Origin of the sequence: Pseudomonas oryzihabitans, from assembly GCF_006384975.1 — a bacterium.
In the GTDB taxonomy this organism is placed as follows: Bacteria; Pseudomonadota; Gammaproteobacteria; order Pseudomonadales; family Pseudomonadaceae; genus Chryseomonas; species Chryseomonas psychrotolerans_B.
Genome location: NZ_CP021645.1, coordinates 1,970,388 through 2,082,619 on the forward strand (window position 1 = coordinate 1,970,388; position 112,232 = coordinate 2,082,619).

At 65.3% G+C, this 112,232-nt stretch carries 105 protein-coding genes and 1 pseudogene (1 of these 106 only partly in view); 40 read left to right on the forward strand and 66 right to left on the reverse strand.

Annotated features, from left to right (window positions below; genetic code table 11):
• The first annotated feature begins 138 nt into the window (after positions 1-138).
• The 5 genes from CCZ28_RS08690 to CCZ28_RS08710 all read left to right on the forward strand — a co-directional run bounded on the left by CCZ28_RS08690 (position 139) and on the right by CCZ28_RS08710 (position 6,833).
• A complete protein-coding gene (locus CCZ28_RS08690; protein WP_140217469.1) occupies positions 139-1,143 on the forward strand; it encodes a substrate-binding domain-containing protein in 1,005 nt (334 codons plus the stop codon).
• 64 nt (positions 1,144-1,207) lie between these two features.
• Positions 1,208-2,734: an L-arabinose ABC transporter ATP-binding protein AraG gene (gene araG / locus CCZ28_RS08695; protein WP_140217470.1), complete on the forward strand. Its 1,527-nt coding sequence runs from the start codon at positions 1,208-1,210 to the stop codon at positions 2,732-2,734.
• 37 nt (positions 2,735-2,771) lie between these two features.
• On the forward strand, positions 2,772-3,740 hold the full coding sequence (gene araH, locus CCZ28_RS08700) for an L-arabinose ABC transporter permease AraH (protein ID WP_140217471.1): 969 nt from the start codon (positions 2,772-2,774) through the stop codon (positions 3,738-3,740).
• A gap of 82 nt (positions 3,741-3,822) precedes the next feature.
• Positions 3,823-5,562, forward strand: coding sequence for an IlvD/Edd family dehydratase (locus CCZ28_RS08705; RefSeq protein ID WP_140217472.1), 1,740 nt, complete (start codon positions 3,823-3,825; stop codon positions 5,560-5,562).
• A gap of 122 nt (positions 5,563-5,684) precedes the next feature.
• Positions 5,685-6,833: an aldose epimerase family protein gene (locus CCZ28_RS08710; protein WP_140217473.1), complete on the forward strand. Its 1,149-nt coding sequence runs from the start codon at positions 5,685-5,687 to the stop codon at positions 6,831-6,833.
• A gap of 251 nt (positions 6,834-7,084) precedes the next feature.
• Here the strand turns inward: CCZ28_RS08710 and CCZ28_RS08715 are convergent, their stop codons facing one another.
• Positions 7,085-8,662, reverse strand: a complete 1,578-nt coding sequence (locus tag CCZ28_RS08715) for an aldehyde dehydrogenase (NADP(+)) (protein ID WP_140217474.1) — start codon at positions 8,660-8,662, stop codon at positions 7,085-7,087.
• 149 nt (positions 8,663-8,811) lie between these two features.
• Positions 8,812-9,807: an AraD1 family protein gene (gene araD1 / locus CCZ28_RS08720; protein WP_140217475.1), complete on the reverse strand. Its 996-nt coding sequence runs from the start codon at positions 9,805-9,807 to the stop codon at positions 8,812-8,814.
• Positions 9,808-9,909: 102 nt separating this feature from the next.
• Between araD1 and CCZ28_RS08725 the strand changes: the two genes are divergently transcribed.
• Entirely contained in the window at positions 9,910-10,833 is a 924-nt protein-coding gene (locus tag CCZ28_RS08725; RefSeq protein ID WP_140217476.1) for a LysR family transcriptional regulator, read from the forward strand.
• 134 nt (positions 10,834-10,967) lie between these two features.
• On the opposite strand, the gene cysB is transcribed toward CCZ28_RS08725, so the two are convergent.
• The 3 genes from cysB to CCZ28_RS08740 form a co-directional block, all read right to left on the reverse strand.
• Entirely contained in the window at positions 10,968-11,942 is a 975-nt protein-coding gene (gene cysB / locus CCZ28_RS08730; RefSeq protein WP_140217477.1) for an HTH-type transcriptional regulator CysB, read from the reverse strand.
• Positions 11,943-12,199: 257 nt separating this feature from the next.
• On the reverse strand, positions 12,200-12,682 hold the full coding sequence (locus tag CCZ28_RS08735) for a universal stress protein (RefSeq protein ID WP_140217478.1): 483 nt from the start codon (positions 12,680-12,682) through the stop codon (positions 12,200-12,202).
• 96 nt (positions 12,683-12,778) lie between these two features.
• Positions 12,779-13,105: a thioredoxin family protein gene (locus tag CCZ28_RS08740; protein WP_140217479.1), complete on the reverse strand. Its 327-nt coding sequence runs from the start codon at positions 13,103-13,105 to the stop codon at positions 12,779-12,781.
• 165 nt (positions 13,106-13,270) lie between these two features.
• Here CCZ28_RS08740 and CCZ28_RS08745 point away from each other — a divergent pair, with 165 nt between their 5' ends.
• Positions 13,271-14,350, forward strand: a complete 1,080-nt coding sequence (locus CCZ28_RS08745; protein WP_140217480.1) for a 3-deoxy-7-phosphoheptulonate synthase — start codon at positions 13,271-13,273, stop codon at positions 14,348-14,350.
• 58 nt (positions 14,351-14,408) lie between these two features.
• Here the strand turns inward: CCZ28_RS08745 and CCZ28_RS08750 are convergent, their stop codons facing one another.
• Positions 14,409-14,690 carry a GNAT family N-acetyltransferase gene (locus CCZ28_RS08750; RefSeq protein WP_140217481.1) on the reverse strand — a complete coding sequence of 94 codons (282 nt, stop codon included), beginning with the start codon at positions 14,688-14,690 and terminating at the stop codon, positions 14,409-14,411.
• A gap of 444 nt (positions 14,691-15,134) precedes the next feature.
• On the opposite strand from CCZ28_RS08750, the gene CCZ28_RS08755 reads away from it, so the two are divergent.
• Positions 15,135-15,386: an Lpp/OprI family alanine-zipper lipoprotein gene (locus CCZ28_RS08755; protein WP_059315705.1), complete on the forward strand. Its 252-nt coding sequence runs from the start codon at positions 15,135-15,137 to the stop codon at positions 15,384-15,386.
• A gap of 127 nt (positions 15,387-15,513) precedes the next feature.
• Here the strand turns inward: CCZ28_RS08755 and CCZ28_RS08760 are convergent, their stop codons facing one another.
• The 3 genes from CCZ28_RS08760 to CCZ28_RS08770 all read right to left on the reverse strand — a co-directional run bounded on the left by CCZ28_RS08760 (position 15,514) and on the right by CCZ28_RS08770 (position 17,502).
• Positions 15,514-16,491 (reverse strand): L,D-transpeptidase family protein, encoded by a 978-nt coding sequence (locus CCZ28_RS08760; protein ID WP_140217482.1) that lies wholly within the window; start codon positions 16,489-16,491, stop codon positions 15,514-15,516.
• Between the two features lie 76 nt (positions 16,492-16,567).
• Positions 16,568-16,849, reverse strand: coding sequence for a hypothetical protein (locus tag CCZ28_RS08765; RefSeq protein WP_058768579.1), 282 nt, complete (start codon positions 16,847-16,849; stop codon positions 16,568-16,570).
• 98 nt (positions 16,850-16,947) lie between these two features.
• Positions 16,948-17,502: an arylesterase gene (locus tag CCZ28_RS08770; RefSeq protein ID WP_205894672.1), complete on the reverse strand. Its 555-nt coding sequence runs from the start codon at positions 17,500-17,502 to the stop codon at positions 16,948-16,950.
• A 148-nt stretch (positions 17,503-17,650) separates the two neighbouring features.
• Here CCZ28_RS08770 and CCZ28_RS08775 point away from each other — a divergent pair, with 148 nt between their 5' ends.
• The 3 genes from CCZ28_RS08775 to greB are packed head-to-tail and all read left to right on the forward strand — an operon-like array spanning position 17,651 to position 21,339.
• Positions 17,651-18,325 carry an ABC transporter ATP-binding protein gene (locus CCZ28_RS08775; protein ID WP_140217483.1) on the forward strand — a complete coding sequence of 225 codons (675 nt, stop codon included), beginning with the start codon at positions 17,651-17,653 and terminating at the stop codon, positions 18,323-18,325.
• Positions 18,322-20,832: an ABC transporter permease gene (locus CCZ28_RS08780; RefSeq protein ID WP_140217484.1), complete on the forward strand. Its 2,511-nt coding sequence runs from the start codon at positions 18,322-18,324 to the stop codon at positions 20,830-20,832. The genes CCZ28_RS08775 and CCZ28_RS08780 overlap by 4 nt, the downstream gene beginning before the upstream one ends.
• A 3-nt stretch (positions 20,833-20,835) precedes the next feature.
• Complete coding sequence (greB, locus tag CCZ28_RS08785) at positions 20,836-21,339, forward strand: transcription elongation factor GreB (protein WP_140217485.1); 504 nt, start codon at positions 20,836-20,838, stop codon at positions 21,337-21,339.
• Positions 21,340-21,342: 3 nt separating this feature from the next.
• Here the strand turns inward: greB and CCZ28_RS08790 are convergent, their stop codons facing one another.
• Both CCZ28_RS08790 and CCZ28_RS08795 read right to left on the reverse strand, forming a co-directional pair.
• A complete protein-coding gene (locus CCZ28_RS08790) occupies positions 21,343-21,648 on the reverse strand; it encodes a hypothetical protein (protein ID WP_058764548.1) in 306 nt (101 codons plus the stop codon).
• A gap of 153 nt (positions 21,649-21,801) precedes the next feature.
• Entirely contained in the window at positions 21,802-23,232 is a 1,431-nt protein-coding gene (locus tag CCZ28_RS08795; protein WP_140217486.1) for a transglycosylase SLT domain-containing protein, read from the reverse strand.
• Between the two features lie 224 nt (positions 23,233-23,456).
• Between CCZ28_RS08795 and CCZ28_RS08800 the strand changes: the two genes are divergently transcribed.
• The 3 genes from CCZ28_RS08800 (at position 23,457) to CCZ28_RS08810 (ending at position 25,976) form a co-directional block, all read left to right on the forward strand.
• Positions 23,457-24,287 carry a TatD family hydrolase gene (locus CCZ28_RS08800; protein WP_140217487.1) on the forward strand — a complete coding sequence of 277 codons (831 nt, stop codon included), beginning with the start codon at positions 23,457-23,459 and terminating at the stop codon, positions 24,285-24,287.
• Between the two features lie 160 nt (positions 24,288-24,447).
• Positions 24,448-25,722 carry a methyl-accepting chemotaxis protein gene (locus CCZ28_RS08805; protein ID WP_140217488.1) on the forward strand — a complete coding sequence of 425 codons (1,275 nt, stop codon included), beginning with the start codon at positions 24,448-24,450 and terminating at the stop codon, positions 25,720-25,722.
• A gap of 74 nt (positions 25,723-25,796) precedes the next feature.
• A complete protein-coding gene (locus tag CCZ28_RS08810; protein ID WP_140217489.1) occupies positions 25,797-25,976 on the forward strand; it encodes a hypothetical protein in 180 nt (59 codons plus the stop codon).
• Here CCZ28_RS08810 and CCZ28_RS08815 read toward each other — a convergent pair.
• The 5 genes from CCZ28_RS08815 to CCZ28_RS08835 form a co-directional block, all read right to left on the reverse strand.
• Positions 25,958-27,967, reverse strand: a complete 2,010-nt coding sequence (locus CCZ28_RS08815; RefSeq protein ID WP_140217490.1) for a transglutaminase TgpA family protein — start codon at positions 27,965-27,967, stop codon at positions 25,958-25,960. The two genes, CCZ28_RS08810 and CCZ28_RS08815, sit on opposite strands and share 19 nt — an antisense overlap.
• Positions 27,964-28,947: a DUF58 domain-containing protein gene (locus CCZ28_RS08820; RefSeq protein ID WP_437179197.1), complete on the reverse strand. Its 984-nt coding sequence runs from the start codon at positions 28,945-28,947 to the stop codon at positions 27,964-27,966. Before CCZ28_RS08820 ends, CCZ28_RS08815 begins: the two co-directional genes overlap by 4 nt.
• On the reverse strand, positions 28,917-29,834 hold the full coding sequence (locus CCZ28_RS08825) for an AAA family ATPase (protein WP_140217492.1): 918 nt from the start codon (positions 29,832-29,834) through the stop codon (positions 28,917-28,919). The genes CCZ28_RS08820 and CCZ28_RS08825 overlap by 31 nt, the downstream gene beginning before the upstream one ends.
• 103 nt (positions 29,835-29,937) lie before the next feature.
• Positions 29,938-30,636 carry an orotidine-5'-phosphate decarboxylase gene (gene pyrF, locus CCZ28_RS08830; RefSeq protein WP_140217493.1) on the reverse strand — a complete coding sequence of 233 codons (699 nt, stop codon included), beginning with the start codon at positions 30,634-30,636 and terminating at the stop codon, positions 29,938-29,940.
• 113 nt (positions 30,637-30,749) lie between these two features.
• On the reverse strand, positions 30,750-31,625 hold the full coding sequence (locus tag CCZ28_RS08835; protein ID WP_140217494.1) for a LysR family transcriptional regulator: 876 nt from the start codon (positions 31,623-31,625) through the stop codon (positions 30,750-30,752).
• Positions 31,626-31,707: 82 nt separating this feature from the next.
• Between CCZ28_RS08835 and CCZ28_RS08840 the strand changes: the two genes are divergently transcribed.
• Both CCZ28_RS08840 and CCZ28_RS08845 read left to right on the forward strand, forming a co-directional pair.
• Positions 31,708-32,163, forward strand: a complete 456-nt coding sequence (locus CCZ28_RS08840) for a multidrug/biocide efflux PACE transporter (RefSeq protein WP_140217495.1) — start codon at positions 31,708-31,710, stop codon at positions 32,161-32,163.
• 48 nt (positions 32,164-32,211) lie between these two features.
• Positions 32,212-32,379 (forward strand): DUF2897 family protein, encoded by a 168-nt coding sequence (locus CCZ28_RS08845; protein WP_140217496.1) that lies wholly within the window; start codon positions 32,212-32,214, stop codon positions 32,377-32,379.
• 60 nt (positions 32,380-32,439) lie between these two features.
• On the opposite strand, the gene CCZ28_RS08850 is transcribed toward CCZ28_RS08845, so the two are convergent.
• The 5 genes from CCZ28_RS08850 to CCZ28_RS08870 form a co-directional block, all read right to left on the reverse strand.
• Positions 32,440-33,549: a Gfo/Idh/MocA family protein gene (locus CCZ28_RS08850; protein WP_140217497.1), complete on the reverse strand. Its 1,110-nt coding sequence runs from the start codon at positions 33,547-33,549 to the stop codon at positions 32,440-32,442.
• Positions 33,550-33,651: 102 nt separating this feature from the next.
• On the reverse strand, positions 33,652-34,158 hold the full coding sequence (locus CCZ28_RS08855; RefSeq protein ID WP_240795254.1) for a hypothetical protein: 507 nt from the start codon (positions 34,156-34,158) through the stop codon (positions 33,652-33,654).
• Positions 34,159-34,281: 123 nt separating this feature from the next.
• On the reverse strand, positions 34,282-35,715 hold the full coding sequence (locus tag CCZ28_RS08860) for a PLP-dependent aminotransferase family protein (protein ID WP_140217498.1): 1,434 nt from the start codon (positions 35,713-35,715) through the stop codon (positions 34,282-34,284).
• 218 nt (positions 35,716-35,933) lie between these two features.
• The gene (locus tag CCZ28_RS08865) at positions 35,934-36,863 is read right to left on the reverse strand and encodes an electron transfer flavoprotein subunit alpha/FixB family protein (RefSeq protein WP_058768595.1); all 930 of its coding nucleotides are present in this window, start codon (positions 36,861-36,863) and stop codon (positions 35,934-35,936) included.
• Positions 36,863-37,615 (reverse strand): electron transfer flavoprotein subunit beta/FixA family protein, encoded by a 753-nt coding sequence (locus tag CCZ28_RS08870; RefSeq protein WP_140217499.1) that lies wholly within the window; start codon positions 37,613-37,615, stop codon positions 36,863-36,865. Before CCZ28_RS08870 ends, CCZ28_RS08865 begins: the two co-directional genes overlap by 1 nt.
• 293 nt (positions 37,616-37,908) lie before the next feature.
• Between CCZ28_RS08870 and CCZ28_RS08875 the strand changes: the two genes are divergently transcribed.
• The gene (locus tag CCZ28_RS08875) at positions 37,909-39,558 is read left to right on the forward strand and encodes an electron transfer flavoprotein-ubiquinone oxidoreductase (protein WP_140217500.1); all 1,650 of its coding nucleotides are present in this window, start codon (positions 37,909-37,911) and stop codon (positions 39,556-39,558) included.
• A gap of 295 nt (positions 39,559-39,853) precedes the next feature.
• Here the strand turns inward: CCZ28_RS08875 and CCZ28_RS08880 are convergent, their stop codons facing one another.
• The 4 genes from CCZ28_RS08880 to CCZ28_RS08895 all read right to left on the reverse strand — a co-directional run bounded on the left by CCZ28_RS08880 (position 39,854) and on the right by CCZ28_RS08895 (position 42,788).
• Entirely contained in the window at positions 39,854-40,414 is a 561-nt protein-coding gene (locus tag CCZ28_RS08880) for a DUF1285 domain-containing protein (protein WP_140217501.1), read from the reverse strand.
• Between the two features lie 11 nt (positions 40,415-40,425).
• Entirely contained in the window at positions 40,426-41,043 is a 618-nt protein-coding gene (locus CCZ28_RS08885) for a DUF4823 domain-containing protein (protein WP_140217502.1), read from the reverse strand.
• 71 nt (positions 41,044-41,114) lie between these two features.
• Positions 41,115-42,083 carry a GTP 3',8-cyclase MoaA gene (locus CCZ28_RS08890; RefSeq protein ID WP_058785531.1) on the reverse strand — a complete coding sequence of 323 codons (969 nt, stop codon included), beginning with the start codon at positions 42,081-42,083 and terminating at the stop codon, positions 41,115-41,117.
• Between the two features lie 63 nt (positions 42,084-42,146).
• On the reverse strand, positions 42,147-42,788 hold the full coding sequence (locus CCZ28_RS08895) for a TetR/AcrR family transcriptional regulator (RefSeq protein WP_058764584.1): 642 nt from the start codon (positions 42,786-42,788) through the stop codon (positions 42,147-42,149).
• Positions 42,789-42,958: 170 nt separating this feature from the next.
• Here CCZ28_RS08895 and CCZ28_RS08900 point away from each other — a divergent pair, with 170 nt between their 5' ends.
• Positions 42,959-44,089, forward strand: coding sequence for an aminotransferase class V-fold PLP-dependent enzyme (locus CCZ28_RS08900; RefSeq protein WP_140217503.1), 1,131 nt, complete (start codon positions 42,959-42,961; stop codon positions 44,087-44,089).
• A gap of 219 nt (positions 44,090-44,308) precedes the next feature.
• Here CCZ28_RS08900 and CCZ28_RS08905 read toward each other — a convergent pair whose 3' ends face one another.
• From CCZ28_RS08905 to CCZ28_RS08965, 13 genes are all read right to left on the reverse strand, one after another.
• Positions 44,309-45,091 (reverse strand): TatD family hydrolase, encoded by a 783-nt coding sequence (locus CCZ28_RS08905; protein ID WP_058773572.1) that lies wholly within the window; start codon positions 45,089-45,091, stop codon positions 44,309-44,311.
• Between the two features lie 53 nt (positions 45,092-45,144).
• Positions 45,145-45,501 (reverse strand): PilZ domain-containing protein, encoded by a 357-nt coding sequence (locus CCZ28_RS08910; protein ID WP_058764591.1) that lies wholly within the window; start codon positions 45,499-45,501, stop codon positions 45,145-45,147.
• Between the two features lie 35 nt (positions 45,502-45,536).
• Complete coding sequence (locus CCZ28_RS08915) at positions 45,537-46,520, reverse strand: DNA polymerase III subunit delta' (protein WP_140217504.1); 984 nt, start codon at positions 46,518-46,520, stop codon at positions 45,537-45,539.
• On the reverse strand, positions 46,513-47,151 hold the full coding sequence (tmk, locus tag CCZ28_RS08920) for a dTMP kinase (RefSeq protein ID WP_140217505.1): 639 nt from the start codon (positions 47,149-47,151) through the stop codon (positions 46,513-46,515). The genes CCZ28_RS08915 and tmk overlap by 8 nt, the downstream gene beginning before the upstream one ends.
• Positions 47,148-48,206, reverse strand: coding sequence for an endolytic transglycosylase MltG (gene mltG, locus CCZ28_RS08925; RefSeq protein WP_140217506.1), 1,059 nt, complete (start codon positions 48,204-48,206; stop codon positions 47,148-47,150). The genes tmk and mltG overlap by 4 nt, the downstream gene beginning before the upstream one ends.
• Positions 48,207-48,209: 3 nt before the next feature.
• Positions 48,210-49,022: an aminodeoxychorismate lyase gene (pabC, locus tag CCZ28_RS08930; RefSeq protein ID WP_205894673.1), complete on the reverse strand. Its 813-nt coding sequence runs from the start codon at positions 49,020-49,022 to the stop codon at positions 48,210-48,212.
• Positions 49,022-50,266 carry a beta-ketoacyl-ACP synthase II gene (fabF, locus tag CCZ28_RS08935; RefSeq protein ID WP_140217508.1) on the reverse strand — a complete coding sequence of 415 codons (1,245 nt, stop codon included), beginning with the start codon at positions 50,264-50,266 and terminating at the stop codon, positions 49,022-49,024. Before fabF ends, pabC begins: the two co-directional genes overlap by 1 nt.
• Positions 50,267-50,403: 137 nt before the next feature.
• A complete protein-coding gene (gene acpP / locus CCZ28_RS08940) occupies positions 50,404-50,640 on the reverse strand; it encodes an acyl carrier protein (RefSeq protein WP_007160597.1) in 237 nt (78 codons plus the stop codon).
• Positions 50,641-50,806: 166 nt separating this feature from the next.
• Positions 50,807-51,550, reverse strand: a complete 744-nt coding sequence (gene fabG / locus CCZ28_RS08945) for a 3-oxoacyl-ACP reductase FabG (RefSeq protein WP_058764601.1) — start codon at positions 51,548-51,550, stop codon at positions 50,807-50,809.
• A 15-nt stretch (positions 51,551-51,565) separates the two neighbouring features.
• Positions 51,566-52,501: an ACP S-malonyltransferase gene (gene fabD, locus CCZ28_RS08950; RefSeq protein ID WP_140217509.1), complete on the reverse strand. Its 936-nt coding sequence runs from the start codon at positions 52,499-52,501 to the stop codon at positions 51,566-51,568.
• Positions 52,502-52,583: 82 nt separating this feature from the next.
• Positions 52,584-53,573 carry a phosphate acyltransferase PlsX gene (gene plsX / locus CCZ28_RS08955; RefSeq protein ID WP_437179214.1) on the reverse strand — a complete coding sequence of 330 codons (990 nt, stop codon included), beginning with the start codon at positions 53,571-53,573 and terminating at the stop codon, positions 52,584-52,586.
• 6 nt (positions 53,574-53,579) lie between these two features.
• Positions 53,580-53,762: a 50S ribosomal protein L32 gene (rpmF, locus tag CCZ28_RS08960; RefSeq protein ID WP_007160601.1), complete on the reverse strand. Its 183-nt coding sequence runs from the start codon at positions 53,760-53,762 to the stop codon at positions 53,580-53,582.
• A gap of 10 nt (positions 53,763-53,772) precedes the next feature.
• Positions 53,773-54,300 (reverse strand): YceD family protein, encoded by a 528-nt coding sequence (locus tag CCZ28_RS08965; RefSeq protein ID WP_058764609.1) that lies wholly within the window; start codon positions 54,298-54,300, stop codon positions 53,773-53,775.
• 99 nt (positions 54,301-54,399) lie between these two features.
• Between CCZ28_RS08965 and CCZ28_RS08970 the strand changes: the two genes are divergently transcribed.
• On the forward strand, positions 54,400-54,978 hold the full coding sequence (locus CCZ28_RS08970) for a Maf family protein (RefSeq protein ID WP_140217511.1): 579 nt from the start codon (positions 54,400-54,402) through the stop codon (positions 54,976-54,978).
• 20 nt (positions 54,979-54,998) lie between these two features.
• On the opposite strand, the gene CCZ28_RS08975 is transcribed toward CCZ28_RS08970, so the two are convergent.
• Genes CCZ28_RS08975 through rluC form a run of 3 tightly spaced genes read right to left on the reverse strand, consistent with a single transcriptional unit; the run spans position 54,999 to position 57,616 of the window.
• Entirely contained in the window at positions 54,999-55,991 is a 993-nt protein-coding gene (locus CCZ28_RS08975) for a S49 family peptidase (RefSeq protein ID WP_140217512.1), read from the reverse strand.
• On the reverse strand, positions 55,984-56,670 hold the full coding sequence (locus tag CCZ28_RS08980) for an HAD-IA family hydrolase (RefSeq protein WP_140217513.1): 687 nt from the start codon (positions 56,668-56,670) through the stop codon (positions 55,984-55,986). The genes CCZ28_RS08975 and CCZ28_RS08980 overlap by 8 nt, the downstream gene beginning before the upstream one ends.
• Positions 56,663-57,616 (reverse strand): 23S rRNA pseudouridine(955/2504/2580) synthase RluC, encoded by a 954-nt coding sequence (gene rluC / locus CCZ28_RS08985; protein ID WP_058768613.1) that lies wholly within the window; start codon positions 57,614-57,616, stop codon positions 56,663-56,665. Before rluC ends, CCZ28_RS08980 begins: the two co-directional genes overlap by 8 nt.
• A gap of 709 nt (positions 57,617-58,325) precedes the next feature.
• Between rluC and rne the strand changes: the two genes are divergently transcribed.
• Positions 58,326-61,637 (forward strand): ribonuclease E, encoded by a 3,312-nt coding sequence (rne, locus tag CCZ28_RS08990; RefSeq protein WP_140217514.1) that lies wholly within the window; start codon positions 58,326-58,328, stop codon positions 61,635-61,637.
• A gap of 510 nt (positions 61,638-62,147) precedes the next feature.
• Here rne and rpsI read toward each other — a convergent pair.
• From rpsI to CCZ28_RS09020, 6 genes are all read right to left on the reverse strand, one after another.
• A complete protein-coding gene (gene rpsI / locus CCZ28_RS08995; RefSeq protein WP_058764621.1) occupies positions 62,148-62,540 on the reverse strand; it encodes a 30S ribosomal protein S9 in 393 nt (130 codons plus the stop codon).
• A gap of 15 nt (positions 62,541-62,555) precedes the next feature.
• A complete protein-coding gene (rplM, locus tag CCZ28_RS09000; RefSeq protein WP_007160609.1) occupies positions 62,556-62,984 on the reverse strand; it encodes a 50S ribosomal protein L13 in 429 nt (142 codons plus the stop codon).
• 206 nt (positions 62,985-63,190) lie between these two features.
• Entirely contained in the window at positions 63,191-63,841 is a 651-nt protein-coding gene (nfi, locus tag CCZ28_RS09005; RefSeq protein WP_437179215.1) for a deoxyribonuclease V, read from the reverse strand.
• A gap of 104 nt (positions 63,842-63,945) precedes the next feature.
• Complete coding sequence (gene zapE / locus CCZ28_RS09010) at positions 63,946-65,040, reverse strand: cell division protein ZapE (RefSeq protein WP_140217516.1); 1,095 nt, start codon at positions 65,038-65,040, stop codon at positions 63,946-63,948.
• Between the two features lie 85 nt (positions 65,041-65,125).
• Positions 65,126-66,475, reverse strand: coding sequence for a tryptophan--tRNA ligase (locus tag CCZ28_RS09015; protein ID WP_140217517.1), 1,350 nt, complete (start codon positions 66,473-66,475; stop codon positions 65,126-65,128).
• Positions 66,476-66,508: 33 nt separating this feature from the next.
• Positions 66,509-67,144, reverse strand: a complete 636-nt coding sequence (locus CCZ28_RS09020; RefSeq protein ID WP_140217518.1) for an alpha/beta hydrolase — start codon at positions 67,142-67,144, stop codon at positions 66,509-66,511.
• 185 nt (positions 67,145-67,329) lie between these two features.
• Between CCZ28_RS09020 and CCZ28_RS09025 the strand changes: the two genes are divergently transcribed.
• The 5 genes from CCZ28_RS09025 to CCZ28_RS09045 all read left to right on the forward strand — a co-directional run bounded on the left by CCZ28_RS09025 (position 67,330) and on the right by CCZ28_RS09045 (position 71,024).
• Positions 67,330-67,770 (forward strand): YhcB family protein, encoded by a 441-nt coding sequence (locus tag CCZ28_RS09025; protein ID WP_058780009.1) that lies wholly within the window; start codon positions 67,330-67,332, stop codon positions 67,768-67,770.
• Positions 67,771-67,900: 130 nt separating this feature from the next.
• Positions 67,901-68,263 carry an ArsC family reductase gene (locus CCZ28_RS09030; RefSeq protein WP_140217519.1) on the forward strand — a complete coding sequence of 121 codons (363 nt, stop codon included), beginning with the start codon at positions 67,901-67,903 and terminating at the stop codon, positions 68,261-68,263.
• Between the two features lie 72 nt (positions 68,264-68,335).
• Positions 68,336-69,370 carry a 2,3,4,5-tetrahydropyridine-2,6-dicarboxylate N-succinyltransferase gene (dapD, locus tag CCZ28_RS09035; RefSeq protein ID WP_140217520.1) on the forward strand — a complete coding sequence of 345 codons (1,035 nt, stop codon included), beginning with the start codon at positions 68,336-68,338 and terminating at the stop codon, positions 69,368-69,370.
• 50 nt (positions 69,371-69,420) lie between these two features.
• Positions 69,421-70,629 (forward strand): aminotransferase class V-fold PLP-dependent enzyme, encoded by a 1,209-nt coding sequence (locus CCZ28_RS09040; protein WP_140217521.1) that lies wholly within the window; start codon positions 69,421-69,423, stop codon positions 70,627-70,629.
• On the forward strand, positions 70,626-71,024 hold the full coding sequence (locus CCZ28_RS09045; protein WP_140217522.1) for a SufE family protein: 399 nt from the start codon (positions 70,626-70,628) through the stop codon (positions 71,022-71,024). The genes CCZ28_RS09040 and CCZ28_RS09045 overlap by 4 nt, the downstream gene beginning before the upstream one ends.
• Here CCZ28_RS09045 and tadA read toward each other — a convergent pair.
• Complete coding sequence (tadA, locus tag CCZ28_RS09050; protein ID WP_140217523.1) at positions 71,021-71,524, reverse strand: tRNA adenosine(34) deaminase TadA; 504 nt, start codon at positions 71,522-71,524, stop codon at positions 71,021-71,023. The two genes, CCZ28_RS09045 and tadA, sit on opposite strands and share 4 nt — an antisense overlap.
• A gap of 245 nt (positions 71,525-71,769) precedes the next feature.
• Here tadA and CCZ28_RS09055 point away from each other — a divergent pair, with 245 nt between their 5' ends.
• A complete protein-coding gene (locus tag CCZ28_RS09055) occupies positions 71,770-73,992 on the forward strand; it encodes an ATP-binding protein (RefSeq protein ID WP_140217524.1) in 2,223 nt (740 codons plus the stop codon).
• A 186-nt stretch (positions 73,993-74,178) separates the two neighbouring features.
• Complete coding sequence (locus CCZ28_RS09060; RefSeq protein WP_140217525.1) at positions 74,179-74,766, forward strand: LysE family translocator; 588 nt, start codon at positions 74,179-74,181, stop codon at positions 74,764-74,766.
• A 157-nt stretch (positions 74,767-74,923) separates the two neighbouring features.
• Here the strand turns inward: CCZ28_RS09060 and CCZ28_RS09065 are convergent, their stop codons facing one another.
• From CCZ28_RS09065 to CCZ28_RS09085, 5 genes and pseudogenes are all read right to left on the reverse strand, one after another.
• A complete protein-coding gene (locus tag CCZ28_RS09065; RefSeq protein WP_140217526.1) occupies positions 74,924-75,769 on the reverse strand; it encodes an AraC family transcriptional regulator in 846 nt (281 codons plus the stop codon).
• A 70-nt stretch (positions 75,770-75,839) separates the two neighbouring features.
• Complete coding sequence (locus CCZ28_RS09070; RefSeq protein ID WP_140217527.1) at positions 75,840-76,721, reverse strand: NAD(P)-dependent oxidoreductase; 882 nt, start codon at positions 76,719-76,721, stop codon at positions 75,840-75,842.
• 311 nt (positions 76,722-77,032) lie between these two features.
• The gene (locus CCZ28_RS09075) at positions 77,033-77,788 is read right to left on the reverse strand and encodes a molybdopterin-dependent oxidoreductase (protein WP_140217528.1); all 756 of its coding nucleotides are present in this window, start codon (positions 77,786-77,788) and stop codon (positions 77,033-77,035) included.
• Positions 77,775-78,400, reverse strand: a pseudogene (locus CCZ28_RS09080) (cytochrome b/b6 domain-containing protein). Before CCZ28_RS09080 ends, CCZ28_RS09075 begins: the two are co-directional and overlap by 14 nt.
• Before the next feature lie 54 nt (positions 78,401-78,454).
• Positions 78,455-79,066 (reverse strand): hypothetical protein, encoded by a 612-nt coding sequence (locus CCZ28_RS09085; RefSeq protein ID WP_140217529.1) that lies wholly within the window; start codon positions 79,064-79,066, stop codon positions 78,455-78,457.
• Positions 79,067-79,186: 120 nt separating this feature from the next.
• Here CCZ28_RS09085 and CCZ28_RS09090 point away from each other — a divergent pair, with 120 nt between their 5' ends.
• The 3 genes from CCZ28_RS09090 to CCZ28_RS09100 all read left to right on the forward strand — a co-directional run bounded on the left by CCZ28_RS09090 (position 79,187) and on the right by CCZ28_RS09100 (position 86,510).
• Positions 79,187-79,858, forward strand: a complete 672-nt coding sequence (locus tag CCZ28_RS09090; RefSeq protein ID WP_093254533.1) for a heavy metal response regulator transcription factor — start codon at positions 79,187-79,189, stop codon at positions 79,856-79,858.
• Entirely contained in the window at positions 79,855-81,237 is a 1,383-nt protein-coding gene (locus tag CCZ28_RS09095; RefSeq protein WP_140217530.1) for a heavy metal sensor histidine kinase, read from the forward strand. The genes CCZ28_RS09090 and CCZ28_RS09095 overlap by 4 nt, the downstream gene beginning before the upstream one ends.
• 140 nt (positions 81,238-81,377) lie before the next feature.
• Positions 81,378-86,510 (forward strand): DUF4011 domain-containing protein, encoded by a 5,133-nt coding sequence (locus CCZ28_RS09100; protein WP_140217531.1) that lies wholly within the window; start codon positions 81,378-81,380, stop codon positions 86,508-86,510.
• Positions 86,511-86,914: 404 nt separating this feature from the next.
• On the opposite strand, the gene CCZ28_RS09110 is transcribed toward CCZ28_RS09100, so the two are convergent.
• Together CCZ28_RS09110 and ptrR are read right to left on the reverse strand one after the other, a co-directional pair.
• Positions 86,915-87,835, reverse strand: coding sequence for a Gfo/Idh/MocA family protein (locus CCZ28_RS09110; protein ID WP_140217532.1), 921 nt, complete (start codon positions 87,833-87,835; stop codon positions 86,915-86,917).
• Between the two features lie 50 nt (positions 87,836-87,885).
• The gene (ptrR, locus tag CCZ28_RS09115) at positions 87,886-88,773 is read right to left on the reverse strand and encodes a putrescine utilization regulator PtrR (protein ID WP_140217533.1); all 888 of its coding nucleotides are present in this window, start codon (positions 88,771-88,773) and stop codon (positions 87,886-87,888) included.
• A 109-nt stretch (positions 88,774-88,882) separates the two neighbouring features.
• Between ptrR and CCZ28_RS09120 the strand changes: the two genes are divergently transcribed.
• A complete protein-coding gene (locus CCZ28_RS09120; protein ID WP_140217534.1) occupies positions 88,883-90,031 on the forward strand; it encodes a YbfB/YjiJ family MFS transporter in 1,149 nt (382 codons plus the stop codon).
• 152 nt (positions 90,032-90,183) lie between these two features.
• Positions 90,184-91,830 carry an acetolactate synthase large subunit gene (locus CCZ28_RS09125; RefSeq protein ID WP_140217535.1) on the forward strand — a complete coding sequence of 549 codons (1,647 nt, stop codon included), beginning with the start codon at positions 90,184-90,186 and terminating at the stop codon, positions 91,828-91,830.
• A gap of 79 nt (positions 91,831-91,909) precedes the next feature.
• Here the strand turns inward: CCZ28_RS09125 and CCZ28_RS09130 are convergent, their stop codons facing one another.
• Positions 91,910-92,965 (reverse strand): GlxA family transcriptional regulator, encoded by a 1,056-nt coding sequence (locus CCZ28_RS09130; protein ID WP_140217536.1) that lies wholly within the window; start codon positions 92,963-92,965, stop codon positions 91,910-91,912.
• A 143-nt stretch (positions 92,966-93,108) separates the two neighbouring features.
• On the opposite strand from CCZ28_RS09130, the gene CCZ28_RS09135 reads away from it, so the two are divergent.
• Complete coding sequence (locus tag CCZ28_RS09135) at positions 93,109-94,293, forward strand: S-(hydroxymethyl)glutathione dehydrogenase/class III alcohol dehydrogenase (protein ID WP_140217537.1); 1,185 nt, start codon at positions 93,109-93,111, stop codon at positions 94,291-94,293.
• 94 nt (positions 94,294-94,387) lie between these two features.
• Here the strand turns inward: CCZ28_RS09135 and CCZ28_RS09140 are convergent, their stop codons facing one another.
• From CCZ28_RS09140 to CCZ28_RS09170, 7 genes are all read right to left on the reverse strand, one after another.
• The gene (locus CCZ28_RS09140) at positions 94,388-95,038 is read right to left on the reverse strand and encodes a hypothetical protein (RefSeq protein WP_346764006.1); all 651 of its coding nucleotides are present in this window, start codon (positions 95,036-95,038) and stop codon (positions 94,388-94,390) included.
• A gap of 79 nt (positions 95,039-95,117) precedes the next feature.
• Positions 95,118-96,071, reverse strand: coding sequence for a choline ABC transporter substrate-binding protein (gene choX, locus CCZ28_RS09145; protein ID WP_140217538.1), 954 nt, complete (start codon positions 96,069-96,071; stop codon positions 95,118-95,120).
• A gap of 371 nt (positions 96,072-96,442) precedes the next feature.
• The gene (locus tag CCZ28_RS24920; RefSeq protein ID WP_140221314.1) at positions 96,443-96,610 is read right to left on the reverse strand and encodes a methyl-accepting chemotaxis protein; all 168 of its coding nucleotides are present in this window, start codon (positions 96,608-96,610) and stop codon (positions 96,443-96,445) included.
• 341 nt (positions 96,611-96,951) lie between these two features.
• Positions 96,952-97,671 carry an HAD family hydrolase gene (locus tag CCZ28_RS09155; protein WP_140217539.1) on the reverse strand — a complete coding sequence of 240 codons (720 nt, stop codon included), beginning with the start codon at positions 97,669-97,671 and terminating at the stop codon, positions 96,952-96,954.
• Positions 97,668-99,362, reverse strand: a complete 1,695-nt coding sequence (locus CCZ28_RS09160; RefSeq protein ID WP_140217540.1) for an ABC transporter permease subunit — start codon at positions 99,360-99,362, stop codon at positions 97,668-97,670. Before CCZ28_RS09160 ends, CCZ28_RS09155 begins: the two co-directional genes overlap by 4 nt.
• Complete coding sequence (locus CCZ28_RS09165) at positions 99,359-100,399, reverse strand: ABC transporter ATP-binding protein (protein ID WP_140217541.1); 1,041 nt, start codon at positions 100,397-100,399, stop codon at positions 99,359-99,361. The genes CCZ28_RS09160 and CCZ28_RS09165 overlap by 4 nt, the downstream gene beginning before the upstream one ends.
• Before the next feature lie 21 nt (positions 100,400-100,420).
• Positions 100,421-101,434, reverse strand: coding sequence for an ABC transporter substrate-binding protein (locus tag CCZ28_RS09170; protein WP_140217542.1), 1,014 nt, complete (start codon positions 101,432-101,434; stop codon positions 100,421-100,423).
• Positions 101,435-101,689: 255 nt separating this feature from the next.
• Between CCZ28_RS09170 and CCZ28_RS09175 the strand changes: the two genes are divergently transcribed.
• Together CCZ28_RS09175 and CCZ28_RS09180 are read left to right on the forward strand one after the other, a co-directional pair.
• Positions 101,690-102,499, forward strand: coding sequence for a DeoR/GlpR family DNA-binding transcription regulator (locus CCZ28_RS09175; RefSeq protein WP_205894651.1), 810 nt, complete (start codon positions 101,690-101,692; stop codon positions 102,497-102,499).
• A gap of 156 nt (positions 102,500-102,655) precedes the next feature.
• Positions 102,656-103,873, forward strand: coding sequence for a PrpF domain-containing protein (locus CCZ28_RS09180; RefSeq protein WP_205894652.1), 1,218 nt, complete (start codon positions 102,656-102,658; stop codon positions 103,871-103,873).
• A 28-nt stretch (positions 103,874-103,901) separates the two neighbouring features.
• On the opposite strand, the gene CCZ28_RS09185 is transcribed toward CCZ28_RS09180, so the two are convergent.
• Complete coding sequence (locus tag CCZ28_RS09185; protein WP_167509225.1) at positions 103,902-104,609, reverse strand: ATP-dependent Clp protease proteolytic subunit; 708 nt, start codon at positions 104,607-104,609, stop codon at positions 103,902-103,904.
• Positions 104,610-104,879: 270 nt separating this feature from the next.
• On the opposite strand from CCZ28_RS09185, the gene CCZ28_RS09190 reads away from it, so the two are divergent.
• Both CCZ28_RS09190 and dmeF read left to right on the forward strand, forming a co-directional pair.
• A complete protein-coding gene (locus CCZ28_RS09190) occupies positions 104,880-105,155 on the forward strand; it encodes a metal/formaldehyde-sensitive transcriptional repressor (RefSeq protein WP_140217544.1) in 276 nt (91 codons plus the stop codon).
• A 7-nt stretch (positions 105,156-105,162) separates the two neighbouring features.
• Complete coding sequence (gene dmeF, locus CCZ28_RS09195; protein ID WP_140217545.1) at positions 105,163-106,098, forward strand: CDF family Co(II)/Ni(II) efflux transporter DmeF; 936 nt, start codon at positions 105,163-105,165, stop codon at positions 106,096-106,098.
• A 55-nt stretch (positions 106,099-106,153) separates the two neighbouring features.
• Here the strand turns inward: dmeF and CCZ28_RS09200 are convergent, their stop codons facing one another.
• Positions 106,154-106,585, reverse strand: coding sequence for a carboxymuconolactone decarboxylase family protein (locus CCZ28_RS09200; RefSeq protein ID WP_140217546.1), 432 nt, complete (start codon positions 106,583-106,585; stop codon positions 106,154-106,156).
• 171 nt (positions 106,586-106,756) lie between these two features.
• On the opposite strand from CCZ28_RS09200, the gene CCZ28_RS09205 reads away from it, so the two are divergent.
• Both CCZ28_RS09205 and CCZ28_RS09210 read left to right on the forward strand, forming a co-directional pair.
• Positions 106,757-108,157 carry a PLP-dependent aminotransferase family protein gene (locus CCZ28_RS09205; RefSeq protein WP_140217547.1) on the forward strand — a complete coding sequence of 467 codons (1,401 nt, stop codon included), beginning with the start codon at positions 106,757-106,759 and terminating at the stop codon, positions 108,155-108,157.
• 397 nt (positions 108,158-108,554) lie between these two features.
• Positions 108,555-110,186: a methyl-accepting chemotaxis protein gene (locus CCZ28_RS09210; RefSeq protein WP_140217548.1), complete on the forward strand. Its 1,632-nt coding sequence runs from the start codon at positions 108,555-108,557 to the stop codon at positions 110,184-110,186.
• A gap of 126 nt (positions 110,187-110,312) precedes the next feature.
• Here the strand turns inward: CCZ28_RS09210 and CCZ28_RS09215 are convergent, their stop codons facing one another.
• The gene (locus CCZ28_RS09215; RefSeq protein WP_140217549.1) at positions 110,313-111,017 is read right to left on the reverse strand and encodes a DUF6602 domain-containing protein; all 705 of its coding nucleotides are present in this window, start codon (positions 111,015-111,017) and stop codon (positions 110,313-110,315) included.
• 136 nt (positions 111,018-111,153) lie between these two features.
• On the opposite strand from CCZ28_RS09215, the gene CCZ28_RS09220 reads away from it, so the two are divergent.
• Positions 111,154-112,232 carry the 5' portion of a DUF2252 domain-containing protein gene (locus CCZ28_RS09220; protein ID WP_140217550.1) on the forward strand. The gene runs 115 nt beyond the window's last position, so 1,079 of the gene's 1,194 nt are visible here — the first part of the coding sequence; the start codon lies at positions 111,154-111,156; the stop codon falls past the right edge of the window.

A 112,232-nucleotide genomic window follows, 5' to 3' on the forward strand; every position in this document is an offset into this window, starting at 1 on the left:
AAACTTCGTCACCTTTTTCTTGCGCCCGCCCTCATCCAATCATACTATCAATGAACAGTGACACCGCTCCTTCTCCAGAGCGCGTGCCTGTCGCCTCGCATTGCCTGGCCACACCAATAAAAACAAGGAGTTCCAGCTATGTTCCGTGTCCCGGGAGTTCGTTCCCTGCTGCGCGCCGCCCTCGCCGCCGGTGCCGTCAGCCTGTCGCTATCCGCCTTCGCCGCCGATCCGGTCAAGATCGGTTTCCTGGTCAAGCAACCCGAGGAACCCTGGTTCCAGACCGAGTGGGCCTTCGCCGAGAAAGCCGCCAAGGACAAGGGCTTCACCCTGCTCAAGATCGCCGTACCCGACGGCGAGAAGACCCTCGCCGCCATCGACAGCCTCGCCGCCAACGGCGCCAAGGGCTTCGTCATCTGCCCGCCCGACGTCTCCCTCGGCCCAGCCATCGTCGCCAAGGCCAAGCTGAACGACCTCAAGGTGATGGCGGTGGACGACCGCTTCGTCGACGCCAAGGGCAAGTTCATGGAAGACGTGCCCTACCTGGGCATGGCGGCCTTCGAAGTGGGCCAGCAACAGGGCGCCGCCATGGCCGCAGAAGCCGAGAAGCGGGGCTGGAAGTGGGATGACACCTACGCGGTGATCAACACCTACAACGAGCTGGACACCGGCAAGAAGCGCACCGACGGCTCGGTGGAAGCCCTGAAGAAGGCCGGCCTGCCCGCCGACCACATCATCTTCGCCCCGCAGAAGACCCTCGACGTGCCCGGCAGCATGGACTCCACCACCTCTGCGCTGGTCAAGCTGCCCTCGGGCGCCAAGCACCTGATCATCGGCGGCATGAACGACAACACCGTGCTGGGCGGCGTCCGCGCCACCGAGAGCGCCGGCTTCAAGGCCGATCAGGTGATCGGCATCGGCATCAACGGCACCGATGCCATCGGCGAACTGAAGAAACCCAACAGCGGCTTCTTCGGCTCCATGCTGCCCAGCCCCCACGAAGAGGGCTACCAGACCGCCAGCATGATGTACGAGTGGGTCACCACCGGTAAGGAACCGCCCAAGTACACCGCGATGGACAAGGTCACCCTCATCACCCGCGCCAACTTCCAGCAAGAGCTGGAAAAGATCGGCCTCTGGAAGTGATGACCCCGGCGGCGTCGATTTTGGCGCCGCCCCCCTTCTTCTTCGTCTGACAGGAGTGGCCACGATGGCAGCCCTGGAACAAACCGCCGCCCGTAGCGCCGACAGCCTCGGCTTCGTCGGTATCGGCAAGACCTTTCCCGGCGTCAAGGCGCTCGCCGACATCTCCTTCAACGTGCGTCCCGGCTCGGTGCATGCCCTCATGGGCGAGAACGGTGCGGGCAAGTCGACCCTGCTGAAGATCCTCAGCGGCTACCACGCCCCCACCACTGGCCACCTCAACGTCGATGGCCAGGAACTGGTGTTCAAGAGCACCGCCGAAGCCATCCGCGCCGGCGTCGCCGTGATCCAGCAGGAATTGCAGCTGGTGCCGGAGATGACCGTCGCCGAAAACCTCTTTCTCGGCCACCTGCCGGCGCGCTACGGCATCGTCAACCGCGGCCACCTGCGCCGCCAGGCGCTGGAGCTGCTCAAGGGCTTGGCCGAAGAGATCGATCCCCATACCAAGGTCGGGCGCCTCTCGCTCGGCCAGCGCCAGCTGGTGGAGATCGCCAAGGCGCTGTCCCGTGGCGCCCGCGTCATCGCCTTCGACGAGCCCACCAGCTCCCTGTCCGCCCGCGAGACCGACCGGCTGATGACCATCATCGCCCGGCTGCGCGACGAAGGCCGGGTGGTGCTCTATGTCTCCCACCGCATGGAAGAGGTCTTCCGCATCTGCGACGCGGTGACGGTGTTCAAGGACGGTCGCCACGTGCGCACCATCGAGCGCCTGGCCGACATCACCCCCGACCAGCTGATCACCCTGATGGTCGGCCGCGATCTCGCCGACATTTACGACTACCGCCCGCGCGAGATCGGCGGTGGCTGCCTCAAGGTCGAAGGTCTGCTCGGCCAGGGCCTGCAGCAGCCGGTGAGCTTCGAGGTCTGCCAGGGCGAGATCCTCGGCCTGTTCGGCCTGGTCGGTGCCGGTCGTACCGAGCTCTTGCGCCTGCTAGCGGGGCTGGAGAAGCACAAGGCCGGCAGCCTGAGCCTCAAGGGCGCCCCGGTCAGCCTGAAATCCCCGCGCGACGCCATCGCCGCCGGCATCCTGCTCTGCCCGGAAGATCGCAAGAAGGAAGGCATCGTGCCCCTGGCCAGCGTGGCCGAGAACATCAACATCAGCGCCCGCGCCCATCACGCCAGCCTGGGTTGCCTGATCCAGGGTCGCTGGGAAAAGGCCAACGCCGAGAAGCAGATCCGCGCCCTCAACGTGAAGACGCCCCACGCCGGGCAGAAGATCAAGAATCTTTCCGGCGGCAACCAGCAGAAGGCCATTCTCGGTCGCTGGCTGTCGATGCCCATGCAGGTACTGCTGCTCGACGAACCCACCCGCGGCATCGACGTGGGCGCCAAGTCGGAGATCTACGCCATCATCCATGACCTCGCCGCCCGCGGCATCGCCGTGGTGGTGGTGTCCAGCGACCTGATGGAAGTCATGGGCGTGGCCGATCGCATCCTGGTGATGAGCGAAGGCGCCATCACCGGCGAGGTGGCCCGCGCCGAGTTCAACGACGAGCGCCTGCTGCAGCTCGCCCTGCCCCGTACCCGTGCCTGAACGGCCTGACAACAAGACAAGAACAGAGGTCCAGTCCATGTCCGCCCAACCCCACAGCCTGACCCCGCCTCGCCGCGGTTTCGACACCCGCCGCTTCCTCGACGACTGGGCCATGATGCTGGCTGCCGTCGTCATCTTCACCCTCTGCGCGCTGTTCGTGCAGAACTTCCTCTCGCCGCTGAACATGCGCGGTCTGGGTCTGGCGATCTCCACCGTGGGCATCGCCGCCTGCACCATGCTGTTCTGCCTGGCGTCCGGCCACTTCGACCTCTCGGTGGGGTCGGTCATCGCCTGTGCAGGGGTGGTCGCCGCGGTGGTGATGCGGGACTTCGACAGCGTCTTCCTCGGCGTCGCCGCCGCCCTGGCCATGGGCCTGGTGGTGGGCCTGATCAACGGCCTGGTAATCGCCAAGCTCAAGATCAACGCCCTGATCACCACGCTGGCGACCATGCAGATCGTGCGCGGCCTGGGCTACATCTTCTCCGACGGCAAGGCGGTGGGTGTCTCCCAGGAGCAATTCTTCGTGTTCGGCAACGGCCAGCTGTTCGGCCTGCCGGTGCCCATCGTCATCACCCTGCTGTGCATCCTGTTCTTTGGCTGGCTGCTCAACTACACCACCTTCGGCCGCAACACCATGGCCATCGGCGGCAACGAGGAAGCCGCGCTGCTGGCCGGCGTCCACGTCGACCGCACCAAGATCATCATCTTCGCCATGCACGGGGTGATCGGCGCCCTGGCCGGCGTGGTGCTGGCCTCGCGCATGACCTCCGGCCAGCCGATGATCGGCCAGGGCTTCGAACTCACGGTGATCTCCGCCTGCGTGCTGGGCGGGGTTTCCCTGGCCGGCGGCATCGGCATGATCCGCCACGTGATCGCCGGTGTGCTGATCCTGGCGATCATCGAGAACGCCATGAACCTGAAGAACATCGACACCTTCTACCAGTACGTCATCCGCGGAACCATCCTGCTGCTGGCGGTGGTCATCGACCGCTTCAAGCAGCGCTAAACCCAGACTCTGCCTTCCCCCGCGGCGCCAGGCGCGCCGTGCCGGGGACCGCTTTGCCCGTGAAATGCCCGAGGACAAGAAAATGACCACGCCCAAACGCCCGCTCCGCTCCGCCCAGTGGTTCGGCAGCAACGACAAGAACGGCTTCATGTACCGCAGCTGGATGAAGAACCAGGGCATCCCGGACCATGAATTCCAGGGCAAGCCCGTCATCGGCATCTGCAACACCTGGTCCGAGCTGACCCCCTGCAATGCCCACTTCCGCAAGATCGCCGAGCACGTCAAGCGCGGCATCTACGAAGCCGGCGGCTTCCCGGTGGAATTCCCGGTGTTCTCCAACGGCGAATCCAACCTCAGACCCACCGCCATGCTGACCCGCAACCTGGCCAGCATGGACGTGGAAGAAGCCATTCGCGGCAACCCGGTGGACGCCGTGGTGCTGCTCACCGGCTGCGACAAGACCACGCCGGCGCTGCTGATGGGCGCCGCCAGCTGCGACGTGCCGGCCATCGTCGTCACCGGTGGCCCCATGCTCAACGGCAAGCACCACGGTCGCGACATCGGTGCCGGCACCATCGTCTGGCAGATGCACGAGGCCTACAAGGCGGGTGCCATCGACCTCAACGAATTCCTCTCCGCCGAAGCCGGGATGTCGCGTTCGGCCGGTACCTGCAACACCATGGGCACCGCCTCGACCATGGCCTGCATGGCCGAAGCCCTGGGCACCTCGCTGCCGCACAACGCCGCCATTCCGGCGGTGGATTCGCGGCGCTACGTGCTGGCGCACCTGTCCGGCATGCGCATCGTCGAGATGGTGGCGGAAGACCTGCGGCTGTCGAAGATCCTCACCAAGGCAGCCTTCGAAAACGCCATCCGCGTCAACGCTGCCATCGGCGGTTCCACCAACGCGGTGATCCACCTCAAGGCCATCGCCGGCCGCATCGGCGTGGACCTGGAGCTGGACGACTGGACCCGGGTCGGTCGCGGCACCCCCACCATCGTCGACCTGCAGCCTTCCGGGCGCTTCCTGATGGAGGAGTTCTACTACTCCGGCGGCCTGCCGGCGGTGATCCGCCGCATGGGCGAGGCCAACCTGCTGCCCCATCCCGAGGCCCTGACCGCCAACGGCAAGAGCATCTGGGCCAACTGCGCCGAGGCGCCCATCTACGGTGACGACGAGGTCATCCGTGCCCTGGACAATCCCCTGCGCGCCGATGGCGGGATCTGCGTCCTGCGCGGCAACCTGGCGCCCAAGGGCGCGGTGCTCAAGCCCTCGGCCGCGACCCCGGCGCTCATGCAGCATCGCGGTCGCGCCGTGGTGTTCGAGAACCTGGAAGACTACAAGGCACGCATCGTCGACCCGGATCTGGACATCGACGAGACCTGCGTGATGGTGCTGAAGAACTGCGGACCCAAGGGTTACCCGGGCATGGCCGAGGTGGGCAACATGGGCCTGCCGCCCAAGCTGCTGGCCAAGGGCATCACCGACATGGTGCGCATCTCCGACGCCCGCATGAGCGGCACCGCCTACGGCACCGTGGTGCTGCACGTGGCGCCCGAAGCCTCGGCCGGCGGCCCGCTGGCGGTGGTGCGCGAAGGCGACATGATCGAGTTGGACTGCGCCTCCGGCCGCCTGCACCTGGACATCCCCGACGAGGAACTGGCCGCGCGCCTGGCCGACTGGCAACCGCCAGCGGAACAGCTGCTGGCCGGCGGCTATCGCCGCCTCTACGTCAACCACGTCCTCCAGGCCGACGAAGGCTGCGACTTCGACTTCCTGGTCGGCTGCCGTGGCGCCGAGGTGCCCCGCCACTCGCACTGATCGGCTTCTACCTCCTCTCCCTCAGGGAGAGGGTTGGGGTGAGGGGGCTTTACCGCCCCTCCTCCCGCTCCCGGGTCGCCTGACCCACCCTTGCACAACAACAAACCGAAAAGGTGGTCGAGATGAAACGCACGTTAGCCCTCACTGGACTTGGACTGTCACTCATGATCAGCACCCTCACCGCCCAGGCGGCCGGCCTCACCAGTCAGCAGTCGAGCTTCGGCAAGCTGCCCGACGGCACGCCTATCGAGAAGTTCGTCCTGACCAACAGCCAGGGCATGCAGGCCACCATCATCACCTACGGTGGCGTGCTGCAGGCGCTCAAGGTGCCGGACCGCAAGGGTCATAGCGAAGACGTGGTGCTGGGCTTCGATGACGTCCAGGGCTATCTCGACAACCCCACGGTGTTCTTTGGCGCCACCATCGGCCGCTTCGGCAACCGCATCGCCGACGGCCGCTTCAGCCTCGATGGCAAGAGCTACCAGATCCCCCAGAACGACAAGACCAACGCCCTGCACGGCGGCCCCCAGGGCTTCAACACCAAGGTGTGGAAGGCGGAGCCGGTCAAGGGCGACGGCTGGGTCGGGGTGACCCTGAGCTATGTCTCCCCCGATGGTGAGATGGGCTTTCCCGGTACCCTCACCACCCACGTCACCTATGAGCTGGACGAACACAACCAGCTGACCCTGAAGTACCGCGCCACCACCGACAAGCCGACGGTGCTCAACCTCACCAATCACAGCTACTTCAACCTGGCCGGCGCCGGTAACGGCAACGTACTCAAGCAGGTGGCGATGCTCAACGCCGATAAATACACCCCGGTGACCGCCAAGTTGATCCCCACCGGCGAACTGCCACCGGTAGCCGGTACGCCGATGGACTTCCGCAAGCCGGTAGCCATCGGCAAGCACATCCATGACGACAACCAGCAGCTGAAATACGCCGAACCCAAGCAGGGTGGCTATGACTTCAACTGGGTACTCAACACCAACGGCGACTTGGAAAAGGCCGCCGCCGTGGTGACCGACCCGGGCTCGGGCCGCACCCTCACCCTCTACACCACCGAACCCGGCGTGCAGTTCTATACCGGCAACTTCCTAGAGGGGAACATCAAGGGTAAGGGCGGCAAGACCTACGACCACTGGGGCGCCTTCACCCTGGAAACCCAGCACTATCCGGACGCGCCCAACCAGCCGAACTTCCCCACCACCCGCCTGGACCCCGGCCAGACCTACACCCAGACGACGATCTTCAAGTTCGCCGACAAGTAAGGCTGCTCGTTGCAAGAAGGCCGCTCCCAGGAGCGGCTTTTCCATTTCAGTCTTCCCTCACCCCAACCCTCTCCCTGAGGGAGAGGGAGCTGGTTCGGCACACGCTTCAACTCCTTTCGTAGCGTGGAAAACGGCGCAGCCTTTTCCACTGAGGCCACCTCCCCTTTTCGCCCCCCAATAACTTTTCTCCGCCCAATAAAAAGCCCGGCGCCTCGCGACGCCGGGCCTCTCAACCACTCAAGGCACCGCGATCAGATCGCGTCCTTGGTGTTCTCGCCGTTCACCAGGCGCTGGATGCCCAGCGGATTGGCGTTCTGCAGGGCTTCCGGGAGGAAGGCGTCCGGGTAGTTCTGGTAGCACACCGGGCGCAGGAAGCGATCGATGGCCAGGGTGCCGACCGAGGTGCCGCGGGCATCGGAGGTCGCAGGGTAAGGACCGCCGTGGACCATGGCATCGCAGACTTCCACGCCGGTGGGATAGCCGTTGAGCAGCAGGCGACCGGCTTTCTGCTCCAGCAGGCCGATGATGGCCTCGAAGCGTTGCAGATCCGCCGGCTCGGCCAGCAGGGTCGCGGTCAGTTGACCATGCAGACCTTGCAGCGCCTGCTGCAGCTGGGCCTCGTCGGCTACCTCGACCACCACGGTGGTGGGGCCGAAGACCTCTTCTTGCAGCAGCTCGTCGTTTTTCAGCAGCAGGCTCACGTCGGCCTTGAACAGCTGCGGACGCGCCTGGTTGCCTTCCTGGCTGGCACCGGCCAGGTGCTGTACGCCTGGATGGGCCAGCAGGGCAGCGACGCCCTTTTCGTAGCTCTTCAGGGTGCCCGGATTGAGCATGGTTTGGGGTGCCTGCTCGTTCATGAAACCCGCCAGACGCTCCAGGAAGCCGCTGAACTCCGGTGAACGCAGGCCGATCACCAGGCCCGGATTGGTGCAGAACTGGCCACAGCCCAAGACCACGGACGCGGTGAGTTCGTTGGCGATGTTGTCGCCACGGACCTTGAGCGCCTCGGGCAGGACCACCACCGGGTTGATGCTGGACATCTCGGCGAACACCGGGATGGGCTGCGGACGAGCCGCGGCCATGTCGCACAGGGCGCGACCGCCACGCAGGGAGCCGGTGAAACCCACCGCCTGGATGGCCGGGTGCTTGACCAGCTGCTCGCCCACGCCACCGCCATAGATCATGTTGAACACGCCCTTGGGCATGCCGGTCTTCTCGGCGGCGCGAATGATGGCGTCGGCCACGTATTCGGCGGTGACCATGTGGCCGCTGTGGGCCTTGAACACCACCGGGCAACCGGCGGCCAGGGCCGCGGCGGTGTCGCCACCGGCGGTGGAGAAGGCCAGCGGGAAGTTGCTGGCGCCGAACACGGCCACCGGACCCAGGCCGATGCGGTACTGACGCAGGTCGGGACGCGGCAGCGGCTTGCGCTCGGGCAGCGCGGTATCGATGCGCGCACCGTGGAAGTCACCGCGGCGCAGCACCTTGGCGAACAGGCGCATCTGGCCGCTGGTACGGCCCCGCTCGCCCTGGATACGCCCGGCCGGCAGCGCGGTTTCCTGGCAGACCAGTTGGACGAAGTCGTCGCCCAGGGCATCCAGCTCGTCGGCGATGGCGTCGAGGAAGGTGGCGCGCTTTTCGGCGCTCAGCTTGCGGTAAAGAGGCGCAGCCTGCTCGGCGGCGTGAGCGGCGGCGTCGACCTCGGCCGGCGATGCCTGGAAGAATTCGTAGGGCAGCTGTTCGCCGGTGGTGGCGTCGATGCTGTAGACCCGCACCTCGCCCTCGCCGCTGCGAGTGCCACCGATGTAGTTCTTGCCTTGGATCTGCATTGTTCTCGACTCCTTATACCTAGGGGTTCGGGGAAGACCGCCCCGCGGGGGATCTTCGAAAGGGTGGGACGCTCAGCAGGCGAGCGTCCGGACCGGCCACTGCGATACCCACTCTAGCACTGGCATAGTCAGCAGTCATCATACAACTATTAGAGCTGGCGGACCTGCCCGGGCTGGAAGGCCGCCGCATTGGCCTTGACGCCGTTGCTCAGGGGCTCGCCGAACTCGGGTACCGCGATCTCAAATCTATCGCCCGGCGCAACGCGCACGCCATCGGCGAAGGACAGCGTCGCCGTGCCGAAGAAATGCACATGGACATCGCCTGGCCGCAGGAACTGGGCGTACTTGAAGTGGTGATACTCCAGGTTCTCCAGGCTATGGCACATGTTGTCCTCGCCAGAAAGGAATTCCTTCTCCCAGATCACCTCATCGCCCCGCCGGATACGGCTGGTGCCCACCAGGTGGCGCGGCAGTTCACCGGTGCGCAGCGCCGGCCCGAAGCTGCAGTAGCGTAGCTTGGAATGGGCCAGGTAGAGATAGTTCTTGCGCTCCATCACGTGGTCGGAGAATTCGTTGCCCACGGCGTAACCCAGGCGATAGGGCTGGCCATCGTCGCCGATCACATAGAGACCGGTTAGCTCCGGCTCTTCACCGGCGTCCTCGGCGAATTCCGGCAGCGGGATGTCGGCACCCGGACGCACCAGGATGCCGCCGTCGCCCTTGTAGAACCATTCCGGCTGAGCACCGGCGGTGCCCGCTGCGGGCCGACCGCCCTCCACGCCCCATTTGAACATGCGCATGGAGTCGGTCAGCTTGGCCTCCTCCTGGCTGTTCTGCTGGTGCATCTTGTCGCGAGTGGCGGCACTACCCAGGTGGGTCAGGCCGGTACCGGTCACCAGGCAGTGCGCCGGGTCTTCGTGATCCAGCGGCGGCAACAGGCGGCCACTGGACAGCAGGTCCGTATAGGCCGGCCCGGGCTCCAGGCCCAGGCTCTGCACCTGAGACTCCAACGAGATACCGGCGCGGATGGCGTCGAGCGCCAGGGCGCGAGTACTGGTCGCCCCCTTGACCTGCTGGACTTCGCCACGCTCGACCACGCCTACCCGGCGCTGGCCCTGTTGGTCTTCGAACTGAATCAGGTGCATGGCATTCTCCTTGTTGGTTATCGCCTGGACCGGACTTTACTCGGCGCCACGGGCCCTGCCTAATGAGAGCTCCCTATCCCGCGATAACCAACGGTTATTCCCATGCTGCCATCCCTCGGCTCCATCGCCTCCCGCCTGCGGCTGCGCCAGCTGCGCCTGCTGATCGCCCTCGACGAAGAAGGCTCGCTGCACAAGGCCGCCGAGCGCATCGCCATTTCCCAGCCCGGCGCCACCAAGGCGCTGCACGAGATCGAGAGCACCCTGGGCGCCACCCTCTTCCTGCGCACCCACCAGGGTCTGCAGCCCAATGACCTGGGTCGCTGCGTGATCCGCTATGCGCGGCTGATCGAAAGCGACCTGGCCCATCTGCGCGAAGAGATGCTCGGCATCCTCCAGGGCGAAGGCGGCCGCCTGGCGGTGGGGGTGATCATGGGCGCGGTGCCCCGGCTGATCGCCGCGGTGTCGCGCCTGGGTGCGGCGCAGCCGCAGCTCGGTATCGAGATCATCGAGGACACCAGCGTGCGCCTGCTCGATCTGCTCGACGCCGGGCGCATCGAACTGGCCATCTGCCGCAGCAGCGTCAGCCGCCGACCGGATGCCTACGATTGCCTGGAGGTACGCGAAGAACGCCTGGAGATCGTCTGTCATCCGCAGCATCCTCTGGCGCACACCGCGGCGGTAAGCCTGGCCGACCTGCGCGACAGCCGCTGGATCGTCTATCCGGCCAACCTGCCCATGCGCCTGACCCTGGAACGGGAATTCCGCGCGGCGGAACTGGAGTTTCCGCGGTATCCGGTGGAAACCGCCTCGACCTTCACCTTGCTCGGGCTGTTGCAGGAAGACGCCAACCAGGTCGCCATGCTGCCCAGCGACATCGCCCAGTTCGGCGAGCGCCACGGCCTGCTCCGGCGCCTGCCGGTGGCGCAACGGACGCGCAATGAGCCCTATTCGCTGCTGGTACGCCAGGGCGCGGGGCTGTCGGCAGCGGCGCAGTTGTTGTTGGAGCAGTGGCGAGCGGTGGAATAAGTCGTAGGTTGGGCTGAGACGGCTCCATCGTCGAAGCCCAACAGAGTCAGCGCCGAGGCAAGCTCCGTTGGGCTTCGCTACGCTCAACCCAACCTACGACCGTCAGCAGGAGCGGCCGAGATAACCGAGATGCCTCAATACGTCGGCAACGTCACCCCATGGAACAGCGTCTCCAGCTCCTGGCGCGACGGTGTCTGCATGGCTTCGGTCAGGACATCCCGGGTCAGGTGCGGCGCGAAGCGGCCGATGAAATCGCACATGAAGCCGCGCAGGAAGGTGCCGCGGCGCAGGCCGATCTTGGTCACGCTGGCTTCGAACAGGTGGCTGGCATCCAGGCAGACCAGGTCGGCATCGGCCTTGTGATCCACCGCCATGTCGGCCACGATCCCCACGCCCAGCCCCAGGCGCACATAGGTCTTGATCACGTCGGCATCCGCGGCGGTCAGCACCACGTTGGGTTCCAGGCCATGGCGGGCGAAGGCCTCGTCGAGCTTGGAACGGCCGGTGAAACCGAAGACGTAGGTCACCAGCGGCTGATCCGCCAGTTGCTCCAGGGTCAGATTCTCGACCTTCGCCAAGGGATGCCCCTGGGGCACGATGACGCAACGGTTCCAGCGATAGCAGGGCATCATCACCAGGTCGTTGAAGCGCTCCAGGCCTTCGGTGGCGATGGCGAAGTCGACGGTGCCATCGGCGGCCATCTCGGCGATCTGGGTCGGCGAGCCCTGGTGCATGTGCAGCGCCACGTCCGGGTACTGCTTGATGAATTCGCTGATCACGTCCGGCAGGGCGTAACGCGCCTGGGTGTGGGTCGTAGCGATGGACAGGGTGCCCTTGCGTTCGTTGGAGAACTCCTGGGCGATCTGCTTGATGCTTTCGCATTTGCGCAGGATCTCGCCGGCGGTCTGGATGATCCGCTCACCGGCCGGCGTCACCCGGGTCAGGTGCTTGCCGCTGCGAGCGAACACCTCGACGCCCAGTTCGTCCTCGAGCAGGCGGATCTGCTTGCTGATGCCGGGCTGCGAGGTATAGAGACTCTGGGCGGTGGCGGAAACGTTCAGATCGTGGTGGGCGACTTCCCAGATGTATCGCAACTGTTGCAGTTTCATGCCGGCTCCTAGGCTTTGTCTGAAAAGTGCCTGCGCTCGGTCGTACTGCGTTAAAAACCCGTTCGGAATGCTCATTTACCATTCGTAAACTCCGCTTCCTCACGAATTTTTGCCTTGTCTGACCTTCGCTCGACGACTTTTCAGACAAAGCCTTGGCTGACCCCATGCGCAAGCATATAACAGTAATGCAGCCCTTCAGGTTTTTCTAGACCGAAATCGAATTAAGTCGCGCATAGGCATGGCCCGCCGCCCATCGCTCATTCCCGGCGCAGGGGTACCAGGTAGATCGGGATGCGCGCGGTCTCCAGTAAACGGCTGGCGGTGCGCCCCAGGGGGGCGGCCTGGGCGTCGCCCTGGCTGCGACTGCCGATCACCAGCAGATCCGCGGCGAACTCCTGGGCCTGCTTGAGGATCACCAGCGGCGGATCGCCCTGTAGCACCCGCACCGCTCGTACCAGACCCGCGGTCGCCGGGGTTTCCAGCAACTCCTCGCGCAAGGACTCGAAGACCTGCTGCTCGATGGTCTCCAGCACCTGATCCAATCCACCATTGCGCAGACGATCCAGGGACTCCCCATCGAGGTGCTGTTGCAACAGGGTGGAAGCCAACAGGCCGAGCGGCTCGACGACATGGACGACATAGAGCCGCGCCTGGTGGATACGCGCCAGATTCAGGGCATGCTGGAAGACGTAGGACGAACACAGCCCCAGGTCAGTGGCGTAGAGCAGGGAACGGATCAAGACTCCTCCTGGCCAGAGCACCCGATCTGGTCGGTGCGACGCGGGATAGCTCTTTCAGCGTAGCAGCGGATTGCCAGTTTCGCCGCGAGCCGCGTCCTAGGGCAGTTCCTCGGGCTCACGTTCCTGCGCCCCCAGGATCGCCACCGCCAGCGGCGCTTCCCGCAGCGGCGCGTGCACAGCGCCGAAGAACTCCCCATCGCGCACCAGGAACAGCGCGGGCAGGTGGAAGACGCCATAACGCTGTACCAGACCGCCGCTGCGCTCGGCATCCACCCAGTACAGCCGGTCCACGGGTAGAGCTGCCTTGGGCAGCATCTGGCGGGCCAGGCGGCAGGTGCTACAGCCGGCGCTGGTGAAGATCAGCAGCGAACGTCCCGCGGCTTCGAGCAGCACGGCATCCGCCGTCCCATCGTCCAATTCCATCCGTCCCTCGTCTCGATCATCGGCAAAGAGCGCCATCCGGGTCTTCAATAGCGTCGCGGCCATTGTGAGCGGGCGGTACACGCGTTAAGGTGCCCCACCCTCTCCACCGTATTTTGCCTGCACGGGCCTCGACCTGTCGCAGCGCCGTGACCGACGAGTAGCACCATGGCCGCACAGCCCCGCCTTAATGACCTGAACATCGAAGCCAACGAGCCGCTCATCACACCCGAGCAGCTCAAGCAGGAGATCCCACTGAGCGATCTCGCCGCCGACACCGTCGCCAAGGGCCGCCAGGTCATCCGCGACATCCTCGACGGCAAGGACCATCGCCTGTTCGTGGTGATCGGCCCCTGCTCCATCCACGACATCAAGGCCGCCCACGAATATGCCGAGCGGCTCAAGAGTCTGGCCGCCCAGGTGAGCGACACCCTGTACCTGGTGATGCGCGTCTACTTCGAGAAGCCCCGCACCACCGTCGGTTGGAAGGGCTTGATCAACGACCCCTACCTGGATGACTCCTTCAAGATCCAGGACGGCCTGCACATCGGGCGCCAGTTGCTGCTGGACCTGGCGGAAAAGGGCCTGCCCACCGCCACCGAGGCCCTGGACCCGATCTCGCCGCAGTACCTGCAGGACTTGATCAGCTGGTCGGCCATCGGCGCCCGCACCACCGAATCCCAGACCCACCGCGAAATGGCCTCGGGCCTTTCCTCCGCGGTCGGCTTCAAGAATGGCACCGATGGCAGCCTGACCGTGGCCATCAATGCCCTCCAGTCGGTCTCCAGCCCGCACCGCTTCCTGGGTATCGACCAGCGCGGCCAGGTCTCGGTGGTGATGACCAAGGGCAATGCCTACGGTCACGTGGTGCTGCGCGGCGGCAACGGCAAGCCCAACTACGACTCGGTCAGCGTCACCCTCTGCGAGCAGGCGCTGGCCAAGGCCAAGGTCAAGCCGAACATCATGGTCGACTGCAGCCACGCCAACTCCAACAAGGACGCCGCCCTGCAGCCGCTGGTAATGGAAAACGTCGCCAACCAGATCGTCGAGGGTAACAATTCCATCGTCGGCCTGATGGTGGAGAGCCACCTGGGCTTCGGCAACCAGCCGATTCCGGCGGACCTGTCGCAACTGCAATACGGCATCTCGGTGACCGATGCCTGCATCGACTGGGCCATGACCGAGAAGAGCATTCTCGACATGCACCGCAAGCTCAAGGACGTCCTGCCGCGCCGCAGTCGCGACTGACCGTCACAGGCAAACGAAAACGCCGGGCTGAGCCCGGCGTTTTTCATGGTGCGGCCCGTCAGACCAGCGGGGTCACCTGTCCGCGGCGCTCCAGGTAGTGCTCCACGTAGGAGCAAGAGGGAATGACGCTGTAGCCGCGGCTCTCGGCATAGTTCAGCGCGTGTTCGGTCAGCCGTGCGGCCAGGCCACGTCCACGCAAGGCATCGGGTACGAAGGTACGGTAGAAATCCATGGTCTGCTTGCCCAGATCCATGTAGGCGAGATAGGCGCGCTGCCCATCGACGGAGAGGTGGAATTGATGATTGGCTTCATCGTGTTCCACGCGCAGGGATTCGTTCATGACTACTCCTTGGCGGTTTGGCTCCGCCTTATCCATTGTTATCGATGCTATCCGAAGACGGGAACACAACCTTCCTGTGCGGGATTAAGCCTCAGCGCGTGAGACCCCGAGGGAAGAGGCAGGTTCTAACCAGCCGTCGCACCGTAAAAGGACACTATATCAGGGCACGTCAGCCGTACGTAGCCACAGGCTGCACTTGACATCTTTCACTCATTCTCTAACGTTTTGAAACGTTCGACACTTTCGGCCATCCAAGCAGTTGCCGTCACCGGTGGGGCCATGCTGAACGTGCTCAGAGGGCAAAGGAGCAGAATTTCCGCAAAAATTCTTTCTTCCTGTGGGTCCGCTTAGTTTACTTACGACCGGTAATGAGTAGTATGTAGCCGCAATTTTCCAACTGGGAAATTGACCTTAAAACAGGATGTCTACCTCAAGGGGTTTACGATGAACAACGCTCTGAAATTCGCCGCTCTGGCTCTGGCCGCTGCTATGGCCACTGGTTGCAGCACCGCTAACAAGGAAAGCGAAGCCCGCCTGACCGCTACCGAAGACGCCGCTGCCCGCGCTCAGGCTCGTGCTGACGAAGCCTACCGTCACGCTGACGAGGCTCTGGCCGCCGCTCAGAAAGCTCAGCAGACCGCTGACGAAGCCAACGAGCGCGCCCTGCGTATGCTGGAAAAAGCCAGCCGCAAGTAATGCGCCTTGGCTAGGAAGGCGAGTGGCAACAGTCGTCTTCCTCGGAGCAAACAAAAAGCCCGCCATTTCGATGGCGGGCTTTTTGTTTGTCTGGAGGGTAGTGCCCGGCGGGCGCTACCCTCACGGATCACAGTGCCTTGGCGGGTGCCTTGGCTACTGCACCAGGAACTACCCCGGCCGGCAGCTCGGCGATTTCCACCGGTAGGCCGTCCTGTTGCTGCACGGTGTCACGCACCGTGTCCCAGTTCACCAGGCTGTTGGCCTGCAGCAGGTCGTCACGCTTGATCAGGGCATTGACCACCGCCGCCTGGCGGTCGATCTCGGTCGGATCGCCCTTCATGTTGACCGGCTGGTGCGCTTCCAAATAGAGCTTGCCCTGGCTCACGCCGAACTTGTAGGGCTCGTCGATGATCCGCACGGGGGTACCGATCGGCAGCATGCCCACCAGCTCGGTCACGTTGAAGTTGTACATGCGGAAGCAACCATGGCTGGTCTGGGTGCCGATACCGAACTTCCGGTCCGAACCGTGGATCAGGTAGCCCGGCATGGTCAGGCGGATCTTGTAGGGGCCGAGGGGGTTGTCCGGGCCGGGCGGAACCACCTTGGGCAGCGGATCGCCTTCGGCGGCGTGCTCGGCGCGAATGGACTCCGGCGGATACCAGGCCGGATCCTTGATCTTGTCCACCACCTTGGCCACGCCGACCGGCGAGCCCCAGCCGTCACGGCCGATGCCCAGCGGATAGGTGAAGACCGAATGACCACCCTTGGGGTAGTAGTACATACGGTATTCGGCGATGTTGATGACGATGCCTTCACGCGGGCCGGGTGGCAGGATGAAGCGCGTCGGCAACACGATCTCGGTACCGGCGCCCGGCAACCAGGCGTCCACGCCAGGGTTGGCGGCGACCATCTCGTTGTAACCCAGATCGTACTTCACCCCGAGGTCGGCGAAGGTGTCTTCGTAGGCGGCCTTGATGACCTGCACCTGACCGACCACATCATCACCAGGGGGTGGCAGGGGCAACTCCAGCGCCCGCGCCGAACCCGCGCTCAGCAGACCAAACAGCGAAAGGGAACCGACCAGGGTCGAAAGACGCGGCGACATGGAGTGAATCCTTGCAGGGAGCGAGAGAGGTTGAAGGCGCGAATTGTACACGTCCGTTTGCCCCTCTGGCAGAGGCTCACAAGGCCTGTAACGGGTTGGGCAGGCCGCGGCGTGCCCCCTGCAAACGCTGGATGCAGGCGGGACACAGCGCCTTCTGGCGCAATGCCTGGCTATCCAGGGGGCGTAGCGCGGGCCGCGCCGGCAGGAAGGTGCCGCACAGGGTGCGGTCGGTGGGCGAGCCCAGCTCCAGTTGCCGGGCGACGATATGGACCCGCCCCTCGCGGCAGGCGAACAGGTCGAGCTGGGCATCGGGCTGGATCAGCTGATAGCCGTGCATGGACCGGGTAAGGCGGGACATCGGGATACTCCAGGGGCGGTTCCGCCAGGCGGTCGATTGACCGGACCGGCGGGGCGCGCAACCTTAGCGGAAAGCCCTGCCGGGGAAAAGTCCGGCGTTCAGTCGCGCAGCACGCGCTGCAGTTCCGGCCAGGCGTTATCCAGCAGGCGCTGCTGGGCATTGGCCCGTGGATGGATGCCATCCGGCTGCATGAAGGCCGGATCGCCCCCTACCCCTTCGAGCAGGAAGGGTACCAGGGCCACCTGCTGGGCCTTGGCCACATCCTGGTAGACCTGGGCGAAGCCATCGGTGTAGCGCGGCCCATAGTTGGGCGGCAGGCGCATCCCCAGCAGCAGGACGCGCGCGCCCTTGACCTTGGCCTGCTGCACCAGGGCGGTGAGATTGCGCTCGAATTGGGCCAGCGGCTGGCCACGCAGGCCATCGTTGCCGCCCAACTCGATGGCCACCACCTCGGGGCGGTGCGCGGCCAACAGCTGCGGCAGCCGTGCCAGGCCGCCCGCCGTGGTGTCGCCACTGATGGAGGCGTTCACCACCTGGTAAGGGCTCTTCTGCTCCTGCAAGCGGTTTTCGAGCAGGCGCACCCACCCTTGGCCGTCACCGAGGCCGTAGCCGGCGCTGATGCTGTCACCCACCACCAGCAGGGTGCGCGCCATGGCCAGCGGCGTCAGCAGCAGACAGGCCAAGGCCAGCAGCCAGGCAATGCCTTGCCGCAAAGGCACGCTGGACTTCGGCGCGGTTTTTGACTCTAACTCGCCACAGCCGCCCGCTTGCGGGCCCTTCGGATACGGCATTGGATACCTCATGAGCGAAGTCATTTTGCGGGCACGCGACCTTAGCAAGGTCGTCACCGGCGCGGAAGGCGCCTTGCCGATCCTCCAGGCCCTGGATCTGGATGTTCAGGCCGGCGACAGTTTGGCCATCGTCGGCAGCTCAGGTTCCGGCAAGTCCACCCTGCTCGGCCTGCTGGCCGGTCTCGATCTGCCCAGCTCCGGCGAGGTGGAGCTCGCCGGCCAGCGCCTGGGCGCCCTCGACGAAGATGCCCGCGCCCGCCTGCGGGCGGAACGGGTGGGGTTCGTTTTCCAGTCCTTCCAGTTGCTCGACAGCCTCACGGCACTGGAGAACGTGATGCTGCCACTGGAGCTGGAAGGCGCCCGCCAGGCCCGTGAGCAGGCGACGGCTTTGTTGGAGCGGGTCGGCCTCGGCGAACGGCTACGCCACTACCCCCGCCAGCTCTCCGGCGGTGAGCAGCAGCGGGTGGCCCTGGCGCGGGCCTTCGCGCCGCGGCCGAGCATCCTCTTCGCCGACGAACCGACCGGCAATCTCGACAGCCGCACCGGTGCCCACATCAGCGACCTGTTGTTCGAACTCAACCGGGAAAGAGGCACCACCCTGGTACTGGTGACCCACGACGAACGCCTGGCTGCCCGCTGTGCTCGGCAATTGCGCCTGGAAGGCGGTCGGCGGGTCGCGGCATGACCGGCACCGGCCTGCCGCTCACGCGGTTGTTCCTGTTGGCCTGGCGCCAGACCCTGCGCGAGCTGCGCGCGGGAGAGATCCGCATGCTCTGCCTGGCCCTGGTGGTGGCCGTGGCCGCCAGCGTCGCCATCGGCTATTTCACCGCACGCCTGGGAGCTGGCATGCAGACGCGCGCCAGCGAATTCCTCGCTGCCGACCTGGTGTTGCTGGGCAGCGAACCAGCCCGCCCCGAACAGGTGGAGGCCGGTCTGCGGCTCGGCCTCACACACAGTCGTACCCTGACGTTCAGCACCATGGCGGCGGGCGCCGAGGCCCTGCAACTGGCCAGCGTCAAGGCGGTGCAGGCGAACTTTCCGTTGCGCGGCGAGGTACGTAGCGCGGCGGCGCCGGATGCGCCCGACCAGGCGGGTGGCGCGCCGGCCCCCGGCGAGGCCTGGGTCGAGCCACGGCTGTTGCTGGCGCTGGATGCGCGGGTCGGCGATCGACTCGACATCGGCCGCAAGCCACTCACCATCACCCGGGTGCTCACCGCCGAACCGGATCGGGCCGGCGACTTCTACAGCCTGACGCCACGGGTGCTGATCAATCTCGACGATGTGGCCGCCACCGGCGTCATCCAGCCCGGCAGCCGGGTGCGCTACCGCGAACTCTGGCGCGGTGAACCGGCGGCGCTTGCCAGCTATCGCCAGGCGCTCACGCCCGACCTCGCCGCCAACCAGCGCTTCGAAGGACCGGGCGACGGCAATCGGCAGCTGGGCAATGCCCTGGAGCGGGCCCAGCGTTATCTCGGCCTGGCGAGCCTGGTGGCGGTGTTGCTGGCCGGCGTGGCAGTGGCGCTCTCGGCCAATCGCTTCGCCGCGCGGCGTTTCGATGCCAGCGCCCTGCTCCGCTGCCTCGGCCTGACCCGCCGCGATGCCCTGCTGCTCTATGGTCTGCAGCTGGGGCTGCTGGGCCTGGCCGCCAGTCTGCTCGGCGCCTTGCTCGGTTGGCTGGCGCAGCTGGTGCTGTTCCAGCTCTTGCATGGCCTGCTGCCGGCGCGCCTGCCCGCGGCCGGGATCGGGCCAGCCCTGGCCGGCATGGGTACCGGCCTGGTCGCCCTGGCCGGCTTCGCCTTGCCACCGCTGGCCGCCCTGGGCCGGGTACCGCCCTTGCGAGTGCTGCGCAGCGATCTGCAACCGGTGCCCCTGCGCACCTGGTTGGTCTATGGCTCCGCCCTGCTCGCCCTCGGGCTGATCATGTGGCGGCTGTCGCTGGACCTGCGCCTGACCCTGGCCCTGCTGGTCGGTGGCCTGGTCGCCGGCTTGCTGTTCGGCAGCCTGCTCTACCTGGCCCTGCGCGGTCTGCGCCAGGCGCTGCAAGGAGCGCCCCTGGCCTGGCGGCTGGGCCTGGGCCAGTTGCTGCGGCATCCGCTGGCGGCGGTGGGCCAGACGCTGGCCTTCGGCCTGATCCTCTTGGCCATGAGCCTGGTGGTGCTGCTGCGCGGCGAGTTGCTGGAGCGCTGGCAGGCGCAACTGCCGGCCGAGGCGCCCAATCATTTCGCCCTCAACGTGCTGCCGGATGAACGCCAAGCCTTTGCCCAGGCGGTCGCGGCTCTTTCACCCCATGCCAGTCCGCTCTACCCCATCGTCCAGGGGCGGCTGGTCACGGTGAAGGGGCACCCGGCCCAGGAAGGCCTGGAAGATGACTCCCGCGGTGGACGGGCGACCCGGCGCGACCTCAACCTGACCTGGTCGGCGCAATTGCCGGACGGCAATCGCCTCGAAGCCGGTCACTGGTGGGATGCCGTGCCAGCCGGCGACCTGCCCGGCGTCTCGCTGGAAAGCGAGCTGGCGCGCAGTCTCGGCGTCGGCCTGGGCGACACCCTCGGCTTCGTCATCGGCGATCGCCAGATCGAGGCGCGGGTCACCAGCCTGCGCCAAGTGAGTTGGGACAATTTCCAGCCCAACTTCTTCGTCATCTTCGCGCCAGGTGCCCTGGAGGGGGTGCCGGTCACCTACCTGGGCAGCTTCTATCTGCCCCCCGGTCATGATCGCGAACTGCTGGCTCTGGCCCGCCAATTCCCGGCGGTGACGCTGCTGCCCATCGACGCCCTGCTCGATCAACTGCGCAGCATCCTGCGCCAAGTCAGCGTGGCGGTGGAATTCGTGCTGCTGTTCGTGCTGGCCGCCGGCATCGCCGTACTGCTGGCCGGTTTGCAGGCCACGCTGGACGAGCGCATCCGCCAGGGTGCCCTGCTGCGCGCCCTGGGCGCCCGGCGCGAACTACTGCAACGGGCGCGGCGCACCGAATTCATCCTGCTCGGCGGCGCCAGCGGCTTGCTCGCGGCGCTCGGTTGCGAGATCGTCAGCGCCCTACTCTACCGGCTGGCCTTCGACCTCGACTGGCAACCCCATCCCTGGCTCCTGCTCTTGCCGGTGTTGGGTGCCCTGCTGGTCGGCGTGGCTGGCCTGCTGGGCACGCGGCGGGCCATCACCGCCAGTCCGTTACTGATCCTGAGAGAAAGCTGATCCATGAGCCGTTATCGACCGCCGCGCACCGCCGGCACGCCCCTGATCACACCGGCCGGCGAGGCACGGCTGCGCGCCGAACTCCACGAACTCTGGAACGTGCGGCGGCCCCAGATCACCCAGGCGGTGAGCGAGGCGGCTGCCCTGGGCGATCGCTCGGAAAACGCCGAGTACATCTACGGCAAGAAGATGCTGCGCGAGATCGACAGCCGGGTGCGCTTCCTGCGCAAGCGCCTGGAGAATCTCAAGGTGATCCGCGAACGACCGGCCGATCCGGGCAAGGTCTATTTCGGTGCCTGGGTCACCCTGGAAGACGAGGAAGGCACCGAGAAGCGCTATCGCATCGTCGGCCCGGACGAACTCGACCTCAGGCAGAACCTCATCAGCATCGACTCGCCCCTGGCGCGGGCGCTGGTCGGCAAGGCTCTGGACGCCGAAGTCCGCTTGCAGACGCCGGCAGGCGAACAGCGCTGGTATATCGTCGAGATCGCCTATCCGGACGAGTGAGGGCTAGCGCCGCCGGGTGATCACACCCTGCCGCGCCACCCGGGTCAACTCCCGCACCAGGGGTTCGAGACCCGCCCTCCCGGGTGACTGCACCACAGCGAAGTCGAAACTGTCGTTACCGAAGCCGCGCAATTGCTCGGCCTGATCGGCGAAACGGATCTGCAGGGTACGGCTGTGGGGCCAGCGCTTGGGCCAGCCTTCGAGATAGCGCAGCAGGGTGGGCTGGTCGGGGCCGCCGAGCAGGATGGCGGGATGACAGGCGAGCTTGCCCTGGGTCAGCGGGGTAAGGCGTAGCGGGAGAGGAAGCATGGACAGGATTCCGCCTCGTAGGTCCAGCTGGGCGGTAGTACGAGGCCTGTTCCGTCCAGCGCTTTAGCGGTATTTGGGAGCGCCCCGCAAGTTGCTGTTTAAATCGGCGCGGGGTCATCCTAGGGAGGCCCCGCTTGCCCTGTCAAGCCGGTTTCAGCCGTCATCGCCACGCCGCGCGGTGGTCGTCGTGGCGGCCACCGTGGGTGCTTCGAGCCGGGTACGCTCAAGGCTGAAGGCCACCCGGTACTTGTTGACGCTGTCGACGTAGTTGACCACCCCGATGCCCACCTCTTCGGCGGCGACGCGCTCGACCTGGAAGAACCAGCGATCACCGTCCAGTCCCTGCTTGCGTGCCTTGGCGCGTAGCGCCTGGACCCGTTCCGGGCCAAGGTTATAGGCCGCCAGGGTAAAGGCTCGGCGCTCACGCTCGCTCAGCCGTGGGCTGGAGAAGAATTCCCGGCGCAGCCGGGCGAGATAGCGGGTGGCGGCCTTGACGTTGCCCTCGGCGGAATGGATATCGCGCACCCCGACGCTGCGCGCCGCCTGCGGAGTGATCTGCAGCAGCCCCGCCGCACGCCCGGCGCCACGGGCATGGGGATCGAGCCCGGATTCCTTGTAGGCCATGGCGGCCAGGGTCAACCAGTCGAAGTCGTAGGCCTTGGCGTAGCGCTGCAACAGCGGCCGGATCTTGGCCAGGCGGCGCCGTTCGTTGCCCAGCAAGGGGTTGCGCACCTGGTAGCGGCGCGCGGAGGCCTGGCGAAAGGCCTTTTCGTCATCCCGCGCCTGGGGCTGCCGGGCGAAGGCGCGCACCTTTTGAGCGAGCTGCTGCGCCGGAGTACGCAGATACCAGAGCTGCGCCTGGTCATGGGCCACCACTACCCGGTCGGCCACCCGCAGCCGGGGCAGCACCCGCGCCCAGCGGTGGGCCAGCCCGGATTCGACAACGGTGAGCGGATAGATGCCGGCCTGGGTCAACTCCAGGACATCTTCCACCGCCAGGGTCGGATCGGCCCATTCGATCTGCACCGGTCGCAACTTGCGCCTTTCCAGCTGGGCGTTGAGCCGCGCCAGGGCCGGGCCGGCAGCGCTACCCTGGGGCAGCACCACCTGGCGCCCCGCCAGCTGTTCCAGATGCCGTGGCAGGCGCTGGCCACGACCGCCGACCACCACCAGGTTGGCCGGCGCTGCCACCGCGGCGGCGATCAGCGCCGAGTGCGCAGGCGGCAGCAGGGTTTCCCCTGGTGCCACCAGATCGCCCTCGCCGCGTTGCAGGGCCGGCAGCAAGTCATCCTTGGCCTTGGGGACGAACACCAGGCGCAGCTGCCGTCCGCCCGGCTGGTGCTGCAGATAATGGGCGAAGGCCTGTAGCCGGCGATATTCGACGCCCAGGGCCTGGCCATTCCATTCGCCCGAGCTGTGGCGACTCTGGTTGACCAACACGCGCAACTCGCCGGCGCGCTCGATGGCGGCCAGATCGCGCGCCACGACGTGGCGGGGCGCCTCGGGCGGCAAGGCGCCCAGGCGGGCCTGGGCGGAACAGGCGAGCACGCAGCCCAGGACGGCAAGCGTGAATCGAAACGGCATCCAGGACTCCTGACCTGGCCGGGACAACGCCGACAGCACCCGGACTACGGATAGAATGGTGGGATAGAGTCTGTTCATAATCTGCTGCGCGTCGGCCAAACTGCGTTGAAAACGCCTTCGGAATGCTCATTTACTAATTGTAAACTCCGCTTCCTCAGGCCTTTTCGCCTTGTTTGGCTCTAGCTCGCGAGATCCTGAACAGACTCTAATTGAAGGTCCGCACCATGCAATTGATCGACATCGGCGTCAACCTCACCCATCCCAGTCTGCTCAAGGAGGTGGACGCGGTGGTTGAACGGGCCCAGGCCGCTGGCGTGGTGCAACTGGTGCTCACCGGCACCACCCTGGACGACAGCGAGAACGCCCTTAATCTCTGCCTGCGCCTGGACGCCGGCGAGGCGCTGTTCAGCACCGCCGGGGTCCATCCCCACGAAGCCGCAACCTGGAACGCCAGTGCCGCCAAGGCCCTGCGCGACCTGGCCAGCCAACCCAAGGTCCGCGCCCTGGGCGAATGCGGGCTGGACTTCAATCGCGACTTCACCCCGCGCCCCCAGCAGGAGCGCTGCTTCGAGGAGCAACTGGCGCTGGCCGCCGAGCTGCGCCGGCCGGTATTCCTCCACGAGCGAGACGCCAGCGAGCGGATGCTGGCGATCCTGCGCGATTATCGCGACCACCTGCCGGCCGCCGTGGTGCATTGCTTCACCGGCGAGCGCAAGGCGCTCTACGGCTATCTGGATCTCGACCTGCACCTGGGCATCACCGGCTGGATCTGCGACGAACGCCGCGGCCTGCACCTGCACGAGCTGGTCGGCCAGATCCCGGTCGGCCGCCTGATGCTGGAAACCGACGCGCCCTATCTGTTGCCACGCACCCTCCGACCCAAGCCGCGCCATGGCCACAACGAGCCGGCCTTCCTGCCGGAGATTCTGCGCACCGTGGCCCGCCTGCGCCATGAGACGCCCGAGCAGACCGCCCTGCACACCACCGCCACCGCCCGCGCCTTTTTCGGCCTGCCGGAAGTCCGCATGCCAGAGCGGACCGAGGAATTCGACTAGCAGCGGGGCGCGGTCGCGCTAAAGTCGAGGCGGCAAACGCCGTTAACCTTTGGGCTTATTCCACGGCGTCAGACGCCTTCTCGCAAGACGTTGACGCCAGTCAAGATCCGGGTTGCCTCGGCCTGTCAGGCTGTACGGCCCCGCCGACTGGATGCCCTCTATGTTCGCCTGGCTGCGCGATATCTCCCTCAAGTACAAATTCTGGGCGGTCAATGCCGTCGCCTTCGTCACCAGTCTCTTGCTGGTGCTGTTCGCCATGCAACTGGAAGTCGCGGGTCGCGCCGAACAGCTCAAGGCAGTCAAGAGCGCCCTGGGTGAGGCGGCCGCCAACCTGAGCGCCCCGACCTTCGGCGAGGTTTTCCTGGCCCGTGCCCCGGAATACGCCCTGGCCGTGGGTGTACTCATGCTGGTACTGCTGGTGGCCTCGCAACTCTTGATCCGCTTCATCCTCGGCAATCTGCAGCGGCTCAAGGACACCATGCTGCGGGTGGAGCGCGACGGCGATCTCACCGCTCGGGTCGAGGTACGTGGCCGCGACGAGGTCGGGCAGATGACCCAGGCCTTCAACGCCATGCAGGACAGCTACACCCGCGTCGTCGGCACCGTGGCCGCCAGCGCCGCGCGGCTGGACGAAGGCGCCGGACGCCTGGCCAGCGGCATGCAGGGCGTGCGCGGCGGTATGCTGGACCAACAGCACGAGACCGACCAGGCCGCCACGGCGATCAACGAGATGAGTGCCACCGTGCAGCAGATCGCCGAGCACGCCGCCGGCACCCGCGACCAGTCCCGGGAAGCCGACCGCCTGGCCGGCGCCGGTCAGCAGGCGGTGGATCTCGTCAGCCATTCCATCGCCGACCTGTCGCAAGGCGTGCAGCAGACCGCGGTGATGATCCAGGAACTGGCCGAGAACAGCGAACGCATCACCAGCGTGGTCAACGTCATCCACGGCATCGCCGAGCAGACCAACCTGCTGGCGCTCAACGCCGCCATCGAAGCCGCCCGGGCGGGCGAAGCCGGACGGGGTTTCGCCGTGGTGGCCGACGAAGTGCGCAACCTGGCCAAGCGAGTCCAGGGCTCCACTGACGAAATCACCCGCATGGTCGATAGCCTCCAGGCCGGCACCCGCGATGCCGTGGAATTCATGCGCGAGAGTTCGCTCAAGGCCGACGACTGCGTGGTCCAGGCCGGCGCCGCCGGGCAGGCCCTGGCCGACATCACCGCCGCGGTGACCCTGATGCGCGACAGCAACACCCAGATCGCCGTGGCCGCGGAACAGCAGGCCCAGGTGGCGGAAGAGATGAGCAGGTCGGTGGTAGGCATCCGCGATGTCACGGAAAGGACCATGCTGCTGACGCAGGAGTCGGCCAGCACCAGCACCGAACTGGCCGCCCTCGCAGGAACCCTGAATCAGGCGATCCGCCAGTTGCGCCTATAGCCTCCATAGCGAGAGCGCATTCGCGCGGTTGCCCGACAGGCGGCAAGATGCCCGCACTTTTTCGGAGAACCGCCATGCGCTCGGTCAACACCCTCACGTCTGTCGTCCTGTTGCTGCTCGGCCTCGGCTGCGTGGCCCTGGCCCTGGGCAGCCAACATCCCCAGGCGCTGATCCTGGCCGCCGTGGTCTGCCTGGTGGCCTTCGCGCTGCAAGAGCCCGAGGTCCTTCCCGGTCCTCAGTCGCTACGCGCCTGACGCCCCCGCAGCCCGCGTCTCAGCTGTTGCAATGCTCGCCTGAGCGCGGCCGGGTCCGGCCGCCGACCGGCATAGCGCTGGGCCTGGAATTCCTCGGCGAAGGCGGCGATCTCCGCTCGCGCCGCGGGTAGGGCCACTATCGCCCGCTGGGCGAAGCGACCGGCGGGCTCGCCGCTGTGGCGAATCACCCCCTGGCGCGCCAGCAGCCGCTCGAATTGGGCGAAGCGCGCCAGCAGCGGGTCTCGCTGGCGCTGCCAAGGCTTTAGCACCAGCAGCGCCATCACCCCGAGCACCGCCAGCACCATGCCAGCCAGCAGCAGCCCCAGGCGTTGCAGCGAGCCTTCTCCCAGCAGGCGCTTGAACAACTCGCCCTGGGTATCCCCTTCGTAGTTGAGCACCCAGCGCTGCCAGCCATAGTTGATCCTGTCCCAGCCCAGCCGCAGGCTGGTGAGCCAGGCCAGGTTGCGATAGCGATCGGCGGCGAAGGGATTTTCGGCGAGGAATTCGTTGGCCGCGCCCTGGGCCGCCAGGGCTTCCTGCAAGCCGCGCTCGACCCGCTCGGGCGCCACCTGGGCGCTGGGATCGACGCTGACCCAGCCGCGCTCCGGCAGCCAGTATTCCACCCAGGCATGGGCATCGAATTGCCGTACCAGCAGGTAGCCGCCGGCCGCGTTGAATTCACCGCCCTGGTAGCCGGCCACTACTCGCGCGGGTATGCCCGCCACGCGCAGCGCGAAGGTCATGGCGCCGGCATAGTGGGCGCAGAAGCCGCGGCGGTTGTCGAACAGGAAGGCGTCGATGGCATCGACGCTCGCCGTGGGCGGTTGCAGGGTGTAGGCGAAGGGCTGCTGGCGGAAATAGGCCAAAATCGCCCCCGCCAGCGCCTCGGGTGCCGGATAGCGAGCCTTGAGCTGGGCGACCCAGGCGCGGGTACGGGGTTCGCCGCCGCTGGGGAGTTGCAGTGCACGGCGCTGGCTGGAGGCGGATAGCCGGCCGGGCTCGCGCAGCGCCTGGGGCCAACTGGTCGCCCGATAGAGCAGCGCCTGGTCCACCGGCCGCCGGCGTTGCAGATGGAAATCGCTGACCAGGCGCACGTCGCGCTGGTCGCTGCGCGCCACGTCCAGTCCATAGAGCCAGGGGCGCCCGCTGGGCTCCATGATCACCTGGTACGCAAGGCTGGGCCCGCGGGGCGTCCAGGCCGGCTCCGGACTCCAGGCCGTATCGGGATCGACCGACCAGCGCGTGCCATCAAAATGTTCGTAGGTGGTGGCGCGCCAATAGAGGTCGCGCTGCGCCGGCCGTTCGCCATCGAAGCTGACGCGGAACACCCGCTCGGCGGATTGCGAGAGCTGGGCGATCTCCCCGGGCGCCATGCTCTCGCCCAGCCCGGTACGCGCCTGGTCGCCCGGCTGGGGCAACGACCACAACGGACCGATCCGCGGAAACACCAGGAACAGCAGGAGCATCAGCGGCACCGCCTGCAACAGCAGGGAGCCGGCGACCTTCAGGGTGGCCAGCGGCCGGCTGGCCAGGGCGCTTTGCTGCAGGCCGATCAGCGCCGCCACCAGGGCGGTCACCGGCAACAGGCTGTAGAGCGCGGCGAGCAGACCATCCTCGAACAGGTAGGCGATCACCACGGCGAAGAAGCCCAGGTAGATCACCACCAGCGCATCGCGCCGGCTGTGCATCTCGATCAGCTTGAGCGCGAAGGTCACCAGCAGCAGCACGGCGCCGGCATCCAGGCCGATGAAGGAGCCACGGGACAGCCAGATACCGCCCATGGTCAACAGCAGCAGCCCGCCCTTCTCGATACGGGTGGGCGCCCGGACCTTCATGCGGAACAGCAGTACCCGCCAACCGGCACAGAAGGCCCAGAGCAGCCCGACCCAGGGCGGCAGATGGGTGAGGTGCGGCAGGATCACCAGCGCCTGCGCTACTAGTAGCCAGATCAGGGCGATGCGCGGGATGGGTTGCGGGATGCTGGCGCTCATACCGACCGCCCGAACAGGGCCAGGGCCTGGAGCGCCGCGTCGCGCTGGTTGTCACCGGTCGCCGGGCGCAGTTCGACGCCAGGTAACCGCAGGCCGAATCTCAACTGCCGCGCGCTGCCGTCCAGCACCGCCTGACACAGCCAGGACAGCCGCGTCTCGGTATCGCCATCGAGCACGCTGAAATCCAGCCAGAGTTCGCTGCCGGCCAGGGCGGTGAAGTCCTTCACCAGCAATCCCTGGCCGCGGGAAAAGGCTTTCCAGTCCAGCCGCCGCCGCGAATCACCCGGCTGATAGGGTCGCAGCCCCTGGAAGTCATCGGCGCCCTGCCCCGCCTGGCGCTGGCCTTCCTCGCCGCCCCTGTCCTCGCCACTACGCGGCGGTGGCGCCGCCTCCAGCGGCCGCGGATAGACCAGGGCGCGCACGTCCAGATCCAGCCAACTCCAGGCGACGAACAGGCCCAGGGGAAAGCGACTTTCCACCCGCAGGCGTTCGGGCCTGAGCCAACCCCGCTTCGGCGCCGGATGGAAGACCTGCAGGGCGACACTCTCCCCCGCCGGCACGTCGCTCAGGATCAGCGCTTCGCCGCGCCAGCCCAGGGCGATGGCCTGATGCGCGCGCCGATCACTTTCCAGGCGCAGGCGAAAGCCCGCCGCCTCCCCGGCGAACACCGGGCTGGCACCACCACCGGCCAGTTGCAGACCGGCCAGGTTGCGATAGGTGTGCAGCATGGCCACCAGGGCCAGGGAGAACAGCAGGAAGGTCAGGCCATAGGCCAGGCTGTTCTGGTAGTTGATGCCGGCCAGCAGCATCAGCAGCAGGGCCACGGCGAAGGCCGCTCCCTGGCGGGTGGGCAGGATGAAGATGCGGCGCTGATCGAGGGTGATGCGATTGGCCGGCGGTATCCGCCGCGCCAGCCAACCGTCTCGATAGCGCTGCCAGGCGCCGCCGGTCACAGCGCCGGGACTTCGCGCAGCAGCCACTGCACCAGGGCACCGCCGCCGTGCCCGGCCGGGTCGGCGATGTCGCGCAGGCGATGCCCCGCCACCGCCGGCAGCACCGTCTGGACATCCTCGGGCAACACATGGTCGCGACCGGCCAGCAGCGCCCAGGCCCGCGCCGCCGCCAGCAGCGCCAGGCTGCCACGGGGTGACAGCCCCAGGGCGAAGGAGGCCTGGGTACGGGTCGCCTCCACCAGGCGCAGCACATAGTCCACCACCGCTTCGCTGGCATGGATGCGCGGCACCTCGGCCTGGATCAGCCGCAGCTGGGCATGATCCAACAGCGGCTCCAGCCGCGGCAGCTGCTCGCGCCCGGAGCCGCCGAGCAGCAGCGCCCGCTCCGCCGCACGGCCCGGATAGCCGAGCGACAGGCGCATCAGGAAGCGGTCGAGCTGGGACTCCGGCAAGGCGAAGGTGCCGCCCTGGGAAACCGGATTCTGGGTGGCGATGACGAAGAAGGGCTCGGGCAGCGGCCGGGTGGCACCCTCAATGGTCACCTGCCCCTCTTCCATGGCTTCGAGTAGCGCACTCTGGCTCTTCGGCGTGGCTCTATTGATCTCGTCGGCCAGCAACAACTCGGCGAATACCGGTCCGGGATGGAAGACGAACTGGCCGCTGTCGCGATCGAACACCGAGGTGCCGAGGATGTCGCCGGGCAACAGATCCGAGGTGAACTGGATGCGCTGGAAGGACAGCCCCAGCACCTTGGCCAGGGCATGGCTGAGGGTGGTCTTGCCCATGCCGGGCAGGTCCTCGATCAGCAGGTGCCCCCGCGCCAACAGGCAGGCCAGCGCCAGCCTGACCTGGGTTTCCTTGCCCAACAAAACGCCGTCTACCGCCTTGAGACAGGCGTTCAACCTATCGTGCATGCCCTGAGGTCTCTCGCCTTGCGCCGACATGAGAAGGCGTCGGCCTGCAAGACGAGAATAGCAGCACCTTTTGCCGGGGACCGCCGCCCAGGAGGTTTACCGCTTATTTCAGGCTGGCGAGAATCTCTTCCACCGCCCGCGCCGGATCGGCTGCCCGGGCGATGGGGCGACCGATCACCAGGTAGTCGGAGCCGGCATCCAAGGCTTCGCGTGGGGTGAGGATGCGGCGCTGGTCGTCCAGGGCGCTACCGGCCGGGCGGATGCCGGGGGTGACCAGTTGCAGTGCCGGTTGCGCGGCCTTGAGCGCCGGCGCCTCCTGGGCCGAGCACACCAGGCCGTCCAGACCGGCACGCGCGGCCAGACCGGCCAGGCGCAGGACCTGCTCCTGGGGATCCACGTCCAGACCGACGTCGGCCAGGTCCTCGCGCTCCATGCTGGTCAGCACGGTCACGCCTATCAGCAACGGCTTGGGTCCCTGGAAGGCCTCCAGCGTCTCGCGACAGGCGGTCATCATGCGCAGGCCGCCCGAGCAGTGGACGTTGACCATCCAGACGCCCATTTCCGCCGCAGCCTTGACCGCCATGGCGGTGGTGTTGGGAATATCGTGGAATTTCAGATCGAGAAAGACTTCGAAGCCACGCTTACGCAGCGCCTCCACCACACCGGCGGCGCTGGCGGTGAACAGCTCCTTGCCGACCTTGACCCGGCAGGTAGCGGGGTCGAGCCGGTCGGCCAGGGCCAGGGCGGCGGACGACGAGGGAAAATCCAGGGCGACGATGATCGGAGACGAACAGGCGGACATGGGGGCTCTCGGCAAAACGGCAAAGGCCGGCATTTTCGCAGAAAAGCGCGGCGTGGGCACTGATCGCTGTCCGGTCGCTGCCCGGCTGGGCCTTCCACCCAGAGCTCAAGGCGTCAGCTCGGCCTGAGCAGCCGTTCACGCAACCAGTTGCCCGCCGGTCCCAAGGGCCTGCGACGCGACCAGACCACATCCACCGCCACCCGTTGCGGCCAGCCCGGTACCGCCAGCTCCACCAGGCGCTCCTGGCCGAATCCTGCCACCAGCCAGTGCGGCAGTTCGGCCCAGCCGAAGCCCTGCACCGCCATGTCCAGTAGCAGCAGGTAGTCGGGCGCCGACCAGCAACGGCCACGGGTATCCGGCAGGCGACAGGCCTGGGGTGGCGCTTCGGTCACGGTACTCAGACGCAACAGGCGGTAGGGCGCCAGATCCGCGTGGGTGAGTCCTTCTCGCCCTGCCAAGGGGTGACTCCGCGCCACATAGAGTCCCAGCGCCACCAGGCCGTCCAGGGTGGCGAACTCGATGTCCGCCGGATACGGCGACTGCGCGGCCAGGAGACCCAGATCCGCCCGCCCCTGCACCAGGCTGAGCACATCGGCGTCCTCGGCGATCAGGCATTCGAATTCGAGATCCGGATAGCGCTGGTCCAACTCCACCAACAGTGCCTCGTAACGGGTGGGCTGATAGGTATCGGAGATCACCAGGGTCAGCCGCGGCTCCACACCTGCGGCCAGTTGGGTGGCGCGATTGGCCAGCCGGTCGTGGGCCGACAGCACGGCACGGGCCTGGTCGAGCAATTGCTCACCCGCCGCCGTGAGCACCGGATAGCGTCCCTGGCGATCGAACAGCACCACCCCCAGCTCGTCCTCCAGGCGGGCGATGCTCTCGCTGATGCTGGATTGCCGCTTGCCCAGCGTCCGCGCGGCAGCACTGAAAGAGCCTGCGGCAGCCGCTTCGACGAAGGCTTCCAGGGCTTCGGCATTGGGATACATATCGGCTCAGCCTATGGAATCCACTTTGATCTCCCTAGACTAGCCGATGACACTAGGGCCCTGTCCATTGGGGAGATGCCCTATGTCCACTACTCTTACCCAGCGCCCCACCAGCGCCCGCCTGCTGCATGCCCTGCTGTTCGAAGGCATCGCCATCCTGCTCTGCGCGCCGACCCTGGCCTGGCTGCTGGAAAAACCCCTGGTACACCTGGGCCTGCTCACCGCGGCCTTCTCCGCCGTCGCCATGCTCTGGAATCTGGTCTTCAACCTGGTCTTCGATCATCTGCAGCGACGCCTGGGCTTCACCCGGGGCCTGTCCATGCGCTTGCTGCACGCCTTTTGCTTCGAAGGCGGACTGGTAGTGATGCTGGTGCCGCTAGCCGCCTGGTGGCTGTCCATTGGTCTTTGGGAAGCCTTGCTGCTGGACCTGGGGCTGCTGCTGTTCTTCCTGCCCTATACCCTGGCCTTCAACTGGCTCTATGACCTGGGCTACGCCGCCTGGTGCAAACGCACGAACGCCCCGTGCCAGGCGCACTGATAAGCTTTGCCGTGGTCGAAGTCGTATAGCCACTCAAGGAGAAGACAGATGCCCTGGTACGCCTGGTTGATCCTGCTGATCGCCGTAGGCTCCGTGGTCGGCAGCCTACTCATGCTCAAGGACACGGCCCGCAAGGTGCCCCTGACCGACGAGCAGAAAGCCAAGATCCGGCAGCGCAATGCCGAAATGGACGCCAAGGAGGCCCAGGACCGCTGACAGCGATCCTGGCGCACCGCGAGGCCCTGCCGCATCCCCGTGCGGCAGGGCCTCGTTGCATCAGGACTCCAGCGGCTCCTTGGTATTGACGTACTCGGGCACCTTGGCCAGGGGGAGGCTCCGCCCCTGCTCCCGCGTCGGTCCCTGACGCTTGGGCAAGGGCTCCAGACGCTGCGGCGCACCGCTCTCCAGGGCCCGTTCGATGGCTGCCAGTACCCGCACGTCCCGCCAACCCTCTTCGCCATCCATCTCCGGTTGACGATCCTTGAGGATGCAGTCGGAAAAATAGGCCGTCTCGCCGCCGAAGTGATCGACCACCGGCGCCTTGTGCTCCGTGGTTTCGCCGCCCACCGTCAAGCGATAGCCGATGGCGACGCCCTCACCGAAACCGAAGCACGGCGAAGCCTCGATCTCGCCCTTGCTGCCAACCAGTTGGAAGCGCTCGGTATTGGGCCCGCTGAAACTGACGGTGAAACTGGCCAGCCGCTCTTCGGGGAAACGCAGCGTCACGGTCACGGCGTCCCAGGTGGTGACATCGCGCCCGGGCGTCCGCGCCCCGACCGCAGCGACTTCGATGGGCTCGTCACCAAACAGCGAGCGCACGGCATTGAGCGGATAGGGGCCCATGTCGGTGACCGGGCCCGCCCAGAAACCGTGTTGCGCGCGGTGATTGGCGGTGTCGAGCGGTTGGACGAAGGTCGAGGTGAACAGCCGCGGATCGCCGATCTCGCCATTGCGCACCCGCTCGATCATCTCCACCGTACCCGGCTCGCAATGCAGCCGATAGGCGATCATTAGCTTGGCACCGGAGCGCTCGGCCGCGGTGTTGATCGCGCGGCACTCTTCCTCGCTGATCGCCATCGGCTTTTCCAGCAGGACGTGGATACCCGCTTCCAGCGCCGGTACCGCGAATTCCAGATGGCGGAAATTGGGGGTAGCAAGATAGATGGCATCGATCTCGCCCGACTTAAGCAGGGTCGGGAATTCCTCGTAGGTATAACTCTTGAGTCCGTACTTGGCCGCCAGGTCCCGCGCCTTGATCGGATCGCCGGTGACCAGGGCGGTCATCTCCGAGTTATCGGTCTGGCCTACTCCAGGCATGAAAGCACCCTGGGAAATCCAACCACCACCTACCACCGCATAACGAATCTTGCCTGTCGCACTGGGCATGGAAAGCTCCCGAATTCAGGCAGACGAGCTGTCCGCCACCTGAACTGTCGGCAAGCGGGAGGGCGATGAAGTTCCGAGGCCATGTTCAGCAGTGGCGCCGGGCTAGCGACGAAAGCGCAGCTCGACTTCCGCCCCTTCGAAATCGTCGCTGCGATCACGGCTGATCACGCGTCCACCCAGCTCGAAACGCCCGGCGTTGTCATCCCGATGGAACATTTCCGGCAGCAGGCCGGCTTCGGCGAGGGCCTTCTCGGATTGCTTTGGCGTGACTTGCCGCGACATCAGGGTGTGCGGCTTGGCGGCCTCGCTGGGAACGCTGAGATCCAGGGGGCGCTGGACGACCGGGACCTCTTTGGTCGAAACGGGCTTCTTCAGCTGGGTGTTCCTGGCCAAGTCCTTTTTCTTCGGTGGCGGCGCAGGCAGGTCGAAAGCCTTTGCCGGCAGCGGGTCCAGGCGCAGGGCACGCAGGTCGGCAGCGCTGCCCTGCCGTTCGCTCACCACAGGCGGCGGCGCGGTCGCCGCAGGGGAATCGACAGACGGAGGCGCCTTGGTCGTTGAAGGGGGCGAGTCGTTGTCGCAACCCAACATGAGCAACAGCAACGCCGCCACCGGCACAGCCCCGTATCCGCGCATAGTTCACCGTCCACCAGGCGCCGCGCCTCGACCGGGAGCGCGGCAGGATCAGTCACTACAACCGACCCGAGCGCCGTGGAGCGGGTTCCAGCTATTCCGCTAGGCGGCCAGGGTTTCCTGGCAGAGCTGACGAGCGAGCAGGCCGAGGGTCATCAGCGCCCGCTGGGCATCGCGCCCCCAGGGCAGCCCGCAATTCAGGCGGATACAGTGGTTGAACTGGTCGGTGTTGCTGAAGATCATGCCAGGCGCGATGCTCACCCCCTGATCCAGCGCTCGCTGGTGCAGCAGGCGGGTATCCACCCGCACCGGCAGGCTGACCCAGAGGATGAAGCCGCCATTGGGGCGACTCATCTGGGTGCCCTCGGGGAAATGCTCCTGGATCGCCAACTGGAAGGCGGTCATGTTGCGCCGGTATTCCTGGCGGATGGCGCGCAGGTGGCGGTCATAGCCGCCGTTTTCCAGGTAGGCGGACACCCCCATCTGGGTCACGCTGCAGGCGGAATGAGTAGTGAAGGTCTGCAGCCGGCAGATGTCGTCCTGGTAGGGACCGGCCACCACCCAACCGATGCGCACCCCCGGCGAGATGGTCTTGGAAAAGCTTGAGCAGTAGATGACGCGCCCCTGCTTGTCGAGGGCCTTGAGCGCCTTGGAGCCGCTGTCATAGGTCAGCTCGCCGTAGATGTCGTCTTCGACGATGGCGATGTTGCGCTCGGTTGCCAGCCGGAGCAGCTGCTTCTGCCGCGCTTCCGGCATGCTGCCACCCAGCGGGTTGCTCAGGCGGGCGGCCAGCACCAGGGCCTTGACCGGCCACTGACTCGCCGCCAGTTGCAGCGCCTCGACGCTGAGGCCGGTCTCGGGATCGCAAGGGATCTCGATCACCTTGAGGCCCAAGACCTCAGCCAATTGCAGCAGCCCGTAATAGGACGGTGACTCGGTAGCGATCAGATCGCCGGGCTTGGTCAGCACCCGCAGCGACATCTGCAGGGCATCCAGGCAGCCATGGGTGATCACCACCTCCTCCGGCCCCACCACGACTCCCGCGTCACGCAGGCGGATAGCCACCTGGCGGCGCAAGGGCTCGAAGCCAGGGCTGTGTAGATAGGAGAAAGCCGCCCGGGCCTGGAAACGGGTCACCTTGGACAGCTGCTGGTGCAGGGCCCGCAGCGGCAGGTAATCGGTCTGGGGCACCGCCATGCCCAGGGGCACCACGCCTTCGCGGCGCGATTCGGCCAGCACCTGGTTGATGATCCCGGCGCGGGTTACCAGACTCGGCCGCTCCACGGTGGCGATGTCCGGGGTCGGCGCGGTCAGGGCAGGCGTCTGGTGCACATAGAAACCCGACTGCGGCCGGGCGCGGATCAGGCCCTGGTCTTCCAGGGTGGCGTAGGCCTGCAGGACGCTGGCATGGCTAACCCCCAGTTGCTGGCTCAGTTTGCGCACCGAAGGCACCCGCTCGCCAGGCTTGTAGACCCCCGTGCGGATGTCGTTCGCCAGTTGCTGGGCGATGCGCTGGTAGAGCAACAGGTTGGTCATAGCGTCTTCCTGGACGAGAGCGGAACAGTAGCAGGCTACCCTGAAGGTATACCGGTACAGCTGGCACTGACCTTACCGCTTCCGTTCCCAACGCGGCAATGTCCAAAAACGACAAAGCAGCGGAATGCTCATGCTCGATGCCAGAGGCCCTACGCTAAGCATCGGCGCGCCCATGAAAAAGCCCGCCAGAGGGCGGGCTTTTTGCGAGCGGAAGCGCCTTAGATGGCCTTTTCCAGCTCCGGCACCAGCTCGAACAGATCGCCCACCAGGCCGTAGTCGGCCACCTGGAAGATCGGTGCCTCCTCGTCCTTGTTGATGGCGACGATCACCTTGGAGTCCTTCATGCCCGCCAGGTGCTGGATGGCACCGGAGATGCCCACGGCGATGTACAGCTGGGGGGCGACGATCTTGCCGGTCTGGCCGACCTGCATGTCATTGGGCACGAAACCGGCGTCCACCGCGGCGCGCGAGGCACCCACCGCCGCGCCCAGCTTGTCGGCCAGGGCGTAGAGGATCTTGAAGTTGTCGCCGTTCTGCAGGCCGCGACCACCGGAGACCACCACCTTGGCGGCGCCCAGTTCGGGACGGTCGGACTTGGCCAGCTCTTCGCCGACGAAACTGGAAATCCCGGCGTCCTTGACCGCGCTCACGGCCTCGATGGCGGCGGAGCCACCCTCGGCGGCGACCGGATCGAAACCGGTGGCGCGCACGGTGATCACCTTGATCGGGGCGGTGGAACGCACGGTGGCGATGGCGTTACCGGCATAGATCGGCCGCTTGAAGGTGTCGGCGGATTCGACGGCGATGATCTCGGAAATCTGGTCGACGTCCAGCAGCGCCGCGACGCGCGGCAGGAAGTTCTTGCCGTTGGTGCTGGCGGCGGCCAGCACGTGGCTGTAGTTGCCGGCCAGTTCGACCACCAGGGGCGCGATGTTTTCCGGCAGCTGGTGGGCATAGGCGGCGTTGTCGGCCAGTAGCACCTTGCTGACGCCGGCGACCTTGGCGGCGGCCTCGGCGACCGGCTGGGCGTTCTGGCCGGCGACCAGCACGTGGATGTCGCCACCGATGGCCTGGGCCGCGGCGACGGTGTTCAGAGTAGCGCCGAAGAGGTTGGCGTTGTCGTGGTCGGCAATGACGAGAATGGCCATCAGATCACCTTAGCTTCGTTCTTGAGTTTTTCGACCAGTTCGGCCACGGACTTGACCTTGATGCCCGCCTGGCGGCCAGCCGGCGCTTCCACCTTGACCACCTCGTAGGAGGCCTTGACCGCCACGCCCAGGGCGTCGGGAGTCAGGGTTTCCAGCGGCTTCTTCTTGGCCTTCATGATGTTGGGCAGCGAGGCATAGCGCGGCTCGTTCAGGCGCAGGTCGGTAGTCACCACCGCCGGCAGCTTGAGCGCCACGGTCTGCAGACCGCCATCGATCTCGCGGGTCACGTTGAGGCCATCACCGGCCTGCTCCACCTTGGAGGCGAAGGTACCCTGGGCGAAGCCGGTCAGGGCGGCCAGCATCTGGCCGGTCTGGTTGTTGTCGCTGTCGATGGCCTGCTTGCCGAGGATCACCAGCTGCGGCTGCTCCTTGTCCACCACGGCCTTGAGCAGCTTGGCGGTGGTCAGCGACGACAGTTCGGCAGCGCCGGTGTCGATCAGCACGGCGCGATCGGCGCCCAGCGCCAGGGCGGTACGCAGTTGTTCCTGCGCCTGAGCGGGACCGGCGGTCACCACCACGATCTCGCTGGCAATGCCCTTTTCCTTCAGGCGCACCGCTTCTTCCACGGCGATTTCGCAGAAGGGGTTCATGGACATCTTGACGTTGGCCAGGTCGACACCGGTCTGGTCGGCCTTGACGCGGACCTTGACGTTGTAGTCCACCACGCGTTTGACAGCTACGAGAACCTTCATGAATCCCTCGATTTATTCTGGTGAATAAACAGGACGCCAAGGCGGCCTTGCGTTAGACACGACCCCTGTCGGTCCAACCTTATTGCAAATTCTTCCTATGTTGACCTCCATGACAGCAGGGGTCAACGCGACAGTCCGTCAGGGGGTCAGTCGCTCCCGAGTCTAACAGGCTTGCAGAAAATTTAAACAAACGTTTGAATGGGTGCCAGGGAGCACCACGGATATAATGAAGTCTTTTGTTGTACCCCCACATAAATAACCAGATCGTGAGTTTTGCCTGAGGAGAGTGAGCCGTGGAACGCGAATACATGGAATTCGACGTGGTGATCGTCGGGGCTGGCCCCGCGGGCCTGTCCGCGGCCTGTCGCCTCAAGCAGCAGGCTGCCGAACAGGGCCAGGAAATCAGCGTGTGCGTGGTCGAGAAAGGCTCCGAAGTCGGCGCCCACATTCTTTCCGGTGCGGTCTTCGAACCCCGGGCGCTGGACGAGCTGTTCCCCAACTGGAAGGAGCTGGGCGCGCCGCTGAACACCCCGGTCAAGCGCGATGACATCTACCTGCTCAAGGACGAGCGCCAGGCCACCAAGGTGCCCAACTTCTTCGTGCCCAAGCCCATGCACAACGAAGGCAACTACATCATCTCCCTGGGCAACCTCTGCCGCTGGCTGGGCCAGCAGGCCGAAGCCCTGGGCGTGGAGATCTATCCCGGCTTCGCCGCCCAGGAACCACTGATCGATGAACAGGGCGTGGTGCGCGGCATCATCACCGGTGACCTCGGAGTGGATCGCGAAGGCCAGCCCAAGGAAGGCGTTTACACCCCCGGCATGGAACTACGTGGCAAGTACACCCTGTTCGCCGAAGGCTGCCGTGGCCACCTGGGCAAGCAGCTCGGCCAGAGATTCAAGCTCGGCGAAGGCGCCGATCCGCAGCACTATGGCATCGGCATCAAGGAACTGTGGGAGATAGATCCGGCCAAGCACGAGCAGGGCCTGGTGATCCACACCTCCGGCTGGCCGCTGGACAAGGAAAATCCGGGCGGCTCCTTCCTCTATCACCTGGAAGACAACCAGGTGGTGGTCGGCCTGATCGTCGATCTGGCCTACAGCAACCCGCACCTGTCGCCCTATGACGAATTCCAGCGCTACAAGCACCACCCGGTGGTGGCCCAGTACCTGGAAGGCGGCAAGCGCGTCTCCTACGGCGCCCGCGCCCTGGTCAAGGGCGGCCTGAACTCCCTGCCGAAGATGGTCTTCCCGGGCGGCGCCCTGATCGGTTGCGACCTGGGCACCCTCAACCCGGCCAAGATCAAGGGCAGCCACACCGCGATGAAGTCCGGCATGCTCGCCGCCGACGCCATCGTCACCGCCCTGGCCGCCGGTCGTGAGGGTGACGAGCTGCAGGGCTACGTGGACGGCTTCAAGGGCAGTTGGCTGCAGGAAGAACTCCATGCCAGCCGTAACTTCGGTCCGGCCATGCACAAGTTCGGTCCGCTACTCGGCCCGGCCTTCGCCTTCGTCGAACATAACCTGCTGGGTGGCGCCCTGCCCTTCACCCTGCACGACCGGCGCATGGACCACACCTGCCTGAAAAAGGCCGACGAGGCCCCGCGCATCAGCTATCCCAAGCCGGACGGCAAGCTGAGCTTCGACAAGCTCTCTTCGGTATTCCTCTCCAACACCAACCACGAGGAAGACCAGCCGGTTCACCTGAAGCTCAAGGACCCGTCGATCCCCATCGCCCAGAACCTGCCGCTGTACGACGAACCCGCCCAGCGCTACTGCCCGGCCGGGGTCTACGAGGTGGTCCGCGATGGCGGCGAGCCACGCTTCCAGATCAACGCCCAGAACTGCGTACACTGCAAGACCTGCGACATCAAGGACCCGGCGCAGAACATCACCTGGGTGGCGCCGGAAGGCAGTGGCGGCCCCAACTACCCCAACATGTAAGCTATGAGAAAGGGCTCCTTAGGGATAATGCCGATGAGTTAAGCCTTGTCGCGGCCATGGGCCGCTCCTACAAAGGCACGATGTACCTGTAGGAGCGGCCCATGGCCGCGATTAAGGCAACGACTAGAGGGCTAGGAGGTGGTCTATGAAATCACCTCACCTTGGCCCAACGCCGATCAGTCACCAAAACGCCGCATTCTTGTGAAGAGCACGCGGCGTTTTCGTAATAGCCAAGGTAGCTGAACGCGCAGCATGGACTGCGGTCGGTCCTTAACTGACTGGCAGGGCCCTTTTGCTATTCGGCGGGAGCGACGGGAAAGAACGCCCCACGACTCCAGAGGCCGAGCCACGTCTGCCCCTCGTATGTACCTTGCTCGACCCGCTCCATCAGTCGGTAGAACACCGCTCGATTGAGTCGGGCCTCCAGGCCACCGCGTACCTGCACATAGGGCGCCGGCTGGCTATCCTGCTCGGCAAACCGCAGTGGATGCTCGGCACCTGCGGCAACCCGATCACCTACGTTGGTCAGAAAATCCAGCTCCTGCTCCTGCCCGCTGCCGCGCCACTCGACGTCCACCGCAAGAAAGGGCACGTCCTCCACCTGGATGCCCACGCACTCCACCGGCGTCACCAGCACATAGCGTTCGGGGTCACGGCGCAGGATGGTAGAGAAGAGGCGCACCATGGCCGGCCGGGTGATGGGCGTGCCCTGGTGATACCAGGTGCCGTCCCGGGCGATGCGCATGTCGATGTCGCCGCAGAAGGGTGGATGCCAGAGGTGCACCGGCGGCAAGCTGCCCTCCTGCACCGCCGGCAATTGCGCCAGCAGATTCCGTGTCACGTCACCCTGGCTCACGTCCCGCTCCTTTACCTGGGGCCCAACCCGAGCAGACGTTGGGCGTATTGCTGCAGCGCCGGCGCCAAGAGGTCTTCCGGGCGTTCGTCGTAGAACGTCAAGAAGCCGCCGCGGCTACGAATGCGGGCAGTATCCACCAGGCGGAAGGTGGCGACCTCCACCAGCATCATCTGGACCACGCTACGATCGCGCCCGACGCGACCGATATCATCCTGATCCTCCATTTCCTCCCAGGTTCCGATGCGGTCATCCGCCGCAGCGAAGCGGGTATAGAGGAGGTAGTGGGCACCGAACTGGCGCGCCTCGGCCATGGCCTGGTCGAAGCCTTCCGGCTTGGGTGCCCGGCGCACCCGCGGGAAGTACTCGACGAAGCCATCGAAGGCCTCTTCCGCGACCACGTTGGGACGGGCGTAGGGATAGCCCGGCGGGACGAAGGCCCCCTGGGCGATGTAGATGAAGGAATCGGCCTGCAAGCGGAAATTGTTCAGCCGCTGGGTATGGCTGTAGTCCAGCAGCCCGGCGTCGCGCATCTGGTATTCCACACCCGATGCCATGTCACTGACGCTCATGCAGCCGCCGAGGCCGAGCGCCAGTGCAGCCACCCCGATAAAACGCAAACCCTGGATCATGAAAAGCCCCTGCCCGGCGCCAAGATGCCGTCGATGCAGAGGCTTTAGCAGCTTTCGCGCCAGCTCTGGACTCAACCGCCGATGATCTTCATCACCGTCACGCCACCGGAGAAGGCGAGGTCTTGCTTGTCGCCCAGCGCCTTGACCAGCAGCCGCTGCAGAGCAGGCAAGGCCAGATGACGCGGCTTGTCCAGCAGATCGCCGACATAGTGGCGATTGCTCGAAGACAGGCAGCCATGCAGCCAGCCGGTGGACGATAGCCGCAGGCGCGAGCACGTCCGGCAGAAGGGCACGCTCTCGTTGGCGATGATGCCGAAGTGACCGCCCCCCTCCACCCGGTAGCGCAGGGCGGTGGAATCCACCGGCGCATCGGCCTGCACGTAGGCATGGCGCGACCCGATGATCTCCAGCAACTCGGCCAGGGGCACCAGCTGGTTGTTGAAACTCACCGGGTCCTTGGCCAGATGGCCCATGCGCATCAGTTCGATGAACCTGAGTTCGAAGCCGCGCTCCAGGCAGTAGTCCAGCAGCGGCAGCACCTGGTCGAGATTCTGGCCGCGCAGGGGCACCATGTTGAGCTTGATCTTCAGTCCGGCCGCGCGTGCCTCTTCGAGACCGGCCAGCACCGTGGCCAGATCGCCACCGCGCGCCAGGCGCGGAAAGGCCTCGGCATCGAGGGTGTCGAGAGACACGTTCAGCCGACGGATGCCGTGATCGATGAGGAATTCGAGTTTGCGCGACAGCAGCTGGCCATTGGTGGTCAGGCTGATGTCCTTGAGGCCGAGCTGCGCCACGCGTGCGAGGAACGGCTCCAGCCGCGGCGTGACCAGGGGCTCGCCCCCGGTGATGCGCAGCCGCTCGATGCCGGCGGCATCGATCAGGTATTCCACCCCACGCGCCATGGTCTCGGCACTGAGTTCGTCCTGCGCAGCCACGAGTCGCTTGCCATTGGGCACACAATACGTACAGGCATAGTTGCAGGCCGCCGTGAGGCTGATCCGCAAGTTGCGAAACGCCCTACCCTGGCGGTCGACGATCATCTTGGGAACTCCACTAGAACAAGAGAAAAGGGATGGCGCGGCATCCCTTGCCTCTATCGGACCCTAGGATCGGACAGGCGTTTCGACGTCACGCTTGCGGCGATTGCCCATGCGGACGCCGATATCCATGAGGAACTGGAAGAAGCCCTCCTGATCCTCCAGCACGTCGCGCCAGAACGGCGAATGGTAAAGGGCCACGGCTCCATGCACCAGCGCCCAGGCCGCGCAGTAATGGAAATAGGGCGGCACGTCCTCGAGCTTGCCTTCGTCGATGCGGCCTTCGATCAGGCTGGTCAGCCGCTGGAAGTTGGAGGTGCGGATGCTGTGCAACTGCTCGACCAGTTCGGGCACCTGCCGTGTCTTGACCACCTTTTCCTCGAGTCGGTCGAACAGCCGGTAGCGCTGCGGATCGCTCATACGGAATTCGAAATAGGCACGCGAGAGGGCTTCGCGGTCCCGGGCGACGTTATCCGACTGGAACAGCTCGGCGAGATCCCTTTCGTAATCCAGCATCAGCCGCAGGTAGATCTCGGCCTTCGAATTGAAATGCTTGTAGATGGTGCCTTTGCCGATACCGACCGCCTCGGCGATCATCTCGACGGTAACGCTGTCTTCTCCTTCGGAGAGGAAGAGTTGCAGCGCGGTGTCGAGGATTTCCTGCTCACGGCGACGGAACTCGCGGACCTTGCGGGATTCTTTCTGCATGGCAGCCCACTTGTTGTTTTTGAAAAGGATAGGGCCTCGAACTACCGGCCTCCCCTCGGCTTACCGGCACTTCGTCACACCTTGGGCGAGCTCGACCGACAGGATCGGTGAACAGCGCGGGCGCGCCCCTTATTATGCCCCATCACACCCAGATTGTACGGATCGAGTCAATGTCTTCCTGGAAGCACGAATTCCCTCAGGCCTACGCCATGCGCTATCTCAACCATGCGGCGGTAGCTCCCTGGCCCAAACGCGCCGCGCAGGCCGTCACCGAATTCGCCGCCGAGAACTGCCAGTACGGTGCGCGCAACTACCCGACCTGGCTGGGCCTGGAGCAGCGGCTGCGCGAGCGCCTGATGCGTCTGCTCAACGCCCCGGCGAGCAGCGACATCGCCTTGGTCAAGAACACCTCCGAGGCCCTGTCCTTCGTCGCCTTCGGCCTGGATTGGCAGAGCGGTGACCAGGTGGTGATCAGCGACGAGGAGTTCCCGTCCAATCGAGTGGTCTGGGAGGCACTGTCGCGTTTTGGCGTCGAGGTGGTGGAAGTGACCCTCGGGGAGACGCCCGAGGCCAACCTGCTGGCCGCCTGTGGTCCTCGTACCCGGCTGATGGCCATCAGCGCCGTGCAGTACGCCAGCGGCCTGCGTCTCGACCTGCCCGCCCTGGGCCAGGGGTGCGAGGCCAAGAGCGTGCTGCTGTGCGTCGACGCCATCCAGCAACTGGGCGCCCTGCCCTTCGATGTGCAGGCCTGCAACTGCGCCTTCGCCATGGCCGACGGTCACAAGTGGATGCTCGGCCCGGAAGGCCTGGGGGTCTTCTACTGCCGCGCCGATCTGCGCGAGCAACTTAAGCTCCACGAATACGGCTGGCATATGCTGGACAACGCCGGTGACTACAGCCAGCGAGAGTGGCAACCGGCGAAGACGGCCATGCGTTTCGAATGTGGCAGTCCGAACATGCTCGGCGCTGTGGCCCTGGAGGCCAGCCTGTCGCTGCTGGAGGATGCTGGCATGGCCCAGGTGGGCCAGGACCTACTGGCGCGGGTCGAACTGCTGGACAGCCAGATCCGCCAGCTGCCCGGTGCCGTCCTGCATTCGCCGCTCGATCCGCAGCGTCGCTCCGGCATCCTCACCTTCTCGCTCGAAGGCTGGGACAACCGCCAGCTGTTCGAGCGCCTCAAGACCGCCGATGTCATCTGCGCCCAGCGTGGACCGGGCATTCGGCTGTCACCGCACTTCTATACCAGCGAGCACGTGCTGGAGCAGACCCTGGACCTGATCCGGGCGCTGGCGCGCTTCTAAGCCACGAACCAGCCAGATAAGCCCAGTGCCAGAGCGGTGCTATTCCAAAACTGTTTAAAAAATGTCCAGCCCAGGCTGGACCTTTGCCCAGGCTGACCAATACTCAAGTGACTGGTCGCGCCGACCCCCGCGGCGAGATCCAGGCAGGCAGTCCGCCGTCCCGGCGAACCGCTGGTCCGGCCCGGGTATCCGAGGATACCCGGGCCATTTTTTTGCGGGTCAAAGGACGGCGCGAGGAAACAGTCGGCGGAAGTTGGTCGTCGTCTGCTCGGCGAGGGTTTCGAGGCTGACACCACGGACATCGGCCAGGCACTGAGCGACCTCCACCACGAATTGCGGCAGGTTGGCCTTGCCTCTATGGGGCACGGGCGCGAGATAAGGCGAATCCGTTTCCACCAACAGGCGATCAGCCGGCACCTGGCGCGCCACCTCGCGCAAATCGGCGGCGTTACGGAAGGTCAGGATGCCGGAAAAGGAAATGTAGAAGCCCAGATCCAGGGCCGCCTTGGCCGTCGCCCAGTCCTCGGTGAAGCAGTGCAACACTCCGGCGCCCGGCAGCTCGGCGGCGGCCAGCATGGCCAGGGTATCCGCCCGCGCCTCACGGGTATGGATCACCAGCGGCAACCCAGTACGCCGGGCAGCTTCCAGATGCAGGGCGAAGGAGCGCTGCTGGATTTCGGCGGTATCCGGCTGGTAGTGGTAATCCAGTCCGGTCTCGCCGATGGCCGCAACACGGGGATGGGCCAGCCGCTCCAGCAGCCAATCGAGATCGATGGCGCTGCCCTGGGCGGCATCCAGCGGATGGATGCCCACCGCGCAGTGAACGTCCGCATAGCGCTCGGCCAGGGCCTGCACCGTGGGCGCGTTGCCGGCATCGACGCCGATACAGAGGAACTGGCTGACGCCTCGCGCGCGCGCGGCGTCCAGCGCTGCGTCCAGGGAGCCATCATGCAGGGAAAGATCGAGTCGATCCAGGTGACAGTGGGAGTCGACGAAGTGCACGAAAAATAGCCTTGAATCGGGAGACGCCCCGCCCCGAGCGGGACGGCGACGCATCACATGGTATGGGTGGGACGGTCCGACTTCAGCGAGCCGGCCAGATAGGTTTCGATCTTGTTGCGGGCGGTATTGTCGCCATCGTTGAACTGCACCCCCACGCCCGCGGCGCGATTGCCCTGGGCGCCCTTGGGCGTGATCCACACCACCTTGCCGGCGACCGGGATCTTGTCCGGTTCGTCCATCAGGTTCAGCAGCATGAAGACCTCGTCGCCCAGTTTGTAGGTCTTGCCCGTCGGGATGAACAGCCCGCCGTTGCGGATGAAGGGCATGTAGGCGGCGTAGAGCACCGACTTGTCCTTGATGGTGAGCGACAGGATGCCATTACGGGGGCCCAGGTTCTGCGGCAGACTCATGAGATTCTCTCGAAACAGGCGATACGAGCGGATCGCTAGCGTCCGGGCACCAGGCCGGCCCAGCGGATCAACAGCGATTCCAGCAACAATACGCGGTTGAGGTTGGCTTTGCCCAGCACCTTCTGCCGCTCGGCATGCAGCCATTCCTGCAGGGCCAGAACCTCGTGTAGCGCGCTTTTCTCGGCCAGATAACCCAGCACCTTGGCCATGTCCGGCGCGGCTTCCCCGTCGGCGCCGCCCCACTGCTGACGCAACACGCCATGGGTCCATTCGCAGAACCAGTCGAGCAACAGCGGCAAGGGCACGGCGTTCCAGCTCTCAGCCAGTTGGCTGGGCGCTGCCTGGCGCTTGAGCAGGCGTTTCACTCCCTCCACCACCTGGGCCCGCCGGGCGAGCACGTCTTCGCCGTGCAGGCGCAATGCCGCCAGCGGCGAGCCACCGGCCAGCACCAGCAACTGGGTACGGATCTCCTCGTCGAGCTCCGGCAGGCGCTCGCCCAGCCAGGTGAGGCTTTCCGCCCGCGTGGGCACCGGGCAGGCCTGCTGCACGCAACGACTGCGCACGGTCGGCAACAGGCGACTCGGTTGATGACTGACCAACAGCAGCACGGTAGCACCCGAGGGCTCTTCCAGACTCTTGAGCAGGGCGTTGGCGGCGTTGAGATTCATCGCCTCGACCGGCTCCAGCAGGATCAGCTTGCGCCCACCCAGCTGCGCGGTCTGGGTGACGAAGTCCACCAACGCGCGGATCTGGTCGACGCGAATGGGCTTCTCGGCCTCTTCCGGCTGGATCACGCAATAATCGGGATGGGTTCCCGCCTTCAGCAGCGCACAGGCCTTGCACTGCCCACAGGCGGCTTCGCCCTGGGGCGCCTGGCACAGCAGCAGCCCGGCCAGCCGTTCGGCCAGATCGCGTTTGCCGATCCCGCGAGGACCGTGCAGCAGATAGGCGTGCGGATGCTGCCGCCGGGGCCAGATCCGCGCCCAGAGCTCTGCCTGCCAGGGATAGACGTCAGCCACCGAGGCGCGACTCCAACCGGGCGACCAACGCGCGCAGGTCCGCTTGCACCTCGTCCAGGGTGCGCGAGGCATCAATGATGCTGTAGCGCTCAGGCTTGGCCTGGGCGCGCTGCAGATAGGTCTGGCGCACCGCCTCGAAGAAGGCCCGTTGCTCCTGCTCGAAGCGGTCCAGGGCACCGCGCCGGGCGGCACGGGCCAGGCCGATTTCCACCGGCAGATCGAACACCAGGGTCAGATCGGGTTGCAGATCGCCCAGCACGAAGGCTTCCAGGGTGGCGATGCGCTCGACCGGCACGCCGCGGCCACCGCCCTGATAGGCGTAGGTCGCATCGACGAAGCGGTCGCAGAGCACCAGGGCGCCCCGCGCCAGGGCCGGCCGGACGACCTGGGCCAGATGCTGGGCGCGCGCCGCGAACATCAACAGCAATTCGGTATCCACGGCCATGGGTTCGGCGGCCGGCGTTAGCAGGATCTCGCGGATACGTTCCGCCAGAGGCGTGCCGCCCGGTTCACGGGTCAGCACCACCTCACGTCCGGAGCCACCCAGCAATTCGGCGAGATAGTCGCGGTTGGTGCTCTTGCCGGCGCCCTCGGGGCCTTCGAGGGTAATGAAGAGGCCGTTTCCGGTCATGGTGTGTCCTTGGTTTCGGGTGCCTGCGGCGCAGGACTCGAGCGATAGTCGGCGCGCCGCTTGAGTTGGAACTCCCGCACCGCCTGGTTGTGCGCCTCGAGATCCTTGGAGAAGACGTGGCTGCCGTCGCCGCGGGCGACGAAGTACAGGCTGTCGCCGTCCTTGGGATGCAGGGCCGCATGGATGGCCTCGCGTCCCGGCATGGCGATCGGCGTGGGCGGCAGCCCCGGGTTGAGATAGGTGTTATAGGGCGAAGGCTCACGCAGATCCGCACGGGTGATGCGCCCGGTATAGCGCTCGCCCATGCCGTAGATCACCGTGGGATCGGTCTGCAGCAGCATGCCGGCGGCCAGGCGTCGCACGAACACCCCGGCGATCTCGTCACGCTCCTCGGGTACACCGGTCTCCTTCTCCACCAGCGACGCCATGATCAGCGCCTGGTAGGGGTCCTTGTAGGGGACGGTGGGATCGCGCTCCTGCCATTCCTGGTCGAGCACGGCCTGCAGGCGCTGGTTGGCCTGGCGTAGCAGCTCCGACTCGCGCTGGCCCTTCACATAGCGATAAGTGTCGGGAAAGAAGCGACCCTCGGGGTATTCGCCGTCCAAGCCTAGGCGCTTCATCAGGGCGGCATCGTCGAGACCTTCGGTGTCATGCTCCAGCTTGGGTTGCCGTGCCAGGGCGGCCCGGACCTGACGGAAGTTCCAGCCCTCCACCAGGGTCAGGTTGTATTGCACGACTTCGCCCTTGCGCCACAGCGTTAACAAGTCCTGCACGGTCATGCCCGGCGTCAGGCGATATTCACCGCTGTGCAGCGTCTGCCCGGCCAGGTTGAAGCGCCAATACAGCCGCAGCCAGAAGGCGCCATCCAGCACACCCTCGTCCTGCAGACGCACCAGACTGCCACCTGGGGTGGCGCCCTTGTCGATCTCGAACAGTTGCTCGCCATCGACCTTCAGCGGCTGGATCAGCGCCTGGTGCTGGCGCCAGCCAGCCATGACCAGCAGCAGGCCACCGGCTGCCAGCAGCGCCGTCAGCAGAGCTCTCGCCTTGCGCATCGGCTATTCCAGAATCTCGTTTATCGAACCTTGCAGTTTACGGGTCAGCGGCCCTACCGACCAGTTCGCGGCTGCGTACCGGCGCACGGGCCAGATACCGTATTGGCTGTTGCAGAGGAAAATCTCATCGGCCCGCAGCAGCTCATCCAACGCCAGCGCCGACACCCGTACCCTCATGCCGTCCCGGGCGGCGATCTCGAGGAGCAGACCGCGCATCACGCCGGCCACGCCGCAGTGATCGAGTGCTGGGGTCAGCAACTCGCCGTCGCGGATCAGAAACAGATTGCTGAATACCCCTTCGATTGGCCGACCGTCCTGGTCGAGCATCAGGCCTTCGGCGTACTCCGTACCGCCCCATTCAGCCCGGGCCAGTACCTGCTCCAGACGATTCAGGTGCTTGAGACCGGCCAATAGGGGTTGCCGGGCCAGGCGCGTCGCGCAGGGATAGAGGGCGATACCCTCGTTTCCATTGGCCTCGGGATAAGCGGGCGCTGGCGATCCCAGCAGCAGACGGCGTACCTCGGGCTCGGCCGGTGGCGCGTAACCGCGCAAGCCATCGCCGCGGGTCAGCAGCAGCTTGGCCACGCCCTCCCCCAGCAGCGCCGCATAGGCCTGGATCTCGCTACCTACCTGGGCGATATCGCAAGGGATACCCAGCCGCTGGCAACCCAGGGCCAGCCGTTGCAGATGGCGTTCCAGCAAGCGCGGCTGGCCGCGGCGTACGGCGATGGTCTCGAACAGCCCATCGCCATAGGCCAGGCCCCGGTCACGTTGCAGCCCGGCGCCCAGCGGCTGGCCGTTGAGCCAGTCCTGGATCAAGCGTCGACGCGCCGGAACACCAGGCTGCCGTTGGTGCCACCGAAGCCGAACGAATTGGACAGGGCCACTTCGATGGGCCGCTGCCGCGCCTCGTGGGGCACGAAGTCCAGATCGCAGCCGTCGCCGGGATTGTCCAGATTGATGGTGGGCGGAGCCACCTGGTCACGCAGCGCCAGCACCGTGAAGATGGCCTCCACCGCGCCGGCGGCACCTAACAGGTGACCGGTCATGGACTTGGTGGAACTGACGCTCAGGCGCTTGGCCTGCTCGCCGAACACCTGCTTCAGGGCCGCCACTTCGGCCAGGTCGCCGGCCGGCGTGGAGGTGCCGTGGGCATTGACGTAGTCGACCGCCTCCGGCGCGATACCGGCGTCCTTGAGGGTCGCCTTCATGCAGCGCGCGGCACCCGCGCCGTCTTCCGGCGGTGCAGTCATATGGAAGGCGTCCGCGCTCATGCCGAAACCGATCAGCTCGGCATAGATGCGGGCGCCCCGCGCCTTGGCGTGCTCGTACTCTTCCAGCACCAGGGCGCCGGCGCCATCGGACAGCACGAAGCCGTCACGGTCGCGATCCCAGGGGCGGCTGGCACGGGTCGGATCGTCATTGCGGGTCGACAGGGCACGCGCCGCGCCGAAGCCGCCCAGACCCAAACCCGAGGTCGCCATCTCCGAACCGCCGGCGACCATGGCATCGGCCTCACCGTAGGCGATGTTGCGTGCCGCCATGCCGATGCAGTGCGTCGCCGTGGTACAGGCGGTGGCGATGGCATAGTTGGGACCCTGCAGACCCAGGTGGATCGACAGGAAGCCGGACACCATGTTGATGATGGAGCCCGGTACGAAAAAGGGGGAAATACGGCGTGGACCCTGGGCGAGCAGCGACTGGCAATTCGCCTCGATATTGGTCAGTCCACCGATGCCGGAACCCATGGCGACACCCACGCGCTCGCGATTGCCATCGTTGATCTCGAGACCGCTGTCACGCATGGCCTGGAAGCTGGCAGCGAGACCGTATTGGATGAACAGATCCAGCTTGCGGGCTTCCTTCGCGGACAGGTACTGCTCCACATCGAATCCCTTGACCGATCCGCCGATCCGCGTGCTGAAGGCAGAGACGTCCATATGCTCGATCGGCGCAATGCCACTGCGGCCGGCAAGGATGCCCTCCCAGCTGCTGGCTACGTCCGCGCCAAGCGGCGATACCATGCCCATACCCGTGATCACGACACGTCTACGCGACACACCCAACTCCTCTTGTCCTTCCGGGGCGGCCACCCCACTTAAAAAAAGCCGATTTCAACGAGCTTAATACTGGACCTAAAGAAAAGCCGCACGCCCTGCAGGACGTGCGGCTTTCGATGTCCGAAACTGGCGGCTACTTATTGCTGGTGAGCAACGATGTAGTCGATAGCTTCCTGGACGGTGGTGATCTTCTCAGCCTGCTCGTCCGGGATTTCGGTCTCGAATTCCTCTTCCAGAGCCATCACCAGTTCGACGGTGTCAAGGGAGTCGGCGCCCAGATCCTCGACGAAGGAAGCGCTGTTGGTAACTTCCTCTTCCTTCACGCCGAGCTGCTCAGCGACGATCTTCTTAACGCGTTCTTCGATGGTGCTCATACCGTGTTCTCACTCCTAAAGGAAAAATCCGCACAACGGATTGCGCGTAAGTGTATAGAAAGGGATTTCCGTATTTCAAGCTGACGCGACATCAAGACGTATGCGCGGCCATTGCTGGTGCGACAGTTTACCAGCTTAGCGCAATAGCCGCGCGGGGTAACGCCGGTCAGCTCATGTACATTCCGCCGTTCACGGGGATCGTGGCGCCGGTCACATAGGCCGCGCCCTCACCCGCCAGGAAGCCTACCACCTTGGCGATTTCATCGGCTTGCCCGAGGCGACCGGCCGGGATCTGGGTCAGCAGCGCTGCGCGTTGGGCCTCCGGCAGTTCACGGGTCATGTCGGTGTCGATGAAGCCGGGGGCTACCGCGTTGACGGTGATGTTGCGCGAACCCACCTCGCGGGCCAGGGCCCGGGTGAAGCCTTCGAGACCGGCCTTGGCGGCGGCGTAGTTGGCCTGCCCAGCGTTACCCATGGCGCCGACCACCGAGCCGATGCTGACGATGCGGCCCCAGCGGCCCTTGGTCATGCCCTTGAGCACGGCCTTGGACAGTCGGAACAGGCTGTTGAGGTTGGTATCGATCACGTCGAACCACTCATCGTCCTTCATCCGCAGCATCAGGTTGTCGCGGGTGATGCCGGCGTTGTTGACCAGGATCGACGGGGCGCCGAATTGCGCCTGGACCTGCTCGAGGGCGGCCGCGACGGAGGCGTTGTCGGAGACGTTGAGCACCAGGCCGGTGCCTTCGATGCCGTTGGCCTTGAGCGACTCGGCGATGCGCTGGGCGCCCGCCTCGCTGGTCGCGGTGCCGATCACGGTGGCGCCCAGCCGACCCAGTTCCAGGGCGATGGCTTGGCCAATACCACGCGTGGCGCCCGTGACCAGGGCGACCTTACCTTGCAGACTCATCTCGTGTTCCTCGATTCAAAAAGCCGCACGGGCGGCGGCGAAGGCGTCGGGGGTGTCCAGGGACAGGGTTTCCACGCCCTTGACGCATCTCTTGTTCAGACCGGCCAGTACCTTGCCCGGGCCGCACTCCACCAGGTGGGTGACGCCCTGGGCCGCCAGGTACTGCACGGACTCGACCCAGCGTACCGGGCTGTACAGCTGGGCCAGCAGATCCTGCTGCAAGCTGTCCAGATCGGTGTTCACGCCGGCATTGACGTTCTGTACCACGGGAATCGACGGCGCGCTCCAGGTGCAGCCACGGACGTCTTCGGCGAAGCGTTCGGCCGCCGGACGCATCAGCTCGCAGTGCGAAGGCACGCTCACCGGCAGGGCCACGGCGCGCTTGGCACCCAGGGCCTTGCAGGCCTCGATGGCGCGCTCCACGGCGGCGGCGGAACCGGCGATGACCACCTGGCCCGGGGCGTTGAAATTGACCGCACTCACGACGTCACCCTGGGCAGCTTCGGCGCAGGCAGCCAGCACCTGGGCATCTTCCAGACCGAGGATGGCGGCCATACCGCCCTGCCCGGCCGGCACGGCCTGCTGCATCAGCTCGCCACGGCGAGCCACCAGACGCACGGCTTCGGCGAACGGTAGGCTGCCGGCGGCCACCAGCGCCGAGTACTCGCCCAGGCTATGGCCGGCGACATAGGCGGGCTTGGCGCCCCCTTCGGCGAGCCACAGACGCCACAGCGCGATGGACGCGGTCAGGATGGCGGGCTGGGTACGGTCGGTCTGGTTGAGCGACTCCTGCGGACCCTGCTGGGTCAACGTCCAGAGGTCGTAGCCGAGAACGGCGGAGGCTTCCGCGAAGGTTTCGCCGATCAGCGCATGGTGCGTGGCCAGCTCACCCAGCATGCCCAAGGCTTGGGAACCCTGGCCGGGAAAGACGAAAGCGAGAGAGGCAGACATAGGCAGGTCTCTTGTGGGTCCATTGCTGGCGAAAGCTCTGTTCCGCCACGGATAGACTGAGATGTCGGTGTCGACCGGTCGGTCACACCGCTTTCAGAGCCGCCAAGTTTAACCGGATACGCCCGGGGAGATCAGTCTCTACATCATGCAGGGCGCGCTCGATGGCCTGAACGAGACCGACTTCGCCCGCGGCGCCATGACTTTTCACCACCACCGCATTCAGGCCGAGAAAGCTCGCGCCATTGCGCAGCTCCGGGTCCCACTGGCGAAAACGCCGGGCCAGCCAGGGTTGCAACAGACGACGTTCGAGCCAGGAGGCCGTGCCGCTGCGCTCGACCAGCAGGCGCAGCAGGGCTTCGCCGGACTTGAGTACGGCATTGCCGGTAAAGCCGTCACAGACCACTACATCCGCGACCGCAGCATAGAGATCGCTGCCCTCGACGAAGCCGGTGAAGTCGAAGGCCTGACTCTGGGCCAGGCGCCGCGCCGCCTCCTGGATCACCGGCGTACCCTTGCCGGGCTCGCGACCGACGTTGAGCAAGGCCACCCGCGGCCGCGCCAGGCCGCGTGCCTGGGCGGCTCCCGCTCCCAGATAGGCGAATTGCACCAGCTGTTCGGCGGTGGTATCGAGATTCGCGCCGAGATCGAGCAGCAGCGTCTGATGCTCTCCCCGCCCCGGTAGCGCCGACATCATGGCGGGTCTATCGATCTCCGGCAGCGTTCCGAGCAGCAGCCGCGCCAGTGCCATCCAGGCGCCGGTATTGCCGGCACTCAGGCAACCCTGGGCGCGCCCTTGCTGGACGGCCTCCAAGGCGGCATGCATGGAAGTGCGAGCGCGACTGCGCACGACGCTGGCGGGACGCTCATCGGGCCCAACGGCGGAATCTACGTAGTCGAAGTGCAGGCGAGTAGCGAGGGAAGCAGGTGGTGACCAGGCCGACAAGGCGTCGCGCTGACCACAGAGGAGAAGACTTAAGGTGGGAAAACGCTCGAGAGCGCTTATTGAAGCAGGAACAATGGAGCGGGGACCGAAGTCCCCGCCCATTGCATCGATCGCGATGACGGTTTCGATCGAGGATTACTCGTCGGAACCCTTGTCGATCACTTTGCGACCGCGGTAGAAACCGTCGGGCGACACGTGGTGGCGCAGGTGAACTTCACCGGTGCTCTTTTCCACGGACAGGGCGTTCGCTTCGAGGGCGTCGTGCGAACGACGCATGTCGCGAGCGGAACGGGATTTTTTGTTCTGCTGAACAGCCATGATTTAACTCCTAAACGTTTGGGTCACGCTTCAACTGCGCAAGTACACTGAACGGGTTGGGTCGCTTTTCCTCGTCCGCCGGCTCTTCGGGCGCCTCGAAACCTTCCGGATGCTGGCAAGCTCCTGCGGGATGCGCGGGAATGATCGGCAGCGCGAGCAACAGCTCGTCTTCGACCAGCCCATGCAGATCCAAAGGATCTTCGCCAACCTCCAGGGCATCGTAACCCTGTGGCAAGGCATCGGCCGACTGCCCTTCCCAGAGCACGGCGAAATCGAATTCGCTGTGGATGGGAAGCACTGCCGGCTCCAGACAACGCTGGCAAATCATCTCGACCGCGGCATCGAGGACACCGTGGATGACGAACTGCCGCTGTTGATCACGCCCGAAGTCGAGGACGACGGCTACCGCGCCTTCGGACTTCACGAGCTGCTCGCCGACACGCCGCATGTTCGCGAGAGGCAGCTCACCCTTGAGGGTTACGCCGCGATCCGCCAATTTGCGAGGATCGACCTGAGGTGGAATTGGCCCATTCAACATAAGCGCGCCATTATAGGGACGGCCTTACGGCTGTCAAAGGAAATTAACCCCGAAGCGACTCCGACCGACCTCTGGTCGGCCTCGCCCGAGAACAAACTGATGCCCCGTATTCTACTCGCTTCCAGCTCGCCTTACCGCCGCCAATTGCTGGAAAGACTGCAACTGCCCTTCGCCCACCAGTCGCCCGATATCGACGAAACGCCCCTGCCCGGCGAGCAGCCACGGGCGCTGGTAGAGCGCCTGGCCAGGGCCAAGGCCGCAGCCCTCGGCGATCAGCCGGAAGCCACCCTCATCATAGGCTCGGACCAGACCACCGCCATCGACGGCGAGATCATCGGCAAACCCTTGAGTCACGAACGGGCTCATCAGCAACTGGCACGAGCCAGTGGTCGCACCCTGGTGTTCCATACCGGACTGGCCGTGCTGGACAGCCGAACCGGGCAATGCCGAAGCGAGGTCGTGGATTTCCAGGTGCGCTTTCGCCAATTGGACGCTGCGACCATCGACCGCTATCTGCTGGCCGAAAAGCCCTACGATTGCGCTGGCAGCTTCAAGGCCGAGGGACTGGGCATTGCCCTGTTCGAGGCGATGCAAGGGGATGACCCGACCAGCCTGATCGGCCTCCCCCTCATCCGCCTGGCCGCACTGCTGCGCGAAACAGGCCTGCAAGTGCCCTAGGACCAGCGGTAGGTCAAACCTCAGCGCAGCGTCGGCCCCTGCCAGCCCATATAGAGGGCAAGGCGTTCGGCGACGCTGGCGCCCAGGCGCTTGGCGAAACGATCGAAAGGCGAGTCTTGCTGGGTGAAATCGACCAGGCGCTCTTCCTTGATCACGTCCCGCGCCACGTAGCTGGCACTGCCAAAACCATCGATCAAGCCCAGCGGCAATGCCTGCTCGCCAGACCAGACCAGGCCGGAGAACAGCTCGGGATGCCCCTCTACCTTGAGGCGATCACCCCGCCCCTTCTTGACGCTGTCGATGAACTGCTGGTGAGTGACATCCAGCACCTGCTGCCAGAACCGCGTCTCGTCGGGCTTCTCCGGCTGGAAGGGATCGAGGAAGGCCTTGTGCTCGCCGGAGGTATAGACCCGGCGCTCCACGCCCAGCTTTTCCATGGTGCCGACGAAGCCGAAGGACGCCGCGGTCACGCCGATGGAGCCCACCAGGCTGGCCTTGTCGGCATAGATGGCATCGGCCGCGCTGGCCACGTAGTAGGCACCCGAGGCCCCGAGGTCAGCGATGACCGCATACAGTTTGATATCCGGATGCAGGCCGCGCAGGCGCTTGATCTCATCGTAGATGTAGCCGGACTGCACCGGGCTGCCGCCCGGGCTGTTGATGCGCAGTATCACACCGCGGGTATTGCTGTCGTCGAAGGCCTTACGCAGCGCCGTCACCACGTTGTCGGCACTGGCCTTCTCGTCATCAGCGATCACGCCCTTGAGTTCGATGAGCGCGGTATGAGGTCCCGACTCGGTCACCCCACCCTTCTTGCCCAGCGACAGCAGAGGCGTGAACAGCACCAGCATGACAATCAGATAGGCGAAGGTCAGCAGCTTGAAAAATATGCCCCAGCGTCGTGCCCGCCGCTGCTCCTGCACGCTGGCGAGCATGGTCTTCTCGATCAGGGCCCAGGTCTTGTCGTCCGCCGGGCGCGCACGCCCGCTGTCTTCCTTCCACTCGTCAGCCATGCCCGACCTCTCTCCTGACCACATCGTTGTCACCCAGCCAAAGCGCCAGGTCCGTGAAGGCTTCGATCATCAAGCGCGGCGCGAAATCCCTGAGGACTTCCGCTGGCTGGGCACCATAGCTCGCGCCGACCGCATCGACCCCGGCGCGCCGCGCCATTTCCAGGTCGAACACAGCATCCCCCACCAGCAGCGCCCGCTCCGGCGCCACGCGGCAATGGGCGAGGATTTCCTGCACCATCTGCGGATCGGGCTTGCCGGCCGTCTCATCCGCACAGCGGGTGACATCGAAGAACTCGGTCAGACCATGCTGTTGCAGCGAACGCGCCAGCCCACGGCGACTCTTTCCGGTCGCCACGGCCAGTTGATAGCCCAGCGCGCGAAATCGCTGCAGCGCGCTCAGCACGCCAGGAAACAGGGGCGAAGCCTCTTGCTCGCGACGCACGAACTCGGCGCTGTAGGCGTCGCGGAAGCCTTCGATTTGCTCCTGGGTGACCAGGTGCGGATAGAGGGTCTGGATCGCTGCCACCAGCTCCAACCCGATGATGCCCTTGATCGCCACGTCGCTGCGGGGCGGCAGACCCAGCGTCTCGGCAGCCACGTGCATCACCTCGACGATCCGACCGATGGAATCCGCCAGGGTCCCATCCCAGTCGAAGATCAGCAGCTGGTAATCAGGCATCCAGCCGCTCCAGCGTCTGGCTCCAGGTGCTGTCGACCGGCGCCTCGAGACGTAACTCGCCGCCTTCGGGCAGCGGAATCAACAGACTCGCCGAATGCAGGAACAGCCGCTTGCCACCCAGGTCGCGGATCTCCTGGGAGAAGTCTTCGTCGCCGTACTTGGGATCGCCGGCGATGGCGTGCCCGGCGTGACGGGCATGGACGCGGATCTGATGGGTCCGCCCAGTCACCGGTCGCGCCTCGACCAGGGTGGCGAATTCGCCATAGCGACGCAGCACGCGAAACTCGGTGAGTGCCTCCTTGCCCTCGTCGTTGACCTCGACCATCCGCTCACCGGATCTGAGGGTGTTCTTCAGCAGCGGCGCGCTGATCTTTTTCTTGGCCGCCGGCCAGTGGCCACGCACCAGGGCGTGATAGCGCTTGTCCACGCCGTCACCGCGTAGTGCCTCGTGCAGAAAACGCAGCATGCTGCGCTTCTTGGCGATCATCAGCAGCCCGGAGGTATCCCGGTCCAGGCGATGGACCAGCTCGATATCGCGAGCTTCGGGGCGCAACTGGCGAAAGACCTCGATGACCCCGCCGGACAGGCCGCTGCCGCCATGCACGGCAATGCCGGCCGGCTTGTTGATGACGATGAGAGCCTTGTCCTCATGGACGATGGAGGCCTCCAGGCGCTCGAGCAAGCCCTTCGCCAGGGGTGCCGGCTCGTCGGGCTCGGAGAGCCGCAGGGGCGGCACCCGCACCTGGTCACCGGCCTGCAAACGGTAGTCGGGCTTGATGCGCCCCTTGTTCACCCGTACTTCGCCCTTGCGCAGGATGCGATAGATGAGGGTTTTGGGTGCGCCCTTGAGTTGGGTACGCAGGAAGTTGTCGATGCGCTGGCCGGCATAGTCGGCTGGCACGTCGAGCAGCTGAACGCCGGTGCTGGGAGAGGGAGGTTTAGTCATCGGCGAATGATACCAATTTTCCCTTATTTGAAGCACTTAAAGCTTGCTGCTATAGTCCGGAGGCGGTTATTCGTCCTGTCTGGATGGCGCCGCTCGCGAGACCTGTCGGTTCGGTCCGCGAAACAAGAGCTGCAAACGCAATAGTTACTGGACGTCTGGCCGTCCAGCGGACCGCCGATTCTACCCAAGGGGGTGAGTGGCGATCCGCGATCCGCCTGGTAACCAAAGGCAGCGGCACCCAGGGTGCCAGCTGTAAAACGACAACCGCTCCGGACCTTGCGGGCGGCACCTGATTCCTGAAGATTGTGTGCAGGATGGAGATGCACAACCAGCGTATCGCGTAGCCTGACAGTACGCCTGCAGCCCGCTTCGCGCCAAGCTTCGGCCAAGGTGACGATCGCAGGTGGAAGCCTCATGGCCAACGGCCGATGCTCCAACCCAGCGACACCTGACACGAATCCCGCGACGACCCGACTGCACGAGCCTTTCGGCTGTCACGCCCGCACCGTACCTGGTTGATTCCTCCTTCTGCGGAGCTGCAAAGGCAGTCGCTCAAGCGCCTGCAGGAGACGTAGTCGCGGCGTGGCTCTGACCTCGCTGCTGGACACGAAGGCCGGAACCATACCGGCTTCGATACGACCCCGTGCACCCTTCTCTTGAATCCTGTTGCCACCACGCGGGCCGAGAGCCCGGAACGTAGTGGTATTACATGAAAAGAATGCTCATCAATGCGACCCAGCCCGAGGAATTGCGGGTTGCCTTGGTCGACGGTCAACGCCTGTTCGACCTGGACATCGAGTCCGGCGCCCGCGAACAGAAGAAGGCCAACATCTATAAAGGCCGCATCACCCGCATCGAACCCAGCCTGGAAGCCGCCTTCGTCGACTTCGGCGCCGACCGCCACGGCTTCCTCCCGCTGAAGGAAATTTCCCGGGAGTACTTCAAGAAGAACCCGGAAGGTCGCGTCAACATCAAGGAAGTGCTCTCCGAAGGCCAGGAAGTAGTCGTCCAGGTCGAAAAGGAAGAGCGTGGCAACAAGGGCGCCGCCCTGACCACCTTCATCAGCCTCGCCGGCCGCTACCTGGTGCTGATGCCCAACAATCCCCGTGCCGGCGGCATCTCTCGCCGCATCGAGGGCGAAGAGCGCAACGAACTGCGTGAAGCCCTGAACGGTCTCGACGCTCCCGGCGACATGGGCCTGATCGTCCGCACCGCCGGCCTGGGTCGCAGCACCGAAGAACTGCAGTGGGACCTCGACTACCTGCTGCAACTCTGGTCCGCCATCACCGAAGCCTCCGGCGAGCGCAAGGGCCCCTTCCTGATCTATCAGGAAAGCAACGTCATCATCCGCGCCATCCGCGACTATCTGCGCCAGGACATCGGCGAGGTGCTGATCGACAGCGTCGAAGCCCAGGAAGAAGCCCTGAGCTTCATCCGCCAAGTGATGCCGCAGTACGCCAGCAAGATCAAGCTGTACCAGGACAGCGTCCCGCTGTTCAATCGCTTCCAGATCGAAAGCCAGATCGAGACCGCCTTCCAGCGCGAAGTAAAGCTGCCGTCGGGCGGCTCCATCGTCATCGACCCCACCGAAGCCCTGGTTTCCATCGACATCAACTCGGCGCGCGCCACCAAGGGCGGCGACATCGAGGAAACCGCCCTGCAGACCAACCTGGAAGCGGCCGAGGAAATCGCCCGCCAGCTGCGCCTGCGTGACATCGGCGGTCTGATCGTCATCGACTTCATCGACATGACCCCGGTGAAGAACCAGCGCGCCGTGGAAGACCGCGTCCGCGAGGCCCTGGAAGCCGACCGTGCCCGCGTTCAGATCGGCCGCATCTCGCGCTTCGGCCTGCTGGAAATGTCCCGTCAGCGCCTGCGTCCGTCGCTGCGTGAAACCAGCGGCATCGTCTGCCCGCGCTGCAACGGCCAGGGCATCATCCGCGACGTGGAATCCCTGTCGCTGGCCATCCTGCGCCTGATCGAAGAAGAAGCCCTCAAGGATCGCACCGCCGAGGTTCGTGCCCATGTGCCGATCCAGGTAGCGTCCTTCCTGCTCAACGAGAAGCGCAACAGCATCACCAAGATCGAGCTGCGCACCCGCGTCCGCATCATCATCCTGCCGGACGACCACATCGAGACCCCGCACTTCGAAGTGCAGCGCCTGCGTGACGACAATCCCGAGTTGCTCAACAGCCAGTCCAGCTACGAGATGGCCAACACCGAAGCCGAAGAGGTGCTGCCGGTCAGCTCCACCCGCACCCTGGTACGCCAGGAAGCGGCAGTGAAGGTAGCACCCGAGCGCGCCCCAGCCCCTACCCCGGTGACTGCCGAGGTCGTAGCTCCCGCCGCGGCGGTTCCCGCCAAGCAGGTAGCCGAGCCCAATCTGTTCAAGGGCCTGGTCAAGTCCCTGGTCAGCCTGTTCGCCGGCAAGACCGAAGAGCAGCCCATGACCGACAAGGCGGTGACTGCCCCGGAAACCACCAAGAGCAGCGACGAGCAGCGCCGTCAGGACGAGCGCCGTAACGGTCGCCAGCAGAATCGCCGCCGCGAAGGCCGTCGCGATGATGAGCGCAAGCCGCGCGAAGAGCGTCAGCCCCGCGCCGAACGAGGTGAGCGCAGCGAACGCCCGGTGCGTGAAGAGCGCAAGCCGCGTGAAGAGCGTCAACCTCGCGAAGACCGTCAACCGCGTGAAGAGCGCGCCTCCCGCGAAGAGCGTCAACCTCGCGAGGAGCGTCAGCCCCGTGAAGAGCGCGCCAATCGCGAAGAGCGCCAGCCGCGTGAGGAGCGTCAACCCCGCGAAGAGCGCGCCAGCCGCGAAGAGCGCCAGCCGCGCGAAGAGCGTCAACCCCGTGAGGAGCGCGCCGTTCGCGAAGAGCGTCAGCCTCGTGAAGAGCGTCAACCCAGCGAAGAACGCCTGAGCGCCGAAGAGCGTCCGGCTCGCGAGGAGCGTCAGCCGCGTGAGGAGCGCAAGCCCCGCGAAGAGCGTCAGCCGCGTGAAGAGCGTCAGCCGCGTGAAGAGCGCAAGGCCCGCGAAGAACGTCAGGCAGCTGCCAGCGCCGAAGACCTGAACGAAGAAGAAGTACTGGAAGGTAACGACGAGCTGGAAGAAGGCGAAGAGCGTCCGCGCCGCCGTTCCCGCGGTCAGCGCCGTCGCAGCAACCGCCGCGAGCGTCAGCGTGACGCCAATGGCAACTTCATCGAAGGCGAAGAGCAGAGCGAAGCGGGCAGCGATTCCACTGTCGCACCAGTAGCCGTCGCCCTGGGCACCGCCGTCGTGGTCAGCGAGAGCGTAACTGCCATCGCCACCCAGGAAGAGGTACGTGAAACTCGCCATCAGGAGCAGGCCCCCACCGCCGACACCCCTGCTGTCGACGCCTCCCAGGAAACTGCCGCAGTGCAACCCGCCAGCGAAGCTCCTGCCCAGCCGGAAATCCTCACGCCCAGCGTGAGCCAGCTGCAGGACGAGCGCGCGCCGCACCAGGAAGTCGAGATCGCTGCCCCGGCTGCCGAACAGACCGCTCCTGTTGCAGCGACAGCGCCGATCCCGGCAGCTCCGGTCGCAGTGGAAGCAGTAGAGCCGGCCGCCGGTCGCGCCTCCAACGACCCGCGCGAGCGTCGTCGCCGCGAGCGCCTGGAACGTGAAGCCGAGGCAGCACGCGCCGAGCAGGCCGAGCAGGAAGCTCAGGCACCCGCCCTGGGCGCCATCGCCGAAACCGAGGAAACCTTCGCGACCGCAGCGGTTGGCACTGTCGATCCGGAGCCGGTAGTCGTCGAGCCCGAGCCCACCCCGGTAACGGAGACAACCCCTGCCGTCGAAGCGGAATCGGCTCCCATCGTGGTGGAACAACCCGCCGAGCTCGCACAGAGCGCTGTGCAGGAAGCAGCAGCCCCTGCCGCTCCTGCCACCACGGAAATCGCAACCGACGAGACCCACAAGACCGACGCACTGAAGGAGGACGAGCTCGCTCAGTCCGAGTTCGACCGCAAGCGTGAAGAGTCGCGGGAAAACCATCCCCGCTGATTCTCGGCTTAAATGAAAAAGGGCGCTTCGGCGCCCTTTTTCATACCCGGAATTCGCGGTGGCGCTTCACCCTCAACGGCACTATCAAGCGGGCCCATGCCCCCCCTGGCACCCCAAGCTCATCGACGCCAGGAGCCGGCACTGAGCACAGCGAGGCAGCAGTCCCCAGTGCGGACTGCCTGTTGGGCTTCGGCGGTGGAGCTGCCTCAACCCAACCTACGTGGCCTAGGTGCAACACCGTAGGTTGGCGCTGAGCGCAGCGAAGCCCAACAGCCCCAGGTGCGGACTGCCTGCTGGACTTCGGCGGTGGAGCTGCCTCAACCCAATCTACGCGACCCAGGTGAAGCAGCGTAGGTTGGCGCTGAGCGCAGCGAAGCCCAACAGTCCCAGGCGTGAACTGCCTGGGACGATGGAGCCGCCTCGACCCAATCTATGCGGCTCGTACTGAAAAATCACAGGCATAAAAAAACCCAGCCGTTTGGCTGGGTTTTTTGAGCGAATCCCGAAGGATTAACGCTTGGAGTACTGCGGACGCTTACGCGCTTTGCGCAGACCCACTTTCTTACGCTCGACTTCACGGGCGTCACGAGTGACGTAGCCAGCTTTGCGCAGGGAGCTACGGTAGCCTTCGTCGTACTCGATCAGGGCGCGGGTGATGCCGTGACGGATGGCACCAGCCTGGCCGCTTACACCACCGCCAGCGACGGTAACGTAGACGTCGAACTTCTCCAGGGTCTCGGTCAGCTCGAGGGGCTGACGCACGACCATGCGCGCGGTCTCGCGACCGAAGAAGGTATCCAGGGTGCGATCGTTGATGGAGATCTTGCCAGTGCCCGGACGGAGGAAGACACGAGCGGTGGCAGTCTTACGACGGCCGGTACCGTAATTTTGAGTTGCCGACATGTTGTACTATCCCGATTAAAACTTGAGTTCTTGGGGCTGCTGAGCGGTGTGCGGATGGTTCGCACCCTTGTACACCTTGAGCTTGCGATACATGTCGCGGCCCAGCGGGTTCTTCGGCAGCATACCCTTGACGGCGGTCTCGATGACGCGCTCGGGAGCACGGGCGATCAGCTTTTCGAAGTTGATCGACTTGATGCCACCCGGGAAACCGGAGTGATGGTAGTACATCTTGTCGGTAGTCTTGGCACCGGTCACCCGAACCTGCTCGGCGTTGATGACGACGATGTAGTCGCCGGTGTCAACGTGAGGGGTGTATTCGGGCTTGTGCTTGCCACGCAGGCGAGTGGCGATTTCAGTAGCCAGACGACCCAGAGTCTGGCCAGCAGCGTCGACGACGTACCAGTCGCGCTTAACGGTTTCCGGTTTTGCGGTGAAAGTTTTCATTCTCTATGGCCTCAGAGGCCGCCCTGGTAAAAAGACGGCAAATTCTACACAACAGTGCAACCCCGGACAAGTCAGGGGCAGCCGGAAACAGACGCTCTTCGGGGGCTCGGGTCGGCGTCCGCTACGGCGATCTCGGCAGGCTTAGGCATCCCCCGCCAAGAAAGCTGCGGCATGATACCCCTTCCCGCCGAAAAAGCAACCGGAGATTAGAAGGAAAACAGCGCCTGGGTGGCAGCCGATCCCTGGCGTCGGGAAGCCAGATGATCCGCCAGGCGGGTTGGCTCCGGCAGGCGATGGCGTCTCACGCAGGCCATGACCAGCGCGGGGGCAGTGGCGAGGCTGACCCTGTGGCCGGGCGAGATGATCAAGGGCTTGACCCTGTCCTTGCTGCGCAGGACCGCGCCTATCACCGAGCCGTCACGATCCAGCAAGTCGACTTGGCTGCCGCGCGTCTCGGCCAATTCGCCATGGTGGCCGGTGAGAATCTTCTTGGCCACGCCGATGGTCGGTAGGCCAGTGACCACGCCCAGATGGGCGGCAATGCCGAGGCGGCGCGGATGGGCGATGCCGTGACCGTCGCAGAACACCAGATCGGGAATTTCCGGCAGTTCCTTCAAGGCCTGCAGCAGAGCGGGCAATTCGCGAAAGGACAGCAGGCCCGGCACATAGGGCATGACGGTGGGAATGCGGGCGATGGCATGGGCCAGCGGTTGCAGGGTCTCGGCATCCAGCAGGACGGCCACCGCGCGGGTAACCTCGCCGCCTTCCTCGAAGCCCACGTCGACCCCGGCGTAGCGCTGCGGCGTGCCGAAGTCGTCCGCCAAGCGAACCTGCTTGGCCAGTTGCTTCTGCAGCATGCGCGCCTGGGCGGGCGAGCCGTCCCACTCGGCGAAAGGATCGGAATTCACACGTACCTCCGAAAGCCAGGGTCAAAGGATTGATCCTTCAACCCCGGCAGGGTTCAGGGCTTGTGCGGACGGGCCAGATATTCCTGGGACTGCATTTCCAGCAGGCGGCTGAGGGTGCGCTGGAATTCGAACTCCAGCCGGCCACCGGAATAGAGGTCCTTGAGCTCGACTTCGGCGGACAGGATCAGCTTGACCTGGCGGTCGTAGAATTCGTCGACCAGATTGATGAAGCGCCGTGCCATGTCGTCCTTGAGGGCATCCATCCGCTCGACGTTGGAAACCAATACCGTCTGGAAGATCTTGCCCAGCTCGATGTAGTCGTTCTGGCTACGCGGCCCGTCGCACAGGGCGCGGAAGTCGAACCAGGCGACGTCGTCGCAGGTACGGCGCGCGCGGATCTCGCGATTCTCGATCATCAACGGCACGTCTTCGCAGAGCTCGGCGCATTCGACGGTGAGCGAGCGGAAGCTCTTGGCCATCGCCGTCTCGACCTCTTCGCTCAGCGGATAGTGATATAGCTGGGCCTGCTCCAGGGCGCGCAGGCGATAGTCCACGCCGCTGTCGACGTTGACGATCTCGGTGTGCTCCTTGAGCAGCGCGATGGCCGGCAGGAAGCGCGCGCGCTGCAGGCCATCCTTGTAGAGACCGTCCGGCACGATGTTGGAGGTGGCGACCAGGCTCACGCCATTCTTGAACAATTCTTCGAGCAGGGTCGCCAGGATCATGGCGTCGGTGATGTCGGAGACGAAGAATTCATCGAAGCAGATCACCCGCGCCTCGTCGGCGAAGCGACGGGCGATGATGGTCAGGGGGTTCTTTTCGCCCTTGAGGGTGCGCAGCTCTTCGTGCACCCGCTTCATGAAGCGGTGGAAGTGGGTGCGCATCTTCTGCTTGAACGGCAGGGCGTCGTAGAAGGTATCGACCAGATAGGTCTTGCCGCGCCCTACCCCGCCCCAGAAATACAGGCCCTTGACCGGGGTGACCGTCTTGCGCCCGAGCAGCTTGCCGAACAAGCCGCCCTTGGCTGCGGGCTCGGCGAGCAATTCGTCATAGAGCCGCTGCAGATGGCGGACGGCCTCTTCCTGGGCGGCATCGTAGAAAAACTCCGGGCGCTTGAGATCGGCCTGGTAACGCTCGAGGGGGGTCATGGCGGATTCTGGTCGGGTGGGAAAAAAGGGTGGTCACTGTAATGGCGGTCCCTGGCGTTGACAACGCCGGGGACCGCAGGTGCCGTCAGCCTTCGGCCAATTGCGCCAGGGCGGCGCGGGTGCGCTCGACCAACGCATCGCGGGCGGCAGGGGAATCGCTGGCGACACCTTCGGCCACGACCTGGTCATCCAGCAGCAGCTGGAAGCCATTGCCCTCGCCCGCTGCAACGCTAGCCGGCGTCGTGACCAATTGCTTGCTGGTGATACCGGCGGTCTTGGCCTCGGCGAAGGGGATCGAGAGCGCCAGTTCGGTGCCGTCGGCATCGAGCAGGCGGAAGCGGAAGCTGCCATCGTTCTCGCGGAAGCTGACGAAACGGGCGGTCTTGCTGGCTTTTTTCTTGGTGCCACCGGTGGCGACCTGGGTCTTGAGCGAGCGCAGGCCCACGGCTTCGCGCAGTTCGCCGAGGAAGGGCGTGGCATAGCGGCGGGCCTTGGCGGCGCCGGCCAGCAGGATGTCTTCAAGGTCATCGGGACGGGTGATCAGCGCGGCATAGCGCTCGCGCGCCTCGCCCAGCTCGGCGTCGAGCAGGTCGAACAGCTGGCCCTTGGCTTCGCCCCAGGCCAGGCCGTCCTGCAGGGCTGTACGGAAGGCCGCGCTCTGCTCGGGGGTGGCGAAGGCCTGGTAGAGGGTGAAGAGGTGGGCGCTGTCGGGGTCCTTGGGCTCGCCGGGCAGGCGCGAGTCGGTGACGATCCGGGCGATGGCGTCCTTGAGTTGCTTGGCGCTGCCGAACAGCGGGATGGTGTTGTCGTAGCTCTTGGACATCTTGCGGCCGTCGAGGCCGGGCAAGGTGGAGACGCTTTCCTCGATGACCGCCTCGGGCAGGGCAAAGTAGTCGCGGCCATTGCCGAACAGGTGGTTGAAGCGCTGACCGATGTCGCGGGCCATTTCCACATGCTGGATCTGGTCGCGGCCGACCGGTACGCGCAGGGCGTTGAACATGAGGATGTCCGCGGCCATCAGCACCGGATAGCTGTAGAGCCCCATGGTCACCCCGGCATCCGGATCTTCGCCCTGCTCCAGGTTGCGATCGACCGCGGCCTTGTAGGCATGGGCGCGGTTGAGCAGGCCCTTGCCGGCGACGCAGGTGAGCAGCCAGGTCAGTTCGGGAATCTCGGGGATGTCGGACTGGCGATAGAAGGTCACCCGCTCCGGGTCCAGGCCGCTGGCCAACCAGGTGGCGGCGATCTCCAGGCGCGAGCGCTGGATGCGCGCGGGGTCGTCGCACTTGATCAGGGCGTGGTAGTCGGCGAGGAAATAGAAGGAGTCGGCATCGTCGGCCAGGCTGGCACGGATGGCGGGACGGATGGCACCGGCGTAGTTGCCCAGGTGCGGGGTACCGGTGGTGGTGATGCCAGTGAGGATGCGAGTGGTCATGGAGGCGCTGGAAATCCGAGAGACTAACGAGGGTCAGGCCTGCAGGCGGGGCAGGACCAGATCTTTAAGTTCGACGAGTTTGCCATGAAAGAAATGGCTGCACTCGGGAACGCGGAGTAGTTCGTGAGGCTGTTCGAGGGCGGCGGACCAGGCGTAGACCCGCTCGGGGGTCACCACTTCGTCGGCCTCGGGCTGGATGACGGTGAGGCGCGCCTGGGTCGGTAGACGCCCATCGACCGAAAAGCGCTCCACCGGGGGCGCCAGCATGAACAGGCCCGCCACCGGCACACCTTCGGCTTCGAGTCGACCACCCAGGCAGGCGGCGACGCAGGAGCCGAAGGAGAAGCCGCAAAGGATCAGCGGCAGGTCGGGATGGCGTTCGCGCAGCCAGGTCACGGCGGCCGCGGCATCGTCGATCTCGCCTTCGCCGCCGGCATGCACGCCGGTGCTGGCGCCCACGCCGCGGAAGTTGAATCTGAGCGTGGCCTGACCCGCGTCGCGGGCGATGCGCTGCAAGGTGGCGACCACCTTGTTCTGCATGGTGCCACCGTGGAGCGGATGGGGATGGCAAAGCAGGACCGCGGCGGTGGGTTCGGCCGGGCTCTGGTACAGGGCTTCCAGAGTGCCCGCAGGGCCCTCCAGCAGCAGGGATTCTTCACGGGCTGACACGCTTGACTCCGTGACCTCGGACGAACAGTGCTCATCCAAGGAGTTGATTTTGATAGGGTCGATCCTGCGCGATGCCTGAGTGCGGGGTATGATGACGTCAAGCGAATGGCAGATGACGCAACGCAGTGTACAGGCTCGCTGGTCTGCCGTTACCGTAAAGCAAAGCCGCTCATAGAGGAAGTTTCGTGGAACAGTCGCTCACTACCTGGTTGTTGCCCCTGGTCACGCTGCTGATCGGGGTCGGGATAGGTTTTCTGCTGGCGCGCCTGGTGCCGGGTGCCGCGCCGAGCCGGGTGCAGCGCCAGTTGGATGACCTGCAGAAGAAGTTCGACGACTACCAGCATGAGGTCACCAGCCACTTCAGCACCACCGCCGGCCTGGTGCGCAAGCTCACCCAGACCTACCAGGACATGCAGACCCACCTGTCCGAAGGCGCCGAGCGCCTGGCGCAGGACGAGTTGACCCGGCAGCACCTGCTGGCCTCGCTGCACAGCGCCGAACAGCGCTATCCCACCAGCCGCGAGCGGATCGACGGTCCGACCGAAGCGCCGCGGGACTATGCGCCCAAGGGTGATGGCACCCCGGGCACCCTCGACGAAACCTACGGCGTGAAGAGCCGCGGTTGATCGCCAAGGCCGGGCACTGTCCCGGCCTTTTTCTTTCCTACGTCGCCTTTCCGCTCTGGGCGCGACGCCCGGCCCTTTTCCGGCCCGACATGGCATAATCCGCGGTTGCAGTCTTTCGCAGGAGAACGCCATGCCCGCAGCGGCCGCTGGCCTGAGCCTCTACGGCATCAAGGCTTGTGACACCATGAAGAAGGCCCGCCAATGGCTCGACGAGCACGGCCAGGCCTATGATTTCCACGACTACAAGCAGAGCGGCATCGACCGCGCGCGGCTGGCCGCCTGGTGCGCGGAGCACGGCTGGGAGAAGGTGCTCAATCGCGCCGGCACCACCTTCCGCAAGCTCGACGATGCCCAGAAGGCCGACCTGGATACCGCCAAGGCCATCGACCTGATGCTGGCGCAGCCTTCGATGATCAAGCGTCCCGTGCTCGATCTCGGCGACCGTACCCTGCTGGGCTTCAAGCCCGAGCTCTATGCCGCGGCCCTGAACTGACTCCGCGGCCACCGCCTCACTACCGAACATCTTGCACCGACCGGATCGGTGCCTTTGCAAAGGAACAGTCTTATGTCGAATGCCCTCTTCAGTATCGCCTTCGGTGTCGGCACCCAGAATCGCCAGGACGCCTGGTTGGAAGTCTTCTATGCTCAGCCCCTGCTGAATCCGGCACCCGAGCTGGTCGCGGCGGTCGCCCCCCTGCTCGAGTACCAGGGCGGTAACCAGGCCATCGCCTTCGCTCCGGCCCAGGCTCGCGGCCTGGCCGAGGCACTCAAGGGCATCGACGCGGTGCAATCGGCGCTGCTGACCCGCCTGGCCGAGAGCACCAAGCCGCTGGTGGCGACCCTGCTGGCCGAAGATGCCGCGCCGACCTCCACGCCCGAGGCGTACCTGAAGCTGCATCTGCTGTCCCATCGCCTGGTCAAGCCGCATGGCCTGAATCTGAGCGGCATCTTCGCCCTGCTGCCCAACGTGGCCTGGACCAACCAGGGCGCCATCGACCTGGCCGAGCTGCCGGCCGAGCAACTGGAAGCGCGCCTGCGCGGCAAGCTGCTGGAAGTCTTCTCGGTGGACAAGTTCCCCAAGATGACCGACTACGTGGTACCGGCCGGCGTGCGCATCGCCGACACCGCCCGCGTGCGCCTGGGCGCCTACGTGGGTGAAGGCACCACGGTGATGCACGAAGGCTTCGTCAACTTCAACGCCGGTACCGCCGGCCCCGGCATGATCGAAGGCCGCGTCTCCGCGGGCGTCTTCGTCGGCAAGGGCTCGGACCTGGGCGGCGGCTGCTCCACCATGGGCACCCTGTCGGGCGGCGGCAACATCATCATCAGCGTTGGCGAAGGCTGCCTGATCGGCGCCAACGCCGGCATCGGCATCCCGCTGGGCGACCGCTGCACCGTGGAATCCGGTCTCTATGTGACCGCTGGCACCAAGGTCGCCGTGCTGGATGACCAGAACCAGCTGGTGCGGGTGGTCAAGGCCCGCGAGCTGGCCGGCCAGAGCGACCTGCTGCTGCGCCGCAATTCGGAAACCGGCGCGGTCGAATGCAAGACCAACAAGACCGCCATCGAACTCAACGAAGCGCTGCACGCGCACAACTGAGTCCACCACCGGGCAGCCCGCCGCGCGCGGGCTACCCCGGAGCTGTCGCCATGTCGCTACCCTCTCCCTGGAGAGCCGAATTTCCGGCTTTCACCGCCTTCGCTGTCGACGGCATCACCTACCTCGACAGCGCCGCCACGGCGCAGAAGCCCCAGGTGGTGCTGGATGCCCTGCTGGCCAGCTATAGCCTGGGCGCCGCCAATGTGCACCGGGCCCAGCACTGGGCGGCCGAGCGCGCCACCGCTGCCTACGAGGGCGCTCGGGGGCGGATCGCCGCCTGGCTAGGTGCTGCCTCGCCGCACGAGGTGGTACTGACCCGCGGGGCCACCGAGGCGCTCAACCTGCTGGCCTATGGCCTGGAGGACGCCTTCGCCGCCGGTGACGAAATCCTGATCAGCGCCCTGGAGCACCATGCCAACCTGCTGCCCTGGCAGCAGTTGGCGCGGCGCCGGGGCCTGCAGTTGAAGGTGATCCCCCTGACCCCGAGCGGTCATCTGGACCTGGATGTCGCCGAGGCGCTGCTGGGGCCCAAGACCCGGCTGGTCGCAGTCAGCCAGCTGTCCAATGTGCTCGGCACCTGGCAGCCGCTGAGGGAACTGGCTGAACGGGTACGGGCCCGCTCGCCGGCCTGGCTGGTGGTGGATGGCGCCCAGGGCGCGGTACATGGACGGCATCGCCCGGCCGACTTCGACGCCGATTTCTATGTGTTCTCCGGCCACAAGCTCTATGCCCCGGAGGCCATCGGCGTGCTCTGGGGCAAGGCCGAGTGCCTGGCGCAGCTCAAGCCCTGGCAATTGGGTGGCGAGATGGTGCGGCACACCACCTTCAGCGAAGCCCAGTTCCATGCCGCGCCCATGGGCTTCGAGGCGGGGACGCCACCCATAGGCGCGGCCATCGCCCTGGGCGCAGCGGTAGACTGGCTGCAGGGGCAGGACGAAACCCTGATCCGCGGTCACGAGCAAGCCTTGAGTCTGAAGTTGCTGGCGGGCCTCGCCGCCCGCGACGGCGTCCGGGTGCTGGGCGAGCCGCAGATCGCCCTGGCCAGTTTCCAGGTCAAGGGGATCGATGTCGGCGACCTGTCTCACCTGCTGGGTGAACAGGGCATCGCCGTACGGGCCGGGCAGCACTGTGCCATGCCGCTGTTCCAGACCCTGCAGACGCCCGGCGCCCTGCGGGTCTCCCTGGGCCTCTACAACGACGCCGAGGATCTGCAGCGCTTCTTCACTGCCCTGGACAACGCCCTGGAGCTCTTGCGATGAATCTACTTCCCGATGCGGCGGAAGCCCGCCGCGCCTTCGTCATCGCCAAGGGCTGGGAAGCGCGTTCGCGTCTCCTGCTGCAATGGGCCGAGCGCCTGCCGGCGGTCCTGGAGGAACGCGACGAAGACCTGGTGCAAGGCTGCGAGAGTCGCGTGCGCCTGACCCATGAGGCCCAGGGTGACCGACATTTCTTTCGCGCCAGCAGCGAATCCCGGGTGCTCAAGGGGTTGCTCGCCGTGGTACTGGTGCGCGCCAACGGACTCACCCACGAGGAACTGGGCCGGCTCGATATCCATGGCTGGCTGGGCGAACTCGGCCTGGAGCGGCAGCTGTCGCAGTCGCGCAGCAATGGTTTGAATGCGGTGCTGGCCAGGATGCGCGAACTGGCAGCCTAACCCTCACCTGCCGCCGGGTTCCGGCGGGCACGGAAGAAGTCGGTCAGTACCTGGCCGCAGGCCTCGGCCAGCACCCCACCCTCCACCAGCACCCGGTGGTTGAGGAAATCCTGCTCGAAGAAACGCCCCCGACTCTGGGCCATGCCGGCGCGGGGTTCGCTGGCGCCGTAGACCAGCCGCTGGATGCGGCTATGGACGATGAGGCCGGCGCACATGCTGCAGGGCTCCAGGGTCACGTAGAGGGTGGCGCCCGGCAGCCGGTAGTTGGCGAGGCGCGCGGCGGCGGCGCGGATGGCCTGCATCTCGGCATGAGCGCTGGGATCGTGGGTACCGATGGGTTGATTGAAACCCCGCCCGATAATTTCCCCTTCGAGTACCACCACGGCACCCACGGGTACTTCGCCCTGGGCGGCTCCTTGCTCTGCCAGCGCGAGGGCTTCGCGCATGAAGAGGTCATCCCGACTACGGTCGACGATGGGTAAGGGGCGAAAACGGGCCATGGCTGAACTCGACAAAAGCTCATGATAACGCCGCCAAAGCGCGAGGCGAGTCTGACATGGCCCTATACATCACTTCGTCATAAAATAATCGCACAAATGGTTATCGGAAAAATCAAATGAAAGAATGAGATGTGAGTGAACGCCACGAAAGGTGACCTTGATCACATTCGTGGTTATTCGACGTCATAACTTCAACGGGTACGGCGGCCAGTGGTCCTATTCAAGAGTTCATCTGAGAGATTCGCATGATCGCTGCACCTTCCGGCCAGTCTCTGCAACGCTGCGAAAGCGAGCCGATCCGTATCCCCGGCTCGATCCAGGCCCATGGTTACCTCCTCGCCTTCGACGAGGCGGAGCGCCTGATCAAACACATCAGCCGCAATGTGCCGGAGCTACTGGGCAAGCCGGAGCCGGAGCTGTTGGACCGCCCCCTGGTAAGCGTGCTGCCACCCGAGTTGCATGAACAGGTGCTGCAGGCACTCACTCTCGAACATCTGGAAGAAGCCAATCCTCTTGGTTGGATTCGCCCGACCCGGGACATGGACGTGATCCTGCATCGCAACCACGGCCTGGTGTTCATGGAGTTCGAACCTGATGACCATGGTGGCGTGGAGCCAGCCGGTCTGGCGCGGGCCCTGGCGCGTCTGCAGCAGGCCAGGAACCTGACCGAACTGTGCGAAGGTGCGGTACGCGAGGTGCGCACCCTGACCGGTTTCGACCGAGTGGTGGTCTATCGCTTCGACGATGGCGGCGATGGGCAGGTAGTGAGCGAGGATCGCGTCGAGGATATCGACAGCTATCTGGGGATGCATTTTCCGGCGAGCGACATTCCAGCCCAGGCGCGTGCCCTGTACCACGAGAACTGGATTCGCAGCATTCCGGATGCCGACTATGCACCCGTGCCGCTGGTACCCGCCTACCTGCATGGCACCGCCTATGACCCCATAGACCTCACCCATGCGGTCTTGCGCAGTGTCTCGCCCATTCATTGCCAGTACGTGCGCAACCAGGGTTTGCGGGCGTCCATGAGCGTGTCGCTGATCAGCGACGACAAGCTCTGGGGGCTGATCAGCTGCGGGCATCGCGAACCGCTGCTGCTCCCCTTCCGTACGCGGATGGCCTGTCGTTCGATTGGGGTACTGGTCTCGCTGATGATCCGGGCACTGGAAAATCGGCAGGTCCAGCGCGAGATCGATGCCCGGGAGGCGCAACTCGCCGCACTTATTCAGGCCATGTGCGACAGCCGCGGCGAGGTGTTGAGCGGTCTGTGCGAACGGGCGACGGACCTGCTGGAGCTGGTCGAGGCGCAGGGCGTGGCCGTGCTGGTGGAGGACGAGCTCTGCACCCTGGGCGACTGCCCGAGCGCGGAGGACATCCGTCTGCTCGCCGGCTGGGTCACCGCCGAGATGGATGCCTCGGGCATCTATTCGACCCGTTGCCTGGCCGACGAGCTGCCCGATGCGCGCCGCTACAGCGACCGTGCCAGTGGCCTGCTGGCCCTGGCGCTGCCCAAGCCGGTACGCAACCTGGTGCTCTGGTTCCGCCCCGAGATCGTGACCACCGTGGTCTGGAGCGGTAATCCGACCAAGCTCGAACCCACCCCGGATTCGAATCTCAATTATCCCCATCCGCGGCGCTCCTTCGATGCCTGGAAGGAACTGGTCCGCTTGCGCTCGGAGCGCTGGCGGCATTCCGACCTGTTCGCCGCCAAGGATCTACGGCGCTCGGCCATCGAAATCGACCTGGCCCGCCAGGTGGAGCGCGAGCGCCAAGCGGTGCGGCTGCGCGACGAGATCGTCGCGGCGGTGTCGCACGACCTGCGCAGCCCCATCAGCATCATTCTGCTGAAGGTGGGGATGTTGCAGCGCCTGCTGGAAAAACTGACGTTGGGCGATGAGCGGCTGACCGGTTCGCTCGAGGTAATAGAGACGGCGGCCCAGCGCATGAACGCCTTGATCAGCGATCTGCTGGATCTGTCGAAGATCGAATCCGAACGCCTGGCGCTGGATTTGAAACCCGCGCGTCTGGCGGACGTCTGTGCGCAGCCCATCCTGCTATCGCGCCCGCTGGCGGAAAGCAAGGCAGTCAGTCTGGAGTACGCCGCCGACCTGGATATCCAGGTACAGGTGGAGGCCGAGCGCATCTTCCAGGTGCTGATGAATCTGCTGGGCAACGCCATCAAGTTCACCGCGCCCGGGGGGCTGGTGCAGCTCAGCATGCAGCGGGTCGGCGACATGGCTGAAATCAGCGTGACCGACAACGGCCGCGGCATGAGTCAGGCGCAGCAGGCGCGGGTCTTCGAACGCTTCTGGCATGTGCAGGAAGACAATCCCACGGGTCATGGCCTGGGGTTGTATATCGCCAAGGGCATCGTCGAGGCCCACGGCGGTCAGATTGCTGTCACCAGTGCGTTGGGCCAAGGCAGTACCTTCACCTTCACCCTACCGCTCGCGCAGCAAACCGCTTAAAGAAATCCCCGGTGGCCGACAGCGACGTTGAAACCACCGGGGGAGCGCTGGGCTCAGGGTAATGGACGCTAGCGCAGCGCTCCGAATTCCCACCTTTCGTCGGCCGTGACAGGGTCATTTTCTTCAATACGGCCGGTGTGCGCCCTCGTTAGGGTACGGGTCTCCTGCAATGACGAGACCTCGCTGATGACCCTGATCCTGTCCATGGCCGCCTTCGCCCTGGTGGCCTCCCTCTCCCCCGGCCCGGTCAACCTGGTGGGCTTCAATACCGGACTCACCCATGGCTGGCGCACGGCGCTGTGGCACGTCGCCGGTGCGACCCTGGGCTTCGTCGCCCTGCTGCTGGCGGTCGGCTTCGGGCTGCACGAGGTGCTGGCGACCTGGCCGGTGCTGCTCGATGTCTTGCGGGTGGCCGGCGCCCTGTTCCTGCTGTACCTGGCGTGGAAGCTGGCGCGGGCCTCGGGTGACCTGGGGACGGGACGGCTGGCGCACCGCCCGGGCTTTCGCGATGGCGTCCTGTTGCAGTGGCTCAATCCCAAAGCCTGGCTGGCCGCTGCGGCGGGCGTGGCGTTGTTCGTTGGCGAGGATCGTTTGCGCCTGGCCTTGTTCGCCGGGCTCTATCTGGTGATCTGCTTCGCCTCGCTCGCCTGCTGGGCGGTGGCGGGGGAGTTGTTGCGCGGGCGGGCCCTTACGCCGACGCGGCTGCGCCTATTGAATCGCCTGCTCGCCCTGTTGTTGGTGCTCTGCGCCGCCTCACTGCTGTGGCAGGGCTGAGAGCCTGTTCAAAATCTGCTGCGCGTCGGCCAAACCGCGTTGAAAATGGCCTGGGTCGCCAGCCCGGCCTAGGCGGCCCCATCGGAATGCTCATTTACCACTCGTAAACTCCGCTTCCTCGGCCATTTTCGTGGGGCCGCCCAGGCCTTGTTTAGCTCTAGCTCGCGAGATTTTGAACAGGCTCTGAAGCAGCGCGGTACTGGCCGGGCGTCGCCGCCACCAGGCGCTTAAAGGTGCGCTGCAGGTGGGCCTGGTCGGCGAAGCCGGTGGCGTGAGCGACCTCGGCCAGTTCCTCGCCCTGGCGCAGGCGATGGCGCGCCAGGCGGATGCGGCAGTCGATCAGGTAGGCATGGGGAGTGAGGCCGTAGCGACGGCGGAAGCTGCGGATCAGCTGGGTGGGCGACAGGTCCGCGATCTCGCTCAATTGGTCGAGGCTGACGCCCTCGCCGCAATGGGCTTCGAGGAAATCGGCGGCGCGGCGCAGGCGCCGGTCCTCGCGGATGGGCGTCGGCGCGAGGGGTGTACGACCGAGGCGGGCCAGTACCGCTTCGAAATACAGCAGCGCCTGGCTTTGACGTTGCAGGGTGACACTGTCGGGATCGACCAGACAGGTGTAGAGGTCTTCCAGACCCCGATACAGCTGCCGATCCTGAGACAGTTGCACAGCGAACGGCTGGAAATCGTCGGTGCCCTTGGTTTGTAGTTCAGCCAACCAGCCGGCGTCCACATGCAACATCCGATAGCGCCAGGCCTCTTTGCCCTGGGGGTTGCAGGCATGGACATCACCGGGATTCATCAGCACCAGGGTACCCGCCCCGACCAGTTCGCGGGTCGGGCCGTTGTGATAGCGGCTGCGACCGCCCAGTACGGTGCCAATGGAAAAGGTCTCGTGGGAATGCGGGGCGTAGCAGAGCGAACGGCCGTCCTGGATGGAACGCGCCTCGATAAAGGGCAGCGCGGGATCGCGCCAGAAGCGGGGAACGGCGGTGCCGGTAGCGGTCATGCGGCGAGGATTCCGGGACGACGGACAGAGTCAGTCTAGACGTCGTCCCGGAGGGAGGAAAGTCAGGCGCTCACCGAGTGGCGGCGTCCTCGGCCTCCTCCAGCAGCACATCGGCGGTGATGAGGTAGTCGGCATCCGGGTGCAGTTCGGCGCCCAGGGCCAGTTGCTGCGCGGCGGCGGCCAGGGTCGGGGCACCCTGGAAGGTGGCATTGAGCTCGGCCAGCAGCAGGCCCATGTCCTTGTGCATCAGCGCGGCCGGAAATTGCGGAGCGAAGTCACCGTCGCGCAAGGCGGCCAGCTTGCGTTGGTGATGGGGCGACAGCACCGCCAGGTCGCCGAACACCTCGAACAGCACCTCGGCATCCAGGCCGGCGCGGGTGGCATAGGCCAGGGCTTCGGCCAGGGCGGCGAGACCGGCGCCCATCAGGCCGTTGATGGCCAGCTTGATAGCCGCGCCCTGCCCGGTCGGGCCGACGTGGTGCACGGTCTTGCCGAGGGTTTCGAGGATGGGACGGGCGCGCTCCACCGCTTCGGGTTCGCCGCCGGCCAGCACCACCAGTTGCGCCTTCTCGGCCTCCGGCGTGCTACCGGACACCGGCGCCTCGACCACGGCGATGCCGCGGGAACGCCCGGCCGCCTCCAGGCGCAGGGCCAGGCCCGGCGAATTGGTGCTGGTGTTGATCAGCAGACGACCGGATTCCAGCCGGGCCAGGACGCCGTCGGGGCCGAGTAGAACCTGTTCGAGGATGGCGTCGTTGGGCAGCGAAACGATCACTACCTCGGCCTGGGGCAACAGCGTCGCCAAGGGCTCCATGGGCGTGCCCTGGCGCTCGCCGTCCTGCTGGTGCTCGGCATAGGCGCTGACCGGATAACCCGCCTCGCGCAGGTTGGCGCCCATGCGCTGGGCCATGGCACCGAAGCCGATGAAACCGATTGAGGGATGGGCGGACATGGCGAGACTCCTAGGTAAAGGATGGGTGGTATCTCGACTGCCCCCGAAGACGGGGGTTCCGCCAGCTAGATCCCGCTCAACGTCTCGCGAGCTAGAGACAGACAAGGCGCAACGACCAGCGGGAGTAACAGGCAAAGCCTGGCCCGAAGGGTGAGCGCCAGCGAATCAAAGACCTGAGGAAGCGGATCGGACCCGCGCTCGGGTTTACGAGTGGTTAATGAGCATTGCGACGGGGCCGCCTAGGTGGGGCTGGCGACCCAGGGTCTTTTCAACGCAATTTGACCGACGCGCAGCAGACGTCGAGTGGGATCTTAGATCCCGCTGAACCAGTTATAGCCCTGATCCTCCCAATAGCCGCCGGGATAGTCGTTGGTCACGAACAGCGCCTGGATGTGCTTGGGATTCTTGAAGCCGAGCTTGGTCGGTACCCGCAGGCGTAGCGGGTAGCCGTAGTCGGGCGGCAGGGCCACCTGGCCGAAGTCCAGCGCCAACAGGGTCTGGGGATGCAGCGCCGAGGCCATATCGATGCTGGAGTAGTAGCGGTCGGCGCACTTGAAGCCGACGTACTTGGCGCTGGTGTCGGCGCCGATGCGTTCGAGGAAGGTGCGCAGCGGCACCCCGCCCCACTGGCCGATGGCACTCCAGCCTTCGATGCAGATGAAGCGGGTGATGTCGGCCCGTTGCGGCAGGCGGCGCAGGTCTTCGAGGGTCCAGGCCTGCTTGTTGGCGACCAGCCCGGAGACCTCCAGGCGATAGTCGCTGAGGTCGATTTCCGGAACGTTGTATTCGGGATAGAAGGCATTGAACGGAAAGGGGTTGGTGATCTGGCTGGCGGCGAAGGTCGGCGCCAGGCGCTCGCGGCCGAACAGCCAGGCCTGCACCCAGTCGTTGAAGCGCGACATGGACCAGAGCACCTTGTCGACGCTGTCGCCGTCCTGCAGGTTGCAGCCGCTGAGCATGGCCAGGGCGCCCACGGTGAGACCCTGCTTGAGCAGCAGGCGCCGCTGCAGATTCTCCACCTGGCGCTGTTGCGCCGGCTCCAGGCGCAGTCGTTCACGCCGACTCATCGTTCACCTCCTCGTGTGCCCGGCCGGTGATCATCGGCGGCAGGGTGCGGGGGACCAGGATGACCAGGGCCAGGTGCACGACGACGAAGGCGCCGATGCCGGCCATGGCGAAGAAATGCACGTAGCGGGCGGTGTCGAAGCCGCCCAGCAGCGCGACCAGCCCTTGCAGCTGTACCGGCTTCCAGATGGCCAGGCCCGAGAGCACTACCAGCCCCCGAGGGCGAGCACGCCCCAATAGAGCAGGCGCTGCACGGCGTTGTAGGTGCCCAGTTGGTGCCCAAGCCGTAGACGTGCGGCGGCGATGAAATCCCGACCGATGGCCCGCGGCGACAGCGGCAGGAAATCCCGGCGGAAGTGGCCACTGAGCAGCCCATAGAGCAGATAGATCAGGCCATTCACCAGCAGCAACCAGAACACCGCCAGGTGCCAGGCGATGGCGCCACCCAGCCAGCCACCGAGGGTCGCCCAGGCGGGAAAGGTGAAGGGGAACAGCGGCGAGGCGTTGTAGATCGCCCAGCCGCTCATGAACATGCAGGGCATCGCCAGGGCGTTCAGCCAGTGGGTGAGGCGCACCGGCCAGCGGTGCACCAGGCACCGTCGCGAGGTGGTCATGGGGTTCCCCTCCTTAGAAAGTTGGACGCGGTCGCCAGGCGACCGCGCAGCGGCTTACATGGGCGGCGTGAAACCGTCCTTGCCTACCGCCACGCCCCTGACGTGCTTGCCGTCTTCGGCGGGGAACAGCACCACCTTGGCGCCGGGCTTCAGCAGGCTGCGGTCGCCCTTCTCGACGTAGGCGATGGGGACGTCTTCCGGCACCACCAGTTGCTTCTCGCCGCCCTTGTACTGCACGGTCAGGGTGCGGCCGTTGGCCTTCTTGAGTTCGCCCACGGTGCCGTTGGTCATGGTGCCGGTGCTGCCGTCGGCGTTCTCCCAGCCGTAGTGGCCTTCGCCGGAGCCACGCAGGCTGGCTTCGAAGACCGTCACCTCCAGCGCCTTGAGGGTGCCATCCGGCTGGGGCGTGGCGGCCGAGCCGATGAAGCTGTTGGCCTCGATGCGGTCCAGGTTGGCCTTGGACACGGCGCGGTAGCTGGTCTTGTCGTCCAGCATCAGGGACTGGTGGGCGCCGCCGCGGGTGGTGACGGCCAAGGTGTCGCCCTGGACGCTGTCCACGGTGCCACGCAGCGGCTTGACGGTGGGCATGGGCGCGGCCTGGGCCAACAGGGCACTGCCGGCGAGCAGCAGGGCAAGGGAACCGCGAAGCAAGGTCTGGGTACGCATGGAGCCTCCTGGGATAGGTAATCGCCAGGCCACCTTGCGCCCCGGTGCGGGTCGCGAAGATGACCGCCGAATGACAAAAATGTCACCCCTGTCAGACCACCAAAGCCCTACCATGGCGTCATGCACATCCTCCTTATCGAAGACGACCAGAAGACCGGCGAGTACCTGAAGAAGGGGCTCGGCGAATCCGGCTACGCGGTCGACTGGACCCAGCACGGCGCCGACGGCCTGCACCTGGCCCTCGACGGCCGCTACGACCTGGTCATCCTCGACGTCATGCTGCCCGGCATCGACGGCTGGCAGATCATGGAAGTGCTGCGCAAGAAACTCGACGTGCCGGTGCTCTTCCTCACCGCCCGCGACGGCCTGCAGGACCGCATCCGCGGCCTGGAGCTGGGCGCCGACGACTACCTGGTCAAGCCCTTCTCCTTCGTCGAGTTGCTGCTGCGCATCCGCACCCTGCTGCGCCGCGGCGTGGTCCGCGAGCCCGAGCACTTCCACCTGGCCGATCTGCAGCTGGATCTCCTGCGGCGGCGGGTGACCCGCGGCGACGACCTCATCGTCCTGACCAACAAGGAATTCGCCCTGCTGCACCTGCTGCTGCGCCGGGAAGGCGAGGTGCTGTCGCGCACCCTGATCGCCGCCGAGGTCTGGGACATGAATTTCGACAGCGACACCAACGTGGTGGACGTGGCCATCAAGCGGTTGCGGGCCAAGGTCGACAACCCCTACCCGGTCAAGCTGATCCACACCGTGCGTGGCATCGGCTACGTCTGCGAGGTGCGGCCGTGAGCGCCCGGGCGCCTTCGCTGATCCTGCGTGCCACCCTGGGCTTCGCCCTGGTGGCCCTGCTCGCCGTGGGCGGCGCGGGCGCCTTTCTCTACCACAGCTTGGAACGTACCGTGCTGGAGCGCGCCGACTACGCCCTGCTCGGCCGCCTGGCGCATTTTCGCAGCCTGCTCAGTACCGACCTGTCGCTGGAGACCCTCGGCCACAGCCCCCAGCTGTTCGCCAACATGCTCGGCAACGAGCAGGATGTCTTTCTCATCGGCGCGCCGGGCGCCAAGCCGGTGATTGCCTCCAATCCGCTGCATATCGCCCTCCCGGATCTTGCCGTGGTGCCCCAGACGCGGCGACCGACGCCGGCCGATTTGCGCGAGGGCACCCTGGCCGACGGCACCCGCTGGCGCGCCGCCCGGGTCGCGGTGAACACCCCCGAAGGCCCGGTGGAACTCACCGCCGCCCATGTGCTGCGCAACGAAGACACCACCTTGGCTGATTTCCGCCTCGGCTTGATCGGCGCCGTGACCCTGGCCTTCCTGGCCACCGCCGGGCTCGGCTATCTGCTGCTGCGTCGTGGGCTGGCACCATTGCGGCGCATCGCCCGCCATGCTGGCGGCATCACCCCGACCCGCCTGGCCGCCCCCCTGGAGCTGGCCGATGCGCCGCGCGAGTTGCAGCCCCTGGTGGAGAACTACAACGCCATGCTGGCGCGGCTAGCCGACGGTTATGGCCGGCTAGTGCAATTCTCCGCCGACCTCGCCCACGAGATCCGCACCCCGATCAATGCCCTCATGGGCCACACCGAGGTCGCCCTGCGCCAGGTGCGCGGCACCGAGGAATACCAGACGCTGCTGGAATCCAACCTGGAAGAACTGGAGCGCATCTCGCGGCTGGTGGAAAGCATCCTCTTCCTGGCCCGCGCCGACGATGCCCAGGCGGTACTCGCGCCCCAACCATTGGAGCTGGCCGAGGAACTGGCCCGCATCGCCGACTACTTCGAAGGCCCGGCCGACGAGCGCGGCCTGAGGATCGTCGTCGCCGGCAGCGGCCAGGTGGTCGCCGATCCGCTGCTCTTGCGCCGCGCCCTGAGCAATCTGGTGGCCAATGCCATCCGCTATGCCGAGCCGGACGGCGAGATCCGCCTGCAGGCGGACGGCGGCCGCATCCGCGTCAGCAACGCCGGTCCCACCCTGGCACCGGAGCACCTGCAACGGCTGTTCGACCGTTTCTACCGCGCCGATCCCTCGCGCCACCAACCCCATGATTCCAACGGCCTGGGCCTGGCCATCGTCGCCGCCATCATGCGCCTGCACGGCGGCCGCGCCGAGGTCGAGCAGGACGCGCGGGGCATTCATTTCAGCCTGGTCTTCCCGACCGCGGCAGCCTGAAGCGCGACCTATCGCTCAAACCACGCAACCACCCGTCACCAAAGGACTTTTTCCGCTTGCCCAGGCCGGCTATGGGCTGCATCGACACTCCCACTACTGTACATTCATCTACCTTAGGCAATAAGCAAGGGTGGTAGGCGATGAGCGTGGATGTCGAACTGGTGCTGGCCGGCAAGATCGGTTTCGCGGCGCACCAGAACGCGGTGCCCGTGCTGCGCGAATTGCGCCTCACCCACAGCGGCGCGGAACCCCTGGCCGACCTCAGCCTGACGGTGACGGCGGAGCCGGCCTTCGTGGTGCCGCGCACCTGGCACCTGGAGCGCCTCGATCCCCAGGGCACCCTCTATCTCGATGATCGCGACCTCGAATTCGACGCCGCCCTGCTCGGCAGCCTGCAGGAAAGCCTGGTCGCCCAGCTGACTTTCACCGTGCACCAGGGCGAGACGATCCTGCAGACGCGGCGCTATCCGGTCGAGTTGCTGGCGCGCAACCAGTGGGGCGGCGTGGACAGCATGCCGGAACTGGCGGCGGCCTTCGTCATGCCCAACGACCCGGCGGTGGATCGGCTGCTGGGCGCGGCGGCCGAGGTGCTGCGCCGCGCCGGCAAGCCCACCGCGCTGGATGGCTATGAGGGCGGTTCGCGACGTCGCGTCTGGGAGCTAAGTTCGGCGCTCTGGTCGGCGCTGTGCGGCCTGCAACTGACCTATGCGGTGCCGCCCGCCAGCTTCGAGCGCCAGGGCCAGAAGATCCGCACCCCCGGCGCCATTCTCGACGGGGGCCTGGCCACCTGCCTGGATCTCGCCCTGCTCGCCTGCGCGGCGCTGGAACAGGCCGGGCTCAATCCGCTGCTGGTCATCACCCGCGGCCATGCCTTCGCCGGGGTCTGGTTGCAGCCCCAGGAATTCGCCCAGTTGCTCACCGACGAGGCCGAACCGGTGCGCAAGCGGGTGGCGCTCAAGGACCTGCTGGTGTTCGAGACCACCCAGGCCACCGCCTCGCCACCGCCTTCCTTCAGCCAGGCGGTGCTACTGGCCGAGCGGCAGTTGGACGACGAGACCTTCGTGCTGGCCCTGGACATCCGCCGCGCCCGCCTGCAACGCATCCGCCCGCTGGCGGTGCCCGGCCAACTCGCTACCACGGCGGACGGCCTGCTGCTGCCGGGCGAAGCCCTGGAAGAAGCCCCGCCGCTGCCGGCCTTCGACGTGGACGTCGAGGCGGCGCCCACCACGCCGGTCGGCCGCCTGGCGCTCTGGCAGCGCAAGCTGCTCGACCTCACCACCCGCAATCGCCTGCTGCACGTGCCGGACAATGCCCGCAGCGTGCCCCTGCTCTGCCCCGAGCCGGCGGCGCTGGAAGACCGCCTGGCCGAGGGTCGGGCGCTGCGCCTGGTACCGCTGCCGGACCTGGCGGTGAGTGGGCGCGATGCCGTGCTGCACGAAGCCCGCGAACACGAAAATCTGCAGGACGAATACGCCCGCGGCGCCCTGGGCCGTGGCGAGGTGGTCGCCCCGCTGGACGCGACCAAGCTGGACGCGGCCCTGGTAGAACTCTATCGCCGCGCCCGCAGCGATCTCGACGAGGGCGGCGCCAACACCCTCTACCTGGCGCTGGGTTTCCTGCGCTGGAAGAAGGCTGCCGACGATCCCAAGCACTATCGCGCGCCGCTGATCCTGCTGCCGGTGCGCCTGGAACGCCAGAGCGCCGCCAGCGGCATCACCCTGCACCTGTTCGAGGACGAACCGCGCTTCAACCTGACCCTGCTGGAGCTCTTGCGCCACGACTTCGACTTGGACATCCCCGGGCTCGACGGCCCGCTGCCCGGCGATGGCAACGGCATCGACGTGGACGGCATCTGGACCAAGGTCCGTCGCGCGGTGCGCGACCTGCCTGGCTTCGAGGTCAGCGGCGAATTGCTGCTCGGCCAGTTCTCCTTCGCCAAATACCTGATGTGGAAGGACCTCACCGAACGCAGCGACCAGCTCATGGAAAGCCCGTTGGTGCGCCACCTGCTGGAGCGCACCGCGGAATCCGGCGCCTATCTCAGTGGCGGCAGCTTTCCCCGCGAACGCGAGCTGGATCGCCAGGTCACCCCGGCCGAACTCTTCACCCCGCTGCCGGCGGATTCCTCCCAGTTGGCCGCGGTGCTGGCCTCGGCCGGTGGCCAGGACTTCGTGCTCGACGGCCCGCCCGGCACCGGCAAGTCCCAGACCATCGCCAACATGATCGCCCACAACCTGGCGCTCGGCCGCCGGGTGCTGTTCGTCGCCGAAAAGCGGGCAGCGCTGGACGTGGTCTATCGCCGCCTGGAAGCCCAGGGCCTGGGCGAATTCTGCCTAGAACTGCATTCGAGCAAGGCGTCCAAGGCCGAGGTGCTCAAGCAGCTGGAGCGCGCCTGGGACACCCGCGACGGTCTCGACGAAGAGGAATGGCTGGCCGAAGCCGCCGAGGTGGAGCGCCTGCGCGACCGCCTCAATGCGGTGGTGGAGCGCCTGCACCGGCGCTGGCCCAATGGCCTGACCCTGCAACAGAGCATCGGCCGGGTACTGCGTGACGCCGCTGCCGACACCCCGCGCCTGGCCTGGTCCCAGGCCGATGCCCATGACGCCGAGGCCCTGGCCGAGCTGCGCACCGCCGTGCGCCGCCTGGCGCTGCACGCCGAGACCGGTCGCAGCCTGGCAGCGGATTTCGCCCTCTTGCCCGCGCACCCCTGGTCCAACGCCTGGCAGGACGCCCTAGTCAGCGCCGCCGAACGGCTGCGCGAGACCCAACAAACACTCCAACAGGCACGGCAACGCCTGCGCGACGTCCTTGGCCTGCCGCTGGCCGACCAGGTGGCGCCCCGGCGCCTGCTGGAATTCGCCGAGCTGCTGCAGAACGCCGCTGGCCAAGATCTGGCTTTCGCCTTCGGCCCTGGCGCCGCCGAGCGTCAGCGGCAGTTGGGGCGCGCCCTGGAGTTACTGCGTGACTATCAAACGCTGGAGCGCGAGCTGTCGGTGCCCTACGCCGCCGAAGCCTGTCGCCGCATCGCCCTCACCCAGCTGGAAGGCGCCTGGGACGCCGCCGGACAGCGCTTCTGGATCTTCGCCACCCGGGCCCAGCGCCAGGTCACCCAGGACCTCGCCCGCCAGGGCGAAACCCAGGGCCAGCCCGACGTGGCGGCCGATCTGCCAAAACTGCGCCGCCAGCGCGCCCTGCTCACCGAACTGGACGACCTGGCGCCGACGCTCTCCGGCATCGCCGGCTGGCAGGGCGTGGGCAGCGAGCTCGACGCCCTGCTCGCCCGCCGTGCCCTGGCGGAAAAACTCAACGCGGCCCTGCCGACCCTGGCGGAAACCCCCGAGCAGTTGCTGGCCCTGCGCCAGGCCGCGGCGCGCCGGTTGCAGCATCCCGAGGACCAACCGGAGAACACCACCCTGGCCCCGGCCAGCCGTGCCTTCGCCCAGGCCCTCACCGCGGCCGAGGCGGCGCGCCAGGCCTTCGCCGAGCAGGCGGGATTGGCGGAGGACACCCCGGCTGCCGACCTGGTGCGCACCGCCGCGGCCCTCTTGCGCCAGCCCGGCCGACTCAAGGCCTGGTGCGACTGGCAGCGCGTCCGCGAAGAGGCGGAGGCCCTGGGCCTCGCGCCGCTGCTCGCCCGGCTCACGGTCGGCTCCGCCGAGGACCTCACGGCCGTCTTCGAAAGCGCCTATGCGCGCTGGTTCGCCGCCACCGCCCTGGACGCCGAGCCCTTGCTGCGCGACTTCGTCCCCGCCGAGCACGAGAGCGACATCCAGGCCTATCGCCGGCTCGACGACCGCCTGCAGCAGCTCGCCGTACGCCATATCCGCGCCCGCCTCTGCGGCGAACTGCCGCCGAAGAACGACGCCGCGCGCCAGGGTGGCGGCTTCGCCGTGCTCAAGCACGAATTGCAGAAGCAGCGCCGGCACAAGCCGCTGCGCCAGCTGGCCCTGGAGATGGGCGACGCCCTGGCGCGGCTGGCACCCTGCATGCTGATGAGTCCGCTGTCCATCGCCCAGTACCTGCCGCCGGATGGCGGTCTGTTCGACCTGGTGATCTTCGACGAAGCCTCGCAGATCGCCCCCTGGGACGCGGTGGGTGCCATTGCCCGCGGCGTGCAGGTGGTGATCGCCGGCGACCCCCGGCAGATGCCGCCGACCCGCTTCTTCGACCGCGCCGCCGGCGAGGACGATACCGCCGAGGACCTGGAAAGCATCCTCGACGAATGCCTGGGCGCCGGCATCTACAGCCACAGCCTCAACTGGCACTACCGCAGTCGCCACGAGAGCCTGATCGCCTTTTCCAACCATCACTACTACGACGGCAAGCTCATCACCTTCCCCGCGCCGGAGATCCGCCCGAGCGCGGTGGAATGGCGGCGGGTGGAGGGCGTCTACGCCAAGGGCAAGGGCCGCCACAATGCCCTCGAAGCCCAGGCCATGGTCGCCGAGGCGGTCAAGCGCCTGCTCGATCCGGCCTTCGCCGGTCTCAGCCTGGGCATCATCACCCTCAACAGCGAGCAACAGCGGCTGGTCACCGACCTGCTCGACCGCGCGCGCCAGCAGCACCCGGAGATCGAGGCGCACTTCGCCGAAGACCTGGCCGAGCCGGTGGTGGTGAAGAACCTGGAAACGGTGCAGGGCGACGAGCGCGACCTGATCATGCTCGGCATCGGCTTCGGTCCCACCGAGCCGGGCGCCAACAGCATGTCGATGAACTTCGGCCCGCTGAACAAGGACGGCGGCTGGCGGCGCCTCAACGTCGCCGTGACCCGGGCACGACGGGAGATGCTGGTGTTCTCCTCCTTCGATCCGGGGCTGATCGACCTCAACCGCACCAATGCCCGGGCGGTACGGGATCTCAAGTTGTTCCTGGAATTCGCCCAGCGCGGCCCCCAGGCCCTGGCTGCGGCGGTCAAGGGTTCGCTGGGAGGGCACGATTCGCCCTTCGAGGAAGCCGTGGCCCAGGCGCTGCAGGCCAAGGGCTGGCAGGTGGTGCCGCAGATCGGCGTGTCGCGTTTCCGCATCGACCTAGGCATCGTCCACCCCGACCGGCCGGGCGACTACCTGGTCGGCATCGAATGCGACGGCGCCACCTACCACAGCGCCGCCACCGCCCGCGACCGCGACAAGACCCGCAGCGCCATCCTCCAGGGTCTCGGCTGGACGCTGCTGCGCGTCTGGTCCACCGAATGGTGGATCGACCGCGCCGGGGCTACCGAGCGGCTGCACGGGGAGATCGAGAAACTGCTGGAGGCCTCGCGGGCGGAGGCCTGAGGTGAGGGGGAGTTGGGCTTCGCTGCGCTCAACCCCACCTATGAAGCCCGATCTTGTAGATACCCTCTCTCCCACCTCTCACCGCAGGTCTGCTAAAGGGCCTGCCGTGGTTGATACGGTCGCTGCGTCTTGAGCACGCCATAGGCGATCTGCAGCAGCTTGCGCATGGCCGCGCCCAGGGCATCGCACGCGGGCAAGGCTTTCATCGGCGCGCCCGTGCTGATCCGTCCCGAAGTTAGGAACGGCCGGTATGACGGGCTCTGGCGCACCTGCCGCATCGCGTGCCTGAATTTATACACCCGGACGGCGACGGCGGGACGTTCCGTCCCCTGTACCTGTCCACCATGTCCTCGAACAGGTATCCGGGCCATACACTCCGAGAGAGGGTCGGATTGAGGGCAGCCCTACTCGTGAAACTCCGCCACCGTCTCGCGTCGTCCATAGAGGAAGGCATCGGCTACGTGCCGCAGCGGCGCCACGTCCACGTCGGAACGGTTCTGCGCCACCAGCTCGGCGAAGCGGGCATAAAGACCGGCGTATTCCCGGTCCGGTCCCTGGTGGGTCAGCTTGCCGTCCAGATACAACTCGCTGCCGCCCTTGCTCAGGGTCAGGCGCCCAGCTTCGGTGTCGACGTGGATGTCCCAGGTCTGGGGGCCGGTCTGCAGGAAGTCGAAATCGGCGGCGATGGGCACCCCGGCGCTGTCGACGAAGGCCAACTGCGCCGCCACCGGCGTCTGGCAATTGCCCGGCACCTGCAGCGTCGCCTCCTTGAGGAAGAACGGTCGCGGCAGGATGGCGGTGACGATGGACAGGGCATTGATGCCCGGATCGAAGACGCCCATGCCGCCCGGCTCCCAGATCCAGGCCTGACCGGGGTGCCAGACACGCACGTCTTCCTTCCACTCGATACGCACCGCCTGGATGCGCTTGCCTTCCAGCCATTCCCGCGCCGGCTGCACGCCCTGGGCATAGCGCGAATGCCAGGTGGCGAACAGCGAAAGGCCCGCCGCCTCGGCCTGGCGCGTCAGGGCCTCCACCTCACTCAGGGTCGCGCCCGGCGGCTTTTCCAGCATCACGTGCTTGCCGGCGGCCAGGGCTTCGCGCGCCTGTTCGTAGCGCACTGCCGCAGGGGCGCAGAGGGACACGGCATCGATGGCCGGGCCGTCTTCGAGCAGGGCGCTCAGGCTGGGATAATGGGCGACGCCGTCGAGCTGGGCGTTACGGCTGGCCACGGCGACCAGCTCGTAGTCGGGATTGGCGGCGAGCGCCGGCAGGTGCTGGTCACGGGCGATCTTGCCCAAACCGACGATGGCTATTCTTATCATGATCGTCCTCGGTAGACGGTAGGAGTCCGCCGCCTAGGATCGGGCAATCATCACACCAAAGCAACAGCCTCGCGGGTGGCGTCTGGCAGGCCTTCGTGCAATTCCAGCCAGCTGCGCAGATTGGCGCCCTCGCGGCCCTTGCGCCACATCAGCCAGGTGGTGGCCCGGGCGAAGCGCGCCTGGATCTCGTGCCGCTGCACCCGCTCGCGGCCGGGCAGGCTGTCGAGCATGGACTCCGGCATCAAGGCCACCCCACCGGTGATCACGCAGGCCAGCATGCTGTGGTAGGACTCGATCTCCATCACCGGCCCGCTGGGCACCCCGGCCGCGGCGTACCAGGTGTCCAGGTAGCGGCGATAGGAGCAACCGGCGCGAAAGCCGAACACCGGGCGCCCGGCTACGTCGGCCGGCGAACGCACCGGACCGAGTTCCAAGCCGGTGATCAGCACCAGACGCTCCTCGAACCAGGGCTGGCCTTCCAGCGCCGCATCGGGCGCCGGGCCGTCCACCAGGGCGGCATCCAGCCGACCCGCCAGCAGGCCTTCCACCAACTCGCCGCTGGGTCCGCTGTGCACCTGCAGATTCACCTTGGGATGGCGCTGGTGATAACGCGCCAACAGACCCGGCAAATGGATGGCCGCGGTGCTGAACATCGAGCCGAGCACGAAGGTGCCCGCCGGCTCGCCATCCTGCACCGCGCTGCGCGCCTCGTCGGCCAGGGCGAACAACCGATGGGCGTAGTCCAGCAGGCGGTGGCCGGCGGCGGTCAGGTGCAGCCGCTGACGCTCGCGCAGGAACAGCTCCACGCCGAGCTTTTCTTCCAGCTGCCGCAGGCGTGTGGAGAGGTTGGACGGTACCCGGTTGAGCCGTTCGGCGGCCCGTACCAGGGAGCCCTCTTCGGCCACTGCCTGGAAAATTCTTAGCTCGGCGAACTCCATGACTGCCACCTTTCTGTTTAGCTGAACATCTATTTCTCTATTATTCGTTTTTATTGATCAACCTCAAGGCCTAGGCTGTCATCATTCACTCTCGTCCGGAGTCTTCTCGATGACCGCCACTACCCGTCTGCTGGCCTGCCTGCTGGCCCTGGCCACCGCCATGGGGATCGGCCGCTTCGCCCTCACCCCCGCCCTGCCCCACCTGATCGCCGAAGGCCAGATCGATCTCACCGGCGCCAGCCTGCTGGCCGCGGCCAACTATCTGGGCTATCTGCTCGGCGCCCTGGACGCCCTCTTCGCTCGCCGTACCCATGCGCGCCTGGTGGGCGGCCTCTGGCTTTGCGCCGGCCTCACCCTGGCCTCGCTGCTGGCCGATGGCCTGGCGGCCCAGGCGCTGCTGCGCTTCGGTACCGGCCTGGCCAGCGCCTGGGTGCTGGTCATGGTGACCGGCCTGAGCCAGCCGCTGGCCGCCGAAGCAGGACGGCCACGCCTCGGCGCCCTGGTCTTCACCGGTCCCGGGGTGGGCATCCTCATCAGTGGCCTCATGGCCCTGGTCAGTAATCGCCTGGGCGGCGGCTCCAGCCAGCTCTGGCTGAGCTATGGCCTGCTCGCCAGCGTCGCCACCCTGGCGCTGCTGCCCTTGCTGCCGCGCCGGGGTCCCGCCACCCCGCTACCCACCGCCGCCACGGCACCGGCCAAGCGTTCGCCGGCCTTCAATCGCCTGATCCTGGCCTACGGCCTGGTAGGCGTCGGCTACATCCTGCCGGCCACCTTCCTCTCGCAGATGGCGGCCAGCCGCTTCCATGGCCAATGGCAGGCCGACCTCTTCTGGCCCGGCTACGGCCTGGCCGCGGCCCTGGGGGTGGTCCTGGTGAGCCTGCGCCGTCCGGGCACCGACACCCGCCGCTGGCTGATCGCTACCCTCTGGCTGCAAGCCACCGGCGTACTGCTCTGCCTGCTGCCGGGTAGCCTGGCCCTGTTCCTCGGCGTGTTGCTCTGCGGCGGTCCCTTCCTCGCCTGCATGCAATTGGTGATGCAGCTCGGTCGCGAACTGGCACCGACCACGCCGCAGCGCAATGCCGGAGTCCTCACCGCCAGCTTCGCCACCGGCCAGTTGCTCGGTCCACTGCTCGGCGCGGCCAGCAGTCACTTCGCCGGCAACCTGCAACCGGCCCTGATCGTGGCTGCCTTTGGCCTGCTGCTCGCCGGCGTCCAGCTGCTGCGGCCCAGCGCGACACTGCAGCGCTGCGCCGCGTGAATCGTTTCCGCTGTGACCATTCGTCACAGTTGGGGAAGACGGTCGCGCCTTGTTTTGAAATGTTTCGTCATTCCTGAGTACAGTGGCCGCCGCGCCTCATGAAGAGGCGCCTCAGGCGTTCGCCCCCTACCCCAACAAGGAATACAAGACTCATGATGAAGGCCTCCGATCTGGTCGTTCGCTGCCTGGAAAACGAGGGTGTGGAATACATCTTCGGCATCCCCGGCGAAGAGAACCTGGACCTGCTGGAATCCCTGCGCAACTCCTCGCAGATCAAGCTGATCCTGACTCGCCACGAGCAGTCCGCCGGCTTCATGGCCGCCACCTACGGCCGCTTCACCGGCAAGACCGGGGTCTGCCTCTCCACCCTCGGCCCCGGTGCCACCAACCTGGTCACCGCCGGCGCCTACGCCTACCTCGGCGGCATGCCCATGCTGATGCTGACCGGCCAGAAGCCGATCAAGAAATCCAAGCAGGGCCGTTTCCAGATTCTCGACGTGTGCCGCATGATGGCGCCGCTCACCAAGTACACCCACCAGTTCGCCTCCGCCGACACCATCCCGTCGCGCATCCGCGAGGCCTTCCGCCTCGCCGAGGAAGAGAAGCCCGGCTCCGTGCACCTGGAACTGCCGGAAGACATCGCCGACGAATCCACCGAAAGCCTGCCGGTCCCGCCGAGCCTGAGCCGCCGTCCGGTGGCCGAGGCCAAGGCCATCGCTGCCGCCGTCTCCAAGCTGGAGAATGCCCGCAGCCCCGTACTGGTGCTGGGCGCCGGCACCAACCGCAAGATGACCGCCCGCGTCCTGCGCCAGCTGATCGAGAAGACCGGCATCCCCTTCGTCACCACCCAGCTCGGCAAGGGCGTGGTCGACGAGCGCCATCCGCGCTTCCTAGGCAACGCCGCCCTCTCCGCCGGTGACTTCGTCCACCGCGCCCTGGAGTCGGCCGACCTGATCGTCAACATCGGTCACGACGTCATCGAGAAGCCACCGTTCTTCATGGTCCGTGGCGGTACCGAGGTCATCCACATCAACTTCCGCTCCGCCGAAGTCGATCCGGTGTACTTCCCTCAGGTCGAGGTGATCGGCGACATCGCCAACGCCATCTGGGAGATCAAGGAGCGCATCGAGGTCCAGCCGACCTGGGACTTCGACCGCCTGCTGACCATCCGCGAAGCCAACGAGGCCCACATCGCCGAAGGCGCCACCGACGACCGCTTCCCGGTCTATCCCCAGCGCCTGGTGGCTGACCTGCGCAACGTGCTGCCCTCCGACGGCATCGTCGCCCTGGACAATGGCATCTACAAGATCTGGTTCGCCCGTAACTACAAGGCCTACATGCCCAACACGGTGCTGCTGGACAACGCCCTGGCCACCATGGGCGCCGGCCTGCCCTCGGCCATGGCCGCGCGCCTGGTCCATCCCAACACCCCCATCGTGGCGGTGTGCGGCGATGGCGGCTTCATGATGAACAGCCAGGAGCTGGAAACCGCGGTGCGCCTGAAGATGAACCTAGTAGTCATCATCCTGCGCGACGACGGCTACGGCATGATCCGCTGGAAGCAGGCGCAGATGGGCTTCGAGGACTTCGGCCTGGACTACGGCAACCCGGACTTCGTCCGCTACGCCGAAAGCTACGGCGCCCAGGGCCACCGCGTGGAAAGCGCCGCGGCCTTCGCCCCGCTGGTGCAGCACTGCCTGGACACCCCCGGCGTCCACGTCATCGACTGCCCGGTGGACTACTCCGAGAACGACCGCATCCTGCACCAGGAGATCAAGGAACGCAGCGCGGCGGTTTGATTGGGTAGTTGAGTTAGATAAAGAAACGCCCCGGCCGTGAGGTTGGGGCGTTCTTGTTTGGCTGGTATGGGTACCCCTTTCACCTGGAGCGCTTCAGCCGCGCCGATACGCGTCCAGATGAAGGATCGATGAGCTTCTTCGTCGCCTCGCCTCCTCGCCCGAAACGCTGCTGGTAGGCCCTGGGCGTGACGCCCAGCTGCCGCTGGAATACCCGGCGCAGGTGGTCGTCGGAACTGAATCCGCAGCGCTGGGCGAGCTGCTTGAGCGGCGCCTCGCCGTCTTCCAGCAGCCTTCGCGCCAGCTCGATGCGCCCTCGCTCCACGAACTCCGCCGGTGAGCAGCCGGTCTCGCGGCGAAAGACCCGCGCCAGGTTACGGGGGCTCATGGCCGCTCGGTCACTCAAGACGGCCAGGCTCAGGGGCCGGTCGAGGTTGCTCAGGATCCATTCCTGTAGCTGCCGTACCCCCGCATGCTGGGTCATCTGGCTGTGCAGGAAGTGGCTGAATTGCGACTGCCCGCCCGGGCGCTTCAGGTAGACCACCAGGTCCCGCGCCACCGCCAGGGCCACATCCAGGCCCAGGTCCCGCTCGACCAACGCCAGCCCCAGGTCGAGCGCCGCCGTGACGCCCGCCGAGGTCCAAAGGTGTCCAGCCTGCAGGAAGATGGCGTCCTCGACGACGTCAATACGCGGATAACGCTGGGCCAGGCAGCTCGACAGGCGCCAATGGGTAGTCGCGCGCTGGCTGTCCAGCAGCCCCGCCTCGGCCAGGAAGAAGGCACCCGAGCACACTCCTACCAGGGTCGCGGCCCGCTGGGCCATACGTCGGCTCCAGTCGACCAGACCCGGTTGCTCGGCCAGGGCCCGGTCGATGTCGCGCGCGCCGACGATCAAGGCGATGTCCGCTCCCAATGCCAGACCGTACCGGGCCTCCAGCACGATCTGGGTATCCGACGGAATCATGCCGGGTTCGGGTGCGCAGAGGCGGAGCTCGTAGGCCGGCGGCAGGCCAACCTCCAGCCGCTTGGCGTTGGCGTACTCGAAGACCGTTAGGGCGCTGGTTGCCTCAAGCGCCTTGAAGCCCGGGTAGATGACGACATCGACGCGCTGCGTCCGGTAGCTCCGTCGAGTATCCATACCCTTGGCCGAGCAGAGCCTAGGGCGCAGAAACGGACAAGGTTCCGTCGTTCCGCGCCAAGGTCCGCTCCTGGCCTCGCTCCTCCTCACAGGCAATCGGTAAGCTGAATATCGTTACATTATAACACTTACAGGAAAGCGCCATGAAGACACGAGCAGCCATTGCCTGGGCACCTAACCAACCTCTCGAGTTCGAAGAAATTGATCTGGAGGGACCGAAGGACGGCGAGGTACTGGTGCGTATCGTCACCACCAGCCTCTGCCACACCGACGTCTTTACCCTCTCGGGACGCGACCCCGAAGGCAAGTTTCCCTGCATTCTGGGCCACGAGGGCTGCGGCATCGTCGAAGAGGTGGGGCGCGGAGTGACCTCCGTAAAACCGGGCGATCATGTGATCCCCCTCTATACGCCCGAAGATCCGAATTGTCCCTACATCAAGTCCGGTAAGACCAATCTCAGCCAGAGCATCCGCAAGACCCAGGGTGAGGGCCTGATGCCCGATGGCACCAGTCGCTTCTCCTACAAGGGGCGGACGATCTATCACTACATGGGCACCAGCACCTTCAGCGAATACACGGTGCTACCGGAAATCGCCGTGGCCAAGATCAGCCGTGACGCCCCGCTCGCCAAGGCCTCGATCATGGGCTGCGCCATTCCTACCGGAATTGGTGCGGTGCGTAATACCGCCAAGGTGCGTCCCGGCGACACGGTGGCCGTGTTCGGATTGGGGGCGGTGGGCATGGCAGTGATCCAGGGCGCGGTACTGCAGGGAGCGGGCCGTATCATCGGCATCGACGTGAACCCAGCCAAGTTCGCGCTGGCGCGCTCACTGGGCGCGCATGATTGCCTCGATCCCCGGGACTTCAAGGAGCCCATCGAACAGGTCATCGTCGAGATGACCAACGGCGGCGTGGACTTTTCCTTCGAGTGCGTCGGTAACGTCAAGCTGATGCGCGCTGCACTGGAATGCTGCCACAAGGGCTGGGGTGAAAGCGTCATCATCGGTGTGGCCGGGGCGGGCGAGGAAATCGCCACCCGTCCCTTCCAGCTGGTGACGGGCCGGGTCTGGCGGGGATCGGCCTTCGGAGGAGTACTCGGCCGTACCGGGCTGCCGCAGATGGTGGACGAATGGCTACGGGGCGAGATCAATGTCGATCCCTATATCACCCACAACATGGGGCACGACGCGCTGAATGTCGCTTTCGACCTCCTCAAGCGCGGCGAAGCGATACGCTCGGTCGTGCATTACCGTGAAACGGATACCCTCAGCCATGACTTACCCGGCGTGATCGTGGATCGACAGGGCAAGATCATTACGCCTCTTTGAGCGAGCGACTCGTCAGCCGTCGTCCCGCCGTTACCCGGGCATTGTCGAGCTTCGCGACGAGGCTCGGCACGACCACGGCCTGACGCTTTCTGAGTCAGGAGCAGGTTATAACAGCGCTGTCAGCTCCTGTCCGGAAACACTCCACTGAGCGTCTTAGATACTCCGTGACCTGCTCAAGGCTGTCCAATGGCGGCGCTTGCAAAAGCGCCTCTTCGGCCGTGCACCAGGGATAGCTCAGTCCACCCAACCAGTCCATCAAGGGCACCAACTCGGACGCCGGCCCAACCTGCATGAGTTCTATGCGAATCCGTAGATGAGCAACAAGGCCTGTTTCAGCGTCCAGTTGCCAGAGGTACTCACCGCAGCCCGCGCGTACTTCACCCGAATCCTTGACCGACATCCCTACCATCCACTTACAGCTATAGGATAACTCCCCTGACTCAGGCGGACTTCCGATACAGAAGGTGTATATATTCTCGTACGTCTGATTGAAACGACGCACCAAGACTTCAGAGATTTCAACCAAACTCGAGATATTGGCAGGAAAGGCTATACTGTCAGTATGCACCACCATCTCTACGGCAGCGTTGGCCGCAAACGCCTGGCGTAACAGCCAAGGCCGATTTCCGTCTTTCGACAAGATGTATTTTTCGACAGCACGATGCATTTCAGACATTTGATCGCTCGAAGAAAGTCCCATATCAACCTCGCGAAAAGCTCCGCCATTCCCACTGGCGGCCAGCATCAAGCCTGAGCTGAAAGCGTTTTACAATAGAAAGGCTTACCAGCGCCACGGACATATCAGGCGTCAGGGACTGGGGTTTTCAACGGGCGAGAGCGGCCTTCACGGTCGCAGAGCCAGGCGTACCGGATACTGACTGCACCCCCTCCAGCCACTTATCCAGGACTGCGCCATTCTCTCTAAGAAAATTGCGTACCGCTCGACGGGGATTGGTCTTTTGGTCCAGCACCTCAGATGACAGTTTATTTTCCATATCGATAGTGAAATGAAGATTGGCCAAGAACCGCCCAACGTTGGGGCACTTTCTCGCATAGTCCTTGCGAGTACTGGTATAGACTGAAGAAGCACCCAGATTAGGACCCCAGACATCCTCTCCACCGGAAAGATAAGCGATTTTGAACTGGGTATTCATCGGGTGCGGCTCCCACGCCAAGAATACGACCCACTGATTCAAGAGCTCTTTGCGTTTCACATTCGCCAGCATCACGCTTTCGCTGGATTCTATGAGCTTGAAGTCACCAAGGCCATAGGCATTCTGGCTTATCATGTTTTGAATACGCTTGTTCCCGTTACCTCCCGGCTGGAGACCGTAGATCTCGTGATCGAACTTGCCTGCATATTTCGAAAGATCGGCAAAACTTTTCACCCCCTCATCGTAAACGTTTTGCAGCACACCCAAGGTATATCTAGCGCCCTCCAGGTTCACTCGAATCTGCTGGATTTGATTGTTGTCCAGATAAGGCTTGATACGTTTTTCCATACTTGGCATCCAAGTACCTAGAAAAACATCGACGTTACCATCAGCCAACGCCTGCAGCGTATCCGGCACGGATAGGCGCTGAACCTCCACCTGATAGCCCAGGGCACTCAGCACGTAGCGCGCGCTGGCGGTGGTGACCTGAACGTCAGTCCAGCCGGTATCGGAAAACTTCACGACCCGGCACTCCTCGGGCTCAGTCGTTGCGGATGCCCAGGAAGCGAACAGAGCAACACTGAGCAGGCAAATGAGTCTTAGCCACATGAAACACCTCCGCATTGTTAGCCCAGATCAAATAAACTCATTCGAGCTGCACACGAACAGTATCCATAGCTCGCACCTTGTCGCAGCGACTCACACAGCAGACGCCCTGAGCTGCATGCCTACCTGGTCAGTTAACCGCTTGCAGTCGCGACACCAAAGATAATCGCCCAAACACCCAGAACGGCCTCACGCTATAGCCGAGCTGACCAGTGATACTTTTAAATCCTTGACGGATTGAGGATCGTCCAATGCCTTCCGTTACCCTTGGCGTGGCAGTGGGGCTGTTACTTCTCGGGCAAGCGAGGCCTATCGCCCGGCGGCGCTCGGCATAATCGCCTTCTGGGCATTGGGTGGAGCACCGCTGTAAAACCCCATACCTTACCGAGTCAACGATGAGCGCCAGAATACTTTCCCCGGTAAGTGCTCAGCACGATGCACGCGTCCCGACATTCATTGCCTATTACCGCGAACCCGCCAACCTGCTCTTTGGTACATGCTGCTTTGTTCACAGCATTCAATGCGAGGATATTCGTCTGACTGGCAATACCGTAGATCGCTTCTCAGAGATCACCACCAACTCCGCCGTTGAGTTGGTGGTCATTTTTCCTGGCGGAACCGAGCCTATCGAAGTTGAACAGAGGTCTGGGCCACCTCTGCCATTACAGCGATCCTGTGACCACTGTGGCTCCCTGCTGAATCTTATCTTCCCGCCGTGCCGATGTAGCGTTATGTCTGCCTATTGACTTGAGGCATATCTATAACTGTATCTTTAGAATCGAAAACAGCAGACTAAATAACCGCAAACCATGCAGCTGAAACCCGACCTACTCATTACAGCTGATAAAAAAGCGCGGCTGTTCCACTGCGATGGCAGCCGCGCTGCCCCAGGAGGGGGCTAAAGCCTCGAAACCAGTTGATCCAGATTCAAGCTGGCAATACTGGGCAGACAGAAGTCTGCAGCGGGCGTGAGCGTTTCGAGAGTACCCGTCCCGCTCAAGACGCCTACACGCAGACCGGCACCGCCCGCCTCGGCCATTGCCATGTCATGCAGGTTGTCCCCTACCACCGCAATTTCACTGGTCGGAATCCCCACCACTGCAGAGAATTGCAGGAGCATGCCTGGTTCAGGCTTCCACCCATAACCACTGTCATAACCCGCGACGAAGGCGACGAAATCGCTGATGCCAAACACCTCCAACATCAACCTGATAGCGGTTTCACTGTCGCTACTGGCGATGCCGATGGCGATGCCGCGTGCGTTCAGCTCTTTGAACAAGGCGAACAGGTCGCTGACCGGCACCGCGTGCCTGGCACTTTGCTGGAACAGCTCATCCAGCGTTTGGGTCAGGGCGTTCAGGGGGTAAGAGCAGCCCGCTTTCACCCAGGTGCGCGCGATTTCCTCGGTGTTACCGGAAGCGAACAGGCTGTCGGCAGCGGTCAGGCCGGTCGCGTTGTCGAATCCCGCTACAGCCAGCAGGTGCGACTCGAGTTCCTTGTCTCCAGCGGCGGCGAGCTTTGCCGCCCGGCGATTGGTCGGTCCCCAGGACTGGTGGTAGTCGATCAAGGTCCCGTCCTTGTCGAACAGGATGGCTCTGATGGGCGTGGTCGTTTTCATCGGATCAGTTTCACGTCTTTGGCGCCGGCGAGCAGCAGGATCAATCGGACGACCAGCAGGCAGGCACCCACCGTGGCCATGATGCACACGGAGAAGGCCGCCGCCTGGTTCATGGCGCCCCGGTCGGACAGTTGCAGCACCGCCACCGAGGCGATCTGGGTGGATGGCGTGATCAGGAAGATCAGCGCCGACAGCGAGACCATGGCGCGCATGAAGTAGAACACCCACACCCCCAGCAGCGTCGGCCAGAGGATCGGCAGGGTGACCTTGCGCAGGGTGCGCAACACCCCGGCCCCCAGCATCCGCGAGGCTTCGTCGTAGCTCTTGCCCACCTGGGTCAGGCTGGTGTTGGTGATCAGGAACGCCTGGCTGTGGTTGTAGTAGACGTTGAGGATCACCATCGACAGCAGGGTGCCGTAGAGCACGTGCAGCGGATTGACCGGGTTGTTGAGCATCAGCACGTAGCCCAGGCCCAGCACCATGCCCGGCACCGCCGAGGGCAGGATGGCCAGCAGCGACAGCAGCGGCGTGGTCGGGCCGGGGAACTTGGTGACCACGATGGCGCCCAGCCCGGCCATGATCACGCCCAGGGTGGCGGTCAGGGTGGCGATCAGGATGCTGTTCCATAGCGGGGTGATGCCATCGGCGAAGTCGAAGGCGTAGTGCTTGAAGGTCGGCGTCAGGTTGTAGGGCCAGAGGGTGACGAAGCTGGTCACCACCACGATGCCGACGATGCTCAGCATGATGGCTGCGAAGCCATAGAGGTACAGCCCGAAGCCCAGGTCACGGGCGCGGTCCGGACGCGGCTCCAGCGGCCGTGACTGGGGGGCGATCAGCGAGGTCTGTCGCCGGGTGATGCGCTTCTCGAGGATCTTGGCGATCATCGCCGGGATCAGGAGCACCACCCCGATCACCGCCCCCAGGGCGAATTGCGCCTGGCCGATCACCTGGTTGTACATCTCGGTGGCCAGCACGTTGAAGTCGCCGCCGATCAGCATGGCGTTGCCGAAGTCGGTGAGCACCAGGGTGAAGCAGACGAAGCAGGCGGCGGCCAGGCCGTAGAGCGTCGGTGGCAGGGTGACGGTGCGGAAGGTCCGCCAGTGGCTGGCGCCCATCACCCGGGCGCTCTCGTAGGGTCGCGCATCGGCGATGGCCAGGGCCGCCGAAAGGATCAGGAAAGCGTAGGGAAAGGCGTAGAAGAGGTTGGCGGTGACGATGCCGTGGAAGCCATAGATGTTGATGTCCAGGCCCAGATAGCGGTTGATGGCGCCATTGCGGCCGAACAGCAGGATCAGGCCCTGGCCCTGTACCAGCGAGGGAGCGAACAGCGGTATCAGGGCGACCAGCCGCAGGAAGCCCTTGCCCTTGACCAGGGTGCGCTGCAGGCCGTAGGCGTAGCCATAGGCCAGGACGATCACCAGCACCGTGGTGAGCCCGGCCATGCCGACGCTGTTGCCGATCAGGCCCCAGAAGCGGGCGCTGGCGAAGGCATTGGTGAAGTTGGCCAGGCCCGTTCCGGTCGGGGTTTCGGTGCTGCGGATCAGGATGGTGGCGATCGGCATCACCAGGAACAGCAGCAGACCGGCCAGCACCACCCCGGTCAGCGTCCAGCGTACCAGCCGGTCCTCGCCGACACGCTTCATGGGCAGTCGGGTCGCACTGGCGCGCTCGGGGATATCGACACTACTCATGACAGCCTCCGCAGGGACAGCATCGGCAGGTGCATGGAGATGGGATCGTCCAGCCGGACCGGTGCGCGGCGGCCGTGCAGTTCGGCCACCACGGGGGAACCGCCGGTGGCCGGTTGCATGGTCACCCGGGTGAGATTGCCCAGGTAGGAGATGTCGGTGACGCGGCCCGCCACGACGTTCTCGCCGGTGCGCTCCGCGGAGCCGAGCTCCACGTGCTCCGGCCGGAGACAGACTTTTGAAGGACCCTTGCCAGCGGCATCACGCAGACGCAGCGGCGTCTGGCCCAACCAGCTACGACCCGCCTCGTCAGTCTCCACCTCGAGGAAGTTCATCCGCCCGATGAACTCGGCAACGAAGGGCGTCTTGGGTCGCTCGTAGAGCTCATCCGGCGTACCGGCCTGCTCGATTTTCCCGTTGCGCATCAGCACCACCAGGTCGGCCATGGCCAGGGCCTCTTCCTGGTCGTGGGTCACCATGATGGTGGTGATGCCGAGCTTTTCCTGCACGGCCTTGATCTCGGTGCGCAATTCCTCGCGCACCTTGGCGTCCAGGGCCGACAGCGGTTCGTCGAGCAGCAGCAGTGAAGGCCGCGGCGCGATCGCCCGTGCCAGGGCGATGCGCTGTTGCTGACCGCCGGAGAGCTGATGCGGCAGCTTTCCGGCATGGGCGTCCAGGTGCACCATCTTGAGCATGGCGGCGACCCGCTCGGCCATTTCCGCCTTCTTCCAGTTGCGGCATTCCAGGCCATAGGCGACGTTTTGCGCCGCCGTCAGGGTCGGGAACAGCGAGTAGGATTGGAAGACGATGCCGAAGTTGCGCTCCTTGGCGGTGGTGCTGAGCACATCCTTGCCATCGACCTCGATGCGGCCATCGCTGGCCTCGTCGAGGCCGGCGATGATCCGCAGCAAGGTTGTCTTGCCACAGCCGGACGGGCCGAGAAAACAAACGAACTTGCCTGACGGAATGTCGAGCGACACTCCGTCCAAGGCGGTGAGATTGCCGAAGCGCTTGGTCACGCCGCTAATCGATAGTTTCATGCTGCCTCCTGAAGCCCTTGCTTACCGCTCGTACTTCTTCTGCCAGGTCGAAATGATGTCGGCACGCTCGGCCCCCGCCTTGGCGAAGTCCACCGGATAGAGCACCTTGGACACATCGGCCGGCAATCCCGCATCGCGGAAGTTCTTCGGCATCTCGCCACCCGGGATGGTCACGATGGCCTTCCACTTGTAGTAGGCGTTGGCCGCCGCCGGGCTGACGGTCCAGTCCAGGAAGCGCTTGGCGGCTTCCTGATGCTTGGAGGCCGCGACCAGGCCGTTGGCTTCCAGCTCGTTACCGGCGCCTTCCGACGGAATCACCATGGTGATCGGATAACCTTCGGCGATGTTCTTGATGGCGCGCAGGTCGTAGGAGATACCGACGGTGTATTCACCGGACGAGGCCACGTTGCACGGCCGCGAGCCGGACTTGATGTACTGGGCGACGTTCTTGTCCAGCGCGTCGAGGAAGGTCCAGCCCTTTTCCGGGCCCATCATCTGCAGCAACGAGGCGATCTGCACGTAGCCGGTCCCCGAGCTGGCCGGGTTGGGCATCACCACCTCGCCCTTGAACGCGGGGGCGGTCAGGTCCTTCCAGGAGGTGGGCATCGGCAGCCCTTTCTGCTTGAGGCGCTCGTTGTTGACGCAGAAGGCGGCCATGTAGCCGGTCACGGCGAACCACTTGCCCTTCGGATCACGGAACTGCTTGGGTACCGCGTCGATGCCCTTGGGCTGGTAGGGCTCCAAGGTGGCAGAGATACGCGGATCGACCATGGAGGACGCCGCCATGCCCCAGATCACGTCATGCCGGGGATTGGCCTGCTCGGAAAGGATACGGGCCACCAGATCACCCGTGGACAGTCGGAGCATCTGGATATCCAGATCCGGCATCGCCTTTTTCGCCTCGGCCAGGAAGGCTGCGGCCTCGTCTTCCTCGTAGGCGGTGTATACCGTGATGGTTTCGGCCAACGCAGAGCCAGCGAAGGTCAGCAGGGCAAGGGACAATGCGGTGCGGCGAAGGCTTACGAGATGGCGCATGGTGTCTCTCCAGAGCGATTGTAGGTGTTGGCGTATGGACGAGGCAGTTAGTTAAACGTAGCTTTGTGAAACATATCCCTGTCTCTTTTGTTGTTTTTAAGACATTAATGATCAGGGCGGAATTTTTTTTTGATCACTTGTCGCTTTTGGATAAAACTTCCCACTTTATGTCTGGAAGCGACCAACGCCTTCAGAGCACCTGCCGATCTGCTTGATACTGTTCGCGAGCGAAACGGTCCTATACTGAGGTTAACCATGCGCGCCTTCGTCTCCATGCCTCCCCTGCCAGCCGAAGCTGCCGACTCCGGCAAGAAGGCTCGGCGCCAGCAGGCACTACTGCAATTGCTGGAGGCGACCGGGTATGTCTCGGTAGAGGAGATTTCGGATAGGTTTCAGGTGACGACTCAGACGGCCCGCCGCGATATCGCCGACCTCTCGGCTACCGGACGCGTGCGTCGCCACCATGGCGGTGTCGCCCTCGCCACGGCAATCGACGTGCTCACCTATCGTCAGCGCCGTATCGATCGGATCGAGGCCAAACGCCGAATAGCCCAACGAGTGGCCTCCGTCGTCCAGGATGGCGCGGCGATCTATTTGGATTGCGGTACGACGTGCGAGGCCATCGCGGAAGCCCTGACCCAGCGTTCGGGGCTGAAGATAGTGACCTGTAATCTGCGCGCCGCCTCGCTGCTGGGTGACCAGACCGACTTCACCATCGCCGTACCCGGTGGCTTCGTGCGTAACGCCGACGGCAGCGTCTTCGGTGAGGATGCAGCGGAATTCATCAGACGCTTCCGCTTCGATCTGTCGATCATTTCAGTGAGTGGCGTGGAACTGGACGGCCGTCTGGCCGACGACGACTATCAGGAGGTGGCGCTGGCCCGCGTCGCCATCGGTATCTCCCACCAGGTTATGCTGGCCGTGGATGCCTATAAGTTCGGGCGCAGTGGGCTCGTCGAGCTAGGAACCCTGGAGGGCGTTTCCATGCTCATAACGGACGCGGCCCCACCGCAAGAGTTACTGACTGTGCTCAAGGAAAACGACGTAGCGCTGCACACCTGCTGACCCTTCAGCCTGCTGTTCAGGATCACCGCCGCGAATGAGCCCGAACGGGCGCATGCGTGCGTTGGGAATGGTCATACTGCCTGAGCCACCGCCTGCGCGAAGATGAGCGAAGTCTCCGCAGCAGCCGGCCGCCTCATCCGTTCAAAGGAGCAGTCCATGCACGCCAAGCCATCCCCGCTCGCCTCTCCCATCCCCGAACTTCCCGTCCACTACATGAGAGGGGGCACCTCCACCGGCGTGGTGATCTGGGAGCCGCTGGTGCCGCAGCAAGAACACCTGCGGGCGGAGTTGCTGCGCCATCTGATGGGTGTTCCCCATACCGGAGAGGCGCCGGGGAATCGGCAGATCACCGGGCTGGGGCGGGGGCCGGCGACCAGCAACAAGGTATTCCTGGCGCATATCGAGGAGACGGCTACAGGGCAGCGGATCGTCAGCACGCTGGCGCAACTGGCCAATGAGCATGGCGAGATCGACTGGAGCGTGAATTGCGGGAATATGTCGTCGGCCCTGCCGCTATGGGCGGTGGACAGTGGGCTGATCGAGGCACCGGAGAGCGGGGCTTTCGACATCGAGATCCGCAATACCAATACCGGGGTGCTCACGGTCAGCCGTATGGCTCGGGAGACGGATGGCCGCTTCGTGGTGACCGAGATTCCGGGGGTGATGGGGGCCTTTCCCCAGGTGGATCTGTTCCTGCAGTCACCGGTGGGCAGCAAGACCGGGGCGCTGCTACCCACCGGCGCCGTGATGGACGAAATCGAGGGTGTTGCGGTGTCCTGCGTGGATGTAGCCGTGCCCATGGTCATCATCGCCGCGGCGAGTCTGGGCAAGACCGCCCAGGAGCCCATCGCCGAGCTGGAAGCCGATGCCGCCTTCATGGCGCGGCTGCGGCAGCTGTGGATCGAAGCCGGACTGCGGATGAGGCTGCGGCGGCGCGACGGGGAATTGCTGACCCACGAGGAACTGGCCCGTAGCGAGACCATCCCCAAGGTCTGCATCGTCGGGGCGCCGCGGCACGGCGGCCATCTCGCGGTGCGCTATTTCACGCCCCAAACCGGCCATGGTTCGATGGCGGTTTCCGGTGGCTGCTGCCTGGCGGCGGCCTGCCTGCTGCCGGGTAGCACGGCGTTTCAGGTGGCCGCAGGCGTCCCAGCCCCGACTCAGACCTATACCGATATACCGGTCAGCCTCGAGAATCCAGCCGGCCTGCTGGATACCCTGGTCACCGCCCGGCACGGCGACGCAGGGCTCGACATCCAGGCCGCCGCCTATAGACGCAGCGCCCAGATCCTGATGCGCGGCCAGGTACCGCTTTACGGGGCTTCGGCCGAATTGACCCGAGCCTTGCAGGCACTGCCCGGCGCCGACCGCTGAGCGACTGGCCTCACCGCCCGGCCTGAAGTCATCTGCCGGCGCCATCGGTGATGAAGTAGGTGGCCTGGTCGGGCGTGTGGGGTAACTGATCGCGCTCCTGGGTAATCAAGCCCAGCTTCTTGGCCTCCTCGTAGCCCAGACGCTTTCTGTTGCTTTCGGAGGACAGCAGCGTGGTGAGGTCGTCTGGCGATAGTTTGAGACAGCCTTTGTAGATTTCGCTGAACTTGAGGTTCTCCCGCTCCGCATCCTCGAACGCCTGTTTGGCCTGGTCAGGTTTCAAGTAGCCATTCAGGGGAACGCTAACCGCAGCGGGATGCAGGAGGAAACTCGAGAGCGGTTCGGAATAGCGGCTTGGCGCGGCGCAATAGAGCAGCGTTGCGGCGGAGTCCGTGAAAGCCGTATTGATGGCATTCACATGAAGGGGATAGCGGCGCATGAATTCATAGGCGACGTAACCCGCTTCCATGCTGCCGCCGCCGCTATTGATATAGAGATTGACGTTCTGGATGCCAGGGTACTTCGTGGAGATGTCAGTCAGGGCAGCCAGCAGGGAGCTGATCGAGCGATCGTTTACGCCGGCATTGAAATACACCGATGCGGAAGTGGCGTTCGCAGCACCTCCCTCCCCCTTGATTACCGTCATCTCGGCGAAAGAGCTGCTCACATAAGTGCAGGCCAACAAGGCCAAGCCCCCGCGCATCAACCCTTTGCTTGTCTTCGAACGTCCGCTGCTCATGCGCTTCTCTCCTGAAAACAGGCCGATACGTTCAGCCGGGTTTCTGGAGCCTAGGGGGGCGATACTTAACATCCTCTTAAGGGGCACTGACGTTCGGCCATGGCAGCAGAAGAATTGGAGGCAGCGGGCCGACACACGGTCGTCGCATGGAGATTTGCAAGGTGGGCTGCCAGCTTGCGTGGGCACTCGCCCAGAGTTCGCCAAGCCGCCACTTCCACCGCGTCGCCGATCGCCCTATAGTGCATACCATATAGGATAGGGGGGTATGCTATGTCACATATGAAAGCCAGCAAGGACGACCTGCTCAAGCGCGTGAAACGGATCGCCGGCCAGCTACAGGCCATCGAACGGGCGCTGGAGGAGGACGCCGACTGCGCCAAGACCTTGCATCTGGTGGCGGCCACCCGCGGCGCCCTCAATGGGCTGCTCGAAGAGATCGTCGAGGAGCATGCCCGGGAGCATGTCGCCCGCCCCGGCCTGAGCGACGAAGAGCGCGCTGAAGGGGTGGAACAGCTACTCGAAGCCATTCGCCGCTATGGTAAGTGAGGTGGAGATGAACAACCTGGATCTCAGCCATGGTCATAGCCATAACTTTCTGGGCGCCGACCATGATCGAAATGCGCGCCGCACCCTAGCGGTGGTGGCGCTGACCCTGGTGATGATGGTGGTCGAGATCGTCGCTGGCTATCTGACCGGTTCCATGGCGCTGCTGGCTGATGGCTTTCACATGGCGACCCATGCGGGCGCCCTGGGCATCGCTGCCGCGGCCTACGCCTTCGCCCGCCGTCATGCCGAAGATGCGGCCTATAGCTTCGGCACCGGCAAGGTCGGGGATCTCGGTGGCTTCGCCTCGGCATTGATCCTGGGCCTGGTGGCGCTGGGCATCGGCGGCGAATCGGTGATCCGGTTATTCGAGCCGACCCAGGTGCAATTCGGCACAGCTACCTTGATCGCCATCGTCGGCCTCATCGTCAATGTGATCAGCGCCCTGCTGCTGACGGGCGGTGCGGGAGAAGATCACGGACATGGCCACGGTCATCATCACCACCATGATCACGGTCACAGCCATGGCGAGGACAACAACCTGAGGTCGGCCTATGTCCATGTGCTGGCGGATGCCTTGACCTCGGTACTGGCCATCGTCGCCCTGCTGGCTGGCAAGCTGCTCGGCTGGGTCTGGCTGGACCCGGTAATGGGCATCGTCGGCGCCCTGGTGATCGCCCGCTGGGCCTGGTCTCTGCTGAAGGATACCGCTGCCGTGCTGCTGGACCGGACCGACGCCCAGGTCGCCGACGAGATCCGCGAGTTGCTCGCCGGCAGCGACCGGCTGGTGATTACCGACCTGCACGTCTGGCGCGTAGGGCCAGAAGCCCGCGCCGCCATCGTCAGCGTGAGCGGTCCGGCTGCGGGCGGCGCCAGCGACGTCCGCAGCCGTCTGCTGTCGGTACATGAGGTCACCCATCTGACGGTCGAATATCGGGTCGCCTGACTTGGCTGCAGAACCTCAGACCCGTTCCAAGCCCCGAATACGGACGAGTGGCTTCTTAGAGTTTCATCCCCACCGCCAGCCGGTTGAAGGCGTTCATCAGCGCCACCACCAGGGTCAGGTCGGAGATCTCGGCGTCGGTGAAGTGCGCTTTGAGCGGTTCGTAGAGGGCATCGGGTGCGCCCTTTTCGGCGACTGAGGTCAGGGTCTCGGCCCACTCCAGGGCGGCGCGTTCGCGAGCGTCGAACAGCTCGCTGAGGCGCCAACCGGCCAGGCGGTCGAGCTTGGCCTGGGCGACGCCCTGCTCGCGCAGGGTTTGCGCATGCTTGCCCAGGCAGAAGGCGCAGCCATTGATCTGGGAAATGCGCAGATAGATCAGCTCCACCAGTTCGAGGCCAAGGGGACTGTGCGCCAACGCCTGGCTGGTCGCGACCAGCCCCTGGTAGGCGGCGGGAGACAGGGTGGAAAACGGCAAGCGTAGTTGGCTCATGGGCTACTCCGGAGTGGTTGGTGAAAGATGCGCCTGTGGATGTTTGGCGAAAGGCGGCGCGCGGGTGCTTGGGCCCCGACGCAAGGCGAGTGGTCTGCGTGAATGAAGGCCTCACTCTAGGCGGCCAATGACCTAGGCTATAGGGCCAAGAAACAGCTAAGCGACTAGGCCATGATCCTGACCGCCGCCCTCGATGCCCGCCTCGCCCTGCCCCTCTACCGGCAGCTGTACCTGCGCTTTCGCCAGGCGCTGGATCAGGGCCGGCTGCGCCCCGGTGACCGGGTGCCGGCGGTGCGCGCGCTGGCAGCGGAGTTGAACGTGGCCCGGGGCACGGTGGAGGCCGCCTATCAGCAGCTGATCGCCGAGGGCTTGCTGATTCCCCGTGGCCCGGCAGGCACCATCGTTTCGCCGCAATGGAAACGGTCGGCGCCTAGCGGGGCGATCACCTCACCGCCCGCCCCGGTGGAGGCGACCCACGCCGGCGGTCCGCCCCTGCCCTTGCAATTGGGCTTGCCGGCGCTGGATGCCTTTCCGCGCAAACTCTGGACCCGCCTGGCCGCGCGGCAATTGCGCGGAGCCGGGCTGGAGGGGCTGGTCTATCCCGATGCCCGCGGTCATGCCGGCCTGCGCGCTGCCATCGCCACCTACCTGGGGCTGGCGCGCGGCATCGCTTGCAGCCCCGAGCAGGTGTTCGTCTGCGCCGGCTATCGTGCGGGGCTGGATCTGATCGTCCAAACGCTGCTGGCGCCCGGCGATGCCTGCTGGTTCGAGGAGCCGGGCTACTTCATCGCCCGCCGCGCCCTGCAGGCGGCGGGCCTGGCGTTGATCCCGGTACCGGTAGATGGCGAAGGGCTGGACGTCGCCGCTGGCCTGGCCCAGGCACCCCACGCCCGCTGTGCGGTGGTCACCCCGAGTCACCAGAGTCCGTTGGGCGTGTCGCTGTCCCTACCCCGGCGCCTGGCGCTGCTGGACTGGGCGCAGCGCGAAGACGCCTGGATCATCGAGGACGACTACGATAGTGAGTATCGCTATCAGGGCAAGCCGTTGCCGGCGCTCAAGAGCCTGGATGAGCAGGGCCGGGTACTCTACGCCGGCACCTTCAGCAAGGTGCTGTTTCCCGGGCTGCGCCTGGCCTATCTGGTGGTCCCGCCGGCCCAGGTGGCGGCCTTCGCCGCCAGCGCCGACCGCCTGCATAACCATGCGCCTCTCTTGCTGCAAGCCACGGTAGCGAGCTTTCTCGCGGAAGGTCACTTCGCCCGCCATCTGAATCGAATGCGTACCCTCTATCGGCAGCGCCGCCAGTGGCTGGCCGAGGCCATGACGACCGCCTTGGGCGCAGGGGTACGGATCGAGCTCCAGGCCGGCGGCCTGCATCTGCTGGCTCGCCTGGCACAGGGCGACGACCAGTCCTGGGCGGACGCTGCCCAGGCCGAGGGACTCGCGGTACAGGCGCTGTCGCGCTGGTATCTGGCCGCACCGGAGCACCAGGGACTGCTGGTGGGGTTCACCAATGTCACCCAAGCCGATGAGGCACAGGCCCTGGCCAGACGGTTGGCACGGTTGCGACCCTGACGGATTCTTGCAGCGGCAGCTGCCGCGCCTGAGCTACCGTTCAGATCCCAAAGACAACCACTGATCGTCAACGGCTCTGGCGCGGCTGTTCCAGCACTCAGCGCCGAGCAGGCGCTGGGCAAGGCTTCGCCCTATGCCGGGCCCTGTCGGGAATAAACCTGCCGCAAAAATGCCTATTGCGTCACGTAAAACTTTTTCAGGGTAACCCTCTCAAAAAACGGGCTCCACGACTCTGGAGCTCACCTGTTGCCAGACGTCGTCATTGCCGCTGCTCGCCTTCGTCACGCCTGGACAGCCGACTCCCTCATGCACAGAACGCCCGAGGGAGCCTGCGCCCGCCCAATCCGCCGGCTCGGACCAGCTCACCCCGTCACACCGCCACTGCGCAAGGATTTCCATGCTGAACCGCCTGAACATCTCGAAAAAACTCAACCTCGGCTTCGGCGCTATCCTGGTCATCATCCTGGCGCTGATCCTGGCGGCGAGCCAGGGTTTCAATCAGGTCAACTCGGCGGTCAAGCAGAACATCCACTCCTACCACGTGTTGCAGGATGCCGATGCCGCCCTGTTGGCGCTGGTCAACATGGAGACCGGCATGCGCGGCTTCGCCCTGACCGGCAAGGAAGAGTTCCTCGCCCCCCTGAACCAGGGCGAACGTGACTTCGCCGAGCAGGTGCAGGAACTGAGCCAGCTCACCCGTGACAATCCCGCCCAGCAGAGCGATCTGAGCCAGCTCGCGGCGGCCAAGACGCAATGGAACAGCGAATCGGTGCAGCAGATCATCGCCCTGCGCCGCCAGGTCAATGCCGGCACCCTACCGCTGGACACCCTTACCGCGCGCATCGCGACAGCCCAGGACAAGGGCAAGATGGATGCCATGCGCAGCCTGTTGGCTCAGATCAAGACCCGCGAGAACAAGCTGCTGGAAAACCGTACCCAGACGATGCAGGACGCCAAGCAGGACGCCATGGTCATCCTGATCAGCGGGGGCATTCTCGCCGCCCTGCTGGCGCTGGGCATCGCCTGGTCGCTGTCGCGCACCATCATCGGCCGGCTCCATCAGGCCATCGCCGTGGCCCGCAATATCGCCAACGGACGCCTGGATTCGCCGATTCCGGCAGGCGGACAGGATGAGGTGGGCCAATTGCTGGGTGCCTTCGGCCTGATGCAGGAAAAGCTGCGGGAGATGATCCAGCGCATCAAGCAGGGGACCGACCACCTGGTCGCCGCCTCCCACAGCATTTCCGCCAACTCGCAGCAGCTCTCCGCCGCCGCCCAGGAGCAATCCAGCGCGGCCTCCAGCATGGCGGCCACGGTGGAAGAACTGACCGTGAGCATCAACCATGTGGCGGATAACGCCAACGAAGCCCACGACCTGTCCAGCCAATCCGGCCGCCTGGCGCAGGACGGTGGCAAGACCATCCAGGCATCGGTGGAGAGCATGAGATCCATTGCCGGCACCGTGCAGTCCTCGGCCGAGCGCATCGGCGAACTGGGCGAACATTCCGAGCGCGTCTCGTCCATCGTCAGCGTGATCAAGGGCATCGCTGACCAGACCAACCTGCTGGCGCTCAATGCTGCCATCGAAGCCGCGCGGGCCGGTGAGCAGGGTCGCGGCTTCGCCGTGGTGGCCGACGAGGTACGCCAACTGGCGCAACGCACCGCCAACTCCACCCAGGAAATCGCTGCCATGATCGAGAAGATCCAGGCCGCCACCCATGCGGCCATGGCCGACATGGACGTGGGGGTGCGTCAGGTCAATGGTGGCGTCGACCTGGCCAACCAGGCCGGCGAGGCGGTGGTGAGCATCAATACTTCCTCGGACAGCGTGGTCCGGGTGGTCAACCAGATCTCCGTGGCCCTGCGCGAGCAGACCGCCGCCAGCCAGGACGTGGCCCGCACCGTGGAGCGTATCGCCCAGATGGCCCAGCAGAACAGCGAGGCCATTGGTGAGACGGTGCAGACCGCTGTCTCCCTCGATGCCCTGGCCAACGACCTGAATCGGCAGATCGGGCAGTTCAGGTGCTAAAAAGCAGAGAGTGGCAGGCAATTCCGGTTACAAAAACTGCCTGCCACTCAGCCATTTAAAGCGTCGTAACTCGCCAAAATCAGATATCAATTAAAAATCAGCATGCATAGCAAAAACTATAGAAGTTCAATCAACGTACTCATCCCAGTTAACATCTCGCATCAGTAGGCACCCTGTAACTTTAGAGAGAATCGTGAGAAGACGCGCAAGCCCAATAGAGGGATCTTCAAAAAAAAGATATGAATCAGTTCCTCTCACAGGATAAATTAGCCCCTCGTTTCTAATAAGAACCCCTTTCGTAAAATCCAAGTACACATCAGGAATGGACACATCTGGAAAGCTGTCAAGCTTACGCCAAATACTACCTAAACTCGATCCACCATATGTTATTACTACCGTCAATATCCTTGCATAAGGCCAAGTGACGTCTCCTAACTGAGCCCCGGCAAGGGAGCTAGGCTTGAGATCCTTGACGCTTCTGATATTCGTACAGATATCTTCCAGCAACGAAGGACTTATCTCTGTTTTTATCTCAAGAGTAGCAACCACGCCCTCCTGAAGGATCAAGTCGTGACCACTAGCAAAAGGCAACCTCGGCATGGACTTAAGTACAAGAACTATATCTTGCTGTTTTGAGCGAGCCCCATTCGAATCTACAACAACCCCACTTACCGCATTAGTCATTTGAGGAAGATGGGCAATCAGAAAATCCTGAATTAGCTTCTCACGTGTAGATCCCATAGTCGCAGAATGCCCTAAAACTTTAGTCATTTCGTATTGAGCAATAATCGATCCGACTGCCCCGCGACAATATTCCACTAACGGCTTCATAGATCACCTTCAAATATTTTAAATCCCTAGATATCTCTAACCTAAAGCCCGCGAACAGTTTAGACCGCAGAAACACCCTGCAACATTCACTCAACGCAACGGTCACACGGTTGTCTCCCTCACGGCCTCGCCCCGCATGACCACTCCTCGCCCCACCGATCGCCTGCCCCGCCTCAATCAGTTGCGCAATCTGAAGATGGCCCGCTCCGCCCATGCCTATGTGCGCGGCAGCACGGTGCAGTTCTACGAATGGCTGCACAGCCAACCGGGGCGCAGCCTGCCCAATGGGCCAGCGGTGTGGATCTGCGGCGATTGCCATGCCGGCAACCTGGGGCCCACCGGGGATCTCAAGGGCGCCACCGACGTCAACATCCGCGACCTGGACCAGACCGTGGTCGGCAATCCGGCCCATGACCTGGTGCGCCTGGCGCTGTCGCTGGCCACCGCGGCGCGCGGCTCCGACCTGCCGGGGGTGACCACCGCGCGAATGCTGGAAGAGATGATGCGCGGCTACGAGATCGCCTTCGAGGATGACCTCGAACGCGAGGTGCCGCGCCCCGCCCAGGTCAAGGCCGGCATGCGCAGCGCGGTGCAGCGTACCTGGAAGCACCTGGCCAAGGAGCGCATGGAAAACACCCGTCCCAAGCTGCCGCTGGGCAAGCATTTCTGGCGGCTGAGCAAGGCCGAGCGCCAGGCCATCGCCGAGCTGTGTCAGACGCCCGGCATCCATGCCCTGGTGACCTCGCTCAAGGGCCGCAGCCACGACAGCCGCGTCGAGTTGCTCGACAGCGCCTACTGGGTCAAGGGTTGCAGCTCCCTGGGCCTGCGGCGCTATGCCGTGCTGCTGGGGGTGGACGATGGCGACGACGAAGACTATTGCCTGATCGACATCAAGCAGGCGGTGGCCGCTGCCGCTCCACGCGCCGCCCATGCCGCCATGCCCAAGGACAATGGCAAGCGGGTGGTGGAAGGTGCACGCCAGCTGTCACCCGCGCTGGGCAATCGCATGCTGGCGGTACGGCTGCTGGATCACTCCTTTTTCATCCGTGAACTCCTGCCCCAGGATCTCAAGCTGGAGCTGGACGAACTCAGCGCCCGCGAGGCCATGGGCGCCGCGGCCTACCTGGCGCGGGTAGTGGGTCGTGCCCACGCCCGGCAGATGGACCTCGCGACGCGCGTGGAGTGGATGAGCGATCTGCAGCACAATCGCACCCG

Bases quoted from the DNA above. Each gene is read 5' to 3' on its own strand.
- CCZ28_RS09175 (WP_205894651.1), top strand. From the start codon at position 101,690: ATGCGCGCCTTCGTCTCCATGCCTCCCCTGCCAGCCGAAGCTGCCGAC.
- CCZ28_RS09120 (WP_140217534.1), top strand. From the start codon at position 88,883: ATGACCGCCACTACCCGTCTGCTGGCCTGCCTGCTGGCCCTGGCCACC.
- CCZ28_RS08690 (WP_140217469.1), top strand. From the start codon at position 139: ATGTTCCGTGTCCCGGGAGTTCGTTCCCTGCTGCGCGCCGCCCTCGCC.
- ptrR (WP_140217533.1), bottom strand. From the start codon at position 88,773: ATGGAGTTCGCCGAGCTAAGAATTTTCCAGGCAGTGGCCGAAGAGGGC.
- CCZ28_RS08760 (WP_140217482.1), bottom strand. From the start codon at position 16,491: ATGTCGCCGCGTCTTTCGACCCTGGTCGGTTCCCTTTCGCTGTTTGGT.
- CCZ28_RS08795 (WP_140217486.1), bottom strand. From the start codon at position 23,232: ATGCCGTTTCGATTCACGCTTGCCGTCCTGGGCTGCGTGCTCGCCTGT.
- CCZ28_RS09065 (WP_140217526.1), bottom strand. From the start codon at position 75,769: ATGACCGCTACCGGCACCGCCGTTCCCCGCTTCTGGCGCGATCCCGCG.
- CCZ28_RS08865 (WP_058768595.1), bottom strand. From the start codon at position 36,863: ATGGCCATTCTCGTCATTGCCGACCACGACAACGCCAACCTCTTCGGC.
- CCZ28_RS09055 (WP_140217524.1), top strand. From the start codon at position 71,770: ATGATCGCTGCACCTTCCGGCCAGTCTCTGCAACGCTGCGAAAGCGAG.
- CCZ28_RS09015 (WP_140217517.1), bottom strand. From the start codon at position 66,475: ATGACCACTCGCATCCTCACTGGCATCACCACCACCGGTACCCCGCAC.
- CCZ28_RS08895 (WP_058764584.1), bottom strand. From the start codon at position 42,788: ATGCAGAAAGAATCCCGCAAGGTCCGCGAGTTCCGTCGCCGTGAGCAG.
- CCZ28_RS08975 (WP_140217512.1), bottom strand. From the start codon at position 55,991: ATGGCTGACGAGTGGAAGGAAGACAGCGGGCGTGCGCGCCCGGCGGAC.
- dapD (WP_140217520.1), top strand. From the start codon at position 68,336: ATGTCGAATGCCCTCTTCAGTATCGCCTTCGGTGTCGGCACCCAGAAT.
- CCZ28_RS09170 (WP_140217542.1), bottom strand. From the start codon at position 101,434: ATGCGCCATCTCGTAAGCCTTCGCCGCACCGCATTGTCCCTTGCCCTG.
- CCZ28_RS08805 (WP_140217488.1), top strand. From the start codon at position 24,448: ATGTTCGCCTGGCTGCGCGATATCTCCCTCAAGTACAAATTCTGGGCG.
- pyrF (WP_140217493.1), bottom strand. From the start codon at position 30,636: ATGTCCGCCTGTTCGTCTCCGATCATCGTCGCCCTGGATTTTCCCTCG.
- CCZ28_RS08780 (WP_140217484.1), top strand. From the start codon at position 18,322: ATGACCGGCACCGGCCTGCCGCTCACGCGGTTGTTCCTGTTGGCCTGG.
- CCZ28_RS08765 (WP_058768579.1), bottom strand. From the start codon at position 16,849: ATGTCCCGCCTTACCCGGTCCATGCACGGCTATCAGCTGATCCAGCCC.
- CCZ28_RS08715 (WP_140217474.1), bottom strand. From the start codon at position 8,662: ATGCAGATCCAAGGCAAGAACTACATCGGTGGCACTCGCAGCGGCGAG.
- CCZ28_RS08725 (WP_140217476.1), top strand. From the start codon at position 9,910: ATGCTGCCATCCCTCGGCTCCATCGCCTCCCGCCTGCGGCTGCGCCAG.
- CCZ28_RS09090 (WP_093254533.1), top strand. From the start codon at position 79,187: ATGCACATCCTCCTTATCGAAGACGACCAGAAGACCGGCGAGTACCTG.
- CCZ28_RS09100 (WP_140217531.1), top strand. From the start codon at position 81,378: ATGAGCGTGGATGTCGAACTGGTGCTGGCCGGCAAGATCGGTTTCGCG.
- CCZ28_RS09185 (WP_167509225.1), bottom strand. From the start codon at position 104,609: ATGAGCAGCGGACGTTCGAAGACAAGCAAAGGGTTGATGCGCGGGGGC.
- CCZ28_RS09155 (WP_140217539.1), bottom strand. From the start codon at position 97,671: ATGAAAACGACCACGCCCATCAGAGCCATCCTGTTCGACAAGGACGGG.
- CCZ28_RS09160 (WP_140217540.1), bottom strand. From the start codon at position 99,362: ATGAGTAGTGTCGATATCCCCGAGCGCGCCAGTGCGACCCGACTGCCC.
- CCZ28_RS09085 (WP_140217529.1), bottom strand. From the start codon at position 79,066: ATGCGTACCCAGACCTTGCTTCGCGGTTCCCTTGCCCTGCTGCTCGCC.
- CCZ28_RS08980 (WP_140217513.1), bottom strand. From the start codon at position 56,670: ATGCCTGATTACCAGCTGCTGATCTTCGACTGGGATGGGACCCTGGCG.
- CCZ28_RS09210 (WP_140217548.1), top strand. From the start codon at position 108,555: ATGCTGAACCGCCTGAACATCTCGAAAAAACTCAACCTCGGCTTCGGC.
- CCZ28_RS09125 (WP_140217535.1), top strand. From the start codon at position 90,184: ATGATGAAGGCCTCCGATCTGGTCGTTCGCTGCCTGGAAAACGAGGGT.
- CCZ28_RS09190 (WP_140217544.1), top strand. From the start codon at position 104,880: ATGTCACATATGAAAGCCAGCAAGGACGACCTGCTCAAGCGCGTGAAA.
- mltG (WP_140217506.1), bottom strand. From the start codon at position 48,206: ATGCGCAAGGCGAGAGCTCTGCTGACGGCGCTGCTGGCAGCCGGTGGC.
- dmeF (WP_140217545.1), top strand. From the start codon at position 105,163: ATGAACAACCTGGATCTCAGCCATGGTCATAGCCATAACTTTCTGGGC.
- CCZ28_RS08705 (WP_140217472.1), top strand. From the start codon at position 3,823: ATGACCACGCCCAAACGCCCGCTCCGCTCCGCCCAGTGGTTCGGCAGC.
- CCZ28_RS09075 (WP_140217528.1), bottom strand. From the start codon at position 77,788: ATGAGTCGGCGTGAACGACTGCGCCTGGAGCCGGCGCAACAGCGCCAG.
- choX (WP_140217538.1), bottom strand. From the start codon at position 96,071: ATGCGGAGGTGTTTCATGTGGCTAAGACTCATTTGCCTGCTCAGTGTT.
- CCZ28_RS09040 (WP_140217521.1), top strand. From the start codon at position 69,421: ATGTCGCTACCCTCTCCCTGGAGAGCCGAATTTCCGGCTTTCACCGCC.
- CCZ28_RS08825 (WP_140217492.1), bottom strand. From the start codon at position 29,834: ATGCACGATAGGTTGAACGCCTGTCTCAAGGCGGTAGACGGCGTTTTG.
- CCZ28_RS09215 (WP_140217549.1), bottom strand. From the start codon at position 111,017: ATGAAGCCGTTAGTGGAATATTGTCGCGGGGCAGTCGGATCGATTATT.
- CCZ28_RS08810 (WP_140217489.1), top strand. From the start codon at position 25,797: ATGCGCTCGGTCAACACCCTCACGTCTGTCGTCCTGTTGCTGCTCGGC.
- CCZ28_RS08910 (WP_058764591.1), bottom strand. From the start codon at position 45,501: ATGAGTCTGCCGCAGAACCTGGGCCCCCGTAATGGCATCCTGTCGCTC.
- CCZ28_RS08790 (WP_058764548.1), bottom strand. From the start codon at position 21,648: ATGCTTCCTCTCCCGCTACGCCTTACCCCGCTGACCCAGGGCAAGCTC.
- CCZ28_RS08965 (WP_058764609.1), bottom strand. From the start codon at position 54,300: ATGTTGAATGGGCCAATTCCACCTCAGGTCGATCCTCGCAAATTGGCG.
- acpP (WP_007160597.1), bottom strand. From the start codon at position 50,640: ATGAGCACCATCGAAGAACGCGTTAAGAAGATCGTCGCTGAGCAGCTC.
- tmk (WP_140217505.1), bottom strand. From the start codon at position 47,151: ATGACCGGAAACGGCCTCTTCATTACCCTCGAAGGCCCCGAGGGCGCC.
- CCZ28_RS08755 (WP_059315705.1), top strand. From the start codon at position 15,135: ATGAACAACGCTCTGAAATTCGCCGCTCTGGCTCTGGCCGCTGCTATG.
- CCZ28_RS08840 (WP_140217495.1), top strand. From the start codon at position 31,708: ATGTCCACTACTCTTACCCAGCGCCCCACCAGCGCCCGCCTGCTGCAT.
- araD1 (WP_140217475.1), bottom strand. From the start codon at position 9,807: ATGCACCTGATTCAGTTCGAAGACCAACAGGGCCAGCGCCGGGTAGGC.
- CCZ28_RS09180 (WP_205894652.1), top strand. From the start codon at position 102,656: ATGCACGCCAAGCCATCCCCGCTCGCCTCTCCCATCCCCGAACTTCCC.
- fabG (WP_058764601.1), bottom strand. From the start codon at position 51,550: ATGAGTCTGCAAGGTAAGGTCGCCCTGGTCACGGGCGCCACGCGTGGT.
- CCZ28_RS08740 (WP_140217479.1), bottom strand. From the start codon at position 13,105: ATGGAATTGGACGATGGGACGGCGGATGCCGTGCTGCTCGAAGCCGCG.
- rplM (WP_007160609.1), bottom strand. From the start codon at position 62,984: ATGAAAACTTTCACCGCAAAACCGGAAACCGTTAAGCGCGACTGGTAC.
- CCZ28_RS08710 (WP_140217473.1), top strand. From the start codon at position 5,685: ATGAAACGCACGTTAGCCCTCACTGGACTTGGACTGTCACTCATGATC.
- CCZ28_RS08775 (WP_140217483.1), top strand. From the start codon at position 17,651: ATGAGCGAAGTCATTTTGCGGGCACGCGACCTTAGCAAGGTCGTCACC.
- rluC (WP_058768613.1), bottom strand. From the start codon at position 57,616: ATGACTAAACCTCCCTCTCCCAGCACCGGCGTTCAGCTGCTCGACGTG.
- CCZ28_RS08885 (WP_140217502.1), bottom strand. From the start codon at position 41,043: ATGATCCAGGGTTTGCGTTTTATCGGGGTGGCTGCACTGGCGCTCGGC.
- CCZ28_RS08835 (WP_140217494.1), bottom strand. From the start codon at position 31,625: ATGTATCCCAATGCCGAAGCCCTGGAAGCCTTCGTCGAAGCGGCTGCC.
- CCZ28_RS09045 (WP_140217522.1), top strand. From the start codon at position 70,626: ATGAATCTACTTCCCGATGCGGCGGAAGCCCGCCGCGCCTTCGTCATC.
- CCZ28_RS09130 (WP_140217536.1), bottom strand. From the start codon at position 92,965: ATGGATACTCGACGGAGCTACCGGACGCAGCGCGTCGATGTCGTCATC.
- CCZ28_RS09200 (WP_140217546.1), bottom strand. From the start codon at position 106,585: ATGAGCCAACTACGCTTGCCGTTTTCCACCCTGTCTCCCGCCGCCTAC.
- CCZ28_RS09030 (WP_140217519.1), top strand. From the start codon at position 67,901: ATGCCCGCAGCGGCCGCTGGCCTGAGCCTCTACGGCATCAAGGCTTGT.
- CCZ28_RS08890 (WP_058785531.1), bottom strand. From the start codon at position 42,083: ATGATCGTCGACCGCCAGGGTAGGGCGTTTCGCAACTTGCGGATCAGC.
- CCZ28_RS09165 (WP_140217541.1), bottom strand. From the start codon at position 100,399: ATGAAACTATCGATTAGCGGCGTGACCAAGCGCTTCGGCAATCTCACC.
- cysB (WP_140217477.1), bottom strand. From the start codon at position 11,942: ATGAAACTGCAACAGTTGCGATACATCTGGGAAGTCGCCCACCACGAT.
- CCZ28_RS08815 (WP_140217490.1), bottom strand. From the start codon at position 27,967: ATGAGCGCCAGCATCCCGCAACCCATCCCGCGCATCGCCCTGATCTGG.
- rpmF (WP_007160601.1), bottom strand. From the start codon at position 53,762: ATGGCTGTTCAGCAGAACAAAAAATCCCGTTCCGCTCGCGACATGCGT.
- araG (WP_140217470.1), top strand. From the start codon at position 1,208: ATGGCAGCCCTGGAACAAACCGCCGCCCGTAGCGCCGACAGCCTCGGC.
- CCZ28_RS08845 (WP_140217496.1), top strand. From the start codon at position 32,212: ATGCCCTGGTACGCCTGGTTGATCCTGCTGATCGCCGTAGGCTCCGTG.
- CCZ28_RS08870 (WP_140217499.1), bottom strand. From the start codon at position 37,615: ATGAAGGTTCTCGTAGCTGTCAAACGCGTGGTGGACTACAACGTCAAG.
- CCZ28_RS08750 (WP_140217481.1), bottom strand. From the start codon at position 14,690: ATGAACGAATCCCTGCGCGTGGAACACGATGAAGCCAATCATCAATTC.
- CCZ28_RS09135 (WP_140217537.1), top strand. From the start codon at position 93,109: ATGAAGACACGAGCAGCCATTGCCTGGGCACCTAACCAACCTCTCGAG.
- CCZ28_RS09070 (WP_140217527.1), bottom strand. From the start codon at position 76,721: ATGTCCGCCCATCCCTCAATCGGTTTCATCGGCTTCGGTGCCATGGCC.
- greB (WP_140217485.1), top strand. From the start codon at position 20,836: ATGAGCCGTTATCGACCGCCGCGCACCGCCGGCACGCCCCTGATCACA.
- CCZ28_RS08900 (WP_140217503.1), top strand. From the start codon at position 42,959: ATGTCTTCCTGGAAGCACGAATTCCCTCAGGCCTACGCCATGCGCTAT.
- CCZ28_RS08745 (WP_140217480.1), top strand. From the start codon at position 13,271: ATGGCCGCACAGCCCCGCCTTAATGACCTGAACATCGAAGCCAACGAG.
- rpsI (WP_058764621.1), bottom strand. From the start codon at position 62,540: ATGTCGGCAACTCAAAATTACGGTACCGGCCGTCGTAAGACTGCCACC.
- fabD (WP_140217509.1), bottom strand. From the start codon at position 52,501: ATGTCTGCCTCTCTCGCTTTCGTCTTTCCCGGCCAGGGTTCCCAAGCC.
- zapE (WP_140217516.1), bottom strand. From the start codon at position 65,040: ATGACCCCCCTCGAGCGTTACCAGGCCGATCTCAAGCGCCCGGAGTTT.
- tadA (WP_140217523.1), bottom strand. From the start codon at position 71,524: ATGGCCCGTTTTCGCCCCTTACCCATCGTCGACCGTAGTCGGGATGAC.
- rne (WP_140217514.1), top strand. From the start codon at position 58,326: ATGAAAAGAATGCTCATCAATGCGACCCAGCCCGAGGAATTGCGGGTT.
- CCZ28_RS09060 (WP_140217525.1), top strand. From the start codon at position 74,179: ATGACCCTGATCCTGTCCATGGCCGCCTTCGCCCTGGTGGCCTCCCTC.
- CCZ28_RS08800 (WP_140217487.1), top strand. From the start codon at position 23,457: ATGCAATTGATCGACATCGGCGTCAACCTCACCCATCCCAGTCTGCTC.
- araH (WP_140217471.1), top strand. From the start codon at position 2,772: ATGTCCGCCCAACCCCACAGCCTGACCCCGCCTCGCCGCGGTTTCGAC.
- CCZ28_RS09205 (WP_140217547.1), top strand. From the start codon at position 106,757: ATGATCCTGACCGCCGCCCTCGATGCCCGCCTCGCCCTGCCCCTCTAC.
- CCZ28_RS09110 (WP_140217532.1), bottom strand. From the start codon at position 87,835: ATGATAAGAATAGCCATCGTCGGTTTGGGCAAGATCGCCCGTGACCAG.
- CCZ28_RS08770 (WP_205894672.1), bottom strand. From the start codon at position 17,502: ATGGCGCGCACCCTGCTGGTGGTGGGTGACAGCATCAGCGCCGGCTAC.
- CCZ28_RS08860 (WP_140217498.1), bottom strand. From the start codon at position 35,715: ATGACCAACCTGTTGCTCTACCAGCGCATCGCCCAGCAACTGGCGAAC.
- CCZ28_RS09140 (WP_346764006.1), bottom strand. From the start codon at position 95,038: ATGCTGGCCGCCAGTGGGAATGGCGGAGCTTTTCGCGAGGTTGATATG.
- CCZ28_RS08850 (WP_140217497.1), bottom strand. From the start codon at position 33,549: ATGCCCAGTGCGACAGGCAAGATTCGTTATGCGGTGGTAGGTGGTGGT.
- nfi (WP_437179215.1), bottom strand. From the start codon at position 63,841: ATGCTGCAGAAGCAACTGGCCAAGCAGGTTCGCTTGGCGGACGACTTC.
- CCZ28_RS08970 (WP_140217511.1), top strand. From the start codon at position 54,400: ATGCCCCGTATTCTACTCGCTTCCAGCTCGCCTTACCGCCGCCAATTG.